The following is a 115,343-nucleotide window of genomic DNA, read 5'->3' as shown; positions in this document are numbered from 1 at the left end:
TACAATTCCCCACGGTTTCAGAGAATCAACGTGGTCTGATATTACTTTCAGTACGGCCACACCCGGTATAGCGAGAAACATACCCTGCACACCGCACAGCGCTCCTCCTATCAATATACCGAGAATAGTTACCAGTGCATTGATGCGTACTTTCGAGCCTACGATCCATGGTAGCAATACATTGTTATCGATCAATTGAACGCCACTCAGAATCGCGGCAACCCAAAAAATATCGCTCATGTCCGGTGAAGATATAAGCGTAATGAGTATGCAGAATAAATTGGCGATGAGCATCCCCACGTAGGGTATCAGGTTAAGCAGTGCCGAAATCAACGCCAGAAAAATAGCATACTTGATTCCGAGAATAAGAAACCCCGCGGCATTCAGTCCAAACACAATAGTCATCTCAATTAAAAGTCCGGTTACATAATACTGCGCCACCGCCTGGCAATTATGCACCACCGATATAACTTTTTCTTCGCTACCGTTCTTGAAAAGTTCGATCAGAAATTTTCGAATCAACGTTTTATAGTATAATAACAGAAAGGTATATATCGGTATAAACAGCAGGTATGAACCTAGTTCGGTAAGCGATAGAAAGGTTTGACTCACCAGTTTGGGACCGGACGTAGTAATTTCTTTGGCGGTATCCTGCAAGTATTCATTTTGTTTACGTATACCCACATGGAAATTTTTGGACACCCATTGCTTCATGCCTAATGCGAGCTCGGTTATTTTTTTCTTGATCATCTCGAAATCATCGAGGAAATTCAACACTTGCGTAGTAAGAAAGTAAAATATACCGAAGATGAGCACAAGCGAAACGGTAAGCGAAAGCGTAATGGCAAGCGTGTGCCCTAACTTTTTTCGCTTCAGAAAATTCACTACCGGCAACAGCAGGGCGGCCAGCAGCATGGAAAAAAATAAGGGTAACAATATATCTTGCCCGATATATAAAAGGGTGCCGAATAGCGTAACAGTAATCAGGTTCAGGCACAGACGCTGATAAAAGGGGTGCTTGTCGCTTTGTATAGTCATAATATATAAATGCTGTATGTACTGTAAAATTTATGCCCCTATATGTTGCGATTACCAACTGGTATTTTTTAGCTAACGGACTTTTTAAAGCGTTTTTTGAGGAATCGTTTCTACACTGAACAGGGTGGCGTACAAGGTGTGGCAGGGCATAGTTCTTTTCGAAGTAGAAGGGAGGAACTGGATTATGAAGAATGCCGGATATATACAATACCTGAACAAACTCATCAGGTTAAATTACGATCGCATTGCTTGTTACGAGCTGGCTATATATTTACTAAATCAGTTGAAACTCTCATTGAATGCAGCTACGTTTCTGGCGATGCATGTACAGCAAAGCCGAAAAAATATCCGTGAGCTGGTAAACGAACTCGGCACCCATCAACCGGTTGGTACCTTGCTGCACGGATGTACATCTTTTGTGGGCAAGACGTTTCTGATCTGGATGCACTTCCGGTCCATATTTTCCGCCAAGCCTGTTGATAGTATAGTGTCCTGTTGCAAAGCCATGGATGAAATGGTAATCAACGGTTGCAACCAGGTGATCAATACGGCAAAAACAATTTCTGATGACACACGCCAGCGTTTACTCGATCATCGCATAGCGCTGGAGTCTTCACATGCTTCGCTGAACACCTATCGATCCATTACAAATACATACGCATATTGATGTTATAGTTATGAGACATACAGTAACGACACTGATGCTGGCTTGCCTGGCTACACTATTTAATGCCTGCAATCAGCCCAAGGAAAGCAAAGAAATTGCAGAAGAAAAGAACAAGGAAAAATTCGAGAATGCAGCTGACGAAAAAGACGCGCAGTTTGTACTCGAAACAGTAAATGCGCTGCATACATTGATAGCACTTGCCGATGTAGCGGTAGAGAAGAATTCGAAGAGCGCAGCGGTTACAGCAAAACGAGTGAAGCCCGAGTTACAGAATTTATTGGATGAAGTTGAATCGTATGCTTCGGCACATGTGATTAGTATACCGGAAGAAGCGACTGTAAATGCTACCCAGGATGTTCGCAGACTGCTCGATGAAAAACCAAGTGAGTTCGATTCGAAATGGAGCAAGGAGATTCGCGACAGGAATAAAAAACTGATCAGCGAAATGGAATCGTATGGCTCGCGAACGAACGACATGAATATTAAGACCTGGCTCAACGGTGCACTACCACATGCCCGTGCGATACAGGATAATCTTGTTGATTTCGATAATCAGATTTCTAAAAACTAAAAAAAAATATTATGGCACAGACAACTCCTATACCACAGATGCGAACCCTGAAGGCTTGCCTCGATAAAATGATAGAGCAGGGTTATGTTGAAAATTTCAAGGCACAGGATGGTGGCCTGAAATCATTGGAGACAGAGAAAATTTATTCGCCACACGATTTGAAGGTGGTTAATTTCTATCGGTTCGAAGGTATCAGCAACCCGGACGATAACTCTATACTCTATGTAATAGAAGCCAATGACGGTGCAAAAGGAACATTGATGGATGCCTATGGAGCATACGCTGATCCGGCCGTAGCAAAACTTATTGTCGATGTTGAGGAGATACACAAGCAACTCGATATTTCTAAAAAGTAAAGCTGGTTTCAGGTGAAACTGCTCATTAAAATATGGAATGTACTTAAACGGGCCGGCACTGAATTTATTCAGGACAACGGCATGAAGTTAAGCGCTTCGCTTTCGTACTATACTATATTTTCGATGGGCCCTATATTGATCATCATTATTTCGCTGGCCGGTATATTCTGGGGGCGTGAGGCTGTTCAGGGAAAGATATATGGTGAGATCAACGGCCTGGTAGGTAATTCTGCAGCTTTGCAGATACAGGAGATTATCCAGAATATAGAGAAGTCGCAGTTAGGTACTTCCGGAGCACTGATCGGGTTTGCTGTACTGCTGGTAGGAGCAACGGGTGTATTTACCGAGATGCAGGATTCCATTAACTATATATGGTCTATCCGCGCAAAGCCCAAGCGCGGCTTCGTGAAACTCATTATCAATCGTCTCATTTCATTTTCATTGCTGATTGGTTTGGGCTTCCTGTTGATGGTATCGCTCATAATCAATGCTGTGCTGGATCTGCTGCATGAGAAGATGGAGCATTACTTTAGTGATCTCTCGGTGTATATATTCCAGGGACTTAACCTCCTATCCATACTGGCGGTGATTACCTGTTTGTTTGCTATTATCTTTAAAGTATTACCCGATGCTACCATTCGATGGCGCGATTCATTTGTAGGGGCGGGCTTTACTTCCTTACTCTTTCTGATTGGTAAATCACTGATCAGTTTTTATGTGGCAAATTCCAGCATAGGCGTAACCTACGGAACAGCTGCTTCCATTATTATTCTGCTGCTGTGGGTATACTATACATCCATTATACTCTTTTATGGAGCAGAGTTTACGAAAGTATATACACTCAATCATGGCTCGGGTATAATCCCCGACGATACAGCTGTATTTATTATAAAACGTGAGGCAAAGGAATTGCCGACTGATCAACAGATCTTTTCACCGATATCACACTAAGCTTTTTTGTTATACTATACTTTATGGACCTGCGATCGCACTACCCGTTCTGGCTGCTAAAACATGGCATAGTAAAAACATATCCGTCTCTGAATGAATCTGTTCATACTGATGTGGTGGTAATGGGAGCCGGCATAACCGGCGCTATTGTCGCTTACTATTTGTGCAAGGCCGGATTTAAAGTGGCCATTGTTGACAAGCGACATGTAGGGCAGGGAAGTACAGCCGCGAGCACGTGCCTGCTTCAATATGAAATTGATACTCCGATGCATAAGCTTATCGGTATGGTGGGCGAGCGAAATGCCGTGCGCAGTTATGAGCTTTGTCTGCTATCCATCACCAAGCTTCACAAAATTGCCTCAAACTTTAAACACGTGGAGTTTATTACCAAACCAAGCTTTCAGTTTGCATCGTATAAAAGTGATGTAGCCGATCTGGAGAAGGAGTATATACTCCGAAAGCAATACGGTATTTCCGAAGTAGAACTGCTTGCGGAAAATGATATCCGTGATAAATATACTTTCCGTGCCCCGGCCGGTATACTGTCGCGCGATGGTGCACAGATGGATGCTTACAGACTTACGCATTCATTAATCCACTCGGCCATGCGAAAGGGATTACAGGTATATGACGGTACGGAAGTGACGGGCATAAAACACCGTAAACGATCGGTACAGTTGCTGACGCATACCGGCTACACCATCACAGCCCGTAAACTGATTATTTGCTGCGGCTATGAATCACAGAACTACATTCCAAAGAAAGTTGAGACACTATATTCAACGTATGCAGTTATCAGCGAGCCATTCGAAAAAGGTAAATTCTGGTATAAGAACAGTCTTATCTGGGAAACAGCACAGCCGTATCTGTATCTGCGCACGACATCCGATAATCGCATACTTATTGGCGGCAAAGACGATAAGTTCTACAACCCCGATAAGCGCGATGCCAAATTGCCTTTGAAAACGAAACAACTACAGCAGGCCTTTGGTAAGCTCTTTCCGGATATAAATTTCAAGCCAGACTTTGAATGGGCTGGTACATTTTGCAACACGAAAGATGGTTTACCCTATATCGGCTCCATCCGGCAGCGGTCCAACACCTATTTTGCTTTGGGATTCGGAGGCAATGGAATAACCTTCAGTGAAATTGCCGCGGAGATCATTACCGACCTGCTGAGCGACCGAAAAAATAAAGACGCAGCTATATTTAGTTTTGACCGCTAGAATGTATAAAACTGTAGAATACGTTGCTCATGAAAACCACATCATATCTGCTGAAACAACCCCTTGCTCAGGCACTGTAATTTATTCTACAGTATGGTATGAAAACAGTTAAAACCACATTGGTAGTTGCAATGGTTTTGCTTACTGCTGTGAGCTATAGCCAGACTGATAAAATACACAAGAGAGATTCCGTTGATATAGCGTTGGAACGTGAGGTGATTTCAAAATCGCTTATCCAGATTCGCGACACCATTAACCAGACGATACGCACGCTCGATGAAAAACGGATGATCGTATCGCCCAAGTCCAAACACCCTATCGATAAAGCAACACGTGAGTTGTTGCAGCACCGGGATCGCATTGAAAAAAGCATTGAAGAATTTGTACAGTCCGGTAAAAACTGGAATACAAATTCCATGATGCGCATCAAAAACTCGATACAAGACACCAGGCGCGAGTACAAGCGCATATACCTGGAGATAAAGCCGTACCTCTCTGCGACCAAATCTTAAATAGCTGCGAGCTGCCAGATGATTGTCTGTATATAGCGTTTCAATACAGTAGCAAAGTAACGTTTCGCTTGCTCAAATAAACTTGCAGCCGGTAGCCTGAAGCCAGCAGCTTTTTTCTCGCAGCTCAAAGCTCGCAACTCGCAGCTCAAAGCTCGCAACTCGCAGCTATTCCGCTATATCTTCTTATTCTTCCACTTCCCTGAGCGCAGGTATAGATAGGCCATCGAGAACATCGATATCCAATATACCCACTCGGAGCCCCAACCCCAGGTGATCGGCAGGTTCAGATATTCGAGCACGATATAGCAATAGACGCTATAGACTACAATGGTGATCAATTCAATGGTAAGGTTTACCACCGTGTTGCCGGTTCCGGTAACAGCATTTAACCACACCGTTGCAAACGACATGAATAACAGCGCCAGCGATACAACGCGTACTACAGGTATAGCATCCTGTATAAATGCATCGCCCTGACCATAGAATGACAGGAACCACTCCGGAAATAAATTGAGTATAATAAATATTACACTGGATATCGAGAAGCTTATACCTGCAATGCGTTTGATCAATGCGATAACTTCTTCCTGACGTCCCTGCCCGATAATGTTACTCACCATCGTATTGGTAGTGGAAGCAAACGCCCATGAAAATATACCGAACAGTCCAAAGATGTTGCGCATGGTGTTGGATATAGCCAGTGCACGCGCTCCATGATGTTCGATAAGTATATAGAAATACTCCCAGCTCGCGATGCTGATAGCATATTGCGCTATCAGCGGAGAAGACTGAACCAGTATAATTTTAAAAACAGAGGCATCAAATGTAGCATGGCTGAAGAATGCAAACTTACGGTGCATGCCCTTTAAGTGTATTACTGCATAGATTACCAGCAGGCCAAGTCCTTCAGCAATAATGGATGCGTATGCCGCACCATTAAACCCGATCTGTGGAAAACCGAACTTACCATAGATAAAAGCATAGTCGAAGAATATATTTGCTACAGCCTCGCTCAATGTACCCCACACCAGGAACTTGGTTTGGTTTGTACCCACAAGCAAGGCATTGCGCATAACATATAGGTATAGCAGCGGCAAGCCCCAGATGCGTATATACAGAAAGTCGATTGCCATTTGTGCTATAGCAGCATCGTGTATAACAGCGCGCAGAATAGAAGGAGCAAGGGTATAGGTAATGAGAATACCAACACCGGAAACGCCAACCGCTACCCATATACCATGAAAGAATAACCTGCCGATTTCCTGCGGAAGATTTTGTCCGGCCCTGCGTGCGATTAAGGCCTGCAAGCCGTTGTTCAGTCCGTTACCAATAACTGCAAAGATGAGATAATATACACCGGTAATACCCGCACATGCCAATGCCTTTTCGCCCAGGCCGCTTAGAAAAATGTTGTTAGTAATAAAGTTGATCTGCGGCACCAGCATGGCCAGTGTTATCGGCATGGCCATGCCTAAAATCTGTTTGTAACCGGTTTGTAGTTTTAATTCCATGTATAGAAAGGGTCTCAAAAATATTAAAATGTTTCTCCCCCAAAGGGAATATTCTGTAAAAAAGCCGCTATACAACAGGTATACAGAAATAAAACAGGGTCCGTTCCATCCGAAAGATATTTTATACTTCCGTCTGTAACAGTAATCTTATTCTGTTTATATACCATAACCCGCAGACGGACAGATCGTATGGCGGCAATTGCCATAAAAAGTTTGTCGCGATTTATATAGGCGTTTTAAACATTCTGCCGCATGTAGCGTTTGTACGGAATCAGCACCGATAACGGTAAACGGAGTAAATCGTTTCCTTTATCTTTGCAGCTGAAAAAAAATACCCAAATGAAAATGAGACCTACCTGCTTACTCCTGTTTGGAGCATTGTGCAGCGTGCCATTGTTTGCACAGGAGCAAAAACCTGAAGAAGATCTTTACGAATTATCGCTGGAGCAATTGATGAATGTACCCATCAATTCAGCTTCCAAAAAAGATGAGACGCTTTTTGACGCGCCACTTTCAAGCTATACTATAACACGCTCGGAAATAGACAAAGCGGGGTCTGCCAGTATTATGGAAGCTTTACGCCTGGCTCCCGGAGTAATTGTGCGCGAACAAACCAATGGTGTATACGACATTCACATTCGTGGATTTGATAATGCACTGCGCTATACACCACAACCTTTCAGTAAGTCTAACCTCACTACACTGGTAATGATCGATAACCGCCCGGTGTTTAATAACAACCTGGGTGGAACATTTTGGGAAAGCCTGCCGATTGATATTAATGATGTAGAACGTATCGAGATCGTACGCGGCCCTTCAGCTCCGTTGTTCGGACCGAACGCAGTAACCGGTGTAATCAATATCATTACCAAACGCATGGGAACTCAGCCGGTATATACCAACGCTAACGTGCAATATGGATCGGATACGCGCATCGCCAATGGTTCATTCGGTTATCGTACCAGCGATAAATTCAGTTTTATAGTGTCCGGTAATTACCAGGATCGCGACCGTTTTGATGATACGTATTACTCTATACCGCAGCAGCAGTTTGTAGATCCCGTTACGCTGTTCACCAACACATCTGCCAATCCGCAGGCATCGGCTGCCAATCGTTACCCGAACCGTGAACAAGCGTTGAACAAATGGGGAGCCAACGGTTTTATAGCCTATAAACCGAATGAAGATGTTTCGCTCGATCTGAGCATGGGCTTGCAGAAAGATGAAGTGCAAAAAGTCTTCCTGGGTGTGCAAGGAGGCTCTACACAACTAACATACTTCACTACCAATAAATCAGATTCACGGTATGCAAACCTGTCGGCACAGGTATATGGCTTGCACATTCGCACATCGTATGTAGATGGATACGACAATATAAATGTAGGCAGCAACCCGAGTCAATACGACTACACAACCTTTGATGCCACAGCCGAGTATGGTATAACCCTTGGCAAGAACAACACGATAACCCCTGGTATAAGCTATCAGGTTGTAGACTATACCGATGCACCATATGTGAATCCGGATCAGAATATATATGGATTTCTCAATGAAGATCATTCCATTAACACCTGGGCAGGTTTTATCCGTACGGATATTAACCCTTCTGAGCATTGGCGTATTATGGCAGCAGTGCGTGCTGATAAATTTTCTACGCCTGATAAAACACGCTTAGCCTATGAGTTGGCAACAACCTACAAGATCAATAAGCTTCACCTGATACGCGCGGCTGTTACACGCTCCAATAGCGGATCATTTATAGGCAATACATACCTGGATGTCTCGATCAACACCGGTATACCAACAGCACCTACAGTAAAACAGATTGGTAATACAGACCTGGCGTTATTAACGGTAGAAATGTATGAGCTTGGCTATCGTGCACAGTTGAGTGAAGGACTTCAATTGGACATCGATATATTCAGACAAACCATGGATGATCTGTCGGCTATCGTATTAAGCGAAGTACAGCCAACACAATTACCACCTCCGTACCCGGCTGTGGTTCCTAAAACATACCAGTTTCAGAATATACCAACAACATTAACGCAACACGGTATAACACTTTCGCTGAATTATGTGCCGAACGAAAAGATACAGGTAAAACCTTTTGTAACCGTTCAGAAAACAAAAACGAAGAACTTGTTATCGGAGTATAATGCACCGAATTTCAACCCAACCTATAGCGATTCTGATCATGAGAATACACCCGCGTGGTATGGCGGTTTCTATTGTAACTATAAAGCATCGTCTAAATTCAATATCAACCTGAGTAGCTATACCTATGCCGGTCATAACCAGTACGACTATGCTGACAGAACCGGTACAGCAAGTCTGGGTGAAATCGACAGCAAGTTTTTGCTGAATGCCAGGATCAGCTATACACCGGTAAAACCATTGAGTGTTTTCTTTAACGGACGCAACGTACTGAACAGCGATAGCCGTGAGTTCTATGGTACTGATAAAACAGCCGGTGTCTATATGATCGGAGCTACGTTGAATCTCTGATCGATCGTAAAAAGTATTGGGTACAAAGACTCGTTCCATTCGGACAGTCTTTGTACCTTTTTTGTTTTAGAGGCGGTATCGTTTTTTGTTCTTACAATAAAGAGCCGGTCAGTATCGTCTATCCCGGAAGTTATTTGTTTGTCAGACCACATGCTTTATATGTTATACTTCATTCTGATTTTACTCCTGGCCGTGCCACTTGGTATTGTATTGGTGGGTTTTGTACTATCGGCTCCGCGTTACAAGGGCCCGGTAAGCGACCACTTTAATGGAAGGCAGTTTATTAATCCGGGAGGTGTAAAAACAAAAGGATTTCAGGATGTGGTAAAGTGGCTGCGCGAACGTGAACGCGGCCCGTGGACAGCACAACGAAATTCTGTAAAAGGTGATAAACCGGTGGCTCGCGTTGAGCAAGGTATACGCATTACGTTTATTAATCACACAACCTTTCTTATCCAGACCGATGGATTGAATATAATAACGGACCCGGTATACAGCGAGCGCGCCAGTCCGTTTTCATGGGCAGGTCCTAAAAGGATGCGTGAACCCGGAATTGCCTTTGAGTATCTTCCACAGATTGATATAGTATTGCTCAGTCATAACCACTACGATCACCTGGATATACATACGGTAAAGAAGCTGAACCAAACGTTTCATCCTAAATTTATAGTTCCGCTGGGCGTAAGTGCATTTTTGAAACGATCGGGTATAGATGCCTTTCAGGAATTAGACTGGTGGCAGGAGCTGCGTATAAAGAATGATGTTGCTGTGCAGGCAGTGCCGGCTCAACACTTCTCCGGCCGTGGCACGTTCGATCGCGATGCAACGCTCTGGTGTGGTTACCTGTTAAAACGAACAGAAGGAAATATATACTTTGCAGGCGACACCGGGTATAATGAATATACCTTTAAAGAAATCGGTGAGCGTTGTGCTCCTGTTAAAGCCGCGTTGATACCGATTGGTGCGTACAAACCAAAATGGTTTATGTCGCCTATACATTGCTCTCCGGACGAAGCTGTACAGATACATGAAGATACCGGTTCTTCCTTTAGCATTGCCAGTCACTTCGGTACATTTCCATTAGCCGATGATGGTAAGGATGAAGCGGTACAAGACCTGGCACTTGCCCTTTCCAAATCGCAGAAAACCTATAAACCATTTATTGCAATGCCGGAAGGTAAAGCAATTGACGTAGAGTAGAAGTTAAAATAGAAAGGCTAAGCTATAGATCAGTTTAGCTTTAGCTCCGTCTTCAAACCACGAACGTTGTTGAGAAGAGCCTGGTCCCAGGTCAGGTCGGCATCCCATTTCGTTCCGAGAAATACATTGCCTGAGTCAATGTGCTTAAAGTATATTTTATATACCGTTGTGGTAGAAGGTATATTTTTGAGTTGCTGATGTCCTGCTTCCGGATACGTTACGGATACCAATGCACTTTCCGAAGGTGTTACCGGGTATCCGAGTACTTCTTTCAGTGCTGAGCCTCTTCCCTGTACAATGCAGAGTACATAAAGCGATCCTTGCTTGCGTAATTCTTTATCCGTAAGTGCAGGGTCGGTAAGTTTATACTTCAGCGGGTAATTATTCTTGAAGATTTCTTCCAGTTGCTTATCGAGAGCTTCATCGCCAAACCGGGGAACTGCTAGCGGATCAACCTTCAGGTCAATTGCAAAGAATTCATTTCGTTTACCCATGATCGGGTTTACAGTCGGGCCGATTTCAGGAAGATCGTTGATCAACAGATTTTGTTTTTTCTGAACACTGGCTGCTGTACGGTAAAGATTCTTGAGTAATTCAGTAAGAACAGTATGCGATGCGGACCATGCCGTTTGTTTCGGATCAACAATACTCTCTTTACCATTATAGGCTGTAAGAATTAATCTATACCCGGTATCTTTCTTTTCCAGAAATGCCATGTTGGTTATCTCACGCTTGTTGAGCATATCCGCGTAAGCGCGCGTAATATCTTTACCCGCCATGATTATATCTAACTCATAATATACAATGGCATCAATACCGGTGCGCTGAAAATATTCCTGTGTGTCCTTGAGTTCTTTCTCGGTAAGCCTGTAATCATAAAACACTACGGTGCGTGTGCTCAGTAATTTTTCAGGCAGGGCACCGGAAAGACTTAGCTGGTCCATCCAGTTGGGATCGCGAAAATAACTCTGCGCAGTTACGGCTTGAATGCTGACAAACAAAAGAATGATCAGAAAACGAAGTTGCATAATATAGTATTCGGGTCGATGAACCACAGCTTCTGTTTTACAGGAAGCGAGTAAAAAACGAAAATAGGTATTAATCTATTTTAAATGCCAATAAAAAAACCTGAATCGTCTGATTTAACGGGGAAGGTTTTTAAATCCGGAGATGATGAGTCGCACGCCTGACCACTATTCAGCCGGAATCGATAGCCGTGCCACGGACAGATAATTTCGCCCAGGTAATTTACCTGGCCTTTGCTTAACGACTCTCCGTTATGCGAACATGCATCTTGCACGGCCATAAAATTTTCATCATGCAATACAAGGCAGATACGTTTACCATAGATCACCAGCAGCTGTGGTTTATCTGGTAAAATGCGACTTCGTGCTTCTGCATCGTTCGAAAAGATTTTAACCCACTCCATACTATTTGCGGTTGGTTGCCAAATCGATAATCAATATATTGTCCGGTATAAAGCCATACCTATGAGAAAATTTTTTTACAGTCTGGTAATCGTATTTGCCACGGCTACGCTGTACGCACAGGTAAATCCAAAAGTACAGGTCAAACTGGATCAGCAGGCAAAAGAAATAGAAAATAAAGTTATAGAATGGCGCAGACACCTCCATCAGTATCCGGAGTTATCGAATCGTGAAGTAAAAACAGCTGCGTATGTAGCGGAACATCTCAAGGCACTGGGGCTTGAAATACAAACCGGTGTTGCTCATACCGGTGTGGTTGCTTTACTTAAAACCGGTAAACCCGGACCTGTTATAGCCTTGCGTGCCGATATGGATGCACTGCCTGTAACCGAGCGTAACAGTTTACCTTTTGCATCGAAAGAGAAGACTACATTTAACGGACAGGAAACAGGCGTAATGCATGCGTGTGGTCACGACTCGCACGTAGCTATACTCATGGGCGTTGCCGAGATACTTAGCAAGAATAAAAAAGATCTGAAGGGCACTGTAAAATTTATCTTTCAGCCTGCGGAAGAGGGCGCACCTATTGGTGAGGAAGGTGGCGCAGACCTGATGGTAAAAGAAGGTGTGCTCGAAAATCCGAAAGTAGATGTGATCTTCGGCATGCACATACAAGGCATTCGTAAACTTGGACAGATCGCCTATAAACCTGCTGGTATGATGGCTGCTTCGGATTGGTTTACGATTAAAGTATATGGAAAACAATCGCATGGATCAGCACCTTGGCTGGGTATAGATCCGGTAGTAGTATCAGCGCAGATTATCAACGGTATACAAACTATCATCAGTCGCCAGACAGAACTTACCAAAGAACCCGCAGTTATATCCGTAGGAACTATACATGCCGGTATACGTCAGAACATTATACCCGAATATGCCGAGATGACGGGCACCATACGCACATTCGATGAAACCATGCAAAACGATATACATGAACGATTGAAGCGCACTGTAACAAATATAGCAGAGAGTGCAGGCGCCAGAGCCGAGATCGAAATAACACGCATGACTCCGGTTACATACAATGATCCCATTACTACCGAGAAAATGGTAGCGAGTTTGAATAAAGCTGCCGGTGAACAGAACGTTGCGCGTATACCAGCCGTTACCGGTGCTGAAGATTTTGCTTACTATCAGAAAAAAGTACCTGGTTTCTTTTTCTTTGTAGGCGCATGCCCTCCGGAGATACCCGTAGAAAAAGCAGCATCACACCATACGCCTGATTTCATGATGGATGAACGCGGCATGCTTACCGGGTTAAAAGCAATGGTGAACGTTACGGTTGACTATATGTATATGAAGTAGTGCACGGCTATATGCTATATATTGTTTGTTAATAGATATACATTAATCCAGCGCATTGTTGATACGCTGCAGCCTGCGGATGCTCTCATCAAGTGTTTCTGGCTTGCCGTCAAGCTCCAGCGTTATCATCACTTTGTTCCTGGAATATACCCGCAGCGGGTCTTGTACTAAAGTTGTCATGGGCACTTGTGTGTACACGCTATATTCCGGACCGATGGTTTGAATGTACAGACTGAAGAAGTTATAATTAAGCACCTTGCTGATGACCTTGAGCAAGTCCGTTTTCACTTCCTTGCGCGCACAGATGGAATAAACATTTCGTGGCGTGGTATTGATCTTCCTGGCGAAATCTTTTGTTTTCATTCCTGATTTGCGCAGCACTTTTTCAATTTCTTTTCCTAAGTGAATATCCATAGCGCAATTTTAGCAACCTTTCTTCACCTGATCATAGGTATTGTACGACATATTTTATCCTGAAATATGTGTTTTTTATTCATTTACGAGAATTTTTGTTTCAAAACGTGATATTTTGATTCTATATTCGTGAAGGTAATGGCACATGGCGTAGTAAAATCTCTCGATTCGCGAATCATTTGCCTTGGTTAATTTTCTCCGGATGCCATTAAGCTTGGAAAATGCTGCCGGGCATTTTTTAAGAAATGGTTCCGGAGATTCAACATACATCGTTTAATAAATACATCTAATTCGTTGTAAATCTGTAGATTGTTTTCTATATTAGAGTATGAGCCCATCATTCTGCGTACTGCAGAGCGGTGGGCTTTTTTATTTTTTTCAAGTATCCCGTTAATGGTTAAAGCAGTTGGGTTGTGTACAAACGAGATAACTATTTGGGCATGTTTCAGCATTGTGCTCTAGCGATAGCGTTGTAAAGGCGCTGAAATCTCTGCCACACCTTTCTTTTGTGCGACATACATGTTTATTAGATGGGCTCTAATAACGAAAAGTACCTCATACTTGTGAGTTGAGGCGTGCATCCCCCTAGCACGGTACGTTGGGGGCTAACGGTTATCATGACAGGAACGAATAGCAAAGACCTACTCTGCTAAGTGCCCGGCAGCCGGGCGCTTAGTTTACCCTTTCCGTATATAGTCTCAATTCACAAGGTGATGAATTAGATGTTCTGACATTGCTCTCCCTATACAAGTATATCTGCATATAATTCAGATTATAAGGTGCTTGTTCTTATCTTCACAGCTTGGTATATATTGAAGAAATTTGAACCCGACCCGATAACACCTGTAGTATGGCAACCATAACCGTAACCGATACCCGGTTTCTGCAAACAACAGAAGCCGGTGAGCTGAAGCTTAAAATTACCGTAGGCTTTATGCAGGCAAGTGGATCGTATGTTGTGCTGATCTCATCTGACGATTCGCGTAAGGAAATCTCTCCTGATCAACAAGGTGTATATACTATACCTCTGGAACATCAAAGTATAATCAGTTGTATTACGGTTGTTCAGGATATAAACCTGAGCACCAATAATACCTCGGTGCGGCATAACTTTACTGATGCCAATCCGGATACATTTACCTACGAACGTGAAGTTGAGCACCATAACGACCGTGTGATCTATGACATTCAATATATTCTCCTGTAGTTTTCGCATCCGCGCAGCCAGGTACTCTTTTCTTTTTTTCATACTGACAGGCGCTTCGGTATATGTATATGCGCAGGATACGAAAGATCTGCCCTCGCTTAACAGTATTCGTACACCCAACTCTCCGGCATTTAGTATACTGGGCGTACAACCAACCAGCGTAGAGCGCCCCAACACACCAGCTGACATTGCTGTTGCCCTCGACAACGCTACCGAAGGATTCAAAAAATTTCCACAGAACTTTTCACTGGAATTCGCTCCCTACTGGATGACGAAGAAACCAAAGTCTGTTACCTGGCAGGCAGATACCATGCGTACAGTAGGGCAGTCGTTGTTTCGTACATTCTCCGTATCGGCAGCAACCATTACCAAGGAGTTGGATGAAAAAGAGCTGCGTGGCTTGTCCTATGGATTCAGAACGCTTTTGTTTTCAGGTAAGACCAGCAAGAAATCAATACAACGCATTCATGAAATTGAAAGGGAGTTGGACACACTCGCAAGACATTATTCTGAAATGGCACTTGCTGAAGAAGCAGCTTTACGAAATGAATTACGAAAACGACTGAAAGAAGACAGCACACAGGAAGCGAAGAATAATACACTGAAGTGGTTCAACGCAGAGCGTACACGCATTAACAATGAAAAGACCAAACGCATTAACGATGAAGCCGCCAGTGCCGAAGGTGAGAAAGAAGAGTTCGCACCGCAGCGCGAAGGCTTTATTGTAGAGCTTGCCTATGCCGGGGCGTACCGGAACGATACCATTAACACATCATCACTTCGTAAGGGAGGGTATGCATTCTGGCTAACACCTTCCTATGTAAAAGATGATTATAGCCTGGTTGGCGTGTTCAGACACTTGAAAGATTCTCTCTCCAACAAATCAACAGAATTTGGGTTCCGGTTTATTTATACCCAAAGTCGCTACGCACTTTCTGTAGAGTACCTCAAAGGCCATTATCAGTCTGAAACCGCATTACCCGATCGTGAGCGCTTCTCGGTTTTATTTGAGTATATGCTCGATAAAAATCTGTGGCTGAATATCGGTCTCGGTGACGACAACAAAAATATTCAGAGTAACAATTCAATTTTCAGCAGCATTGGCCTGAAGTATAATTTCAGCCGTAAACGCTATTCGTTCTAGAACTATATACCTAGTCTTCTTTTCGTTTCAGATACTTTACCGGTACATGATCGGTTAGCCATACGTTGTTGTCAGACATGTAAAAGCTGTAGCCATCGGTATACATGTCACCGGCAGCAACCATCAGCAACACCGGTTTACCGTAGCGGCTGCCCACGGCCAATGCCGTGTTAACATCCATGCTCAGGTGTACATGGTGACGCTGTCTTTTTTCAAGTCCCGTTTTAAAAATTGATTCGAGGGCGCGCTCCGCTGTTCCATGATAAAGTATAGCAGGAGGCTGTAGCGGGGTATAGTTCAGATCAACTTCAACCGAATGCCCCTGGTTGGCGCGTATCTTCGATTCATCATCATTATAAGCAAAACGTTTTTTGCTGTTGGTTGCTACCACATGGTCCAGTATCTCTTTCGAGATACGATGGTTGTGTGCAGCCATTTGCTTCAGCAGTATACCGACAGGTACCCAGCCGTGTTCATCCAGTTGTATACCAATAGTTTCAGGTTGATGACGTAACACCAGGCTGAGGAATTTACTGATGCGTGTGTTTTCTTTTTCGGAGATCATATTCTATAGCCGCTAATTTAATAAAGAGCCCTGTTTCATGAACGGGAAAGGCATTTACGGTCGTGATGAAAAAAAGTTGATTTTCTTTTATGGATTTTCTGTTCGGGCTGCATCCTGGCAATATGAACTTAAACCCGGATGCCTATGCGGAACATTTTTACACTACTATTATTTATTCTCGCAGGTTCGGTGTGGTCGCAGACCCGAGAACGTGTTATATCAGGAACGCTAAAGGATAACGAAGGTTATCCGTTGCCCGGAGTAAATATTGTTATCAAGGGTACACGTGTTGGTACTGTAACAAACAGTAACGGTTATTATTCATTGAGTGCTCCGATCGGATCAACACTGGTGTTTTCATTCATCGGTATGCAAACCCGCGAAGTACTGGTGACAGATAAGGGACAAAAAGCCATCGACTCCTCGAAGCGAAACACGAGATCAGTAAACGCTACATCGTGGCCTGTAGCTTTTTTGCAAGACACCATCCGTGATCAGAGAGGCGTAGCCACCCTGTCGAATACAACACCTGTATATATATATCGCAGTGATGTTATTGATCCCGAGAGTATAATTGCTATTCGGCCGGTAGGTAGAATCGAAATGTTGTTTAAACCCGGAGCAAAAACATACCGGGTTGCAACAAACACGGATCCTGTCAGAACCGGTTTCGGGTTGCAATTCTCTTCCCTGGCATCCATTGAACGGATAACACAAACACCGGCTCTTCAGAATATATATGCCCAGGGCAGTAATGGAGAAGGTGTCATTCACTGGCATGGTGCCGATAAGCGTGAAATATATAGTTGGGGGCCTTTGTTACGGACACTCGAGTTTGATGGATCAGATTATGCTTTTGATAAACAAGGTCAACTTGTCCAGGCGGGCACAGGCAACGGCAATCCTGCAATGGTGTACAACCCCGAAACATTTTTCAGAACCGGCTATAGCACAGAATATACTTTGATGCTAACCCGACCCGGTCCTGGTAACAGCAACCTCATTTTTGATGTCGACAGAAAAACGCGTTCAGGAGTTATACCAGGTAACGATTATAGTCGCAGTAACTTTTCATTTCAGGTTAAGAAAATGAAGCTTGGTGAGAGAGTGGTAGCAGATGCAGCTGCTCGCTATAATGATTCAGAAAGTATACTGGCAAATCGTGGCGGCAATCTTACTTCGATTACGGCTGCTGTATGGCGAACACCGGCAAGTTTTAATAATAACAATGGACTGACCGATAGTCAAGCACGATCGCATCCAGAAGCATACCGGTTCCCAGATGGAAGCATACGCTCTTATGCTCCTGGTGTGGTTGATAATCCGTACGGACTTGCACAGGAATTACCCGATCATGAAAATGCCAAACGTCTGCTGGCATCAACATTGCTGACCTATAACACATCCGATCGATTCAGCATCACCATCAATGAAAGCTTCGACCGGCAATGGAGCAATGTTGTATTTGGTATACCGCCCGACTATGCAGGGTATTCTGACGGACGTCTTACCGTTCGCAAGGAAGATCAGCTATATCTCAATTCAATAATTACACCTTCCTATACGGTGTATCGCAACGGCCGGCAAATCAGTATCCATGGTTCATATCAGTTTAATCACCAGCAACACGGTCTAGAGCGAGCCGATGGTTTCGGCTTTTCAGATGAAACGTGGAGTCGTGTAGAGGCAGCAGACTCTTCGTATTTCAGGAGAAGAACGTTTGACAGGAATACACATGAAGTGCTGCTGAATTTTCAATTCAACAACCGCTGGCTAAATGTGCGGGCGGCTAACCGGACCTATTTTTCCAGTACCCTTTCATCTGACTCATATACTAATATATTTCCTACACTCAGCACGAGTATAGATTTGTCGGAATTATTGTATATATATCCGTTCGATAATTTCAAGGTATATGCATCTATTGCTCGCAACCTGCGCGAAGCACCGCTGATCTATTCAGGTTGGTCACATTTGTCAACGCGCATGGAGGCCTCAGAATATAGCCGCTATAGCGAGTCTGCTGAAATATACTTTAATGCCGGTTTGCTCCCGGAGACAGAACGGAAATTTGAGACTGGTATTAACGTGTTCAGCTTTAACCGACTCAGTTTAGATGCAGCCTACTATAATAATGTAACGGAGGATTTTATAGCACCGCTATGGAATAGCCATCAGTTTATAATGATCAATGTTGGGCGTGTAAAAAATTACGGTACAACACTGTCAGCAAACTACAACAATTACAATCGTGCGGTGAACTGGGGTGTGTCGGTTCGGTGGAATAAAAACTATAGCAAAGCGCTTCAGGTATATACGGACGATACCTATATACCGCTGGCAGGTTTTCAATCCACGGCTGCCGTGCTTGCCACGGGCGAGGTTGCCGGAGCTATATATGGTACAACCTACCTCCGAAATAATAGCGGACAGCAGATTATTGGCGATGATGGTTTCCCGTTGGTTGACCCGGTGTTAAAGAAAATTGGAAATCCGTTGCCGGATTGGACCATGTCATTCGATGGTTTTGTGCGATGGAAGCGCTTCCGCGCTTCAGTCCTGATTGATATCAAGCGTGGAGGCGATGTATGGAACGGTACACAAGCCGCGCTTGATTACCTCGGCCGATCTGTAGCTACTGCGCAGCAGCGAAATACCAGCAAGTATATATTTGAAGGCATATCTGCAAAAGGTCAGCCCAATACGATACTTGTAAATTTCTACGATGCCGAAAAACCGTTGACTGACAATCGCTGGGTGCGCTACGGATTTACCGGTGTAGGTGAACAATATATAGAAGATGCATCGTGGATACGCTTTGCCGAAGCATCGGTTTCGTATACTGTTCCGCTCAGTTTTTCAAAGATGCGAGAGTTGAGAATATCATTGGTTGGTAAAAACCTGTTTCTCATTACGCCTTATTCCGGTGTCGATCCATCTACAACGCTGTTCGGGTATAGCCACGCTGCTGGTCTTGATCTTTTCAATGCCCCGGCTACACGCAGTTATAGTGCGCAAATCACAATTAAAATCTGATGCTTATGAAATTCCTGAAATACACCTACATCGCCATTCTTTTTATATGCATGGTTACCCTGACAGGTTTTGTTCAGAGTGGTGATCCTTTTTTGCAAAAGCTTGCCGAGCAACTCGGACTTTATTCGAAAATGTACCCGGAGGAAAAGATATACCTGCAGATCGATAAACCATTTTATAAGCCTGGCGAAGATATATGGTTCAATGCATTTGTGCTGAACAGCAATACGCACAACCCGACATCACTGAGCGATGTGGTATATGTGGTGTTGAAAGACCCGAAGGGAAACGAAGTAAAAATGCTGGACCTGTTTGTGCAGCAAGGCACGGCTAAAGGTGATTTTAAACTGGACGACTTCGCTACCGGTGGCATCTATACTCTGGAAGCCTATACGCGGTGGATGCGAAACTTCGGAGAAGAATCTTATTTCAGAAAAGAGATACAAGTACAAAAGATAATTACACCACGCATGCTGCTGAAGCTCGACTTTGAAAAAGAAGCATACGGGCCGGGTGATGAAGTAATAGCCACGCTTTCGGTAAAGAATTTGAAGAACGAAGCGGTAGCCGGTGCAACGGTGTCCCTATCGGTGAAGGTGCAAGGTGAGTCAGTTCATACTCACGAAGCCGTTACCACCACCGATGGAAATGTTTCATTGAAATATATACTTCCCGATAAACTGAATACGGCTGACGGACTGTTTCAGGTAATTGTTGCCGATCATGGCATGCAGGAATCTATTACCCGGAGCATTCCCATTGTACTTAATAAAATTGATGTCCAGTTTTATCCGGAAGGTGGCGACCTGGTGGCAGGCGCTGCATCGGTAGTCGCGTTTAAAGCCACCAACGAGTTTGGAAAAGCTGCAGATATAGCCGGAGTTATTGTTGATGAAGCAAATGCTGAAGTAGCTACATTCGAAAGCTATCACATGGGCATGGGGGCATTCCGGTTTACACCCCTGGCAGGGAAAAAGTATTATGCACAGATTTCAAAGCCTGTCGGTACCAATACGCGAATGCTTTTACCGGCTGCGGTTTCGTCCGGCTATACGTTAGCGTTTGAAAATGTACCTGGTAAATCCCTGGGTTGCACGGTGTATGCATCGGATAATGGAGAGGCATTTCTGGTTGGCCAGACGCACGGTGAAATTTATTATGCAAAGAAGATTTCCGTAGCAAAGGGTGCCACACAGGTATCTATACCGGTTACTGATTTTCCTTCAGGCATCGCAGTGTTTACGCTGTTTAATGGCGAAGGACTGGAAGAATGCGAACGACTGGTATACCTGAACAAAGAGAAGACACTTCAAATAGAAATTATACCCGACAAGAAACATTATCAGCCGCGTGAGAAAGTTACCGTATCCGTGCGCACAACAGATGCTACTGGAAAAGCTGTGCCTGCCAAGCTTTCATTGTCGGTGGTGGATGATCAATTGATATCCTTTGCTGATGACAAACAGGATAATATACTTTCGTGGATGATGCTTTCTTCGGAACTGAAAGGAAAGATACAAGAACCTTCGTTCTATTTTGATGCCTCAGAACCAAAGGCTGATAAAGCACTTGATTATTTACTGATGACGCACGGCTGGAGACGCTATACCTGGAAAGATGTAGTAAAGAATGATAAGGCAATTATCTTTCTTCCCGAGAGTTTGAGTGTACTTTCCGGTATAGCACACGATAAACAAAATGCAGGCGTTGAAAACAAGGAAGTTATACTCCTTGAACTTGGCAATCGCAGACGGATAGCAAAGGTAAAGACGATACGTGGAGGCCATTTTGCTTTTCGAAATATAGATGCATCCGTTCCACTGTTGCTTTTAACGCAACAGCCTGACCAGATTGAAGTGAATCCGAAAAAGGTTCAGCTTTCATATAGTAATCAAACAATATCTTCATCACCCTTTACACGCGAAACAATAGAAACAGTTATTTCTGCAGTACCAGAGATGGAGTCTGACCAGGTGGAGAATATCGAAGAGACGAAAGCTGACGATATGGACTTCAACATGAAGGAAGATGTATCTGCGCTGAGTGAAGTAATTGTAGTAGGGTATGGCACCGAGGAGAATAGAAAACTGGTAGGCTATACCACAATTATTCGTGATACACCTCTTGAGAATGCATCCGGTTATTTTGGAGTCGAAAATATACTCCAGGGAAGAGTGGCCGGATTGCAGGTACAACAGCCGGCAGTCAGTTCAGAGGCATCAGCATCACTTCGTATCCGCGGCAACAGTTCGCTGGCTATAGCGCGCGGAGAGCCTTTGTATGTTATCGATGGCCAGCTTATCGGTACAAGCCTGAATCAGAACTTTGCAAATGGTAGTATAGTCGGTCCGGAAAGTATAGCACGGATTGAAGTGATGCAAGGTCCCGATGCGTCTGCGCTCTATGGAAGTGCTGCTGCAAACGGAGCCATTGTTATCACAACGAAATCAAATACAGGAGCATCCGTTTTTCATTCGCGGAAAAGAAAATTTAAATATACCAGTAAGCTGGTTCCATCCCGTAATTTTTCATCTACACGTGAATTCTTTGTGGAGGTTCCCGAACAACGTTCGGATGAAGTACGAAAAGATTTTCGTACCACTATATATTGGAATCACACCGTTGTAACGGATGAAGATGGAAAAGCCAAAGTAACATTCTATAACAATGACGCAGCCTCGGCATTCCGAATAACAGCAGAAGGAATTACGGGTAACGGACTTTTAGGCCGCAGAGAGGAGGTATATTTCACGCAGCTTCCATTTTCGCTCGATGTAAAAATTCCTGATTTTCTTGGGTATGAAGATACGCTGCATTTGCCGGTGATGTTAAAGAACACAACCGCCAAAACACTTAAAGGTAAATTATCAGTTGCCATGCCGGAGCAGCTGCGTGCTTTAAGTGAAACAGAGCTTGCTGTTGATGTTGACCCGATGCAGACAAAAACATATTGGGTAAAAATTATACCGCGTGGAATAGAAGGTAAATTTTCCATCGCGATGAGACTGACGGGTAATACATTTAGTGATGAGGTAAAACACGATATCGAAGTTCACCCGGTAGGGTTTCCGGTTAAGTTAAGCTTCTCTGCAAAAGATGTAGAAAAGAATATAAACTTTACGATTCAGGACATGGAAGCCGGATCGTTAAAAGGTGAGGCAGTAGCCTTTACAGATGTACTGGCTGATTTATTTACCGGGGCAGAATCTATACTTCAGGCTCCGCATGGTTGTTTTGAGCAGGTGTCTTCCAGTACATTCCCAAATATACTTGCGCTGCAATTTTTGAAACAGAGCGGAGACGTGCGGCCTGATGTAGAAAAAATGGCAAGCACCTATATCAGCAACGGCTATAAACAATTAATGGCGTATGAAATTGATGGCGGTGGCTTTGAGTGGTTTGGCAGTCCACCGGCACATGAGGGATTAACAGCTTATGGTCTTCTCGAGTTTTTCGAAATGAAAAAAATATATGCCGGGGTTAATGAAGCTATGATGAAACGAACACAAGAATGGCTTTTAAGCCGCAGGCGGGGCGATGGTACATTTAAGCAGAACAAAGGTAAATATGGTTTTGCTGCAGCTTCTGCGGAGGTGACCAACGCCTACGTGGTATATGCACTCACGGAAACGGGCACGACTGCAGTGGAAGTAGAGTATAATTATAGCCTGGAGGAAGCGTGGAAGAGTAAGGATATGTACAGAATGGCACTGATGGCGAATGCATCGTTTAGTATAGGTAAGATGAAAGAGTACGAACGACTCACACGATACTTTCGTGAGCAATGCCGGGCGGTTTCATTTGAAGAGCTTAAAGTCGATCATTCCATTGTACGCAGTTATGGTAATTCACTTACGAATGAAACGGTGTCGTTGTGGACGTTAGCTTTACTCAAAGCGCAAGAACAGGATATAGACCTGATCAGGGCTTGCGTTCAATTCATTGCTTCAAAACGCTCGTACGGAATGTTCGGTTCAACACAGGCCACTGCACTCGCACTGAAAGTACTTACAGAATATGCACGCTATATGCGGACCGAACGTGATAGCGGGACCATGAGCGTTTCTGTGAATAAAGTACTGGCAGGAACACAACCGTACACGAAAGATACGCGCGATAAAATTGTGATTGGTGATCTGAGTCAGCACTTGAAGACGGGGAACAATATAGTACAGGTAAAATTCGAGGATACAGGTTCGGCCTTGCCGTATTCTGTAAACATTCAGTGGAACACCAAAACACCGGTAAGCAATAAACAGTGTAAGGTAACTTTGAAGACATCGCTGGCTCAGCAAAGATTACAGGTAAACAATACGGTGCGCATGACGGCCACGCTTCAAAATACAACCAACGAAGGTATACCGATGACGGTAGCACTGGTTGGTATACCTGCCGGACTAAGCCTCCAACCCTGGCAGCTAAAAGAGCTCCAGGAGAAGAGTGTATTTGACTTTTATGAGATCATAGGCGATAAGCTTGCTATATATTATCGCGAACTGGAACCCGCTGCAACGCGAACAATTCGCCTTGACCTGAAAGCTGAAGTACCCGGAAGGTATACGAGTGTTGCCAGCACGGCCTACCTATACTATACCGATGAATTTAAATATTGGACGAAAGGAAATACGGTAACGATTAATCCCTAAAAAACAAAACGACCATGTGCTGTAACGGGTAGCACATGGTCGTTTATGAGTTTGCAGACATTACTTCAGCAACTCGCGCGAAATTACCATCTTCTGTATTTCGGTAGTGCCTTCGTATATCTGTGTGATTTTGGCATCGCGCATCAGGCGCTCAACGTGAAATTCTTTTACATAGCCATAGCCACCGTGAATCTGTACAGCTTCGGTAGTAACATCCTGTGCAATTTGTGAGGCATATAGTTTAGCCATCGCTGCTGCCTTGACAAAATCTTTTTTCTGATCCTTTAACCAGGCCGCCTGATGTACAAGCAAACGGGCCGCATCGATCTTGGTAGCCATATCCGCCAGCTTGAACTGTATAGCCTGGTGCTCGCCCAATGTTTTACCAAATGCTTTACGCTCCTTCGAATATTTAAGAGCCAGCTCATACGCACCGGCAGCAATACCCAGCGCTTGTGATGCTATACCAATGCGGCCACCATTTAGTGTTGTCATCGCGAACGTAAATCCGAACCCGTCTTCACCGATGCGATTTGCTTTCGGCACTTTTACATCCGTAAACATCAATGAGTGCGTATCAGAACCGCGGATACCCATCTTGTCTTCTTTCTTACCGACAACAAAGCCCGGCATGCCTTTCTCCACGATCAGCGCATTTATACCTTTATGCTTTTTCGAAATGTCTGTTTGAGCGATGACTATATATACACTCGCACTGTTGCCGTTGGTGATCCAGTTTTTGGTTCCGTTCAATAAATAATGATCACCCTTATCTTCGGCTGTGGTACGTTGACTGGTAGCGTCTGATCCTGCTTCCGGTTCTGAAAGACAGAATGCCCCTATAACTTCTCCCGTAGCCAGGCGTTTCAGATATTTTTCTTTTTGCTCTTCTGTTCCGAATTTCTCCAAGCCCCAGCAAACAAGTGAGTTGTTTACCGACATACATACCGATGCAGATGCATCTATTTTAGAGATCTCTTCCATCGCCAGCACATAGGATATAGTATCCATACCGCCACCATTATACCTAGGGTCGACCATCATGCCCATGAAGCCGAGCTCGCCCATTTTTTTAATTTGATCCTTTGGAAATTTTTGTTCGGTGTCGCGATCAATCACACCAGGTAATAAATCGTTGTTGGCAAAATCGCGTGCAGCTTGTTGAACAGCAAGTTGTTCTTCTGTGAGTTGAAAATTCATATATGGTCAGGTTAATGAGTACACGTTATCAATAACAGTTTAAGGTATAAAAAAAACAAGCCCGGGCGTATACCCAGGCTTGCAAAATAAATCCGTTATAGTAATGTTAAAATCTTTTTCTAATACTTTTTCAAACGTTTACTAACGTTAGTCCTCACGGCTGCCGAGGAACAGCATCACATAGTAAAACAGCGTGGTAAGTGCACCGATGGCAGCAACTACGTACGTCATGGCAGCCCACTTCAGTGCATCTTTGGCCATACCATATTCCTGTGTATTAACAATGCCTCGGGATTGTACCCAGGCTAATGCTCTTTTGCTGGCGTCAAATTCTACCGGCAGTGTAATCAATGCGAACAAAGCAAACACACCGTAGCATCCTATGATGATCAGTATAGCGAGATCGAACGGAATGATCTGTGATGCAAAGAAGGCACCGAACATCATGATCATAAACAGGAAGTTGATCACTTTTGCGCTGATGTTCTGAATCGGCACTAAAGCTGAACGAAGCTCCAGCATGCTATAGGCTTTTGCATGTTGCACAGCGTGGCCACACTCGTGCGCAGCGACAGCCGTAGCGGCAGCGTTTCTGCCAAAATATACCGGCTCGCTCAGGTTTACTGTTTTAGTAGCAGGATTATAGTGGTCGGTAAGCTCGCCTTCAACATGCGTTACCTGTACATCGTGTATACCATTGTCCGCTAACATCAGGCGTGCTACTTCAGCACCTGTTAAGTCGCGGGTAAGATGTGTTTGCGAATATTCTCTGAATTTACTCTTCAGCCTCGAACTCACAATCCATCCCACTGCCATGAAAAAAAGACCAATAATTAAAGCTCCCATTTCTCGTTTCGTTTTTTAGGTTGTTTATCAGAAATTCTGATGTTACTGCAAGTAACAAGCTTTGCGCCAAAAGTTAAAAACTGCCAAATCGACACAGGCTTGTTATAGATTAAACTTTGATTAGAAAAATTAATGCCCTTGAGACAGCACCAGACTAAACGTAAAACGTATGGAGGAAGTATAATGTTCGTTTTGAAAATACTATACGAGCATTAGTGTAAAAGATATCTCTGTCCCCTGCGATTGATTGCTGGTAATACTGAGTTCGCCTCCGTTGTGTTTGATAAATTCTTTGCAGAGTAAAAGACCAAGGCCCGTACCTTTCTCTTCCTGCGTGCCGCGCTTGGTAAAATGTTCCTGCGCCAGAATCATGTTTACCTCTTCCGGTGTCATTCCTATACCCGAATCTTTAACCGTAACGCGGCAACAACTTTCTACAAGGAGAGTCGAAATTTCAACACGACTTCCCACAGTTGAAAACTTTACTGCGTTGTGAATAAGATTACGCAAGATTAACTGCACCTGATTAGGATCGGCCATCACCTGGATGGATGCTAGACTGGCATTATCGATCGAAACATTTTTCTGGGCAGCAACATCTGCCAGCAGGTTGCAGGCTTCATCGATACATGCGCTGATGTAAAGTGCTTTTCGCTCGGTACGTATACCTTCCATCTGACTGAGGGACCAGTTGAGCAGGTTGTCAAGCGTGCGCTGCGTGGCTTTCAGGTTATCTTTTACACGATCCGATATCATCATGAACTCTTCGTGATTCAATGCTTTTTGTGTCACCAACTCCAGCAATGATTGCAAGTTGCCGATTGGGCCGCGCAGATCGTGACTGATCACCGAGAATAATTTAGACTTAAGCTGATTGAGGTAATGCAGATACTCTGCCTGTGCCTGCATCTCTTCGCGCTGTAGTTCTATAGCTTTATTTTTTTCTTCCAGTATAACATTGGTGCGCGTCTGTATTCCACGCAGCCGCGAAAGCATAAGGATAAAAGCTGTGAGAAGAATGATACCAATCGCCAGCAGTATAGTTAACCACCGCTGATTGCTGATGAGTTTTTGCTGTAGTGTATTTTTATTGCCGAGCTCTTCAATAGTCCTGTCTTTCGACTCCAGTTCGTAAAGCGATTTCATCTCCTGTATCTGTCCACTCTTTTCAGCATTGTATAAACTGTCTTTATACTGGCTTACGAGTCGAAGTTGCTCGGCGGCCAATGCGGGTTGATTCGTGTCGGTATAAATATCGGCCAGTAAGGTATGAGCCCTGATAAGACTTGAAAGATTGTAAACGGAATTGCTGAAGTCTATAGATTTTTTCAAAAACCGGATAGCACTGTCGGGGTGATTTAGCTTACTCGCATTCAGCGCAGCATAATAAAAAGATATGCCCAGTGCACGTTTGTTCCCCACAACACTATCCAGGTGCAGAGCGATCCGGTTATAGGCCATGCTTTTGTTATAGTCATGAAGCGTATAGTATATCTTTACCTTGCGACTATAGAGTATGCTAATGCTAAGCGTATCGTGCAGGTCCTGGTACAACTCCAGTCCGTTATCTACAAAATGAAGTGCAGAGTCGTACTCACCTTTTTCCGACAGTAACATCGATCGCTCGCGATACGTATCTGCCAGCAATTGCATATCACGGTTCGTAGTAGCAAGCTGTCGTGAACGTTTCAGAAAAGCATCAGCCTGTTCAAAGTCACGAAGTTCTATTGACGTTCTCGCAAGCGACAGCAGGCATAATCCCTGCAAATGAATATACGGTGAATTTTCAGTTAACTTCAGAGCCTTGAAGCCATACTCAGTGCTGAGGCGGTAATTGGCTTTTGTCCAACTGGCTTTGGAAAGAATATAATAGGCTGATGCCAGAAAGTACGAATCGTTACGCTGTATACTTTCAGCCACTACAGCATTGGTGAGAGCTATAGCAGAGTCAGGATCAGACAGGTAAATATCCGTTGCCAGATCAATTACTCCGGCTAAACGAATGCTGTCTTTCTTTTCCAATGCCAATACCGGTAATGATCCTGCCAGCGGTAACATCAATAAAATTACGAGAGAGGAGCGCATTCGTACTTAAAACTTCAAAATAAGACTTTTACCAGACTTGGATTAGCACAATTGCTGCTAAAAAAGCATGTAGGTTTTTACATACAGTAAAAATCATTTTTTTATCAATAACAAAATTAACATGGTCATGTATCGTTATGTTTTACTATTTTGTTATTCACTAAATTCCCTGGGGACAACTGTATCATGAGACGGCTGGCTGGAATATTTCTGATCGTTGGCATGCACAGCGCCATGGCGCAGACAGTAACACTAAAGGGTGTGGTGCGCGATCAGGCCGGTGAGCGTCTTCCCTCCGCTTATGTCTTTATTTACCCTGACTCGGTAAATATTGCAACCTCAAATGATGGGAAGTTTTCAAAAGCACTGCCGCGCGGCAAGAAAACCATCGTTGTTTCTTTTGTAGGTCATGAAATATACCGGCAAACTTTTTTGTTAAAGCGCGATACTACGCTCTCGGTCTCTCTTCACGCTACAACAGGGCATCTGCGGGAAGTCGAAATTATAGGGCAGCGCAATCCGCAGGAAGACATGCTGCAAACCAATCGAACAAGTACATATTTACTCACACAAGAAGACATCCGCATGCTGCCGGTGCTGGGTGGTGAGGCAGATGTTATCAAAGCGCTGCAATTATTACCCGGTACAGTGCGTGGTGTAGAAGGTAGCTCCGATCTGTTTGTACGAGGAGGTGCAGCCGATCAGAACCTTGTACTACTCGATGATGTACCGATCTATAACCCGAGTCACATGCTCGGATTTTTATCCGTGTTCAATCCTGATATACTGAACAAAGTGGAAGCGATCAACGGAGGTTTTCCGGCAGAGTTTGGCGGAAGGTTATCATCGATACTTAATATTGAAACGATTGATAACGTTGCAACCAAAACCCGTATATCCGGAGATATAGGGGTAATTGCATCACGTTTATTTGTTGAACAACCATTGGTAAAAGATAAAGCTAGTCTTTGGGTAGCAGGTCGCAGGACCTATATAGACCAGGTTGTAAAAGCCATTGGTAACGAAGAGCTTCCGTATTACTTCTATGATCTGAATGGTAAATTAATATTCAAACCTTCCGGTCGCGATCGTATTGAAGTGAGTTACTACGGAGGTGTAGATGAGCTCGAGTTGTTTCGTGATCGCGATAATGATGGTGACGGATTCCTGACCGAATATGAAGCCGGGAATACCAGTTTATCGCTTCAATGGAATCATCGATTAAAAAAAAATTGGAATAGTTCGGTTTCCCTGATACGCTCCGAGTATAAATACAACATTCGCAATGCCTTCGAAGAAAATGAACTTCGTGCGTTATCAGATATAGAAGATTATGGCGCACGTGTGTTGCTGCAAAAAGATTCGCTCTTTGGTCATGGTATATTTAAAGGCGGTGCCGAGTGGACACGCCATGCGGTGAGTCCTAACATTATAAACTCACAAGGCACTATAGCAGAATTATTCGAGAGCAGTGCTACCGATGGCAGATTGTCCAACGAGCTGGCGTTGCACGCGCAATATGAGTGGCCTGTATCAGAGCGATGGCGGTTCAATGCCGGTCTGCGTGCGTCTATGGCCGCAGTAAAAGATAAAATATACTTTTACCCGGAGCCTCGTGTTTCAGTACGATATGCTATCAACAACGATGAAGCGTTGAAGTTCAGTTACTCGCGCATGGTGCAGTATATGCACCGCATTTCGAACTCTGCCGTTACATCACCAACCGACATATGGTATCCGGTTACAGCAAGCATTCGTCCGCAAACCTCGCACCAGCTAGCATTGGCATGGCAGCGTTCGCTTGCGAAGGAAAACGTTTTCCTCTCTGTAGAAGCATACTATAAATCAATGAACAGCCTGATTGGCTACGAAGAAGGAACAAATCTTTTTTTGAATAACGATTTTGAATCCAAACTCATACAAGGCTCGGGCAGCGCGTATGGTCTGGAATTTTTGATACGTAAGGATGCGGGTAAATTTACCGGGTGGATCAGCTATACATTGTCATGGTCGTGGCGACAGTATAACGAGATCAACGGTGGCGAACGATTCCCTTCGCGTTACGACAGAAGACACAACGGTGCTATTGTTATGCAATATGCGATCAGTAAACGCTGGGCCGTTTCTGCGGTGTGGGAGTATATTTCAGGATCGCGCTTTACACCTGTAATAGGACAGTATGTTACACTCGCACCAACATTAACCGGTGTTGATCTCGTACCGATTTACTCGGGCATTAACCAGGTAAAACTTGCCGACACACATCGTCTTGATTTTGGTGTTAAATTCAGAGGCAAGCCCGAGCGTAAATTTCAATACCAATGGTTTGCAGGAGTATATAATGCCTATAACCGGGCAAACCCGGTGGGAATTTCCATTGAACAGGATGAGACTACCAATACGCTGCGCTACGAGCAGCCGGGATTGTTTGGGTTGATTCCGTTTGTGAGTTACGGGTTTAGGTTTTAGAAGTAAGAAGTAAGAAGTAAGAAGTAAGAAGTAAGAAGTAAGAAGTAAGAAGTAAGAAGTAAGATGATTGCCAGAAGGAATATATATATAAAATTGTTGAGTGCGCACCTGGTAGTGGCAGTTTGTTTTGTTATGGCGGCTTGTATACCGGAACCGCTGGAGGTGGAGGGTATACCGGTGGTGCAGCCGCAGATTGTGGTGAACACACAAATTATACCGGATCAATCGCTGGTGGTGCTGCTTACCAAATCGTTTGGTGCGCTTGACGCGAATGAAGATAGTGATGCCCAGGAGCTGCTCGATCAGATTGCTGTTGAAGATGCGACTGTTACCATCAGTAATACACAACAAACCTATAATCTTACGGCACTCGGCAGTGGTATATACGGTGGTGTATTTATCCCGTTCGCTGCGGGCGAGGAGTATACGTTGCATGTTGCTAGTGAGACGTTGGGCGAAGTGAGAGCAACTACCACTGTGAAACCAATGATTTCCTTTGATGACATTGAGGCTGAACTATATTTCGATGGATACGATGATACGCTGGTGCAGGTAATATATACCCTGACAGACCCGATGGAGAAGAACTGGTATATGTTGAACGTGCAGCACATAGAGCGTGCCGAGTTGATTGAAGATGCACTCAACCCACGTTCGTTCATGCGATTGCTGGATGATGTAGAATTTGACGGTCCGAAGTATGGAGAAGCCTTTCGTGCGTTTCAACGTGACTTTCATGCAGGCGATACTGTGGCGGTATTTCTTTCAAACATCAGTGAAGAGTATTATAATTTCATGAAGCTGCGCCTCGATAATCGTTTCAGTTTTATCGAATACCTGAGCGAGCCCGTTAATTATCCTTCCAACGTTGAAGGTGGCAAAGGATTTTTTAATCTATACGTACCCGATATCCGCACCTTTGTGCTCGAAGAACAGTAGTGCTGAATCACCAGACTTCCCGATTGTAATTTTATCGGTTTGATTTTTTGATTTTACTTGAGTGACTTGAAGGATCTTTCTGCGAAAATCTGTGCGATCTGCGGGCAACAACCTTTCAAAGTATGCAGGCGTTATATATTTTCGAACTCATAATCCCAAATCCCTTTCATTATGGAGAATAAAAGCAAACGCGATGAAGTAATAGAAGTCGCCACCAAATTATTTATTTATACTGATTACCAATGGTGGGATAAACTACTGGAGGAAGTGCTTACCGAACAGGTTTGGTTTGATATGGCTTCTGTCGGTGGAGGCGAAGGAAAAAAGATTCCGGCTAAAGATATATGCCAGATATGGAAGACAGGATTTACCGGTATAGATGCTGTGCATCACCAGGCCGGTAATTACCTGGTAAACTTTCATGCTGAGGCAATCGAAGCGACCGTTTTCTGCTACGCCATCGCCCTGCACTATAAAAAATCAGCAACACAGGGAACCACGCGCGAATTTGTAGGAAGCTATGATCTGCATTGTGTGCTGACGGATAAAGGCTGGCGCATCGACAGCTTTAAGTACAATGTGAAATACGTAAATGGTAATGTAGACTTCAAATAAACCTGTGACACTCTATACTTTTAAATCAACTGTACTGATACTGCCCGGACTTGGAAATTCCGGAGAAGGACATTGGCAAACGCTGTGGGAAAAGGAGTATAATTTTATACGCGTGCAGCAACGCGATTGGGATACACCCGTTCAAAGCGAATGGATTGAAACAATCGATCGGAAAATTTCAGAATTGAATACAACGGAGGTGCTACTGGTCGGCCACAGTCTGGCGTGTTGCACGGTGGCCTTCTGGGCTGCGCGCTTCCATCGTAAAATAAAAGGAGCATTGCTCGTGGCTCCGAGCGATACCGATGCCGATACATATCCTCTCGGTATTTCCGGTTTTATGCCGATGCCGTTAAATAAACTTCCGTTTCCTTCCATCGCAGTAGCCAGCACGGATGATTACTATGTTACGTACGATCGTGCAAAACATTTTGCCAGCGCGTGGGGAAGTGAACTGGTAAGCATCGGCCCTGCCGGACACATTAATGTAGCGGCAGGTTTCGGAAATTTCGAACAGGGAATTGAACTGCTGAAACGATTGGATGAAGGAAAGGTAAAGTAGAGACTATATTTCTCTTCCGGAATTATTTTTTACCGGCATTTTTCTCGTAGAAATTATTGATCAGCGTCATGAGCTCACCAGCGGTGAGGTAGTACATAATGGTATAGTTCTGCGCATTGAAATCACCGAGCAGTTTATAGTATTGATCTTCCGTCAGGCTATATTTCTTCATTAGCCCCGATTTGGTTTCGGGGTTGTTGATCACCACATCTACATACGTTTTAGCACGAATGTTATCTTCGCGAAGCCACGTAAGTTTGCGTTTTTGCTTTTTGGACTTCGACAGGTAGAACGGTAATTTTCTTCGTGCAAGCTTTGCGTTCTCATCATCAAACATCCCCTCGTAGCCGATCGCCTTCGACTCGATCGTTACAGACTCAAGCATAATTCCTTTCTCTGTCATGCGAATTATACTCGATTCATAATTCCACAACGGTTGCTCAATAGCCTGGTAGCCTACCAGTGAAAACACAAGTGTATCGCGTTCGGTCGCCGAAATGCTGAAATTACCCTGTACATCGGTAGAAGTGCCGCGCATGGAATTTTTTATACGCACCGTTACAAATGGCAACGGACTAAAGGTAGCCGAGTCTACAATAATACCGGTATATACCTGTTGCTTCTGTGCGTGAGCCGTTATACCCACATTTGCCAAAAACAGCGCAAAGAAAATGATTCGGTTCAGCACGTATTCTAATTCGTCAGTAGTTCTATGATGGAACCAGCGGCCGGAAAAGTTTTAAGTAAAGTATGCCGGTCGGCCAGTTCAAAATCTGCAAAATCAAATCCGGGAGCAACCGTGCATCCGGAAAGTGTATAACTATTCGCTGCTGCAACTTTGGCACCAAACCAGCAATTGGCCGGCACTACTACCTGCAGCGATTCTCCGTTTTCTATATCAGGTCCCAGCGTGCGTGTAACAACACCCGAATCCGTAAGTATATAAATAGTAAGGCTGCTGCCGGCATGATAGTGCCAAAGCTCATCTGATTTTATCCGATGAAACAAAGACCTGTCGTGCGAGCGCAACAGAAAATATATAGCAGTGGAAAAATTTCGTGAAGCACCAAAGCGAGCGGGAAGTCCTGCGGCAGGAACAGATTCTGAAGCGCGATACGTCTCCTTGTAAAACCCGCCTTCCGGATGAGGAAGTAATTCAAGGTGCCGGATCCAATACTCGGGAGTTTTCATGCTTTGAGGAATTGCTATACAAAGTCCAATATAAAACGTTCTGCACAATCCACCACGCATAAAATCTGCGAACGTGCAGGCATGCATCGTTTAATAAAGAAAATAGATTAGGAGTTACAGGTTGAAAATCCTGTATTGCCGCGATACGTTGATCAGACTACATCAATCAAATTTTCTCCGGATGCCCCAGAGATCGCGGATCACCACATCGACCATAATCTTCTGTGAGTTTTGCAGGATAAGATTGTTGGATGTAGTACCGAGCCTGTCGTATGAATAGGTGAGATTGATCGAAGACTTGCCATCAAACACGGGCAATGATACTCCGGCCGATAGACCCCACGTTAGAAAACTTGTACCATCCAGTTTGATGGGATAGTTCTGGGTATAGAAACCGGCACGCAGTGAAGCGAGGCCGAGGTACGATTCTGCATTGGGATTACCCTTGTATAAATATCCTAAGGCGAATTTCCATGAGTCTTCAAAAGTAAGTTCCTGGTCAGAGAAACTGGCCGAGCTCCATTTTTCAAATTTCAGATCGGCGGCAATGATGGATCGTTTGGAATGCAGCGCGAGTCCTACACCGTATGAAGCAGGAAGTTTATACTTCAGTTTGTCACCGTTATCGCTGGTGAGTGTGTCGGCATTCTCATCGTATAGTGTGCTTTTTTGTGAGCCGTTAAACTTTATGCCGTTATCAGCTACAAGTCCCACTACCAACGCGCGATTCTTCAGGTTGATGCGATATTGAAGGCCGAAGTCAGCGTGCACCTTGCGTGCCACTACCTGGTTCTCGAAAGTAAGTACACTCGACTGACTTGGAATATCTATACTTTCATTTTTAGTAATGCTTCCGAATATATAGGAGAGGTTAACACCGAGTGACAGGTTTTTAACTACGTTGAATGAATTGCCAAGGTAAAGCTGATTCAGGTTTCCGCTGCCATCGTACGTATAATTTACATTGGATGCCGCCCCGAGTTCGCGCTGCGTATTTATTTTATAGCCCACACTACTATAAGGAGCAAGTCCTGCGGAAGCAGACCACCACTTCGAAAACTTGAACCAGTAATTAATGTTGGTAATACCACCTGTAGATTTCGATTCTGCTTTTGATGTAGTGAGGTATCGGTTAGACTCTACATATAAACCAATCTCATATATATGCGTGATCGGTGACGAGATGGCTCCGTACGAAGCCGGATTAACCGGGTTAAGGTTGTAATCATCCTGCACGGCAATACCAACACCACCCATACTTCTGTTTAGCGAAGAAGTTCTGTTGTTGATCATGCCTACACCATATACAGAGTAAGGTGAGCTGAATATATTTTGAGCGTAAAGACTACCTTGTACCAGCAGAAGCGCTCCTGCTATCAGAACTTGTGTTAATCTCGGCATTTGCAGTTGTATTAGTCTTGCAACTTCGCCAGCGCATTCGGGCTCAACAAGAATTAGCGACCAATATGGCAAATGCCACTACAGCATTCTTTTTTGTGCCGATCTATTTACGAGTACATTTCATAAAAAGTATATAATCGCGTAAACCCTTGAAAAAAAGCGGTTTTGCATAAAATTTCATCACGTCACAAAACGGTAGACACTCTGTAGGTTGGCACTCCATTGTGTTTGGTAGCTGAATTAATTCGAGTTGTCTCATTCATTTCATGAAACAGCGCAAACACGGTTGTTTTGTTACGGAGATAAATTTCCATGAAGCAAATTCTTTTTGTCTTAGCGGTTTTAACGATGGCATCGTGTGGTGTAGACTCTTCCGAGATCGGTACAGACTTTTTCAACGAAGGCGCACTTGACTTTTCATACATCGATTCTTCATCGGTTAAGCTGTCTACTATACGTATAGAGAACCTGACTACGGCTGCGGGGGCACGCATCCTGCTCGGCTCGCATACAGATGAAAAGCTGGGTCGCATCACGGCATCGTCATACTTCCAGGTAGTGCCCACTTCGTCTAATATGGATCTTGATGACGAAGATGTATCGTATGAATATGTAGCACTTGTGTTGAAATACGATCACTATTCATACTATGATACAACGGCCAGCATGAAGTTGAATGTACATTATGTGAATGAAGAAATCGTTGAAGACGATGATGGTACATTATATAGCGACAAAACATTTTCCGTTGATGATACCCCGCTCGGTTCAATTACGTTTTCCCCGCGCCCGAATCGTACAGCAGACTCTGTTGAGATAAGACTTTCCGATGAACTTGGTAGAGATCTTTTTGCAAAAGCTGTTAGTGGCAGCGATGAGTTAAGTACGTCAGCAGAATTTTTGCGTCACTTCCGCGGGCTCGCTGTATTTCCGGATTCTACCAGCTCAACGTGTCTGCTTGGTTTTGCTGTAACTCCTGAGCTGCGCGTATACTATAAAGATAAGAGTACAGTTCCAATCACAACAGATAATTACTTGTCGTTTGCAGCATCTACTTCGAACATTATTTATACCCATATTCATACAGACCTTACCGGTACCAAGATTGCATCGCTTACGGAAACGGATGTAAGACTGAGTGCTGATGAAACGGATGAGCAATCATACCTGCAGGCAGGTGCCGGTCTGCTGCTGCGTGTAGATATGCCGTACCTGCGCACACTCAAGCAGATCGACAATTTCTATCCTACACAAGCTACGCTGGATATATACCCGATCCGTAAATCGTATGATGATCAAATGCCATTGCCTTCATCGCTGGTCGTATATACAGCTGACAAGAAAAATAATTTCTACGCACAATACGGTATCAATGCTACACTATTGACGGATACAGATCTTGGCCGCTATACGCGCTATACCCTCGATGTAACATCGTTTGTGAAAGAACAGATGGAGTTGGAAGAGTTGAATGAGAATGGTTTGGTGTTCTCGCTCGCTCAAAATTTCCCGGTTTCGGTCGATCGCATTTATGCGGGAAGTAACGGAGTGGATTATGAGACACGCCTCAGAATATATTTTGTCACTGTAAATAATAAAAACTAAGAATGAAACAGATAAAAATAGCAACTGCGCTTATTGCGCTGGTCGGGTTTGTGATGTTTACCGCCTGCTCTTCATCAGACGATGATGAAACGAACCAGGGTAACTGGACGAAGGTTACTCCATTTAAAGGTGTTAAACGTTCTGGCGCATTTTCATTTACTATAGGTACCAAAGTGTTTGTGGGAACCGGGTATGATGGTGATGATTATTGGAACGATGTATATGGTTTTGATATCAATAACGGCTATTGGGAATCTATAGCCGAATTTCCGGGTACACCACGCGAGCGTGCTGTTGCATTTAGCGTAGGTGGTAAAGGATATGTAGGGCTTGGTTATAACCGCGATGCTGATAAAGAAGAGCTTCGTGATTTCTGGGTATATGACCCGACAACAAACACATGGGATTCATTAGGTCTCTTCGGAGGTTCTGCACGTTACAGTGCTGTTGCTTTTTCAATCGGAAACTACGGCTATGTAGGAACTGGTTACGATGGTGATAACACGAACAGTGATTTCTGGCAATATGATCCGTCCAGCAACACATGGAAGGAGATTGTAAGTTATCCGGGTGATAAACTTGAATCAGCACTTGCATTTGTAATTGATGGTAAAGCATATATAGGTGCCGGTTGGGACAATGGCTTGCACAATCTTGACTTCTGGGAATTTGTGCCCGGTACAGATGGTGGTAATCCAACCTGGACAAAACGTTCACCGGATGATGACGAATCGGATTACGATGAATTTAAACTCGCCATGTATCGTCATGATGCTGTAGCCGTAACAGTAGATACCAAAGCCTATATTATAGGTGGTGTATCTTCCACCGGAGCGACCGATAAAACAGTTTACGTATTTGATGCTACTACCTTCGATTGGGATGATCGTACATCTTTCGAAGGTTCTGCAAGAAGCCTCGCGGTAGGATATGTGTTGAGCGACCGCATCTTTGTAGGCACCGGTCAAAACGGTACAAGCCGTTACGATGACATCTGGGAGTTCAAGCCGAACGAAGAATATGACGAAACATACTAGCCATTGATAGGAGCGTTCAGTCAGTCTAATGCGAGTAGCGGTATCGGTAGTAGGGACTGACTGGCTGAACGACCTGTTAATGTATAGCAGACAGATAATGTCTTATACTTTATAGTAATGCATTAACCCATTGGCAGGCACAACAGCTTTCTGTATTTTGCAGAAGGCTTGTATGGCCAGTGGAACGAAAGCGAAGAAATAAAAAATGGAGTGAGCCGGATTCAGGAAGGTAGGCTCAATATAACACGTGAAAAAAGGAGTTGTTAACAAAATACTGATCGTAGCACTACACGTGTTTGGCTGGGCATTGTTGTTTATGATGCCCTTTCGTTTTTTATCGCGCTCCGGATCTAAATTCATAAGACAACCCATGGGACCACCCCCGCCAGACGGTGGGCCTGCGAACCAGATGATCAACTCGGTTCCGTTTGACCCGATGTGGTTTCGCATCGAGACATTTGTTACCAATGGTTTGCTGGCTATATTCTTTTACCTCAACATGTTTGTGCTGGTGCCCCGTATCCTTTCTAAAAAAGGATGGTGGCCCTATATATTTATAGTATTACTTGCCTTTAGTATATATCTGTTGGGCGGGTACGCGATCCGCTCGGTCTTTATTCCACACGATGAGATGGGGCGTCCGTTTGGACCACCGCTCTTTATAGGTATACCTAATTTTCTGATGGTGTTCGGGCTGAGTCTGGCGCTGCGCATTATGCAGGACCGCTCATCGTTTGAAGCTGCCTTGAAAGAACAGGAGAATGAAAAACTGAAATCAGAACTTTCGTTTCTTCGTTCGCAGGTGAGTCCGCATTTCATGTTTAACGTTTTAAATAGCCTGGCTTCGCTGGCCAGAAAAAAATCGGATAAGCTGGAGTCTGCTATCATACAGCTTTCGCAGTTGATGCGATACTCGCTATACCATACCGAGAAAAAAGTTTCGCTAGAGCAGGAAGCTGATTACCTGAATAACTATATCGAATTGCAGAAACTGAGGTTTGGTTCTTCCATCAACATGCACTTTCATGTGGATATTGAACGCAAGGACCTGATGATAGAACCGATGTTGCTGGTGCCCTTTGTTGAAAATGCCTTCAAGCATGGAGTAGGATTGATTCATGAGCCCGTTATTATTATATTACTGGAGGCTACAGCGTATCGCATTAGCTTTACGGTGCGCAACCGCTTCAACCCCGCGGGTGATGAGATGAAGGATGAAAGCTCTGGCATCGGCCTGCAGAATGTGCGCAGAAGATTGGACTTGCTGTATAAAGATTTATATACACTGGATATATACCAGACAGACGATAATTGGTTTATCACCGAACTGAAAATTATTCCCGAATGATGACGTGTGTTGCTGTTGATGATGAGCCCCTGGCGCTCGACCTGCTGGAAGATAACATCAAGAAGATACCTTTCCTGAAGTTGGTAAAGAAATGCTCCAACGCACTTGAAGCAAACAGCTTCATGCAAACGCAGAGTGTTGATCTGATCTTCCTGGATATACAGATGCCGGGCATTACCGGTATACAATTTCTGCAGGGTATGTCTAAGAATCCGCCACTGGTTATTTTTATTACAGCGTATGAAAAGTATGCGCTGGAAGGCTATAATCTCGATGTGATCGACTACCTGTTGAAGCCTGTTTCATTTGAACGTTTTCTGAAAGCTGTTAACAAAGCGTACGATAAATTCAATGCACAGAAAGCTCCGGTGTTGCAGGCAAGCGCAACCTACCTGTTTGTAAACTCCGAGTATAACCTGGTGCGTATCGACTTCAGTGATATAGCCTATATAGAAGGATTGAAAGATTATGTGAAGATATTTTTGCTGTCGTCACAACGTCCCGTTATTACGCGTATGAGTATGAAATCCCTGGAAGAAAAATTGCCGGCCGATCAATTTGTGCGGGTACATAAATCATTCATTGTTTCGCTTAACAAGATCACATCCATTCGCAAAGGAAGAATCAGCTTGTTAAAAGCGCAGATACCCATCAGCGAACACTATAAAGACAACCTGAACCGGTTCATCGATCCAAAAAACATGCCCTGATCAAAAATGTTGTCGTGATTCCACATTGTGAATTTGTGAATTAAAATTGTGAATAAATCCCGGTTTCCAATTATCCCGTGAAATCTTAAATTCATTGAGGATATAGTTTCTTTATAGCCATTTTTTGCATCGCCCATTAACCCTCGCATTATTGTTTTCGTCCTTAGAGCAACAGGTTCTATAGCATGCGCACGTGTCGCCTATTCCACAACGGACAGGCTGTACGAAAAAAAATTACGACACCGTATACTATTATTTAAGCAAACGAGTTAATTATTATAATATCGATAGAAACTCTCTGGTCACAGGTAGGTTAGGTAGAAAAAAACCGGAGCACACGTTGCTTCGGTTTTTTTATTTTTATAGGAGGTTAGTTTAGGTAATGTTTCTTTTACGTCAGCAACCACCACCCACGGCCGTTAGTACTCCATATGGTGTCTCTAACAATTGTGTAAAGGGTGCATCGGGCAATCCGTCTGACCCCGTAAGCTGCTGATAATAGTATATATTCAGTGCATTGCGCCAGGGAGCAATAAGTATAGGTATACTTTTGGGGGTAATGCGAAATGTATACAGGTCGAAGAAAGGATAGGCATCAAGCCAGGTTGCTCCCAGATCTGACGATACATACGATTTGCCACCATACTGTGTAAAAACAACTTTGTCTCCATCTCCTGTGATAGACGATGCCGCACCGTGGTTCATCCCCGACACAGTCCAATGCACTCCGCCATCGCGCGATTGATATATACCTGCATTCGTGGCTGCGAACACAATACCCTGAAAGTACGTAAATGCATTAATTTGCAGCTTGCGAATAGTTGGTTGCCAGGATTGACCGTTATCGTATGAAAAATATACACCATCGTTAGTGCCCGCCAGGATAACTCTTTGGTCTGTGTAAAAACTGCGTACCGTCATGTCACCGAGTCCCTTGCTGGCGGATTGCCAGGAATCTCCACCGTTATATGATATATATATGCCATGTTGATGTGTACCTGCCAACAGCAATTCATCTTTGGACAGCAACGCATCTACCTTTGCACCTTTGGGTAAGCCGATATTAATAGGTTCCCAGCTTTTAAGTTTATCCACGGAAGTATATACACCGTGCGATGCGATACTCACAATAACTTTGTGTTGATGCATCGTCCAGGCGTTTACATAGGTGCCCTTTGGCAATCCTGTTCCTGCAGGTTCCCAATGTTGTCCGCGATCGCGGGTTATGTAGATCGGATCGTTTTGTTCGTGCGCAATTGCCGGTATACCTATTGCAATCAGCATCAGGATATAATGGTATATTTTCATGGTATATTATTTTGTAGCCCGTACGTTAAGTTCTATTCCAATAGCGTCTGATATAGCACTATCGCCTACATCGCTGAAAAATTTTTCGGAACTATAGCGAACATTCCATTTGGTGCGGTCGAATTTGAATTTGGAATGTGCCGTGATGGTTGATCCGCTATGCTTCACCGTTGCCGGAATCTTTAATGTATTCTTTACGCCTTTTAGCGTGAGCGTTCCGGTTATATGTACATTGGGTTGGTCGCCAGTGGCATCTTTGATCGGTTCTACTTTCATGATCTCGAAAAACGCTGCCGGAAATTTTTCAGTAGAAAAGAAGTCATCACTTTTCAAATGATTTACCAGGTCGTCACCGCCATTGTTGGCAGCCATGTCCAGATTTTTAATACTGTTCATGTCAATTTCAAAACTTCCGCCAGTTAGTTGATTGTCTGTTACGATGAGTTCGCCTTTCTTCAAATTGATCGTGCCGTTGTGTTCACCAAAGCTGAAGAGGTAATATCCTGCCCAACGCATGGAGCTTTGTCGCACATCTACCGGATAGGAAGTGCCGGGATCACGAAGGGTTAGCGCACTGAGTGTTACCAATACCACCAGCGCGAGTATGCTTGTTTTCATAGTGATTTATTGATTTTAGAAATGATGTGTCAAACGTACTGGCAATCATTTTTCTTTTTGTAAAGTGCTTGTAAAAAGATGTTAACGAAATGTAAATTTTACTCCTGCCACAAAATTAAAGAGTACATTTACTATGCAGATTGCATGCTATGAAAGGTAAAGTATACCGAATACTGATTGTTACAACACTCGCAGCACTGGCAGGCTTGCTCGCCCTGCAGGTATATTGGTTTATACATGCGTATAGTATACAAGAGGAAGAATTTGACAAGCGTGTAAACCTCGCGCTGCGTAATGTTGCCGATCAGCTTTTATTATTGCAAAATGATTCAGTGGCACGCATCGAGCCTATACATCAAACGGCATCGAATGTATACTTCGTTGAACTGAACCGTACGCTTACCTATAGCGCGCTCGATTCGTTGCTTCGCACAGAATTCAAAAAGCATGAAGTATATGCTTCATTTCAATTGGCGGTGTATGAACATCAGCTCGATACATTGCTGTTTGGTAATTTTTACAAGCAAGGTGCGCTCAGCGATGCGGACGCTACTTGTCTGGGACGTGAACCTGTAAAAGCACGCATGGATTTTTCGATAACATTTCCGGATAAACGTGCTGATATACTGGGTGCTATGAAATTCTGGATTGTCATGTCGGGTATATTTCTGTTCATTCTTGCTGTGTTTGGCTATATGGTGGTGGATTTGTCGCGGCAGAAAAAGCTTGCAGAGATAAAAGCCGATTTCATCAATAATATGACGCACGAACTTCAGACGCCTATTGCCAATATAGGTATGGCAAGTGAAGTGTTACGGGCTGTAACACCAACCGATCGGAAGAAAGCCATGCGCTATGCTGATATTATTCACGAAGAAAATCAGCGATTAAAATTTCATGTGGAACAAGTACTGCAAACTGCGCAGCTTGCCGAGTGTAAGGTAAACCTGGATAAGAAGGAAGTTAATCTTCACGAACTGATTAATAGGGTGCTGGCCACATTCGAACTTCGGCTGCAAGCGCGGCAAGGTAAGATCGTGAAGCAACTCGAAGCATCTCCCGCCAGTGTAACAGGAGATCCGATTCATCTTTCCAATGTTCTTTATAATTTGTTGGACAATGCCGATAAGTATTCACCGGCCAATCCTCAAATAACAATTACTACGCAAAATCACGAACGAGGTATTGTTGTAAGCGTTAGCGATAAAGGCATGGGTATAAATCGTGATATTCAGAAGTATATATTTGATAGATTTTACCGTGCTCCGTCCGGTAATCGCCATGATATAAAAGGATTCGGTCTCGGCCTTACATACGTGCAGAGCATTATGCAGGCACACAACGGCAGGGTTACTGTAAGTAGCGAAGAGAACAAAGGAAGTCGATTCGATTTGCTGTTTCAAAATATATAAAAGCGATGAAAGTTATAGAGCGTAAGATATTACTGGCAGAGGATGATCGTAACATGAGTTTCATGTTACAGGATAACCTGGAGATGGCCGGATATACCGTGGAGGTTTACAGCGATGGACAATCTGCATTAAGTGCGTTTGTAAAGAAGCAACACGACCTGTGTGTACTGGATGTTATGCTTCCGCAGAAAGACGGCTTTACCCTGGCACACGATATACGCAAGTTGAACCTGTCGGTGCCCATTATCTTTCTAACAGCACGGGCGATGAAAGAAGATCGCATACACGGTTTTAAACTTGGTGCAGACGACTATATTACGAAACCTTTTAGCGTGGAGGAATTTCTGCTGCGCATCGAAACCATTCTGAAGCGTGTGTATGCACAACCTACAAGAGCTGACGAACAATTTATATACCGGTTAGGAACGCTTGTATGCGATTTCTCCAACCAGCTGGTAACATCGCCAGCCCGTGTGCAAGAGCTTACGAATAAAGAAGCAAAGCTTTTAAGATTATTTTGCCTGAACCGGAGCAAAGTGATCGATCGGGATATAATTCAGAAAGCAATCTGGGAAGACGAAGGCTATTTTGTAGGGCGAAGTATGGATGTATTTATATCGCGCCTGCGAAAGCTGTTAAAGGACGATGCGAATGTTGCCATTCTGAACATTCACGGTGTTGGGTATAAACTGGAAGTGAGAGAATAATATCCGCATTCGCATATAGTTAGCCCACAGCAAAATGATAACCTATACCTTTAATAGTGATAATTTCAATGGAGGAATCTTCCTTCAGATAGTCTCGTAATTTTGTAATATATACATCGAGGTTTCGCGAATTAAAAAACGAATCGTCACCCCAGAGTTTCATCAGTATATCTTTTCGAAGGATGGTGGCGTTTTTATTCTCAACCAGCGTCTGTAATAATGTAGACTCACGGTGTGACAGTTTTTTCACTACCTCCTTATAGCGCAACTCATAACGCAGGGGTACAAATTGATAGGAGCCAATGATAATAGAATCACTGCTGTTACCATTTTTCTGGTGTTGCGTGATCTGTAGTAAATTGTTGATCCGTACGATTAACTCTTCCATGCTGAAAGGCTTTCGTATATAGTCATTGCCACCAACCTCAAAACCTTTTAACAGATCTTCGGTTTGCGTTTTAGCCGTAACAAAAATAATCGGTATAGCAGGCGCAAGCTGTCTTATTTCCCTGGCAATCGTATAGCCATCTTTTGCTGGAAGCATGATGTCGAGTATGCAGATGTCTGGCCGTAGTTTTTTGAAAGCATCAACCGCCTCATCTCCATCGGTAATCATCGTTACTTCAAACTCCCGACTCTCCAGGCTCTCTTTAACAATTCGTCCGAGAAATGGCTCGTCTTCAACGTATAGTATTTTTGTTTTGGTCATTGTTCTTTTTTTAGAGTCCGGAAGTCGGAAGTCCGGAAGTGTGAAGGTCTGAACGTTTTTGTGTTTTCTTTTTTAGTGGAGGACTATATATAGTGTCTTTTAGTTGTAGCTCGGTTCAGTCTCTCAGTCTTCCCGACTTCCTGTCTTTCGGACTTCCGGACTTTCCGTCTTCTCATCTCCCCCACTCAATCCGAAACACACTCCCAACACCTGTCTCACTCTCTACTTCAATTTTTCCTCCATGACTTTTTACAACGCTGGCTACGTAGTTAAGTCCGAGGCCATGGCCTTTTGCATTGTGTACATCACCGGTAGGTACGCGAAAGAATTTTTCAAATATTTTTTTGTGATACTCCTTGGGTATACCGATGCCGCGGTCTTCCACGAGTAATGTTAGTTTGTCGGGTACACCTTTTAAGGTAACAAGTATAAACGGATTTTTAAGACTATATTTTAACGCATTGTCAAGCAGATTGTAAATTACATTGGTAATGTGCATCGAGCCTCCCTGCATTTCGAAGTCCGATCCTTCTTTTATATACTGAATACTCGCACCACGTTTTTCAAATACCAGCTTCATGGATGCTATTACCTGTTGTACGGTTTCATCCAGGTTTATGGGTTCGGGTTTAAATTCAACACCCCGGTTCTCGAAGATGGCGGTGCGTAGGATTTTATCCGTCATCAAGGTGAGCCGGTTTAATTCACCTTGCGCTATATCTAAATATTCAGCTGCCAGTTTGGGGTTGCTCTTTGCCTGAAAATTTTTGAGTGCTTCCAAGGCTACACTTACGGTTGCTACCGGGGTTTTCAATTCATGCGTAACGTTGCTGATAAAATCATTCTTCAGTTCCATCAATCGCTGTTGTGAGCGCATGTTCAGGTACATCGTAAGAAAAGCGATAAGTATCATAATCGTGAGGAACACCGAGAATAAAATCTGTGGAGTAATTTCAGTTAGCAACGTGCCGCGTACATTGGTGAGTGACGTTGCATAATGATGCAGCGGATTGAGACGCACCGGTTCAACATGGAGCGTATCGCTAAATATAGGGGCTGAATCGTGTGAAGGACTCTTGTTATCTTTACCTCTATGGAATTCCTGACGTGCGAAATCCGGAAAGAAGTCTGGCCGATCTGCCGGAGGCGTGCGAACGATATGGTATATTTCGAAAGGAAGATTGAACGAAGCATGGGCAAGCGCTTTGCCAAACTCATGTCTCAGACTATCGCGATCAAGGGTGTCGGCACCGAGCCGGACTACAAAACTTTTCGCACCCCGCTTACTGCGCAGCTGAAAATTCTGGATGCGCGATACCACAGGCTTCAGCATATCACGCGATAGCGAGTCTACATGATCCTGGGAAGTTATGTAGATACGCACTTTTTCATCGCGCACCATAGAATCTTCAACAGCATCTTCCCACTTCGCGGAATCAACGTGTTTGGTAGTACCGTACGCAACGACAGACGCAGGCATGGCCGGAATTGCAACACGGATAGAGTCTGACGAAATCGCAAGTATATTTTTGGAAATAAGTGAGTCACGCATGGTATATACGGTGCTCCGGAATATATCATTTGCTTCGCGCCTTAAATCGTAGAATGCTTTTTCATACGAGTTTATCAACCATAACGCCTGCAAAGTGATCAACAGGATCATACTGCTGATCATCAGGAGGAGTATACCTATATGTTTACGTTTCTTCATCTGTAGTCCCTTCTATGCTTTACCGCTCTTAATCGCTACACAGCAAATGGGTAACCGGTATTTGCTTATGCTAAACAATGTTAAGCCTTTCACCTGATACAAAGGTAACGTTCCCGCTGCCAGTGCTAAACATCTTTAACGTTAATTAACATTCCTTTCAGAACTATTAACCGTTGGCCTTAATCTCTGCCTGTACATTTACTCCCGAAACTAATTCATGAAAATTTCTACAACAATGAAACGTATCCTGATATTTCTGGGCATCCTGGTGTCCCTTACAGCAGCACATTTTGTTTTTGCACAAACTTCCGAAGGCATTATTACTTATGAAGTGAAAGTAAATATGCACCGCAGACTTCCTCCCGAACGACAGGGCATGAAGGAGATGATGCCCGAGTTCGATGTTCATAAAGAGCAGCTCTCTTTTACAGCGACAGAATCACTTTACAAACCTATAATAGAAGAAGAGGAAGACGACTTTGCAGGCGAAGATGGTGGTGGCATGCGCATGCGTTTCAGAAGACCAAATGCCGAAGTTTACTTTAATTATGCTTCTTCTAAAAAAGTTACCCAGCAGGAATTCATGGGTAAGAAATACCTGATTGAAGATTCTGTGAAAATTACCCCGTGGAAATTCGGGACAGAAGTAAAAACAATTCTTGGGTATGTCTGTCGCCAGGCAACATTCTATAATGAAGAGCGCAAGCAAACAATAGTGGCGTGGTATACTGACAAGCTTCGCCCTTTTTTAGGACCTGAGATATATACTACACTTCCGGGTGCTGTTGTGCAGGTTGATATTAATGAAGGTGAACGTGTTATCACAGCCATAAAAGTAGAGCCGCGTGCTTTGAAGAAAGGCGAACTTAAAATTCCATCGGGCGGTACAAAGATCACCGAAAAGGAATTTCGCAAAATGATGGATGAGCAGATGCAGCGAATGGGACGTGAAGGCGGTGTGATGATCCGGAACTAGGTGTGTTCATGTGTTGAGGTGTTGATGTATCTGTAATTATATACTATATCCTGATCTGTAGATTTATATATCTTATGAAAAGACTTTTAATATTTTTTGTTTTTATGTCGCAGGTGGCGCTGGCGCAGAAGATTACTGTGAGGGGACAGGTGGTGGACTCTGTGTCGCATGGCTTGCCGGGTGCTACGGTTATTGTGTTGAATCCGAAAGATTCATCGCTGGTAAATTTCGGCGCTACGGATGTTGCCGGTAAGTTTGAGATAGCCAATCTCGCGCGGGCCTCCTATATGTTAAAGGTGACGTATGTCGGGTATAAAACCTATTCAGCTTCCATTGCTCCTGCCGAGGGAGATATAGTAAATATGGGTGCTCTTAAGATGGTACCCGCACAAACAAAACTGGATGAAGTGGTGATCGAGTCTGAAAAGATTCCGGTTGTGATCAAGCGCGACACTATTGAGTATAATGCGCTTGCTTTTAAAACCAATCAGAATGCAACGGTGGAAGAGTTGCTGAAAAAGCTTCCGGGTGTTGAAGTGGACAACGATGGTACTATACGCTCGCAGGGCGAACAGGTAAAACGCGTAACGGTGGATGGTAAGACTTTTTTTGGTACTGATCCTAAATTGGCCACGCGCAATCTTCCTGCTGATGCTATTGACAAGGTACAGGTGTTTGATAAGAAATCTGATCAGGCTGCTTTTTCAGGTATCGATGACGGCCAGCGCGAGAAGACTATCAATCTCGAACTAAAAGAGGAAAAACGTAATGGTGTATTTGGGAATCTGCAAGGTGGTGTTGGTACGGACGATCGCTATGCCGCAAAGCTCAATCTCAACCGCTTCAAAAAAGGTCAACAGCTTTCGGTACTAGGTATGGGGAATAATACCAATGAGCAGGGGTTCGCGATGGACGACTATATGAGCTTCACAGGGGGGACACAACAGCTTATGAGCGGACGTGGTGTTGTGCGCGTTGAACTTAACTCCAACAACTCAACCGGTGTACCGGTAAATATAGGTGGACGCAACAGTGGTATAATGACAAATTATGCCGGTGGTGTAAACTTCAATAATGAGTTTAATAAAAAGACCGAGCTCAACGCGAGTTATTTTTATAATCACCTCGATCATGATATTGACATGACGACCGAGCGAACCAACTACCTGACTTCGGGTAACCTGCAGTTCAATCAGCATAGCCGGCAGTTGAGTACAAATTCCAATCATCGCGTTAATACGACACTGGAGCATAAATTGGACTCGATGAATTCGCTGAAGTTCACTACGAGCACTACCTATAACGAAACCGAATCGAATACAACCAGCGATAGTCAGAATTTTGATGCAGAGGATAATTTACTGAATGAGAGTACCGGTCGATCTTCGGCCAGTGGTACATCGGCAAGTCTCAATACAAACCTGCTGTGGCGCCATCGATTCTCTAAAAAAGGACGCACGTTATCCGTTAATGCACAACTAAGTGTAACCGACAGCGACCGCGATGGCGACCAGGATGCTACCAATATATACTATACGGGCGATCAGGAAACAACAACGGTTTTGCAAACCAATACACAGGAAACAAGTACTGTCAGTTACAGCGGAACACTCTCATATACCGAGCCGCTGGGAAACAGAAAATACCTGGAAGCAAACTATACATTCCGGCAGAACCTGAACGATGTTGATAAGAAGGTATATGATGTTCAAAATGAAAATTATGTTTTCAATTCTTCGCTGAGTAATCAGTATAAAAGCGATTATCAGTACCACCGTGCCGGACTGAACTTCAGAATGAATCGTGAGAATTACAATGTTACCGTAGGAAGCAGTCTGCAACAAACTTATTTAGATGGTGACTTAATTCTGCTGGATCAGAAGATCTCCAAATCATATCAGAATCTATTACCAGTAGCGCGCTTTAACTATGATTTCTCAACAACCAAACACTTGCGCTTTGATTATGAGACATCCGTGCAGGAGCCGAGCATTCAGCAGCTGCAACCTGTTGTAGATAACAGTGATCAACTTAACTGGTATGTTGGTAATCCTGATCTGCGGCCGGCCTATGCGCATAATGCGCGACTGAACTTCACCACGTTCGAGCCTGGTAAGTTTGTAAGTTTCTTTGCCTTCGTAGATGCTACCTATACGCGCAATGCTATCACTACGGCACAGAGTTATACCGAGCAGCAGGTGCGCGTATCGACACCGGTAAACGTATCAAGTACAACACGATTGAGTGGTGATGCCACATTCAGTTTCCCGATACAAAAGATTGGCAGTCGCTTCAGTATATCTGGAAATGTTTCAAAACAGAATGGCGTGAATGTAGTGGAAGGTGTTGAAAGCGGAGTGATTCAAAATACATACGGGGGAAGATTGCGCTACGATTATCGCTATAAAGAATTTTTTGATGCGAGCCTCGGGGCCAATATTAGCAGGCAGTCTGCCGAGTATGAAGTAAGCGAGCAGTCCAATCAGCTATACTTCAACAAAACCTTTACAGCAGAAGCCAATGTCTCCTTCCTGAAAAATTACCAGTTCACTTCATCGCTTGAATACCTGGTATATGAAAATAAAACCAACGACTATGAGCAATCTATTCCGCTGGTAAATCTTTCCATATCGCGTTTCTTCCTGAAAGCGAAGAGTGGTGAGCTGAGATTTTCAGTAAACAACCTGCTCGATAAAAATATAGGTGTAACACAAACCGCGGATGTAAACTACTTCCAGCTTCAGACATCCAACTCGCTGGGCCGTTATTTTATGGTGAGCTTTATTTATGCACTGAATAAACAGTTAAACCCGATGGGCATGCGTCCACCGAGAGGTATGATGCGCGTGATTCGTCCGTAAGATATATAGATAACGAAGTTCAAAATTTCATGGTCCACCTCTGATCCGGAATCAGGGGTGGCCATTTCTTTTTTGCCAGCCTTAAAAATTTAAGTCTGTTGTAGGCGTGACTAATGTTTTTTGCCTCCATCTAATACAACCGGAATGTCCATGCGGTCGTGCCGCGAGCGATAAGCTATTGAGAGGTTGGAAGATCAGCAACCGATTGAAATTGTTAAATACAAGCCTGAAAAAATAATTTTTAAACATTCGTTTAAAAATTAAACAACTGTTTAATTTTGCGCGTTATAAAGTCATGACAAGCGAAAAAATACTTTCTGCGGCGCGAGAGCTTTTTGAAGAAAAGGGATTTGATCTCACGAGCGTTCGCGAAATAGCAACGAAGGCTGATGTAAACGTTGCCTTGATTAATTACCATTTTGGCTCCAAGGATAACCTGTTGCTCGCGATCATGGAGCAATCCGTTGACACAACACGATTAAAACTTCACGATATAAATCAGTCATCGGCAGCACCGCTTGAAAAGTTTATGGCGGTGATTGATCTGTATGTTGATAAAATATTTTCCAATTGCAAGTATCATCAGTTTATACACCGTGAGCTCTCTACAACGGAGAGACCTGAGTTGACGGAGAATATCGTTAAGATACTCAATCGCAATAGTATGGAGCTGCGCAAGTTGCTGGAAGAAGGACAACGCAAAAAAGTTTTCAAAAAAGAAGTTGATATAGACCTGGCAATGGCGGCTCTGTTCGGAGTAATCTACCAGACAACACATTCTGTTTTCAAAAAGCGTTATACCCGATCTGGTGAAAACGAAGAAGTATATAAGGATCGCGTGAAGAAATTCCTGTTCGATCTGCTCGGGGGTTATTTGATTAAATAAGAACTATATATAAACATGTACAGGAAAATAAGTACTCTCATCGTGATAACAGGCGTACTGGCCGGTATACATCTGCAGGCACAATCTGTTAAAAGGCTTACGGTAAAAGAAGCCATCGACCTGGGAGTTGCCAACAGCAAGCAACTCATTGTGTCGAATGCAAAAGTTAAAGAAGCACAGGCTAAAGTTCAACAGGCACAGGATAAAGTTATACCTGAAGTGGGTGTAAGCGGAACGTATCTCCATCTCAATACACCAACGGTAAGCATGGCGAATGAAGCATCAGGGAATGGAGGCAGTTCAGATTCTCCGCTGGCAGCGTTGTCTAACATACACGATGTTGCCTTGTTGCAAGTGTCTGCTTCATGGCCGGTATTCAACGGCTTTAAAACCAAAAATACCAAAATCATGAACGAGTACCTGGAGCAGGCTGCCCAGTATGATGCACAGACTACACGCAGCAATGTAGCGCTTACCACAGCGAAGGCTATATATCAATATTATGAGTTGCTTGAAACGCGAAAGACAATTGAAGAAAATCTGAAGCAGGAACAGCAACGCGTTACGGAATTCAAGAACCAGGAGGAGCAAAATTTACTGGCACGTAACGATCGGCTAAAAGCAGAATTGCAGGCCAACAATGTGGAGCTTGCCCTTACCGATGTTAACAACAGCGTGAAACTTGCTGAGTATAATCTTACTATATTATTAGGACTGCCGGAAGAAACAACGCTTGAGTTGGACACAGTTGGCATGTTTGAACTTGCTGCACTTACCACCTGGGACCAATACCTTCAGACTGGTTTGGAAAATCGTACAGAATTGAAGTCGGCAGCCGTGCAGCTGAAAGCCGGTGAATCAGGATATAAAATCGCGAAAGCCAATCGACTTCCAACCGTAGCGTTAACAGCCGGATATGTAAACGCCTTTATACCCAACGTAGTAAATGTTACCAATGCTTTGAATGGCGGTGTGTCATTGAAGTATAGCATAACGGGAGCGCTACACGCATCGCACGGTATGCAGGAAGCCAGGTCGCGCGTTGAACAGGCCGAAGCTTCGCGACAGCTCGCTACTGACCAGGTAAAAGTAGATATACGCGGAAAATATTTGAACTGCCAGAAGTCTCTCGAAAAACTTGCTATCACGAAGAAAGCAATCGACCAGGCAGAAGAGAATTACCAGATCTCGCAAAACAAATACAAAAACGGTTTACTCATTTTGTCTGACTACCTGGAAGCAGATGTAGCGTTGCTGCAGGCACGCATTAACTATGCAACTGCGCGTGCCGAGAGCATGATTGCGTATTATGAACTTCAGAACTCAGTAGGAACTCTATAAAAGCATTGTAAAATATAGTATGGAAACTAAAACAAATAAAAATAAACGATTTGCCATTGTGTTGGGAGTCCTAGTAATAGCAGGTGCAACGTTTGGTATTACGAAGTATATACATGGCCAGCACCACGAAGAAACCGATGATGCGCAGGTGGAAGGCGATATCAGCCCGATCATTCCGAAAGTATCAGGTTATGTAGAGCGCCTGCTGGTAGATGACAACACCATTGTAAAAGCTGGTGATACATTGATTGTTCTGGATGATCGCGACCTCGCCGTAAAAGTATTGCAGGCTGAAGCTGCCCTTGAAAATGCAAAGGCAAACCTTGAATCTACGAAAGCCGGATATACTACATCACAGGAAACTGTGTTGAGTTCGAAATCATCATTGCAGGCTTCCGAAGGAAACGTTGAGATCGCACAAGTAAGAGCGCGCAGAGCAGAGCAGGACTTTAAGCGTTACGAAGAACTGATCAAAACAAAATCCATCACACAACAGCAATATGAGCAGGCTGAAGCAGACCGCGATGCTGCCCTGAAGCAACTGGAAGTAGCGAAACGTCAGCGTGAAGCGAGCTTCCGCGAATCAAGCGCACGTCAGGCACAGAGTACGGTGAGCAACCGAAATATAGCCTTGGCGGCAACCGTAGTGAAAGAACGCGAAGCTGACCTGGAGTATGCTAAACTTCAATTGTCGTATGCGTGCATTGTTGCTCCATCTTCAGGAGTTATATCACGCAAGAATGTGCAGATAGGACAATATGTGCAGGCTGGTCAATCACTCTTCGCGCTGGTAACCGAAAGACAGAAGTGGGTTGTTGCCAATTTCAAAGAGACACAACTTGAGAAAATGAAACCTGGTCAGGAAGTTGAGATCGAAGTAGATGCTTTCCCGCACGAGTCATTCAAAGGTAAAGTAGAATCTATATCGCCTGCTACCGGTGCCAAGTTTGCTTTGCTGCCGGCGGATAATGCGTCCGGTAACTTTGTAAAAGTAGTGCAGCGAGTGCCGGTAAAAATTATACTTACCGATGCTCCTGAAAAAGCAAGTCTGCTCCGTGCAGGTATGAACGTGATTGTTGACGTACATTTAGATTAAGAGTATATATACATGGTTCAGCAGGAATCATTGGTTGAATATGGTTTTAACAGGGTGATCATTACCATTACCGCGATAATGTGTGCCCTGCTTGAAATTATAGACACAACCATCGTAAACGTAGCCCTCAATGAAATGAAGGGAAACCTGGGCGCTACGTTGAATGACGTCAGTTGGGTAATTACAGCTTACGCTATAGCCAACGTTATTATAGTGCCGCTTACCAGCTGGCTATCGCAACAGTTTGGCAGAAGAAATTACTTTGCAGTATCCATCGTGATCTTTACTGTAGCTTCTTTTCTGTGCGGTAACGCTACGAATATATGGGAGCTCGTTTTCTTCCGGTTTATACAGGGGCTGGGTGGCGGTGCGCTGCTGGTAACGTCTCAAACCATTATCACCGAAGTATATCCTCCTGAAAAGAGAGGCATGGCGCAGGCACTATATGGTATGGGTGTAATTGTTGGTCCCACGCTGGGCCCTCCGTTGGGTGGATATATAGTGGATCATGTTTCGTGGCCCTATATATTTTACATTAACATTCCTATCGGGGTTGTTGCCACACTGCTTACTCTTTCATATGTAAAAAGCCCGAATTATGGAGGTAAAAAATCAATGGCAGAGGTTGACTGGTTCGGTATATTGTTCCTGATTATGGCAGTAGGTTCGCTTCAGTTTGTGTTGGAGAAAGGACAGGAACACGATTGGTTTGAAGATGTATGGATTATTCTTTTCTCGGTAGTAGCTGTGTTAGGAGTATATCTGTTTATCTGGAGAGAGCTGGTGGCGAAAGATCCGGCCGTGGAGCTAAGGGTATTGAAAGATAAAAATCTTGCTATCGGTACGGTGCTCTCGTTTATACTCGGCTTTGGTTTGTATGGGTCTACATTTGTTATTCCCTTGTTTACACAAAACTCATTGGGATGGACAGCCTTTCAATCCGGGTTAATGCTGGTGCCGAGTTCAATTGCCACGGGTTTGATGATGCCAATCGTAGGTCGCGCCATTCAAAAAGGAGTATCGCAGAAGTATCTCATTGCGATGGGTTTCTCGGCTTTCTTCGGTTTTAGTTTGTGGGCCTATACGGTTATCACACCTTTCACATCCGAAGGAGATTTCTTCTGGATGTTGATGTTACGCGGTGTTGGTCTCGGATTTTTATTCGTGCCAACAACAACACTTGCTTTATCGTCACTTAAAGGTAAGGAGATAGGGCAGGGTGCTGCCTTTACGGGTATGGTTCGTCAGTTAGGCGGATCGTTTGGAATTGCGTTGATCAGTACCTATATCAGTCGTAAAAGTGTACAGCACCGCAGCGATATTGCTAATCACGTGTCACCGTACGATCTCGATGTACAGCAACGTCTTGCCGGTATGAAAGCAAACTTTATCGCCAGCGGTTCAACCATCGATCAGGCTACAATGCAAGCGAACAAATTGATGGATCTGATGGTTACCAAACAGGCGATGTTGCTTACCTATATGGATGTCTTTCTGGGTATAGGTATATTCTTTTTGATTTGTGTGCCGTTCGTGTTGATACTGAAGCCCGTGAAGAGCAAAGTTGATATGAGTAATGTAGGACACTAGAAATATATAGCATCACGTGGAGTGATAAACATCCACATGCAGTGCGGAGTCAGGAATGGTTATAGATTGGGGTTAAGCCTGACTCTCGCGCTGTGTGTGGATGTTTCTTTTTTTATAGCAGCGTGCAACGCTCTCTTTATAATAACAGGCTAATCTGCAGTTCATGTACAGAGGCTTGTAGGTTGCAGGCTGTGGTTTTATCTTCGGGCATGGTTAAGTACATTGTATTGCTGTTTGCATCGGTATCGGTAACATGTTCCGCTCAAATCTATATGCCCAAGTTTGAAGTGCAGGGCCACCGCGGTGCCCGTGGTCTGAAGCCGGAAAATACAATTCCAGCTTTTATAACAGCACTTGACTCTGGCGTTATGACGCTGGAGATGGACGTTGTTATTACTAAAGACAAACAGGTAATTCTTTCGCATGAACCGTTTATGTCGTCAGCCATTTGTCTGGATACCACTGGCCGACCCATCACCGAGAAGGAAGAGAAGAAGTATAACATTTACGAAATGACCTATGCCGAAGTGGGCAAATATGATTGCGGTTCGCGCGGCAATGAAAAATTTCCGGAGCAACAAAAGATAGCGTTAAGCAAACCGCTGCTGCGTGAAGTTATTATAGCGGTGGAAGATCACATCAAGAGCGCTACACAATATGAAGTAGACTATAACATTGAGATTAAAAGCTCCCCGGATGGTGACAAGAAATTTCATCCGACTGTTGAAGAGTATTCTGATCTCGTTTACGGTGTTATTAATGAATACCTGCCGCTGGAACGCGTGGTAATTCAATCGTTCGATTTTCGGGTGTTAAAATACTGGCGGAAAAAATATCCGCACGTGCGGCTCGCAGCACTTGTTGAGAATATAAAATCCATCGAGGCAAATTTGAAAGATCTGGGATTCAATCCTTCTATATATAGTCCGTACTATAAGCTCCTGTCAAAAGACAAAGTGACGCTCCTTCATAAACGAAAGATCCGCGTTATCCCGTGGACGGTAAATGATGAAAAAGAGATGCTTGCACTAAAGGGTATGGGGGTAGATGGCTTTATTACCGATTATCCGGATCGTGCCCGTAGGTATAAAATGACGCTGAATATGAACGTTCAGAAAAAATAAGAGCGCCTCCATTCGCCATTTTCTGTATTCTTCTATTTTATTCTGTATCCTTGCGGAAAATCTTGAAAAGTAAATGAGTAAAAAGTATAACGTTTACGGCATTGGTAATGCTATTGTAGACATTGTAACCGAAGTTGAACACGATTTCTTTGAGAAGAACGGTATCGAGAAGGGCGTGATGACACTGGTGGATGAAAAACGCCAACTCGAGCTCATGAAGGTTATTGATATGCAAAAGAGTAAAATGTCGGGCGGTGGTTCTGCCGGTAATACCATCGTTGCAATCAATCAGTTCGGAGGGAAATCTTTTTACTCATGCCTGGTAGCACATGATGCGCTTGGTAAATTTTTCCTGGAAGATCTTCACCGAAATGGTGTTGATACTAATTTAACGTATGAGAACTGTCCGGAAGGACACTCGGGCCGATGCCTGGTCATGACATCACCGGATGCGCATCGTACCATGAATACATTTCTGGGCGTAAGTTCTTTCCTTTCGCCACAACACCTGGACGAAAGCGCTATCAAAGATTCTTCGTATGTATACCTCGAAGGTTATCTGGTGGCAAGTCCGAAAGGTCTTGAAGCTATAAAAGAAGCCAAGCGCATCGCAGAGAAAAATAAAGTAGAAGTTGCGCTTACGTTTTCAGACCCAAGCATGGTGAAATATTTTTCTGCACAGATGCAGGAGATTGTGGGCGCAAGTGTTGATCTTCTTTTTTGTAACGATGAAGAAGCGATGATCTTCACAGGAACCTCCAGTATTCTGGAAGCGCGCGAAAAACTGAAGCAGGTTGCCAAACGATTTGCCATAACGCTGGGAGCCAATGGTGCCTTGATCTTTGATGGCGATACATTTATACAGATTGAACCGTACAAAGTGCAGGCGATCGATACCAATGGAGCAGGCGACATGTTTGCTGGTGCCTTTCTGTATGCGATAACACATAATCATAGTTATGCTGAGGCTGGTAAATTAGCATCACTGGCGTCATCACGCGTGGTAACGCAGTGGGGGCCGCGACTCGATCCGGCTCAGGCTAAAAAGATTTTGACTGACCTCGTAGCGTAAGGAGAAACTTGGCGGGAAGAATAAATGTGTTGAAATTGCTGCGTAATCATAGATTTTAACAGATTTATGATCAGCACTTAATAAATCCTGCGGAGATGGTTTGTAAATTCCGCAAATCCTGTTCATCTTTGCAGCCCTTAAAAAGTAAGGGATAAAAACGGATTACTATGAAACGTACATATCAACCTTCCCGCAGAAAGAGAAAGAACAAGCACGGTTTCCGTGAGAGAATGGCTTCTGCTAATGGACGCAGAGTATTAGCATCCCGCAGAAGAAAAGGACGCAAGAAACTTACTGTTTCTGACGAGAAGACCTTAAAGCATAAATAATCCCTTTCAGGTAGTTCAGCTTCCCTGAAAGAGATTGAATATTTTTGATCTCTATGGGGAAATTTACGTTCCGTAAGGAAGAACGACTCAGTAACGAAAAACATATACAGGAACTCTTCGACAAGGGTTCCTCTTTTTATTTGTTCCCTTTCAAGGTGTTGTTTATGCCGAACCCCGATCCTGCGGTGTCTCATCACCAGGTTCTCATCTCGGTGTCCAAGAGAAATTTCAAACGTGCCGTTGATCGTAATCTTATAAAAAGAAGAATACGCGAAGCATATCGTTTACAAAAAGAATTCCTGCCGGCAGCCTCTCCGTTGCAGATCGGCTATATCTATACACATAAAGAGATCCTGCTTTTTGATGAAATGAAACGAAGAATGCTTCTTTCGTTCAAAAAATTACCAAAATCATCAACGCAGATTACCGATACGATTACCCCCTGATGCCGTAGCGATTGAAGTGAATAGTCGTTATATTTACTTAACACGCACGCGCCCCGGTCACATCACACCTGATGCCAGAACCCGAAAGCTATATTATGTGGAGAAGAACTAAATGGCCATTGATACTTGTACTCGGTGTAGTACTCGCGTTCGCTTTCCGAAAACCTGCAGAAAAATATTTCGACATCGCCAAGAGCCTTGACATATTCGCTACATTATTCAAGGAGATCAACGCTTACTATGTTGATGAAGTCGAACCTCAAAAACTTATACGCAAAGGAATTGATGGTATGCTCGAATCGCTCGATCCATACACTGATTATATTCCTGAAGATGAAATTGAATCGTTTCGCATTTCAACCACGGGACAATACGGTGGTATTGGTGCGCTGATCGGAATCATCAATAAAAAAACGGTCGTTACATTTCCTTACAAAGATTTTCCAGCCTATCGCTCCGGTATTAAAGTCGGTGATGAAATTGTCGCCATTGATGGTAAAAATGTTCAGGGTAAATCCACAACAGATGTAAGTGCTTTGCTAAAAGGACAGCCTAAAACAGATATCGAAGTAACGATAAGACGTTACGGACAGAAGGAAGATCTCGTATTGAAAATAAAACGCGAAAAAATCAGTATCGATAATCTTGCTTATTATGGTTTGGTAGAACCAACCATTGGCTATATACGCCTGGATGATTTTACACCCGGAGCCTCTAATGAAGTTTCGAGCGCTCTAATTGAACTGAAGCAACGCGGTGCACAAAAAATTATACTGGATTTAAGAGAGAACCCGGGAGGCCTGTTACACGAAGCAGTAAATGTTGTAAACCTGTTTATCCCTCGCGGTCAGGAAGTTGTCTCAACAAAAGGGAAAGTTGAAGAATGGAATAAAAGTTATACTACATTGAACAGTCCGGTAGATACAGAGATCCCGATGATCATTTTGGTTAGCGAAGGAAGTGCGTCCGCATCAGAGATTGTGGCCGGTTCTTTACAGGATTATGATCGGGCTGTGCTCATTGGAAAAAAAACTTTCGGAAAAGGTTTGGTGCAGACAACACGTCCGCTTGCCTATAATTCGCAATTGAAAGTAACGACTGCTAAATATTATATCCCCAGCGGCCGTTGTATCCAGGCGCTTGATTACACGCATCGCAAAGACGATGGGACAGTAGAACGTATAGCAGATTCACTCAAATCAGAATTTAAGACAAAACGTGGTCGAAAAGTTTATGATGGTGGTGGATTGGATCCAGATATAGACGTTGAATATGAACCGGTTGGCACAATCACATCAGCTTTGATAAGCTCGGGACTGGTTTTTGAATTCGCGTCACGTTATTGCGCTGAAAATCCTGCAACACCAGATTTAAAATCTTTTCATATCACCGATAAAGACTATGAAAAATTTACGCATCTCATTAAAGAAAATAAGTTTACGTATTCAACTCCGCTGGAGCGAAACACGAAGCAGTTGATAGAGACCGCGAAAAAAGAAAAATATTATACCGAGATGGAGGCACAGTTGAACGCATTGAAAAATAAAATAGATGCGAGCAAATCAACCGATATGATCCGTTTTAGAACCGAAATTATACAAGTACTCGAAGAGCAGATTGCATTTCATTATACGCAGAACGAAGGTCAGGCGGAAGTTTCGCTGCCACGCGACAGGGCTGTGTTGGAAGCGCGAAAAATTCTGAACAACGATGCTGCATACAAGAAAATCCTTTTCCTCAATTAATGGCTCTTATTCTAAGTCTGGAAACATCCACTACAGTTTGTTCTGTAGCCCTGCACAATAATGGAAAGTTGGTAGCTTCTGCCGAGATGCATAAAGAGCAATCGCATGCATCGAAGCTCGCGGTGTTGATCGATCAGGTTGTGAAATTGGCAGATATACCTATGAGCGCTATACAGGCCATTGCCGTGTCAGAGGGTCCAGGGTCTTATACAGGTCTTCGCATCGGTGTATCTACCGCCAAAGGACTATGTTTTGCTCTAGGCATACCGTTGTTATCGGTAAGTACATTGTCTTTGCTGGCAAAGCAGATTCAACTGAAAGCTATCCTTGACAATGCTTGGCTTTGTCCGATGATCGATGCGCGCAGAATGGAAGTATACTGTCAGATTTTTGATAGTGAGATAAATGTCTTGCGACCCATAGAAGCAAAAGTTATAGACGAAGAAAGTTTCAGGGAATCATTGAGCGATCATAAAATAATTTTCTTTGGTGATGGTGCAGCAAAATGTAAATCGGTGATCACCCATTCAAATGCCTTTTTTATTTCGGATATAGTGCCGTCAGCAAAAGAGTTGGGATTTTTAGCAAGTGAAAAATTTTCGCGAAACGAATTTGAAAACCTCGTTACGTTCGAGCCATTCTATCTGAAAGAATTTTTAATTAAAAAACCTGCGGATAAAGATTCTGCAGTGGCGAACAAAATAAGTTAGTTCTCGTGTTTGAAGAATAATGGAAGCTCAGGATCAGATCGTTAATAAAGTAGCGAGCAGTTCGCTCATTACTTTTAACCTGGAGGAATATTACGTTCAGGGTGATAGAATTTTATTGGATATAAAAGATCAGTTATACCAGGGACTTATTCTGAAGGAAAAAGATTTTCGTGATTTTATTAAGACACATGACTGGAGTCAGTATCAAAATAAATTTATAGCGATCACGTGTTCTGCAGATGCGATCGTTCCAACCTGGGCCTATATGTTGTTAGCTATTGCGTTACAGCCCTTTGCAAAAAAGATTGTATTTGGATCTCTGCAAGAGTTAGAAACAATTCTTTACCACGAACAATTAGCAAAAATCGATTGGTCAAAATTTAATAATGCAAAAGTTGTTGTTAAAGGTTGTAGTAAAGTTGATGTACCTATAGCAGTATATGTAGAAGCAACCAATAGATTAAAACCACTTGCAGCAAGCTTGATGTTTGGTGAACCGTGCAGTACTGTTCCATTATTCAAAAAATCCAGAGCAGAATCATAAAAATTTTTTTAGTCGTTAATGATTTGATCCTCAGTATTTATAGTGTTGCAACATGAGGGTCGGTGAAAAAATTATTCATGCACCTCTGTGATTTTAAAAATCTGTTTATACCTTTGAGACCCTTTTGCCAGTAGGGCATAGGAAAACTTGAAAAGCTGGAGGTATATATCTTTCTAAAAAGATCTTCATTTGCGAGAGTGGATGGAAAAAGNCAGTCGAAGCATAGTCTCCGTTTCGGGACTATGCGTTTTTGAAAAGCAGCCTGTCGCTAAGTGTGTGCTTCCGCCAGAGTCCCCGAGGCGGGAGACTCTTCGGAGACTTCTAAAGATTAACACATCCAGAATTTTTTCTTTACAAAGTCAATCAGCGAAGGTCCTTCACATCCGTTGGCTTCCTCAGCGTCTTTATCGTGAGGGTTTCGCGCGATGATATACTTGCCAGTTTTTTTATGTTTCATTATTACTCCGGCTTCGAGTATATCTCCTTTTTTGCCTGTTAGATTACCAGTTCCGTTGTGAATTACTTTGATAGAATCTCCTTTGATGATTACGGTGCAGTTGGCGCCATTTGATTTACCTCCCCATTCTGCGAAAGCTATATCATAAGTATAGGTTCCGCTCTTGGGAATTTGACCGCTTGCAATAGTGGCGGAGAGGAGAAGTGTTAATAAAATCGTTAAGCGCATATATAGTATAAACAAATTTGAAGGCTGGCTTAGGGTATAATTACTTGAACTATTCTGCTACTAAGCATCAGAGTCCCGGCGGCCGGTGACTCTGATGGGGACGTAAGTTCATCATTAAATTTTATACCTAATTCTTTTTCTGTTCTTTCAATCTGTTCATGTGTTGCAGAGGGCCGAAGGATTGTAGGAAAGTGGTAACCTATCTCTGTTTGCTTTTTAACTATTCTCTTAAAGCAGTCTGTAATTGTCATGTTAATTTTAACGTTAAAGTATCGATATAGGAACACCTTTACTTATATGAGTATTTATAAATGTATACATCTATACTCCGCTGATGTCGGAGCATAGTCTCCGTTTCGGGACTATGCGCTTTTGAAATGCTGCCTGGAGCTAAGTCTGTTCTTCCGCCAGAGTCCCCGAGGCGGGCGGAGGCTGGTGACTCTAATGGGTATCATTTTTGGTTGGGTTATTAATATAATTACTTGAACGGTTTCACTACTAAGCATCAGAGTAGCGGAGGCCGATGACGGGGTGTCAAATGGATAGTTCCTATTACTTCTCATCAAAATCTTTTGACTCGTCATCGGCAATGAACCCTATATTGGGAGGGCTAAAGCCGGATACATCAGGGGCTTGATACATATTCTGTCCATGAGCTATTGCGTTACGAATTCGATTATGGACAACGTTTTGGAGCGCTCTACTAGTGATTAACCATTGTTCATATGGAGTTAATCCGGATACAAAAGGTTTTTCTACAATGTTTTGTTCTTCTTCAATCATTTCAGCGGTGACTGGTATTTGTGCCCATTTAAAAGCATCGCTCAGTTTATTTGTAATTTTTATCTTACGTTTATGGCTCACCCTTTCGCGAAATTCCAGTTGTAGCCAATCGTTCAAGTACATGCTATCTCCATAGACAATTCCGAAATCCGTATCACGAGTAACAATGATAATATGCTTGTCTGTTCTTTTTGCACAATCAATAATCCATTCCCAATTAATAGAATCACCTATAGAATTGTCGCTTTTTTTGCGAGGAGGATAGCCCAACATAAAACGCTTGTTTGCTAATTCTCTAATTTTATCTTTTTGATCACTTTCTCTTGTTAAAATAAACTGGCTGTCAGTCCTAAAAACACGTTGAAGAGTTTGGTATACTTTATCATCTTTCACTGGATTTGTCAGAATTTTCTCAAGACGGTTTCTTAGTTTCTTTTGTTGTTCAAGAATTTTTGCTTGCGCCTTCTTAATCATAGCGGCCGGCTTTGCGTCAACCAGTACAGTGGGAACACTAGCTCCTGTATTAGACGACTTATTCGCTTCGTTGAATGCTTCAAGGATTACAGACTGCCGATTTTTTCGAAATTCCATTTCAACTTGGTCTGTGAGAATTAATACATCCTTATGTTTTTCGATTTCTGCCAGATATTTTAAGCTGATATTACTGCTCCTTATCCGGTAGAAGTCAAGAAGTATATTTGTATCTATGAAAATTAGAGCATCTAATTTTGGTGTGCTTTTCTTTGCCATATTGCTAACGGTTACTTTTTCTTCGCATTTGAGTGAATAGTCTACTGTGCTACATTTTGAGCCACGCTTTCACATTTCCTCTGAACTCATTCTTGATTTAATTCCGAGGGTTTTTTAGAGCAAGGGAGGGACTAGAATCCTCATGCTTAAGATAATTTTATACTTTACTTTCCCCCCTCCAACATCTTCTTCAACAACGCAATCTTCTCATCCTTCTCTTTCAAAAGAGACTCATATAGTTTTTTATTCTCTTCGCTGAGGCGTTTGTTTTCTTTTACTTCGTTCCTATACTCATCCAATGGATTGAAGGTGCATTGATATTGTTGTACAACGTTATTGGTAGCGCCTTCGTAATTATTCTGAATGTTATATAGTATAGATTCCTCACTAAAGTTCTTTATAGCATCCGAGGTGAATCCCAATGCTTTAGCCAAGCGATCGAGCGTAGTATCTTCAATATCCTCACTTTGCTCTAACTTGGAAACAGCCTGTTGGCTTATACCTAATTGCTCAGCCAACGTTTCTTGTTTTATACCGCGTAACTCGCGCAGGCGCGCTACTTTTCTGCCAATGTGAAGTTTATCTGTCATACTCAAATGTAAAAAATAGTTGATTAGGTAAAAAACAACTTCATGGGGTTGTTATATACTTGGTGTGGTAGTGTGGCACACCCGGGGAGATTTGCTATTTGTGGCGTAAACCTTAATGTTATATGTCACATACAGATGAACGGATAGTTAGTGAGCGGTTGGCGGAGGCCTTTCACCATTTTATGTTATATACTCCGCCGGAGCGGCTTAACCGGTGCCTGCGCACGTTATTGATTGAATATATAGGGCATAATAAAGACTTTCTGTCGCCCGAGTTTGATGGGTGGATGGATGATCTTACGCTGCTATTTGAGTTGCTGGATCGGGCTGCGAAGGAAACGCGGGGGTGGCATGAGGCGGATGATGATGACAACGAAATCCAATTGCACAGAGGACTCAAAGAAGACGCAAAGGGGCTCAGAGAAAATGCAGGAGGTATGTAAAAAAATAAGCCCCGATAACCGGGGCTTATTTCATAAACTATATAGCGAGTAACTATAGATTACTTCGCGTACGCTACGCTGCGCATCTCGCGGATTACGGTAACTTTTACCTGTCCGGGATATTGCATGTCGCGTTCAATTTTCTGCGATATATCGAAGCTTAACTGGTTGGCGCGTTCGTCTGTTGCTTTCTCTGCATCTACAATTACGCGCAGCTCGCGGCCGGCTTGTATAGCATAGCACTTCTCTACGCCATCGAAGCTTAAACCAAGCTCTTCAAGTTCTTTCAAACGCTTAATGTATTGCTCCATTACTTCGCGTCTTGCCCCAGGGCGTGCACCGCTTATAGCATCGCAGGCCTGCACGATTGGCGAGAGTATACTCGTCATCTCAATCTCATCGTGGTGAGCGCCTATAGCGTTGCAGATTACCGGGTGTTCTTTATACTTCTGCGCCAGCTCCATACCTACTATAGCGTGTGGCTTCTCGAGTTCTTCGGGCCATACTTTACCTATATCGTGCAACAGGCCTGCACGTTTGGCTTGCTTCACGTTAAGACCAAGTTCGCTGGCCATTATAGCGCAGAGGTTGGCAACTTCGCGTGAGTGTTGCAGCAGGTTTTGCCCGTATGATGAACGATAGCGCATGCGGCCTACCATCCTTACCAGCTCAGGGTGCAAGCCATGTATACCTAAATCTATCACCGTACGCTCGCCAATCTCTACAATTTCATCTTCAATGTTCTTGGTAGTTTTCGCTACAATCTCTTCGATACGTGCCGGGTGTATACGGCCATCTTGCACGAGGCGGTGCAGCGACAGGCGCGCGATCTCTCTGCGCACCGGATCAAAGCCTGAAATGATAATCGCTTCCGGGGTGTCGTCTACTATAATTTCAACACCGGTGGCAGCTTCGAGGGCGCGTATGTTTCGTCCTTCGCGGCCGATTACTTTACCTTTAATATCATCGCTTTCGATGTTAAAGATCGACACGCAGTTTTCTACAGCGTGCTCGGTAGCGGTACGTTGAATCGTTTCAACAACAATCTTCTTGGCTTCTTTGGTAGCAGTAAGCTTAGCCTGCTCCATAATGTCTTTGATATAGCTTGAAGCACGGGTTTGTGCTTCATCTTTCAGCGATGCAATAAGTTGCTCGCGTGCTTCATCGGCTGTAAGCTTGGAGATGTTTTCGAGAACCTGAATTTTCTGCTGGTTGAATTTATCAAGTTCTTCCTTGCGTTTTTTAACATGCTCAAGTTGAGCCGCCAGGTCAGTACGGATGTCGTCAAGCTCGCCTTCCTTGCGTTTAAGACTTTCAATTTCTTTACTGAGCGTCTGTTCGCGCTGCTTGATCTTTTGTTCGTTACTGATGATAACGTTCTTCTTCTTGTTTGCTTCTTCTTCAAACTCCGAGCGCATCTTCAGGATCTTTTCCTTTGCTTCCAGGATCCTGTCTTTCTTCAAATTTTCGGCTGCAATTTCAGCTTCTTTGATAATAAGCTTGGCGCGGTCGTCTGCGTCTTCCACATTCCTTTTCATTTTTTTGCTGGAAAGGATGGACCCGATAACAATACTCAACACGATAGTTGCCACGATACTGCTGGCAATAACTATGACGTAAAAGAGAGACATAAAAAAATTAGGGGTTATATATACTACCCCGGTATGCCGCCTTGGCTCAGAAAGTAATAGGAGTAAAGAAAATTACAGAATGGATTGGGATACCAGGTGGTTGAGTTGATTTACTTTCTCAAACACAGTCTGGTCAATAACCTGGTGCGTTTCATCGGCTGCCATTTTATCTACCAGGCAATCGAACGCTACCATCGCTAGTAAGTCTTGCTTGTCATCTATCCCAAATTGCTCCCGGTAAGATTTTAATTTCTCATTGATGAGTTTACCCGCCAGTCGTACCCGCTCTTCGTCAGATCGCTTCACCTTCATGGGGTATTCACGGTCGGCTATCTTTATTTTTATAGAAAGTTCCTCCATCAATTTCTTACGGGGTTGCCTTTTTTATCTGCTTAAGTGAGCGATGCACTTGTCTATCTCACGAATGTATTCGTCCACTTTTTTCTTCAACTCCAGAACACTTCCGTCTTCCGGGTTTAAATTATCCACAATTTTAGTGATTTTCAGTTGATTATGAAAACTGCTGATTTGCTCATCGCGGACTTTAATTGCAGACTTCAGCTCCTGATTTTCGGCTTTCAGGTTCTTTATTTCCTCTTTCAGATTTTTGTGCTCGTTAACGAGCACCACAATTTTTCGCTCTAACCCCGTAAGATTAGACTTTAAGAGTTCTTGATCCATTTCCTTTCTTTTCGCCGAGGGCTGGGCCCCTTATAGCCGTTGGTAAATTACAGTTATCGTTCGAAGCTGCAGTATAGCCTCCTATAGCTGCGCCCAATGCGTTGATCTATTGTAAAAATTTACTTTCTGATAACAGCACCGAGCTTATCCTCAAACGCTTTCATCAGGCGGTTCATTGTCTTATCGATCTCATCATCGGTAAGCGTTTTGGTTTCATCCAGCAGGGTAAAGCCAAGCGCATACGCCTTTTTACCTTGCGGGATATTCTCACCTTCGTATACATCAAACGCGATGATATTTTTAATGAGCCGCTTCTCTGTATTCAGTACTACGTTACTGATCTCGTTGAAGTTCACCTGCTTGTCGAGTACAAGCGACAAGTCACGCCTTACTTCAGGAAACTTTGCAACTTCTTTAATTACTAACTTAGGGTTTGCCGCCTGGAAAAGCAAGGATGTATTTAGCTCGGCATAAAATATTTCCTGCTTCACTCCAAAATCTTTCAGCAATGCAGGTTTTACTTTTCCGAGCTTGCCAATTTCTTCGTTACCCCTTAAAAGTTTAGAGCCATATTCCAGTAACTGATCTTTAATTGTCTCCTGTTTCACATTTGTAACCCCGCTCTTCTGCAATACATGTTGTACTTGCTGTGCCAGGTCGTAATACGTAACAGACTGCGTTTTATGTCGCCAGTTTTCCGTCTCAACATTTCCGGTCATGAACAGCACCAGGCGCTCTTCTTCGTTATACTTGCCGGCTTCCTTATAGTATATCTTGCCGAACTCGTATAGCTTCAGGTCTTTCTGCTTCCGGTTAATGTTATATGCACATACTTCAAGACCGGTAAACAACAAGGTTTGGCGAAGTATACCTTGCTCTTCGCTCAGTTTGTTCAATATCTCAACCGCTTCACCTTTAAAGGTAAGTTTGTTCTTTTCCTGGTATGATTGGTTGGTAAGCGAGTTTGTCCAGATCTCGTAAAACCCGTTGCCTACCAGCATCTCACCAACACTGCGCTTATACTTGTCGATGCTCTTTACCGGGAACTCGGCCAGGTAATCGGTACTTGCTGTATCCGAAAGTTCAATGTTGTTGAATCCGTAGATGCGTAGTATCTCTTCGGTTATATCGGCCTCCTGTAATACATCTACACGATAAGGCGGAACGGATACAGTAAATGTATCGTCTGTCTTACCGGTAATTTTAATGTCCAATCGCTCGAGTATACCAAACATTTCATCGCGAGGTATAGCTTTACCGATGAGGCGATGAATGTTTTTGTCTTTTACTTCGAACACGCGGTTCTCAACCGGTGTCGGGTATATATCAATGATGTCGGAAGAGATTTGTCCTCCGGCAAGTTCTTTTACCAGTAATGCAGCACGCTTCAACGCATATACCGTAATGTTAGGATCGGTACCGCGCTCGAAACGGAACGATGCATCCGTCTTTAACTGATGATGCAGGGATGTTTTACGGATATAGTCAGCCGAGAAGTATGCACTCTCCAGGAATATATTCTTGGTATTTTCAGTAATACCTGACTTCGTTCCTCCAAATACGCCGGCTATACACATACCTTCCTGTGCATTGCAGATCATAAGATCGTTGGCAAGCAAGGTGCGCTCTTTGTTGTCGAGGGTAGTGAATTTAGATCCGGCAGGCAGTGTCTTTACAATTACTTTGCCTCCGGTTATCTGGTCTGCATCGAATGCGTGCATCGGTTGCCCGAATTCGTGGCAGATATAGTTTGTTATATCAACAATATTATTGATGGGCGTGAGGCCGATCGACAGCAAACGGTTCTTCAACCAATCTGGCGATTCAGTAACTTTTATGCCGGATATGGTGAGTCCGGAGTAACGCGGACAGGCTTCTTTGTTCTCAACTTCAACTGGTATAACCAGGTTCTTGTTATCTACTTTGAACGAATCAACCGAAGGCAGTTTTATAGCTCTGTTCTTCGAAGCTTTTATATCGCGCACGACACCAATGTGTGATGCAGCATCAGCACGGTTCGGTGTTAAACCGATCTCGAGTATATAGTCTGATTGGATATTGAAATACTGAGCTGCAGGTGTACCGTTGGGTACATCGGTATTCAATACCATGATACCGGCATGACTTTCTCCTAAACCAACTTCGTCTTCAGCACAGATCATTCCTTCTGATTGCTCGCCACGAATCTTGGTATTCTTGATCGTGAACGGTTCGCCTTTGCTCGGGTATACCGTTGTGCCCGGCACGGCTACAACTACACGCTGACCAGCCGCTACATTGGGAGCACCACAAACAATAGGAAGAATTTTATCGCCACCAACATTAACTGTAGTAACTGAAAGTTTATCAGCGTTGGGGTGTTTAGCACAGGTAATTACCGTACCGATCACCAGTCCCTTTAGTCCGCCTTTTACGGTTTCGTGCTCTTCAACTTTCTCAACTTCAAGTCCGGTAGAGGTAAGCACTTTTCCAATGTCCTCTGCCGATTCAGGGATATCGATGTATTCTTTCAGCCAGTTGTACGAAATGGTCATAAGTCTGTTTATAAAAGTTACCCGGATACACGATCCGGGCAATATAAATTAAGACTTCAAAAATAAGCGTTTAGCTCGAACTGACTAAAGTGAAAGATCAAAAAAGGTGAATCAGTTGTGATAAACTTTCTCGCCTGCGCGTATAGCAACTTTCAGTAAATTTTCAGCCGGAGGAAAAGGACACGAAAACTCTTCAGCGTAAGCACAATACGGGTTGTACGCCTTGTTAAAATCCAGGGTGATGGTGTTGCTGCCCTGTACTTTTTCTATATCGAGGTAACGACCGGCACCATAGGTTTCGCCTGCACTGGTTTCATCTCCGAACGGGAGGAAGAGTTTGCCGCGTACGGGGCCGATGTCGATCATCTCCAGTATCAACAGTTTATTATGATAGCCGTTGAGATCGAACTCAGCATAGGCATATTCTATATAGCGCTCTTCTTTACCATCGCTCGTGCTGAGCAACACGACTTTTTTGTTTTGGATGGGTGCCAGGTCGGCTGTGATTTTATAGCGTATGTCTGCATCGTAATAGTTCAGACCTTTGAAGCTTTCTGTTTTGCCAGCAAACGGAGATTCCTGAGAGGTACGCATGAAGTGATCTTTCTCTTCGCGCTCTTTCCTGATCTCTTCAATGTAGGCCGACTGATTTTCGCTTCCTAAAAACGAATAGAGCAGACTAACAATAACCACGATAACAATGGCGATGATAAATATACTTTGTTTCTTCATGGAGTAGGAGAGTTCTTCGTAAGGGTTAGGCGTTGCCGGTTGTCGTATGCGAGTATAGAGTCGCGATGCGCTTTATACATATTCAGAAACACAGGTATACCGGTATCGGCAACTATACCAGGGCCGTTAGAAAGCAGGCAAATGGCAAGACGATCTTTCATATTCACGGCCACTTCACTGCGGTAACCGTTTACGTAGCCGCCATGGTATACCAGAGTATCATCCGGGTAATATAGTATACGCCAGCCGAGGCCATAGAAAGAACTGCTTACATGATTGGTTCTTCCGTAGTTTCTGTTTTTAGAGGGAGCTTTAACTTGTGGCGTGAATAACTGATTCAGTGTTTCTTTGGTGATAACGTCTTCGCGGTTTCCAAGTAAAGCAATCATCCAGTGAGCCATGTCTGTTATACTCGCATTGACGCCACCGGCAGGTGCTACGTTGTAGTATGTATTGTTTATGGATGCTTCACGCCATTGGCCGCGTCTCATCAGGTGCGGGCGTGCAATGTTTCCGTTTGTTATCAGGCTGGTATAGTCCATGGATGCTGTAGCCATATTCAATGGCGTGAATACATGTTCTTTCATCAGCGCATCGTATGTTTTATGCGTGGCTGCGTTTATCACTTCACCAATTACACTATAGGCTACATTTTGATAACTGTACTGCGTGCCCGGTGCATTGGGAATATTTACGTCTTTCAGTTTGTCGAGAAGTGATGGCAGATCGATACCTTCTTCAACCAAATTTGTATAGGTGTGATAGGGTAAACCTGTTGTATGCGAGAGTACATGCCGCAGCGTAAGGTGCCTGGTATATTCGGGAGATTTCAGTGTGAATGAAGGTACATATTTTATTACCGGATCGTCCCATCGCAAAATACTATCGGCTACCAATGTTCCGGTAAGGAATGCTGCAAAACATTTTGATACGGATGCTATACGAAAAACTGTATTTACATCTATAGAATCTGTTTTGCCAACAGACTTTACACCAAAACCTTTCATATAGATGATCGATGAATCTTTTACGACAGCAATCGCTGCACCGGGTATACCCGATACATGCAGAAGTGTTTCGATCTCCCGCTCGTAATCATCCATGAAACTTGCAAACACCGGGTTGACGTATGGCTTCACCGTTGGCGGAGCTGGTGTAGTGGTCGGCTCACGGGTCTCTTCATTATCTTTCCATACTTGTGCCAGCAGTAAGGGCAAAGTAATGATCAATAACACGATGAGGAGGGAGCGTTTCTTTTTCATCTTAACAGCTTCAAACTTAGAAACAAGTACGGAAACGTAAAAACTGTGCCCTTACTTATACTCCGCAGTTACTCCACGGACTAAGTTATTCAATGTTAAAAACGAAAAATTATTGTGAGCGATCCGTCAAAGCAACCCTTCATCGGCAAAGCTGAAGTATCGGTCTTCAGCAATGATCAGGTGATCAAGGATTTGGATATCGAGCAGTCGGGCGCCTTCTTTTAATTTTCTCGTCAGGTCAAGATCGGCAACACTGGCTTCGAGATTTCCGGAAGGATGATTGTGAGCCAGTATAATGCCGCTTGCCAACTCATCGAGTGCGAGTTTGAAAATGATTTTCGGATCAGCCACCGTACCCGACACTCCTCCTAAACTTATCTTCTGTTTTTTAACAACGCGATTGCCGCGGTTGAGTAACATAATCCAGAATTCTTCGTGTGGTATATCGGTAAGATCAGACTTTAGCACATCGAACGCAAGCTTGGAGGAAGTGATAGCTGGTTTGTCGGCATCGCTGCTTTTTCGTCTTCGCCCAAGCTCAAGCGCTGCTATAATAGAAATTGCTTTTGCTTCGCCAACGCCTTTTATCTTCACCAGATCTTTTACTGTAAGTTGTGCGAGCCGGTTAATGTTGTTATCAGCGCAAAGTAAAATTCGTTTGGCGAGATCAACAGCACTCATGGTAGCGGTGCCGGTGCCGAGCAAAATAGCAATAAGCTCTGCATCAGAAAGTGACGCTCTACCTTTAAGAATTAATTTTTCGCGCGGACGGTCTTCGGGCGACCAGCTCTTGATACCAAGAGTTTTCTCTTCCAGAATTTGCATACTATACAACGGTTTCGCACGAAGATATAAAAATGTTTGAACCTTGGTTTATACCTCCTGCAGTTCAATCAACATTTTTAATCTATAGCTGTGAAGTAGCTACAAAAAGTAAAACCCCGCTTGGGTAAGCGGGGTCTCTTATGGTATAGACCGTTAAGAACGTGAGTTCTTAAGCGAGTTTGTTCACTAGCTTGGTAAGCTTAGACTTCTGGTTAGCAGCTTTTTTCCAGTGAATGATATTCTTCTTAGCAAGTTTATCGATCATGGAAGAAACTTCTTTCAAAAGACCTAAAGCTTCGGTCTTCGCAGTTGCAGACTTCAGTCTTTTGATAAATGAACGCGTAGTCTTGTGCTGGTAGCGGTTTCTTACACGCTTAATTTCATTCGCACGGATTCTTTTTTCTGCTGACTTATGGTTTGCCATAGTTCGTTTTCAAATAAGGACTGCAAAGGTAAGTGCTTTTGCCGAATTTGCAATGCCTGCGTTCAATCAATTCTTGGGTCTTGCCAGGTAAAGCAGGTTTGTATTCGGGTCAAGTTCGATTTTAGCGGGTTTTCGGCCCATTTTGATGCTGAATTTATTTGATTTTTTATCCAGCCGAACGGTCTCAACATGCAGTAAAGTCTGGTTCGCGTCATAAAATCCTAACTCCAGTGGTACGTTGAAGACATCGCCCGGTTGTGTTTGGTCAACCGTAACTTCCAAAGTTTGTGCTTTTGAATCATAAGCCCAGCTCCACTCCAATATCGGATGACCAGGTTTGTAAAGCCATTGGTTGAAAAACATATCGAGCGATTTTCCGGAGGCTTCCTGCATTACCTGCTTGAAATTTTCGGTGGTGGCATTGCTGTTCCTGTATATTCTATAATAATCGCGCAGACCTTTCCAGAAAGCTTCATCACCAATTTCAGCTCGAAGCATGTGCAATACCCAGCTTCCCTTTTGATACGAGTTTACACTCAGAATCTGCAGGAGATCATCGGGTAACGTTGGAAACACGATCGGCAATTTAGTTTTCTGGTAAAACTCGATCACTTGCTGGCGGTCGTCACGAAGATCTTTATTCATACGATCACGCCCATACGTAAATTCCATGTACAGATGTGTGAGGTATGTGGCAAAGCCCTCGCTCAGCCATACATGATGCCAGTCAGTCTCCGATGCCGAGTTGCCAAACCACTGGTGTGCTATTTCATGTGCTACCAGTGATTCAATTTTGCTGGCGTTGCCTTCTGCTGCAGGCCCTATAGCAACTGAGTTTTCGAAATAGAAAATATTACTGGCATTCTCCATGCCGCCATAGCGTGTTTTGGATTGAACATTCGCGAGCTTCTTATAAGAATACGGCCCTACATGCGAATGAAAGAAATCGAGAACGCGCGGTGCATATTTATAGGAGTCGAAACCCTCTTCACGATTTTGAGGATATACCCAGCTTGTTACTTCAAAACCATTTACCATACCACTCTGCTGTATAGCAAAACGTGCCGCACCAATTACCATTACTTTGGTAGCGAGTTCTGTTTCTTCGTGCCAGTGGGTTAGTTTCTTGCGATCACCCAAATAACTTTCTTCAATCTTGATGCCGTTACCAATCACTTCATATTTGGGTGGAGCAGTAACTATAAAATCCACGGCAGCTTTATCATACGGATGGTCGATGGTGGGAAGCCAGTGATGTGCGCGGTCCGGCCAGTTATCGCCAAAGAAAGTACGATCACCATATTTATTCTTAGAAATAATGAGGCCATCGCGTGGTATACCTTTATACGTTACTATAATATTGGTAGTAGAGGAGGCCTTGGCTGGTGTTGAGAGTATAATTTTAAGCCGGTCGTTTTGATGTATAAATTTAACCGGGTTGTTGTCGATTGTAACGGTTGTTACTTCCATGCCTGTTCCGTTCGCGTCTTTATTTGTCAGGTCAAGCTCAAAGTCGGTTGCTTGTTTTTTGAAGAAGATCGTTACGGTGGCCTTTCCTTCAATCACATCAATCGAGTCATGCAGGGTTAACTCAAAGCTATATTTTCGAATATCAATGCTTTCGTTTTTAGGATAATCCTTACCATAGAGGTTTACGGCAACGAGTAAAATGATAAACAGGGTGGTGGTGAGGTTTTTCATTGCAATGTATATTTTGTGTAACTTGGCCATGCAAGTATAATTCTTATCCGTTGTATGTTAAAGTTGTCAGCTATTTATCGCTATAGCAAGCGTGTTATTTTTATCGGTATAATTTTCCTGTTTGGTGGTTGGGGATTTTTCGGGCATCAACGTATAAATCGGTTGGCAGTATTTGCCTTGCCTCCTGAAATGATCGGCTTCTATAAAAAGAATATAGGTTACATTACCGAAACAGCCGTTAATCCAGATCGGAGAAGGTTTATTGTAGTAGACGAAGCGCCACGACATTATATAGACCTGGATCACTATGGCGATAGTGCTATTTATACCCTGCCACGATATTGGAATGATGCCGTGGCTCAACTCACCGAAGATACCCTGAAAGCGTATGGTATATTACCCTGGCATATTAACCGTATGTATTATTCACTGAAGGATGCTTTTCAGATTCGCGATCCTGATCGGATTCTGAAGTTATCTGCAGAGATAGGACATTATATAGGTGATGCCCACGTGCCCCTGCATACAACTGAAAACTACAACGGTCAGCTCACCGGGCAGGAGGGAATTCATGCCTTGTGGGAATCACGGTTGCCTGAGTTATTCTCGGATGAGTATAATTTCTTTAGTGGTAAAGCTACATATATAGTAAATCCTCAGCTGGCTGCGTGGCAAGCCGTGAAGGATTCGCATCTGGCCGTTGATTCTGTTTTGCGAGAAGAGAAGCGATTGGCTGATTCATTGATCAGTTATAAATATTCGTTTGAAACGAAAGGCCGTCAAACCGTAAAAGTATATTCCAGGGAGTATGCAGATGCCTATCATAAAATACTGCACGGCATGGTAGAACGAAGAATGCGCGCGGCTATAAAACTTACTGCCGATATGTGGTATACTGCGTGGATAGATGCAGGCCAACCCGATTTAGCAGAACTACTTTACTATAAACCTTCAGAAGAAGAATTAAAACTTAGAAGAAAGGAACTGGATGCCATTAAGAAAGCCGATCCTGCTATAAGTACCAGGGCACATGAAATATAGCGGTACGCTATCGCGCGAGTAATTCTTTTACCATAGCTGCCCACTCATCCTTTAAAGTTGATGATGGCATTCTACGATTCGCACGACTATACCAGTAAGATGCATTTCCAAGGTCTCCTTCTACGCGATGAAGGTATGCGTGTATCCAGGAACCATCGTTATTGTGAATATCCTGCGCAATGTTATGTGCAGATTCCCAATCGCCTTTTCCTTCGAACCAAAGAGCCTTTAAAAGTTCATTAACAGCTGGAGGATTGGTTTGTGTAAGCGAATTCTTAAACTCTTCGAATGTCATGGCGTAGACTTTAGGGAGGCCAAGCTAAAGTAAAAAGCTTAAAGTATAAAGTAAAAAGCTTGTAGCGGTAGGACTATGTGCGAAAATAAAAAAGCAGAAAGTACAAGCGATCAACGCTATACCTTCTGCCTGTATGTTTAGGTTTAGATAAGTTATTTCCCTTCGGTAAGTTCTTTGATCTTGTTCAGGTTGTGATCAAATGCCTTGTTCATTTCGCCTTCAAACATTGTAGCGCCCATCCAGCGCATAAAAGGGTTCATACCAAATTCAGTTGAGAAACCCATCGTTACTTTTGTGCTGTCGTTAACAGGTTCAAAGGTATACCAGCATTTGGCTGTGCCTTGTTCCATAAAGTCAAGATCAGCTTTAATAACAGAAGAAGGATTGCTTTCGGTAATGGTTAATTTACCTTGTCCCATATCCTCACTTGTCCAGCTATACCACGCGCCAGTACCGGCCTGCTGATCGCCATAGGTTAATTTAGTTGTAGGATCCAGAGCATACCAGTACGACCACTTCTCCCAGTTTTTCAGATTATTAACCTGTTCGAATGTTGCTTCAGGTGAAGCGTGAATGGTTAAACTTCTGGTGACTTCAATTCTGGACGGAAGGAAAAATCCAACAATGATCAACAGGATAATAATACCCAAAAGGCCGAGTAATATCTTCTTCATGATTTTATAGGTTTAGCGAGGTAAAGGTAGCTCAAAATATCCAATGAAAACGTTTGCAATTATCATAAAAAATCGGAAAATTTATATATACCTAACAATGCATCAATATGAGTTTCCTATCTAACCCTGATCGCATTCCTGAAAAGTATGGATTGCGTATTGCTGCCGGTCTGATTTTATACTTCATTATCATGAAAGCTGCCGGCCTTGGTCATCACATCGAATTGCGCTTGCTTAACCTCGTCATTCTAACGGCTGGGGTATATGCCGCGCTTAAAAAATTCAAGGAGACACACACGGAACGTCTCAACTATTTCCGAGGATTGATTACGGGTGTTGAAACAGGCGGAGTTGGATCGCTGTTCTTCGGTATATTTCTCTTCTTCTATATGAAGATTGATTCTGCTATGATGCAGTCCATCATCGAAAATGAACCTATGGGCCGTTACCTTAATGCATACATGACTGCCTTTATTGTTGTGCTGGAGGGATTCTTTTCAGGTTTACTGGTAACATTCGTATTGCTCAATTGGGTGCATACCGATGAAGTAAACCAACCTGTTGGTAAATCAAGCTAGCGTGTAGGATGTTCCTCATCACATCAGCAGGCCAGTAACATCTTCGCGGGCATAGTATTTTCAGATAGCATATAAACAATCCTTTGATTATATGAATATCTGGAACAGATCAAAACGTATCCCGGAGATATACGGTACATTTATAGCGCTGGGATTGATCGTATACTTTTTTGTAATGTATGCGGTAGGCTTATTGCAGGTTATTGAACTACGTTTACTCAACCTGTTGATTATGCTCGCAGGGGTATACTATGCTCTGAAACAATTTGCACGCACGCACGATGGGCACCTGAATTATTTCAGGGGACTCGCTATTGGTGTTACAACGTCTGCCATAGGGTCATCAACTTTTGCGGTTTTCCTGTTTGTATTTTTACGTTTTAATGATGGCCTGATGCAGTATATTATTGACCACGAACCCATGGGGCCGTATTTGAATGCATATATAGCTTCGTTTATGGTGTTGCTAGAAGGTGTATTTTCAGGTCTCTTTATAACCTTTGTGTTGTTGAACTGGGTGCATAGCGACCAGGTAAACGAACCGTCAGGCACATCGTCATAGGTATATATACTACATGCTTAATAGGATATTAAAATACAGAAGAGGGCATCACATTTGTGATGCCCTCTTCTGTATTTAGCCGTTCCGTTGTAAGACTATTCTTATTTGAGTTCCAACTCAACAATTGTATCTACTTCATCGAGTTTGGTCTTGGGTACTTTTAATGTGATACCAAAATCGTTCTCAATAAACTTAACAGCACTTTTATCCTTAAAGAGCTTAGCCGATTTTATCTTTTTTCCCCACGATGGTATAACCAGGGATTCATCTTGCCAATCGAGAATGTGTATATATACTTTATTCCCTTTTTGAGTTGTTACACCCCAGTCGCGCGCAGTTAATGGTCCGCCTCGTGTTCCATAAATCGTTTCTCCGTTGGCTGTAAGCCATTCGCCCATTTCTTTTAATCGTTCGATGTGTTCCGTCTGAATTTTACCATTCGGCATCGGGCCAACGTTCAGCAGAAAATTGGCGCCATAGCCTGATGCTTTTACCAGGTACTGAATTAACTCTTTACGACTTTTATGATTCTGATCTTTCAGGTTGAAACCCCACGAGTGATTGATGGTTTCACAGGTCTCTTTGGGCAGGTCTCCAATTTTTTGTTCAGGAGCAAAACCGGTAGTGTTATGACCGGGCAGATCTTTTTCAAACATCTGGAAATCTTCGCCATCGTAAGGCGCAACGTGGTGGTTACTGCCTACGAGTGCACCGGGTTGAAGTTTATGAATGAGTGAATACGTTTTATTCAGGCGCCAGTCGGCATCTTTCTTGTCCCACATACCATCGAACCATATACCCGCTACCTCTCCATAATTGGTTAACAACTCAGTAAGCTGCGCATCCATATAGTCAAGATATTTATACCAGTCGCCATTTTCCGGGCGGCCTGTCCAATTACCCCCGGTGTTACCTCTTGGAAAATAATCCGGATGATGCCAGTCCAGTTGTGAGTGGTAGAAGAATAGTTTTATACCTTCCTTATGACATTCATCCGCCAGCATCTTGAGTACATCTTTTCCATAGGGTGTTCGCTTTACAATGTTATAGTCTGATACTTTACTATCCCACATGGCGAATCCATCGTGGTGTTTGCTGGTGATCGCTATATATTTCATACCGGCAGCCTTTACCATTTGTACCCAGGCTTTCGCATCAAAGTCGGTGGGGTTAAAGAATGCCGGAATTTTTTCGTAGGTCTTGATGGGGATCTGTTGCTGGTTCATTACCCATTCGCCATCGCCCAATACGCTATATACACCCCAGTGGATAAACAAGCCGAACTTGGCATCCTGAAACCACTCGCGGTTCTTTTTATTTTCGGGTGCCGGTTCGTATTTGCCTTGCGTATACGCCACTGTTGTGATCATCACAAAAAGAATAACAGTCTTGTAAAATGGGTTGGTCAGCTTCATAGAGTTTTGGTTAAATTGCACGCGTACTCCTGCGTAGAGTAAGTGAAAGTAATAAATACACTATGAGATACAAAAGCATCAACAAAGAACTCTTTGAAGTGAACCGGAAAAATTTAGTGAAGGAGTTGAAGTCCAATTCACTGGTTGTAGTCAATGCGAACGACATTATGCCAACGAACTCGGATGGCACGATGCGTTTCCGACAGAACAGCGATCTGTTCTATCTTACCGGTGTTGATCAGGAAGAAACAATCCTGGTACTCTGCCCCGATTTTCCGGATAAGAAATATAGAGAGATTCTTTTCGTGCGCGAGACCAGCGAACTTATATCGGTGTGGGAAGGTCATAAACTCACCAAAGAAGAAGCGCGTGAGCAAACCGGTATTGAAACTATCATCTGGGTTTCAGACTTTACGAAGATTTTTAACATGCTGATGGTAATGGGCGATGTTGAGCATGTATACCTGAATACCAACGATCACTATCGTGCTGATGTGGCGGTTGAGTCGCGTGAGGCGCGCTTTGTTAAATGGTGTCTTGATAAATATCCGCTGCATCGTTATGAACGCCTCGCTCCGATCATGCATCGTCTGCGCAGTATAAAATCAAAATATGAAATCGATCAATTACAACGAGCCTGCGATATAACCGAGAAAGCTTTCAGACGTGTATTGAAGTTTGTAAAGCCCGGTGTAATTGAGTATGAAATAGAAGCGGAGTTTGCGCACGAATTTTTACGAAGCGGTTCAAGAGGTTTTGCGTATGAGCCCATCATTGCATCGGGAGCCAACTCGTGTGTGCTGCACTATATTGAAAACAACAAGCCTTGCAAAGATGGTGATGTATTGTTGCTGGATGTAGGAGCGGAGTATGCCAATTACAACGCAGACCTTACACGTACAATTCCGGTAAACGGAAAATTCACAAAGCGCCAGAAAGATGTATACAACGCTGTACTACGCATACAGCGCGAGGCTTTCAAAATGTTGAAGCCTGGTGAAAAATATTACGACTATCACAAAGAGATCCAGAAGATAACGGAGAGCGAATTGATAGATTTGAAGTTGCTTGACAAGAAAGATGTTAAGAACCAGGATAAAGACAAACCTTTATTCATGAAGTATTTTATGCACGGCACAGGCCACCAGCTCGGATTGGATGTGCACGATGTAGGCAGCATGTATCATAAAATGCAGGTAGGACAGGTATGGACCGTGGAGCCAGGTATATATATACGCGAAGAAGGTTTCGGAATTCGCATTGAGAACAACGTGGTGATTGAAAAGAACGGTATACACGACCTGATGAAACACATTCCGGTAGAAGTAGAAGAGATTGAAGAGATTATGAACGGTAAAAAATAGATGCTCATGAAGAGAGTAAATAAACATTATACTGCATTCGTGTCACTCATGTTAGTTGTATCAGCAGTGGCCGCACAGGAATTCTGGATGCAACCGCTGAAGTTTATTTACTCTCTCGGAGAAAAGGCGAAGGTAAATTTTGTTACCGGTGAGAACCTGATAGGTGAACCGATAGAATTAAAGAAAAGTCAAATTGAAAAATTTGAGCATCATCGGCTTGCGGGAGTGTCTGATCTGAAACCGACTGTTGTTGAAGGTAAAAAGGATCACCTCGATCTTGAATTGAAAGAGGAGGGTACGCATGTGCTGGCCATGCAAAGCTCCTTTACCCTTATTGAATCTGAAGCTGAAAACTTTAATGCATACCTGAAGGAAAGTGGTCTTGATGAAGCGTATGCTGTGCGTGAAAAGGCTGGTGCTTTGAACAAAGCCGGTAAGGAATCAAGCGCAAAATATACCAAGCTGTTGTTGCAGGTAGGTGCTAAAAAAGATGATGGTTACAAGATGACCATTGGTTTCCCGATCGAGATTGTACCTGAACAAAATCCATATTCTCTCAAGCTCGGAGATAACGTTCGGTTCAAAATTCTATGGAATAAAAAGCCATTGTTCGGTGCACGTGTAAAGGTATGGAACCGTAAAGAAGGGCTTACTACATTGCAGAATATATATACCGAACAAAACGGAACCATGGAAACACGCATTAGCAGTAAAGGTTTGTGGCTGGTACAGGTAATATATATGGTTCCATCCAAAGACGGACAGGCTGATTGGCGAAGCTATTGCGGAAGTTTAGTGTTTGGTGTAGAATAGAACCTTATGCAAGACAGTATACATAGCGATAAAGCCCCCGAGCCCGTAGGTGCATACCCGCACGCGAAGAAAGTAGGCAACCTGCTTTTTCTCTCCGGAGTAGGGCCCCGTAAGAAAGGATCGAAAGATATACCGGGCGTTACATTGGATGATGGGGGAAATATAGCAAGCTATAACATCGAAGAACAATGTCACGCTGTTTTTGAAAACGTAAAGTTGATCCTGGAATCGTCTGGCTCGCGTTGGGAGAACCTGGTGGATATAACGGTATTTCTCACCAATATGAAAAAAGATTTTCCCGTCTTTAATAGAATATACGCTTCGTATTTTAAAGAGAATCAACCGTGTCGCACAACGGTGGAGGTAAACGCATTGCCTACCCCCATCGCTATTGAGCTGAAATGTATTGCTACGGTTGACTGATTAAGGTTTATATACAACGCCTTCCCTCATCACAAAACTTACCTTCTCCATCGTCTTGATGTTCTTCAATGGATTTTCATCGGTGGCTACTATATCAGCAAACTTTCCTGTTTCTAATGTTCCGATCTTATCAGATATACCCAGTATACCGGCTGGCACAATGGTTGCGGATTTTATAGCTTCCATAGCAGGCATACCAGCTTCCACCATATAGGTAAATTCTTTTCCGTTATCACCATGCGGAAATACTCCAGCGTCTGTACCGAAAGCTATCTTCACACCACGTTTGTATGCCTTAGCGAAAGTTTGTTGTATTTGCGGACCAATCTCCAATGCTTTTGGGACAACCAGAGGATGATAATAGCCGGGAACCTTTGCCTGTTCAGCAACAAATTTACCAGCAGATATAGTGGGCACGAAGTATGTTCCTTTTTGTATCATCAGGTCCATGATCTCATCGGTCATTTTTGTGCCGTGTTCTATGGTTGTTATACCTGCCAGTACGGCACGCTTCATACCTTCAGCACCATGCGCATGGGCAGCAGTATGCATGTTATAGTCTTTCGCAGTTTCGATAATGGCTTTTAACTCTTCACCCGTGAATTGTGGATTGCTGCCATCTTTAGCAATACTCAGTACACCACCCGTTGCCGTGATCTTGATCATGTCAGAGCCATCTTTATAGCGTTGTCTCACAGCTTGTCTTGCATCTTCAACACCATTTACTACGCCTTCTTTTGGTCCGGGGTCACCCATCAGATCTTTACGATAACCGTTTGTTGGGTCAGCATGGCCACCGGTAGTTGCTATAGATTTTCCGGCTGTAAAAATTCTAGGCCCCACTACCAATCCCTGGTTGATCGCATTGCGCAATGCTATATTTACTCCTGAGCCACCGAGGTCGCGCACCGTGGTGAAACCTGCGAGTAGAGTTTTCTTTGCAAATACCGTGGAGCGAAAAGCTATATCTGCATCATTCAAGGTAAAGCGTTGCAGGTTTTGATCTTTATTGGTTTCTCCTTCCAGATGCACGTGCATATCAACCAGTCCCGGTAGTACTGTTTTCTTGCTAAGGTCAATGAGTTTGTCGGAACTGCCGGGTTTGGTAAATCCTTTTTCAATGGAAATGATCTTGTTGCCTTCTACAACGATCGTCATCTGCGGCTGCACATCATTTGCTTTTCCGTCAATCAGGTTGCCACAATGAATAACAGTTCGTTGTGCGGCAGCGCTAAAGACTATACATACTGCATATAAAATGATACAAAGCTTTTTCATGGTTAATGAGGTTGGGTTTGAGGTTCAGGATTGTCTTAACAAATATTTATCGGTTATACTTCTAAGCTCTTTCAATTCTGATTCGCTCATGTCTCCGGCCTTTACATGCAGCAACAGATCGAACATCACTTCCTGATCGTAGCCCAGGTTCACGGCAATCTTTGAGCAAAACATGATCTCTTCTTTATACATCCGCTCATCAATCTTCATCAACTGTACGAGGCTGACTATATAGTTAAATTTCTGATCGGCAGTAAGGTTCTCCGGTATAGTTAGTTTGTGTTGCTGATCGAACAGCGGTTTGACTTCGTCTGGGTAAAAACCGTTTGCCCGGCCAATGTTAATGATATAGTATTGTTCACGTTCGGCAACCTTGCCATCGATCTGCGCCAGGCTGATCAGTAATTTCATTTGGTTTAGTACGGCCATTGGGGGAATAATGGTTAATCAAAAAATCTGATATTTAGTTTGCACTCATACACCGTTGTATCATGCATTAAATAAATCATCTTAAACTTAATATAAATACCAATACCTTTATAGGCAATGAACTTTCTTGCACATCTTTATTTGTCTGGTGGCGACCCTGAAGTTATGGTAGGTAATTTCATTGGCGATTTTGTGAAAGGCAGAAGCCTGCTTCAGCAATTCAATGCATCGATTGTTAAAGGTATAGAGCTTCACCGCGCTATTGACGAGTTTACCGATAAGCATGCCGTTGTTAAACAGAGTAAAGACCGGTTGCGTCCTACCTATCGTCATTATGCTGGTGTTATTGTAGATGTTTTTTATGATCACTACCTGGCCAGGTACTGGGATCAGTATCATGATCAATTACTTCCGGACTATGCCGAGTACGCCTACACAACCATTGAAGCTCATGATGCCATGTTGCCCGAGGGTGTAAAGCGTATGTTGCCCTATATGATTCGCGGTAACTGGCTGGTACACTATGCACGTATAGAAGGTATTAACCGGGCGTTGACGGGTATGTCGCGAAGAACTCCGTATGAATCACGCATGGATGAAGCTGCGAACGATCTGCAGAAATACTTCAATGAGTTTAAAGCGGAGTTTGAATTGTTCTTCCCGGAACTTAAACTACATGCCGAGAATTTTTTGAAGAGTTACTGAACCGAAGCCGTAACCGTTATTATTTTAGCGCCTCTAATTTCAAAACAACTATGCATAACGATCCGGAGCTGAGTGGTAAATATCTGGGAACTATTTCGCAGGACTTTGTACGTGTGGCCGATGCGTTGCGTGAGGCTTCTTACCAGATACGCAAAGCAGGTTTTGATTACCCGATCTTTCCTATCTGCAAGGAAGCGCAACCTATAGGACAATTACTTTTTGATCAGATACAAAACGGTACCGACTGGAATTACTTTGCTTCGTTCCTTGATGAATTTTTGCAGCGTGGTATTGTTGAAAAAGACAAAGTGGAATCGTTTCAGGAGGCCTATAGAAATCCTGATGAATTCTGCTGTCTATTTGTTGTAGACAAAGAATTCACCAACTTCTTATTTATACCGTATCCGGAAGATTAAGTCTGCGGATTACTTGTGAAGTGATTCCACCCCTGCGCACGTAATGGCACTACGGTACCTTGTTTGCTGATCATTACATTCTGATCTTTTTTATCGTGCATATACCCGATGCTATGGATATCAGGATGGTTCTTTAATTTTTCGTAATCGTTTTGATCGATTGTGAAAAGTAATTCATAGTCTTCGCCACCATTCAATGCGCACGTGATGGGATCAAGTTTAAATTCGATGGCTGTTTCGAATGTGAGTTGATCAATCGGCACTTTATCTTCGAAGATTCTTATACCGGCACCGGAGTTTTTAACAATGTGAAGAAGCTCTGAGGCAAGACCATCTGATACATCGATCATCGAAGTTGGTTTTACGCCACGCTCTTCCAGGTCATAGATAATTTCAGTGCGTGCTTCCGGTTTTAACTGGCGACTCACCAGGTATTCAAATTTTTCAAGATCGGGTTGCATGCTGGGATCTGCTTCATATACTTCTTTTTCGCGCACCAACACTTGCAGTCCCATAAAGGCAGCACCCAGATCGCCCGTTACACAAACTATATCATTCGGCTTGGCGCCACTTCTATATACCACCTGATCTTTCTTAACACGACCAGTAACACTGATTGAAATTACCAGGCCGGAAACAGAGGATGTAGTGTCTCCGCCTACCAAATCAACTTTATAGTTATCGCATGCAGCTTTTATACCTTGATAGAGTGCATCAATGGCTTCAACCGAGAAACGATTGGTGAGTGCGATACTCACTGTGATCTGTTCAGCTTTGCCATTCATTGCAGCTATATCCGATACATTTACCGCTACAGATTTATAGCCCAGGTGTTGCAGCGGCATATATGCCAGGTCGAAGTGAATTCCTTCCACGAGCATATCGGTTGAGATCAACAGGTAATCATCACCAGCATCGATCACAGCAGCATCATCACCAATGCCTTTAACAGACGATCTGTTTTGAAGTGTAAAATTTTTACTGATACGATCGATGAGACCGAACTCACCGAGTTGACTTATTTCTGATCTTGATTCGCTCATACTTTATAAAAAAGAAATCCCTTCTGCGTACAGGCATTCCTTTATGCTGCAAAAGTAAGATTATGCCCGAATATCACGGGCTGTCGCAAAGAATGATTTTATTTAGTGGAAGCGTCTTTGATTTCCTCGCATAATTCCACGAGTACTCCCTGTGTGGACTTGGGATGGAGGAAACAAATCCGTTTGTTGTCAGCACCTTTTTTCGGCACGGGGTTGATTAGTTCGAAACCTTTGGCCTGATAGTTTTTAATTCCCTCTTCAATATTTTTCACTTCAAATGCCAGATGATGAATTCCTTCCCCGCGCTTTTCAATAAATTTTGCAATGGGCGAATCTTCGCGCGTGGCTTCCAGCAATTCGATTTTTACGCCCGAAAGTTCAAAGAAAGAAGTTCGCACGCCTTCCGAGGCAACTTCTTCAATTTTGTAGTGTTCGCGGCCCAGCAGGGCTGCAAATAACTTGTTGGCTTGTTCAATGTTTTTAACGGCTACGCCAATGTGCTCCAGTTTTTCCATAATTGTTACCTTTGTAGTTTCAAAGAAGAAACTTTTTGCCACAATCGGAAGTTTAGCCTTTGAAACTTTAAGGGAATAGCCGCTTTAAATGGACATATTTTCGGCATTTTGTGATTGTTGGTAAAGGAACGATCACGCGTTTAATAACAAATACTTAAATCCTATTTCGAAATGATACAGGTAACAGATAAAGCTAAAGCCAGACTGGTGGCGCTTCGCACAGAAGAAGGCAGAACAGATAACCATAACGTTCGTGTTTCTGTGAAAGGTGGTGGATGTTCAGGTTTGATGTACGACCTAGGGTTTGATGATCAGATAAATCCTGCAGATCAGGTTTTTGAAGACAAGGGCATCAAAATTCTTGTGGACAAAAAAAGCCTGCTATACCTGCTGGGCACTACGCTTGATTTTACCGATGGCTTAAATGGTAAAGGATTTCAATTCATCAACCCAAATGCAAGCCGTACCTGCGGATGTGGTGAAAGTTTTGCCGTATAGCATTCAAACGCTTAAACTATAATTCGTGAAATATTTAGCGGTTGTTGTTGCTTTGTTATGCGGTGCGGCCATGCCTTACAACGTGAGGGCTCAGCGCACGGATAGCAAAGCAATAAACGCTGATCAGCCGCTCACCGCTATTGTCTTCCTGGCAACAGATTGTCCGATAAGTCAGAAATATATCGGAGAGTTAAAACATATCGATAGTCTCTTCCACACCAAAATATCCATAAAAGGTGTTGTTCCCGGAAACGTTAAGCAGGAAGAGATCAACCAGTTTATCAGCGAGTATCAAATTAATTTTCCCGTTGTAACCGATGCCGATTATAAACTGGTAAAGAAGTATCACGCCACCATAACGCCAGAAGTTTTCTTAATCAACGATCGCAATCACATTTATTATCAGGGTGCCATCGACAACTGGTTTTTTGATCTTGGTAAATACCGCCAACACGTTACGGAACACTATCTGATCGATGCGATCAAAGCCGTGCAGGAGGGACAATCTCCGGTTGTGAAAAAGACGGAGAGCGTAGGGTGCCCGATACAAAAAACTGTTTCTAAAAAATCTACCCCGAAGACGTCAGATTTATAACCCAAACCCTCCTGATCTACAGTTTAATCCGCCAATAATTTCCTACTTTTGCATTCCTAAATTTTTGAGGAGCAGACGGGAATGGAAAACATCCGCAATTTTTGCATAATAGCCCATATCGACCACGGTAAAAGCACGCTGGCTGACCGCCTGCTTGAGTTTACGGGCACATTGAACGAACGCCAGATGGAAGCCCAGGTACTGGACAACATGGATCTGGAAAAAGAAAAGGGAATCACCATCAAGGCGCACGCTATCCAGATGAACTACAAACTGGATGGTAAGGAATATATTCTGAACCTGATTGACACTCCGGGCCACGTTGACTTCTCGTACGAAGTTTCGCGTTCCATCGCAGCCTGCGAAGGTGCACTTTTGATTGTGGATGCCAGTCAGGGTATTGAAGCGCAAACTATTTCGAATTTATACCTGGCGCTGGAGCACGATCTTGAAATTATTCCGGTATTGAATAAGATCGATCTTCCGCACGCTATGCCGGAAGAAGTAACGGATGAAATTGTTGACCTCATCGGTTGCAAACGCGAAGACGTTATTCACGCCAGTGCCAAAGAAGGTAAAGGTATAGAAGATATACTCAAGGCAGTTGTACATCGTGTAAGAGCACCGAAGGGTAATCCGAATGGTTCACTTCAGGCAATGATCTTTGACTCCGTGTTCAATTCATTCCGCGGTATTGAAATATACTTCCGCGTGTTCAACGGTTCGATCCGAAAAGGGGACAGAATCAAATTTGTGAGCACCGGGCAAGAATATAATGCTGACGAGATCGGTGTACTGAAACTCGATAAGCAACCTAAAAATGAAATAGGCGTAGGTAACGTAGGGTACCTGATATCCGGTATAAAAGTAGCCAGCGAAGTGCATGTTGGTGATACAATCACGAGTATAGTAAACCCTGCAGAATCAGTAAAAGGCTTCGAGCAGGTTAAGCCGATGGTATTTGCCGGTATATATCCGGTGGAGACTTCGGAGTTTGAAGAACTTCGTGATGCCATGGAGAAGCTTCAGTTGAACGATGCTTCGTTGGTATGGGAGCTTGAAACATCGGCTGCGTTAGGCTTTGGTTTCCGCTGCGGTTTCCTCGGCATGCTGCACATGGAAATTATACAGGAGCGTTTGGAGCGTGAGTTCAACATGACGGTAATTACAACCGTGCCTTCTGTACAATTCAAAGCATATCTTACAGATGGTTCAGAGATCAGCATCAACGCTCCTTCAGAGATGCCTGACCCTACCAGACTTGACAGAATAGAAGAGCCTTTTATCAAAGCTCAGATCATTTCGAAAGCAGAATATATAGGTCCGATCATTACGCTGTGTATGGATAAGCGTGGTATCATCAAGAACCAGAATTATCTTACTACCGATCGCGTAGAGATGTCGTTTGAAATGCCGTTGTCAGAAATTGTATTCGACTTCTTCGATAAACTCAAATCTATATCACGCGGATATGCTTCCCTTGATTATCATCTCATCGGCTTCCGTGAGTCAGACATGGTAAAGCTGGATGTGATGTTGAACGGTGATAAGGTAGATGCATTAAGCGCTATCGTTCACCGTGGCAAGTCGCATGATTGGGGAAGAAAGCTTTGCGAGAAACTCAAAGAACTTATACCACGCCACATGTTTGAAGTGGCAATTCAGGCTGCTATAGGACAGAAGATTGTAGCACGCGAAACCATCAGTGCCATACGCAAGAACGTAATCGCGAAATGTTACGGTGGTGATATATCGCGTAAACGTAAACTTTTGGAGAAGCAGAAGAAAGGTAAGAAACGCATGCGCCAGATCGGAACCGTGGAAGTTCCGCAGGAAGCGTTTATGGCTGTTTTAAAGATCGATTAATATTCAGATATAGTATAAATGCAGGACACCGTACAGACATCCTATACGCTTATTGATGGCAAGAAGGTAGCGATCGACATCAAAAATGAAATTGCACAGAAAGTAGCCGAACGCAAAGAGGCAGGCAAGAAAGTGCCGCACTTGGCAATTATTCTGGTAGGCGATGATGGTGCCAGTCAGACGTATGTCGACAATAAAGTAAAGGCCTGTAAATCGGTTGGCTTTCATTATACCATGATGCGCTTTGCTGATACCATCAGCGAAGAAAAATTACTCAAGCACATCGATCATGTTAATAACGATGATGATGTAGATGGCTTCATCGTTCAGCTTCCGTTACCTCCACATATATCCGTAGAGCGCGTAACAGAAAAAATACGCTCCGATAAAGATGTGGATGGATTTACCAATCACAACTTCGGAAGTATAATTTCAAAGAAACCTTTACTCATGCCCGCTACTCCGTTTGGAGTAATGGAATTGTTGCGCAGGTATAACATTGAAACAGAAGGTAAACATGCTGTAGTAGTAGGGGCGAGCCGCATAACCGGAGCTCCGCTCAGTATGATGCTGACAGAAATAGGACATGCTACGGTAACGATTTGTCATAAGTACACCAAAGACCTGGCAACCTTTACACGCGCAGCCGATATACTGTTGGTTGCTGTTGGTAAACCAGGTCTGATAACCGCTGACATGGTAAAAGAAGGCGCTGTGGTAATAGATATAGGTACAACACGCGTGGAAGGTCCGGAGTATCCGAAAGGCTGGGCTATAAAAGGCGATGTTGATTTTAAGGCAGTAGCTCCCAAGGCATCCTATATTACACCTGTTCCGGGTGGAGTCGGACCGATGACCATTGCTTCGCTGTTGTTCAATACGCTCCGCGCTACAGAACTGCAGAATCCATAGTATATATTTCCATCGGGCTGATGCCCAACGCCCATGCCGGAAACAATAAACGAAACGAAACCGCTAGCACTTCCTCTAATGGAAGACTTTTATACCATTCAGGGCGAAGGGTATTATCAGGGCTCGGCTGCGTATTTTCTTCGGTTGGGAGGATGCGATGTGGGGTGTGTTTGGTGTGATGTAAAAGAATCGTGGGATGCTCTGGCCCATCCGTTGGTTAATGTGAAAGAGATGGCTTCACGCGTTAAAGCGAGCGGCACTCCCATTGCCGTTATTACCGGGGGCGAGCCCGTTATGTACGATCTTACCGCGCTCACAAAAGCTATAAAAGATACAGGCGTTCGAACGCATATTGAGACATCAGGAGTGTATCCGTTAACCGGCACTTGGGACTGGGTTTGCTTCTCTCCCAAGAAATTCAAGAATCCGGATCCGACTATATTTGATAAAGCGGATGAGCTCAAAGTAATTATATATAACAAAAGTGATTTCAGTTGGGCAGAAGGATTTGCATCCAAAGTTCGTTCGTCATGCCAGTTATATCTTCAACCGGAGTGGTCGAAAGAAAAAGAAATGCTGCCGCTGATCATCGATTATGTAAAGGCACATCCGCAATGGCAGGTGTCGTTACAGGTACACAAGTACATGAATATTCCGTAAGATGACTTTAGCAACGTTCATCGATACAATGAATACATGGGGACAGAATAAAGTCCCTTTTTTGTTTATGGTGGATTTCGAAATGGAGCAACCCATCATAAAAAAGCTGGATGAGATTGATAGCAGCACACTTCTATATGATATCAATGGCTTCTCGAATACATCAGCCGCTTCTCGAAAAGTGTCGGGGCGTATCGATATATCTCCAATCTCGTTTGAAATCTATAAAAAGAAATTCGACCTGGTATACGATCGGTTGGCGTATGGGGATTCATTTCTCACAAACCTTACTGTAAAAACTCCGATTACACTATATAGTTCACTAGAGGATTTATTTTATCAGAGTCGGGCCCGGTATAAAATCTGGATGAAAGACGAGCTCCTGGTATTTTCCCCGGAAACGTTTATCCAGGTAAAAGGGAAGAAAATTTTTTCGTACCCGATGAAGGGCACTATTGACGCCTCGTATCCGAACGCCCACGAAGTAATTCTGAGTAACCGAAAAGAAGAAGCAGAACATACAACCATTGTGGATTTGATCCGGAATGATCTCAGTCAGGTAGCCATGCATGTAAACGTAAATCGTTTTCGCTATATTGAAGAAATAAAAACCAGTAACAAGAACTTGTTGCAGGTGAGCTCTGAAATTGTTGGTGATCTGCCAGACGATTACCGATCAACGTTGGGTGATATACTCGTAAAGTTACTTCCGGCAGGTTCCATCAGCGGAGCTCCCAAAACTAAAACGGTAGAAATTATACAGCAAGCCGAGCAGGAGAAGCGCGGATATTATACGGGTGTTGTGGGATATTTCGATGGCGAAGACCTGGATTGTGGAGTAATGATTCGTTTCATTGAAAAAAAGAACGGCACATTTTTTTACCGGAGTGGTGGTGGAATAACAACACAAAGTATAGCGGAGGCAGAGTATCAGGAAACCATAGATAAAGTATATGTCCCTGTTGATTGAATCAATAAAATTATTGGACGGAACATTTTACAACCTATCGCATCATGAGCAGCGCATGAATCGTTCGTTGAAATCACTTTGTGGCGTTCACGATCATGTTGATCTGGAAGTACTCCTTTCGAAAGTAGACGTTCCGACTCAGGGGCTTTTTAAATGCCGCATTGTATACGATGATACTTCGCGTGAAATCGAATTTCAACCGTATCAATATAAAAAGATACAAAGTCTGCGTGTGGTAGAGCACGATCGAATCCATTACGAATTCAAGTATACCGACCGGAAACTGATAAACCGGTTGTATGAGCTTCGTAAGGATTGTGATGACATACTGATTGTAAGACGTGGGTTTGTTACCGACTCATCGTACTCGAACATTGTGTTCAGAAAAAATAATCACTGGGTTACACCATGGTCTGCTTTGTTGAAAGGTACGCAGCGGCAGAAGTTGCTGGATCAGAATATTATTCAGGAAGATGATATCCGGTTGGAGGACATCCGTACGTTTCAGTCTTTTAAACTCATCAACGCCATGTTTGAATTTGACGGAGATGAGATTGATGTATCCAACATAGTTTTTTAGTTTTAGGCAGGAATCATTTTTGTAAATAGCATTCTGCCTGTTAATGAACACTGCTTCAATGAAACGCCTTTTCTTTTTTTTCTTTACACTGTTTGCATTATCTGCTACAGCCCAGGTACAACTTAGCACCAAGTCTAAAAAGGCGATAGAATTTTATACACAAGCCGATAACTATCGGGTACGCGGACAATTCAGTCAGGCAATAAGTTTACTAAATCAGGCGATCGAGAAAGACTATAATTTTGTGGAGGCTTACTACCGTCTCGGACTCGTGTATTTGAACATGAAGAGTTATCCGGATGCACTGAAGAATTTTGAAAAGGGATTGAGCCTGACAAACGACCTGCGTAAACAAAAAGTATTTTGGTATGATATGGGCGAGGCCTATATGTCTATAGGAGAATACGAGAAGGCAATGAAGGTGCTGAGCGCTTTTGTCAATAACGAGACACAAAATAAACAGAAGGCCGATCGTGCTGCTTCATTATTCAAAAGTGCAGAGTTTGCTTTCAAGAATAAAGACAATGCGTCAGCGTATAAGCAAAAGCCATTGAGCGATACGGTGAATAGTTTTCCTATGCAATACTTTCCGGTGCTCACGGCAGATCAGCAGCAATTGATTTTTACACGGAGAATAAGCAACGATCCGAATGCAGATGAAGATCTGGTGGTATCCAAAAAGAATTCGCAAGGCCGATGGATGACTCCGGTTTCTATTTCTAAAAATATCAACACCCGCTTGAACGAAGGCACGTGTGCTATATCTGCAGACGGCCGTAACCTGATCTTTACATCGTGTATAGGTCGCGAAGGTTTTGGTAGTTGTGATTTGTTTGAAAGTAAAAAGATAGGCGATGATTGGACAGAGCCGAAGAACCTCGGTCCTAATGTAAATACAGGCGCATGGGAATCGCAGCCAACGCTTTCTGCAGATGGCCGAACGCTATATTTCGTTTCCGATAGGAGGGCTGGACTCGGTCGGAGAGATATATGGGTATCAACACAGGACGAATTTGGAAAATGGACAAAAGCAATTAATGCCGGCAAACCGATAAACTCTGCTTTTGATGAGATCTCACCATTCATTCACGCGAACAATAAGACACTATATTTTGCTTCAAACGGTCTGCCTGGTTTTGGTGGTTACGATTTATACTCGGTAGAGAAAGATTCCACAGGATGGACCGCTCCTAAAAATATAGGGGCACCGATTAACAATCACGATGATCAGTTCTCTTTGTTTATTACTGCTGACGGGAAGAAGGGGTACTATTCACATGAAGAAATTGTAAGTCCAGGTTCCACCAGGAGCAGAATATTTGAATTACAGATTCCGGAGGAAAGCCAGGTAAAATATAGGAGTAATTATGTAACGGGTATTGTTCGCGATAAGAAGACAAGGCAAGTGTTATCTGCAGATATAGAGCTCATCAACATCTCAAAGAACCATACAGAATCGTTGGTGAAATCTGATTCTGTCAGTGGCGAATACCTCATCGTGTTAACACAAGGTGCAGACTATGCTTTGTACGTTAATAAAAAACAATACTTGTTCAAGAGTCTTCACTTTAACTATAAAGAGTCCTTCGATTTCCAGCCGATCGTATTGGATATAGATTTGGAGAAAGCATCTATAGGATCGACCGTTATACTAAATAATATTTTCTTCGACCTTGATAAATATGAACTAAAGGACAATTCCATCACGGAGCTCAAAAAAATAATTCGCTTCCTCACAGAAAATCCAAAGATCAGAGTTGAAATTGGAGGGCACACCGATAACTTAGGATCGGCATCGTATAACAAGCAGCTTTCCGAAAAACGTGCATCAGCCGTTTACAATTACCTTACCGCGAACGGCATTGAGAAGAGTAGGCTTACGCCCAAAGGGTATGGTCCTGATCAACCCATTTCACCTAACGACACAGAAGCGTCACGCCAGCTTAATCGAAGAATTGAATTCAAGATCATCAAGTGATCAGCTTTAGTCTTCGACCTCTTATAATAATCAATTTTTTCAAGGGAAAACGTGCATAGCCGCTCCGGCATTGCGAACGTATTATTGAGGGCAACATACACCAAAATGGTAGGGTTTTGGTCCGGAAATTCTCACCTGTCAAAGAAGAGCCCGGTATGAATTGAACTCATATCACGAAGTTATTACTATCTGTTTCTCACCCAATTCCATGCAATGTTTTAACCGATTGTTTAAACATCTTTTAAATACTAACAACAATTAGGGCAATCATTTAAAATAACCTCAATAGAGGTATTTTTTTGATATGAAAATACTAAATTTTGAGGTACTCACCTTTCGTGAGTTATTATTTTGTTATAAGTTTGATCGCGTATTTAAATTTTCATTAACCTAAATTTTACAGTATGAAGAGAATTCTACTCGTATGCTTAACAGCGGTGTTTGCATTCGCCAGTAGCGAATTGTGGGCACAGGAGCGAACGGTCTCCGGTCGGGTTACCTCTGCAGAAGACGGATCAGGTCTTCCGGGGGTAAACGTTGTAGTTAAAGGTACCACTATCGGAACCGTAACCGACATTGACGGAAAATATTCCGTTACTGTTCCTGCCGGCAACGGTACATTAGTTTTCACATTTATAGGCTTGACTACTCAAGAGATTGAGATCGGTGATCGAAGCTCGATTGATGTTCCTATGAGTCAAGATGCTAAACAGCTCAACGAAGTTGTTGTAACTGCCTTGGGTATATCCAGAGAGAAGGAATCAATTGGTTATTCAGTTACTCAGGTGGGTGGAGAAGATCTTAGCCAGGTAAACCAGACGAACGTAGTTAACTCTCTTTCAGGAAGAGTAGCAGGTGTTCAGGTTACTGGAGCTAGTGGTAACATGGGTGGTTCCTCACGAGTAACGATCCGCGGTATCAACTCTATAACTGGTAACAACTCTCCTTTGTTTGTTGTAGATGGTATCATCATCAACAACAGCGACTATAACTCTGTAAACACTGCGCGCGGTGCGGGTGGTTACGACTATGGTAACTTAGCACAAGATATCAACCCTGAAGATATAGCTTCTGTATCTGTACTGAAAGGTCCAAACGCAGCAGCGCTTTATGGTTCACGCGGTGCGAACGGTGTAATCATGATCACAACTAAAAAAGGGTCCAGAAAAGGTCTTGGTGTAAAAATCAATTCAGGTGTATCATTTGATAAAATCTTTATCCTTCCTAAGTATCAGAGATTATATGGCGGTGGTATAGCAGTGCCAGATGCAGATGGTGGTGTACAAGGTTTTACACAACAGAACATCAACGGAACAGACTATCTTATCGTAGACTATGCGACAGATGAAAGCTGGGGCCCTCGCTACAATGGTCAGCAAGTATTGCACTGGAACTCATTCGATTCTTGGGACACTCAAAACTATTTGAAACCAAGAGAGTGGAAAGCTCCGGACAACGATGTAAGATCATTCTTTAACACTGGTGTAACTGTTACAAACAACGTTGAACTTACAGGTGGTGATGAGAACTCAGGATTCAGACTGTCTTATACAAGAATGGATCTGAAAGGCTATATGCCGAACAGTAAACTTGATCGTAACACAATCAATTTTAGCGGTAATACAAAATTAGGTAAAGTAGTAGAAGCCTTTACAAATTTCAATTATGTGAAGAACGAAGCTACCGGAAGACCTTCAACTGGTTATGACGATAACAACATCATGCAAAAGTTCAACCAGTGGGGCCAGCGTCAGTTGGATATGGAAGAGATGAAGGCTTACAAAAATCCTGACGGATCACAGCGTACCTGGAACCGTGTTTCATGGGATGATGCGACTCCTAACTATTCAGATAACCCGTATTGGACACGTTATGAAAACTATCAGAATGATACTCGCAACCGTTTCTACGGAAATGTTGGAGCTCAGGTAACATTAACAAACTGGTTGAAAGTTAAGACAACCGTTAACGCAGATTATTATAATCTGCGCGAGATGGAACGTGTAGCGATAGGATCTCAGGCACAACCTAAATATTACGAAGGTCTGAGAGAATTCCTCGAAACTAACGCTGAAGTGTTATTCCTTTTCAATAAGAAAATAGGACAAGACTTCGACCTCGTTGGTAACTTGGGTGGTAACAGAATGGATCAGTCTTACAGCTCTAACCTTGCTCAAACACAAGGTGGATTGGTACTGCCAAACTTCTATAACCTGAGCAACGCTGTTTCTGGTGTTGCTGTTACTGACTACGACAGAAAGAAAAGAATCAACAGCTTGTACGGTAGCTTTAACATCGGCTATAAGAATACATTGTATTTGGAATTGATGGGAAGAAATGACTGGTCTTCAGCGCTGACACCTCCATCAGGCGGAACAAACTCTGATAACTCTTATTTCTATCCAGCGGTAAATACAAGCTTCGTGTTTACAAACATGCCGGCACTTAATTCACTCGGTTGGTTGAATGAAGGTAAAGTGAGAGCAGGTTGGGCTAAAGTTGGTAACGATACTGACGCTTATAACAACAACCTGATCTACAAAGCTGACTTGAATGACGATGGTTATCCATATACATTCGGTGGTATTCCTTTGTATGGTGTATCTAACACGAAGAACAACCCAGACCTGCAGCCAGAAGATATTACTTCTTTTGAAGTAGGTACACAATTGGGCTTCTTTAACAATCGCGTTGGTTTGGACTTCACTTACTATACTAAGAAGTCTACAAACCTGATCCTTCCATTGCAAGTATCAGGGGCTACCGGTGTGAGTTATGTATATGTTAACTCAGCTGAAATGACCAACAAAGGTTTTGAAGTAATGTTAACAGGAACTCCGGTTAAAATGGAGAACGGACTTCAGTGGGACATTGCTATCAACTGGTCTAAGAACGAGAACGAGATCACCAAACTATACGAAGATCTTAAAACCTATAGCTTGACCAATGCACCGTTCTCTGTAACATTGAATGCTATGGTGGGTGAATCTTATGGTTCAATACGTGGAACAGACTTCCTGTATGATTCGGAGGGAAATAAAGTTGTTAATGCAAATGGTCGTTACAGAGCATCTGCTATTAAAACAATTGGTAACATCCTTCCTGATTGGACCGGTGGTATAACTAACACACTCCGCTTTAAAGGCATTGAGCTTTCTGCTTTGATTGACATCAGACATGGCGGTGAGTTCTTCTCAACAACACACATGTGGGGAACTTATAGCGGTATCCTGGAAAGAACAGCTGCTAACAATATTCGTGAAGACGGTATCGTAGTAGACGGTGCAGTAGTGCAACTTGTTAACGGAGCTCCGGTTGTAAACGAAGATGGAACAGTTCAGACTTCTGGTCCTAACACAACAACAATCTCAGCAGTACGTTGGGCTGCCGATCACTATAGCGGTCCTGCAAAACAAAACGTATTTGATGCCAGCTATGTAAAACTGAGAGAAGTACGCATCGGTTATACTATACCTTCAAGATTTACAGGTCCAATCAAAAATGTAAGAGTATCTGCTTACGGACGTAACCTTGCTATATGGGGATCTGATGCAACAGACTTTACTGATCCTGAAAATACCACAAGCTCTGGAAACGTTCAGGGTATAGAAGGTGGTGCGTTACCAAGTTTAAGAACTTTCGGTTTCAACGTTAGCCTCGGTTTATAATCATTAACCCAAACTCTAAAATTCTATGAAAAATATATTTTATAGGAAAGGATTGGTAATAGCTGTGCTGTTACTCATTCTGGCATCCTGTACGGAAAATTTTGAGGATATCAACACAGATCCCAACAACCCCACAAAGGTTGATCCTGCGTATCTGATGTCGAATGCTCAGAAAGGACTTCTCGATGATATTTACGATGAATGGTTCAGCGGACGTCAAAGCTATTTGTACTCACAATACTTTGCACAGCGTAACTATACTGAAGAAGATCGTTATCAATTACGTCAGCCTACCAATAACACCTATTGGACATTGATCTATGGTGACGTAATGGACCTTGTTGAAGTAATCCGTCTGAATGAAGAGCTGGGTGAAGAAGGCAACGTTAACCAGATAGCTGCTGCCAGAATTCTGAAAGCATGGGCCATGCAAATAATGACTGACACGTATGGCGATATACCATACTTCGAAGCATTCAAAGCAGAAGGTGATGTATCACCTGCCTATACTCCACAGAGCGAAATATATGCTGATCTGATAAAAGAACTCACAGAAGCTTCAGCGCAAATCGATGTAGCTAAACCTGTATTCACTTCTGGCGATATCATCTATGGTGGTGATGCTGCTAAATGGAAGAAGTTTGCAAACTCATTGAAGATGCGTGTAGCCATCCGGTTGTCAGGTGTAGATTCTAACTACAAAACCTATATCGACCAGGCTGTTGCTGCAGGTGTTTTTGAAAGCAATGACGACAATGCAACATTCAGATTCTTAGGTGAAACTCCAAATGCGGCTCCGCTTTACGATGCATATTATTTCTCTAATAGAAATGACTTTACATTGTCAAAAACATTTGTTGACCTGTTAAAAGGTGATGACGATACAGTGAACGGAAAAACAAATCCATTCGGAGGTATCTTCGATCCACGCCTTCCATTGTGGGGTGAACCAGTTAACGGTGTATACCTGGGTATGCCATACGGAATACCAAACGACCTGACCGCTGGTCCTCGTCCATTGGCGATCGATTTCACAAAAGGTGGTCTTGTTACTTCCGGTACATTGGCATTAACCTATATGGACTATGCTGAGGTCTGCTTTATCCTTTCAGAAGTAAATAACTGGGATCAGGAGTGGTATGAAAAAGGAGTAGCTGCCTCTTTGGAGCACTGGGGTAATGAAGCATCTGAGGCGGGTAACCTGCCTTCGGATTACGATGATCAGGTAGCTGATTACCTGGCTGCAATTCCTGCTGCTTCTCAGGAAACTGTTCTTACTCAGAAATATATAGCTTTATTCCTGCAAGGATATGAAGCATGGGCTGAGCTGAGACGTACAGGTTTCCCTAAGACTGTGGTTCGTCCTGGTGAAATATCTTATGTAACATCAGGTGGAACACAAGTTAAATTCGAACCACTTGTTGGTGATGATATCCCAAGCAGAATTAACTATCCTGAGGTTGAGCAAAGCCTGAACCCTGCAAGCTACAAAGAAGCTGTAGCAAGAATGGGTGCAGACAACCTACAGACTAAAGTATGGTGGAATCAATAAGATTTCATTGCTAATTGATATTGGAAGGCACCTTGAAAAAAGGTGCCTTCTTTTTTTCCATTTTATTCAGCAGTGCGATCGATTATATTTGTGTTCAATTTCTAAAAGAAATGCTCCACATCTCCCGCAAAGAACATTTCAACGCTGCGCATAAACTTTATAATCCTCAATGGTCTAAAGAAAAGAACGTAGAGGTGTTTGGGCCTTGTGCAAATGAGAACTGGCATGGCCATAACTTTGATCTCATCGTTACGGTTAAGGGCAAACCAGATCCCGATACGGGCTTTGTAGTTGATCTTAAAAAACTCAGTACGTTGATCCGCCAGGAGGTAATAGAAAAACTCGACCATAAGAATCTCAATACCGATGTAGACTTCATGCACGGAAAGCTGGCAAGTTGTGAAAACCTGGTGGTAGAGATCTGGAAAATTCTGGACGCTAAACTCGCCAGCATCACATCATACGGTAAACTTCATTGCATCCGGCTATATGAAACTCCACGAAACTACGTGGAGTATTTTGGCGAATAGCGCTTAAAAATCGTACTTCGTGCCCGTAACAAGTACTTCTTTTTAAACGATGCGGTATTATATCATAGCGGGAGAACGATCAGGTGATTTACATGGAGGTAATTTGGTTAAGGCGCTGCGCCAGCAGGATGCCAATGCTTCGTTACGCGGATTTGGTGGAGAGTATATGCAGCAGGCCGGTGTTGATCTCACCGTTCATTATAAGGACCTGGCTTTCATGGGCCTCGTGGAAGTGCTCACCAATCTCAACAAGATCTCAAACTATATAAAGAAATGTAAAGAGGATATACTGGAGTTTAAGCCTGATGTTATTATCCTGATTGACTACGGGGGCTTTAACAGGCGCATTGCTAAATTTGGTAGGAAAGAAGGCATTCGTGTTTTCTATTATATCCCTCCGAAAGTATGGGCATGGTATCAAAGTCGTGCGCTGGAATTGAAACAGAATGTAGACCAGTTGTTTGTTATTCTACCTTTTGAAAAACCATTCTTCAGGAAATTTGATTGGGAGGTTGATTACGTTGGTAATCCCGTGCTCGATGCCGTGAAGGCACATGTACCTGATGGACAGTTTTTAACACGATACTCGTTTGATAGCGAGTCGCCATTGGTAGCGTTGTTGCCGGGTAGTCGCAAGCAGGAGCTCAAGACGATCATTCCGTTAATGGCGAGTGTAGTGAAGAAATTTCCGACAACACAGTTTGCTGTAGCAGCCGTAAGCAATCTTGATCAGTCGATGTATAGTGAACTGCAGACGCTGCCGAATGTAAAGTTTGTATTTGAAGACACCTATAATTTATTGCTGCATGTTAAAGCAGCGATAGTAACATCCGGAACGGCTACGCTGGAAACGGCACTCTTTCGGGTGCCACAGGTTGTTGTATATAAAACCAGCTTCCTCACCTATCAGATTGTGAAGAGATTGATAAAAGTCCCCTATATATCGCTGGTAAATCTCATCGCTGATAAAGAGGTAGTAAAAGAAATGATACAGGGCGATGCTAACACAGAGAAAGTTTCGGATGAGATAAATCTGCTCCTCAATAACGAATCGTATCGAAATAACATGTTGCAGAACTATGATGAAATTATTCGTATCCTGGATATCGGGTCTGCGTCTGAGAATACAGCAAAATTAATGGTGAGATATTTACAGTCGTAAACATCTCACCATCGCTATATATTTTACTTAAGCAACTTTCAGTTTGCTGTACTGCGACTTGCTGAATTTTTCTTCCGCGTAAGCGCGTGTTATTACCAGTCTATCGGTATTCTTTTCAGATGGTAATTCAAACATCGCATCGTTAATGATCGCTTCGCAGATACCGCGTAAACCACGGGCACCTAATTTATACTCCATCGCTTTTTCTACGATAAAGTCAACGGCACCTTCTTTAAATTCAAGTTGAATCTCTTCCATTTCAAACAGCTTCTTATATTGTTTGATGAGCGCGTTCTTCGGCTCGGTAAGAATGCGCTGAAGTGTTTCGCGATCCAGTGGATTCAGGAATGAGACAACCGGCAAGCGGCCTATTAATTCAGGAATAAGCCCGAAGCTTTTCAGATCCTGCGCAGTTATGAATTTTAACAAGTTATCCTTATCGATCTCGCCAGGGTGCAAACCATCATGGCCCGCAACGAATCCCAGCGGACGTGTATTCAATCGGTTACCAATGAACCTGGATATACCTTCAAATGCACCACCGCAAATGAAAAGTATATTTTCAGTATTTACCGTAATCATTTTCTGATCCGGATGTTTACGTCCGCCTTGAGGCGGAACGTTTACGGCTGTACCTTCTAACAATTTAAGAAGTGCCTGCTGCACACCTTCACCGCTAACATCGCGGGTAATAGAAGGGTTGTCAGATTTACGAGCGATCTTATCAATCTCGTCAATATATACTATACCACGTTCTGCCGCCTCAACATTATAGTCGGCCGCCTGCAGAAGGCGCGTTAATATACTTTCAACATCTTCACCCACGTAACCGGCCTCGGTAAGCACGGTAGCATCGGCAATACAAAAAGGAACCTGAAGAATTTTAGCGAGTGTACGAGCGAGGTAAGTTTTTCCGGTTCCGGTTTCGCCTACCATGATGATGTTCGATTTTTCGATCGTTACATCGTTATCCAGCTTGCGCTGCATTAAGCGCTTGTAGTGATTATATACTGCAACGGACATAACTTTTTTAGCTTCGTCTTGTCCGATCACATATTCATCCAGAAATTTTTTGATCTCGCGAGGTTTAACCAGCTTGAAGTTAGGAGAGAAGCCGGCTTCCGTTTTACTTTTCTTTTCCTCGCTTAGAATCTGGTTGGCCTGGGTTACACATTTATCACAGATGTGTGCGTGTATTCCTGAAATCATCAGGTCCACATCCTTTTTACTTCTTCCACAAAATGAACAGGTAACTTCAGCCATAAATTATTTTTAAAATTAAAAACCGATGCTCAGAACAACCTCAAAGGTACTGAATATTCTGAACATCGGTTGGATGGAAAACGTGCGGAAAAGTTAGATTTTCTTACGTTCCAGCACTTCGTCTATTAATCCATATTCTTTGGCTTCGGTAGCACGCATCCAGTAGTCACGGTCAGAATCTTTCTCGATTTTCTCGTATTTGGCACCGCTGTGCTTCGCCAGAATGTTGTAAAGATCTTTCTTTACTTCAAGGGTTTGCTTCAACGATATTTCCATATCTGATGCTTGTCCTTGCATACCGCTCATCGGCTGGTGAATCATCACACGAGCGTGCACCAGTGCTGATCTCTTTTTGGCCGCTCCCGCAGTAAGCAATACCGCGCCCATAGAAGCTGCCAGTCCGGTACAGATGGTAGCAACATCTGGGTTTATATATTGCATAGTGTCATAAATACCAAGACCAGCATATACAGATCCGCCCGGACTGTTGATATACATGATGATATCTTTTTTAGGATCGGATGACTCGAGGAAAAGTAATTGAGCCGTGATCAGGTTGGCAATCTGGTCATCAATACCCATTCCTAAGAAGATGATACGATCGGAGATAAGGCGTGTGAAAACATCAATAGCACGAAAGTTTCCAGGACGTTCTTCTATAACATATTGAGTCATGTTCTGGATTTGCTGCGCGTAACTGTCAACTGTATTGCCGCTCATGCCTAAGTGGTGCACGGCATACTTTCTGAATTCATTGTTATAATGCATATAATAAAAGGATAATTACTTTAGTGAGGATTGAAATAATGGTAATCTTAGCCATCCAAGTTCAAAATTCCAACCCTTTCGTTCTTAAACCTATTTAAAAAGAAAATGGTTTTAGCCCGGATCATTTCACGAACTAAAACCATTGACGAAAAATACGAATACTTTATTGTTCAGACAGCCGTTGCTCCGGCCGTTGAAGTATTAGTGTTTGTGTTCCGCTACAATTTTCTTGAACTCTTCAACCGTTACTTTTTTCTCTTGAACGGTTATGTTGTCTTTAATGAACTTCAGGATTTTGTCGCCACGTAACTGGTTGTACAAACGCATAAAGTTCTGACCATTTTCATTTTGAAGGTAGTTGTCTGCGATACCATCCAGGCGGTCGCCCAGTTGTTCAACAAAAGCTGAACCGCCAAACTGTGCCGCGATCAATTCTTTTGCCTTGTTACGAACTTCCTCTGCTTCAACAGTAATTTTGTTATCGTCAGCGATACGGTTCTTCACAAGATCCCACTTCAAACCCCTTTTATAGTGTTCGAATTCTCTGTTGAGAACTTCTTCTGTTACTTCTCCATTACTGCTAGACAGTAACCATGATTTCAGGAAGTCGTCTGGCAGATTGATAGACGTATTAGAGATAAAATAATCTTCGATGTTATGATCAAGGAAATGCTCAGACTCACGCTTGTAGTTCTCAGAGATTGTCTCTTTTACTTTTGTGATAAACTCTTCTTCCGTTTTCACAACGTCTTTACCAAACACGCGGTCGAACAGCTCGGTGTTAACAGCAGCAGGTTCTACACGGCTGATGTTTGTTAACTTGAATATATACTTTCCTTTGGCAGCTTTAGCTTCTTCTTCTGATAAACCAAGGAGTTGTGCTACTTGTGCATCTTCTGAAAATATCTTGCTTACTTCAAATTCAACTTCTTCATCTTTCTTCAGGCCGATGAATTTTTTCTGCTCTTTCTTTTCAACTTTCTCAATGGCAATGAAAGCATGTTCTTTTTTGAAGTCACCTTCTTTTGCACGAAGTTCTCCGAAGAGGTTGTCATCAGCTTCTGATGTTTCAGGCTCGCTTACTTTACCAAAACGCTTCTTCAGATCGGTGAGCGTTTCATCAATTGTATTTTGATCAACGTCAATCGGATATGATTTCACTTTTACCTTCGAAGAAACTTCATAGGTAAACTCATCTACCATACCAATCTGATATTCGAATTCGAAATCTTTCTGAGTATCCCAGTCAATTTGTTTTGCTTTCTCCTGGTTAGGAAGTGGATCGCCCAGAATTTTTATCTGGTTATCTTTAATATAGTCTGAAAGCTTGTGTGACAGCAGATGGTTGATTTCATCTACAAGAATAGATTTGCCGAACATTTTTTTGATCACACCACTGGGAACTTTACCCTGACGAAAGCCTTTGATGTTCGCTTTGCGCGAATAATCTTTTACTTTTTCTTCCACGTGGGGTTGATAATCACCTTCGGTTAATTTAATTTTAATTACACCTTCAGTGTTGTTCTTTTTGTTCAGTGTTATTTCCAAAGCTTATAACTTTTGATTGTTTACCTAAGAAACCAGAAACCCTCAATGCCCGTGTGTTGTTACGAACATAGAGGGTTAGATGGTCCGGATGGAGGGACTCGAACCCCCACGCCTTGCGGCACCAGATCCTAAGTCTGGCACGGCTACCAATTACGCCACATCCGGAATTGGAGGCGCAAATTTATAGAATATTCAGAAATAAAGAATAGTTTACGATTTTAATTCAAAAACTTCGGGAATTGTGGCTAAAAACCCCAAAATTCCGCTAAAAATATAGATACGCAAGATGGTAATCGATGCCGAGCAGGAGAAAAAAGAGATCATTAGTCGATATAGGAGATTACTACGCAAAGCAAAACCGATCTTAAAAGACGGTGATGCTAAACTGATAAAGAAAGCTTTTACGCTTTCGCTGGATGCGCATAAAGACATGCGCAGAAAATCTGGCGAACCATTTATTTTCCACCCGTTAGCCGTAGCTGAAATCTGCGTGGAGGAAATCGGCCTGGGTACAACTTCCATTATTTCTGCACTCATGCACGATGTAGTGGAGGATACCGATATCGAGCTTACCGACATCGAGCGGATGTTTGGAAAAAAAATAGCCCGCATCATTGACGGTTTAACTAAAATCCGAGGTGTTTTTGAATACGGTACATCTCAGCAGGCAGAGAACTTCCGTAAGATGTTATTCACACTGTCGGAAGATGTGCGTGTGATTCTCATCAAACTTGCTGATCGTCTGCACAATATGCGCACGCTCGACAGCATGCCGCGCAACAAACAATTAAAAGTTGCCAACGAAACTATATATCTGTACGCTCCGCTGGCGCACCGCCTCGGGTTAAATGCGATTAAAACAGAACTTGAGGATTTATACCTGCGCTTTACTGACAGACCTATCTATAGTTCAATCGCTGAAAAGATCGATGCCACCAAAGCGGCTCGTAATAAATTCATTAAACAGTTTATGATTCCTATTAAAGAGGAACTGGATAAGCTGGGTATTGAATATGAAATCAAAGGTCGGCCAAAATCCATTCATTCCATCTGGAATAAAATGCGCAAGCAGAATATTCCATTTGAAGAAGTGTTTGATCTCTTTGCTATCCGCATTATCCTGGATACAACTATGGAGCACGAGAAAGCACTTTGCTGGCAGGTATATTCCATCGTTACCGATTATTATACTCCGAATCCTGATCGTCTTCGTGATTGGATCAGCACACCTAAATCAAACGGATACGAATCGTTGCACACAACCGTAATGGCCAAGAATGGTCAATGGGTTGAGGTTCAGATCCGAAGCAAGCGCATGGATGAAATTGCAGAGAAAGGTTACGCTGCACACTGGAAATATAAAGACACCAACACTACGGCTGAATCGAACCTGGAGAAATGGCTTGCCCGTGTGCGCGACTTGCTGGAACAAAACAATCACTCGGCACTTGATTTCGTAGATGACTTCCGAGGAAATTTATTCAGCGAAGAAGTATTTGTGTTTACACCAAAAGGTGAATTGAAAACTTTGCCGTACGGAGCTACGGCACTTGATTTTGCTTTTGAAATTCACACGCAAGTGGGTTCCAAGTGTATAGGTGCTAAAGTCAATAACAAGCTCGTCCCTATAAATTATGTGTTGAAGAATGGTGATCAGATTGAAATCCTGACTTCAGCAAAACAAAAACCTCATGAAGACTGGCTGCGCTTTGTGGTCAGCTCGAAGGCGAAGTCGCGAATAAAAGATGAGTTAAAAGAAGACAAGAAGAAATCTGCGGAGGAAGGAAAAGAAATTCTGCTTCGAAAACTCCGTCAGTTGAAAGAAGATCCAAGCCAGCAGCTACTTGAGCAAATGCGCGAGCACTTTAAGGTACAGGCTAACTTTGAATTGTATTATCGCGTAGGGCGAGGCTTTATCACAGCGGCAGATCTTAAAAAATTTGTGGAGAATAAACCAACTTCGCCACTCAAGAACCGTCCGAATGCCCCGGCCGATGCAAAGGCTATTGAGCAGGAAATCACCAAAATAAAAGGTCGTTATGAAGATATTCTCCTCGTGGGCGAGGATATGGATGTGGTAGATTACAAACTTGCCAAATGCTGCACGCCTATACCCGGCGATGATGTGTTTGGTTTTGTTACCGTTAGCGAAGGAATAAAAATCCATAGAACCAATTGTCCGAATGCACCAGAATTACTCTCGCATCATGGAAATCGTGTGGTAAAAGCTAAGTGGACTTCTCAACATGAAGTGGCATTCCTTACGGGATTAAAAATCAGGGGAACCGATCGCGTGGGGCTCATCAACGATGTTTCAAAAATTATTTCTGAAGAATTGAAAGTGAATATGAGTTCCATGTCTATTCACACCGACTCAGGAATTTTTGAAGGTGAGATTATGCTCTATGTTAATGACACCCGTCATTTGGAACAACTGATCGAAAAGCTGCGCAGCGTGGAAGGCGTTGTAAAAGTGAGCCGTTTCGACTCAAAAGAGTGATTATCAAGAAGTAGTGCAAATCTTACAAACCTGATTATCTTTGCCCGTTAATTCATGGCACTCAATCCGAAATTATACGAAGAAGTAAAAAAGATTTTCACAGCATACCTCGAAAACAAAGAGCTGCGGAAAACCCCGGAACGTTATGCGATCCTGGAGGAAATCTATTCACGCGATGGTCATTTTGATGTAGAGTCGCTCTATATCAGCATGAAAAATAAAAATTACCGGGTTAGTCGTGCCACAGTATATAACACGTTGGATCTGCTCGTGGAGTGCGACCTGGTGAGTAAACATCAGTTTGGTAAAAATCTGGCGCAATACGAAAAATCGTACGGCTATAAACAGCACGATCACCTTATCTGCACAGAATGTCATAAGGTGATTGAGTTTTGCGACCCGCGCATCCAGAACATTCAGAACACGGTAGAAGAAATTCTGCACTTCAATGTTATGCATCATTCTCTTATACTATACGCATCCTGCACAAAGCAGAACTGCGAAAACAAAATTGCTGCATCGAACTAACCTATGAACTTTACACATACAATTCAAGACAACCGGCTGTTACTCAACCTTTCAGGAGACTTGATCGGTGAGGACAACGGAGCTGCTGTTATCGAGGTAGTAACCAATGCTATACAGGCAAAGGCACTGATGTGTATTGTCGATATATCAGAACTGCGCTATATAAATAGTAGCGGTATAGGTGTTTTGATTACTATACTCACAAAGTTCAGGAATAAAGGAGGAGAGGTTTATCTGATGAGACCTTCCGAAAGTGTTCAGAAATTATTGGTGATCACCAAGCTGAACGCCATTTTCCAGATTATACAATCTGAAGCTGAAGTAGTTAAATAACTTTTATTAATAAGATTTTCACGAATGTCTAAGGTAGATGTTTTATTGGGCCTTCAATGGGGCGATGAAGGTAAAGGAAAGATTGTGGACGTATTAGCACCAAAGTACGATGTGGTGGCTAGATTTCAGGGAGGACCAAATGCCGGTCATACACTGGAGTTTGATGGTATAAAACACGTACTTCACCAGATACCTTCCGGAATTTTTCGTGAAACTACCCGAAACGTTATTGGTAATGGCGTAGTGCTCGACCCGGTTATTTTTAAAACCGAAATTGAGAAACTTGCCAAGTACAATCTCAATACGAAGAAGAATCTTTTTATTTCTAAAAAGGCCACGCTGATTCTGCCAACGCACAGGCTACTGGACGCTGCTTACGAAAAAGCAAAGGGCGATAATAAGATCGGGTCAACTTTAAAAGGTATTGGTCCTACTTATCAGGATAAAATTGGAAGACAAGGTTTGCGCGTGGGCGATATTCTTGCCGATAATTTTAAAGACCGATTGAAAAAACTTACGGATATACACTTCAAGATTTTGAAGGAACATCAGGTTGAATTCAATTGGAACGAGTTGGAAGCTCAGTTTTTAGACGCAGTAAATTTCCTGAAAGAATTTAATCTTGTTGACAGCGAGTATTTTCTGAATAAAGAATTGAAAGCAGGATCAAGTATTCTGGCAGAAGGCGCACAAGGAGCGTTGTTAGATATCGACTTTGGAAGTTATCCTTTCGTAACAAGTTCTAATACGGTTACAGCCGGTGCATGTACAGGTCTTGGTATAGCGCCCCGAAATATAGGCGAGGTATACGGTATATTTAAGGCTTATAGCACACGCGTAGGCAGTGGTCCGTTCCCAACTGAGTTGTTGGATGACCAGGGTGAATTGATGCGTAAGGAAGGAAATGAATTCGGTTCTACTACAGGAAGGCCACGCAGATGTGGTTGGATTGATTTGCCTTCATTAAAATATTCCATCATGATCAACGGAGTTACACAACTGTTGATGATGAAAGCAGATGTACTCAGTATTTTTTCTTCGATAAAAATTTGTACAAAATATCAGTTGAAAGACGGTACAATCACTGATATGATACCATACGAACAAGTAAATGAAAAAATTTTACCGATTTATACTGAATTAAAGGGGTGGAATTCTGATTTACGAAAATCAAAAGAAAGTTTGCCTTCCGAGTTAAATGACTATATAAAGTTTCTTGAAACTGAATTGCAGGTTCCTATAACATTGGTATCAGTAGGTCCTGATCGCACCGAAACAATTCACAGAAACTAAACACAATCATAATTTTTTTTAAACACCCCTTGCAGCACCAAAACCTTCTTCTACCTTTGCATCCCCAATCGCAGTAGGCGGGTGAGAAGAAGGTTGAAATGCTGAGAGTATCTTTCTGAGAGATTTGTTTTATTTGCGAGAGTGGATGGGAAAAGAAAAAAAATAATTTTCAGAAAGATGTTGCAAAGAGGAAAAAAGCAATTACCTTTGCACTCCCAAAACGAAAGAGGGGGCTGAAAAACGGAAGGTTGATCAGGGGTTAGATGAGGAGACGAATCGAACCGAAAGATATTGAGAGGTAAACTAATAGTCGAAAGACATAGTCGACCACACTTAACAGAAGGTGACGTGAGTTACTGAAGTAGTTAAAAAGTTCTTTGAATGGATGATAATTGATAGCGGACCCGCGGATAAATTCGAAAGGATGAATCTGCGAAAAAGATAGATGCAAAATCTATCGGACAAAAAAGAGAGTCCAGGTAATCAGACAAACAATTGGGGTTGTATTAAAAGGCCGGAAGGCGTAATAGAATCACAACCCGATAAAGTCAGACTCAGCAATGAGTTTGGGATTTATCGAAGAATTATTACAATGGAGAGTTTGATCCTGGCTCAGGATGAACGCTAGCGGCAGGCTTAATACATGCAAGTCGAACGGTAAGTGTTGTAGCAATACAATACGAGAGTGACGTACGGGTGCGTAACACGTATGCAACCTACCTTGTACAGGAGTATAGCTCGGGGAAACTCGAATTAACCCTCCATAAGATAGTAGTAAGGCATCTTACAGCTATTAAAACTCAGGTGGTACAAGATGGGCATGCGTCTGATTAGCTAGTTGGCGGTGTAACGGACCACCAAGGCGATGATCAGTAGGGGAACTGAGAGGTTGATCCCCCACACTGGCACTGAGATACGGGCCAGACTCCTACGGGAGGCAGCAGTAGGGAATATTGGTCAATGGATGCAAGTCTGAACCAGCCATGCCGCGTGCAGGAAGAAGGCCTTCTGGGTTGTAAACTGCTTTTGCCAGGGGATAAAACGAGCATGCGTGCTTAATTGAAGGTACCTGGTGAATAAGCCACGGCTAACTACGTGCCAGCAGCCGCGGTAATACGTAGGTGGCGAGCGTTGTCCGGATTTATTGGGTTTAAAGGGTGCGTAGGCGGCTCTATAAGTCAGTGCTGAAATATCCCGGCTTAACCGGGAGGGTGGCATTGATACTGCAGAGCTTGAGTAAAGTTGAGGTGGGCGGAATTGACGGTGTAGCGGTGAAATGCTTAGATATCGTCAAGAACACCGATTGCGAAGGCAGCTCACTAAGCTTTAACTGACGCTGAGGCACGAAAGTGTGGGGATCAAACAGGATTAGATACCCTGGTAGTCCACACTGTAAACGTTGATTACTCGCTGTTGGCGATACACAGCCAGCGGCTAAGCGCAAGCGATAAGTAATCCACCTGGGGAGTACGCCGGCAACGGTGAAACTCAAAGGAATTGACGGGGGTCCGCACAAGCGGTGGAGCATGTGGTTTAATTCGATGATACGCGAGGAACCTTACCTGGGCTAGAATGCCCTTGATTGCCCCAGAGATGGGGAGTTCCGCAAGGACAAGGAGCAAGGTGCTGCATGGCTGTCGTCAGCTCGTGCCGTGAGGTGTTGGGTTAAGTCCCGCAACGAGCGCAACCCTTATTTCTAGTTGCCAACAGGTTAAGCTGGGGACTCTAGAGAGACTGCCCGCGCAAGCGGAGAGGAAGGAGGGGATGACGTCAAGTCATCATGGCCCTTACGCCCAGGGCTACACACGTGCTACAATGGCGTATACAGAGTGTTGCAAGCTGGTGACAGTGAGCCAATCACAAAAAGTACGTCTCAGTTCGGATTGCAGGCTGCAACTCGCCTGCATGAAGTTGGAATCGCTAGTAATCGCGCATCAGCAATGGCGCGGTGAATACGTTCCCGGACCTTGTACACACCGCCCGTCAAGCGATGGAAGTTGGGAGGACCTGAAGGCAGTTGTTGTAAGACGCTGTTTAGGGTTAAACCGATAACTGGCGCTAAGTCGTAACAAGGTAGCCGTACCGGAAGGTGCGGCTGGAACACCTCCTTTCTGGAACCACATCTTAGGAGTGGTAACGAAAACCTGTCGACTCTCTAAAGGGTCTGCTATCAATTACATTTATTCGAAAAAGTATTGGACTAAAAGGACTAGATCCGGGCTTGTAGCTCAGGTGGTTAGAGCGCTACACTGATAATGTAGAGGTCCGTGGTTCGAGTCCACGCAGGCCCACGAAGGAGTGAGGTTGGGTGGCTGGAATCAACGGCGACTCCAAAGTAAAAGACTGGGGGATTAGCTCAGCTGGCTAGAGCGCCTGCTTTGCAAGCAGGAGGTCATCGGTTCGACTCCGATATTCTCCACTAGAGAAGAAAAACAAGAAGACAAAACGATACGGCAAACGAGCCTATCGAAGATTGAAAAACTGAAAGGCTAAAGATTTAAAAAGCTAAATAAAACTGGTAGCTAGTAACTAGAAGCCAGTAGCTGATTAAAAGCCACATTGCCGTACCAAACGGCCCGTTCACATAAGGTAAGCCACCTTCGAACGACCCGGTTGGAATTGTACGTGCAAAGGAGTTCATTGACATATTGGTGAAAGAGTAGTAAAAAAGTAAGTAGTGGGTGTCTTTATTTCAAGCAATTGAAATTGGAGATACAAACAAGCGAGCACATAGGAAAACCATCTTTAGAGGTATGCAAAACTCTAAAGAAGAACCTTGAAAGGTAAATCGTTAAAAGAAGTAATCAAGGGCGTATGGGGAATGCCTAGGCTCTCAGAGGCGAAGAAGGACGTGATAAGCTGCGATAAGCTGCGGGGAGGCGCAAATAGCCACTATATCCGCAGATTTCCGAATGGGGCAACCCTCTTAGTTGAAGACTAAGAATCCGAAAGGAGGCAAACTCAGGGAACTGAAACATCTAAGTACCTGAAGGAAGAGAAAACAATTTAGTGATTGCGCAAGTAGTGGCGAGCGAACGCGCAAGAGCCCAAACCTAATTAGTTACGGCTAGTTAGGGGTTATAGGACTACAGTAGTCAACCAAAATGAAGCTGAACCGGGTGGGAAACCGGACGATACAGGGTGATAGTCCCGTAAGCGTAAAGTTTTGGAAGATGGTAGTATCCTGAGTAGGGCGGGGTTGGAGACGCCCCGTTTGAATTTGCCAGCACCATCTGGTAAGGCTAAATACTCCTGAGAGACCGATAGTGAACCAGTACTGTGAAGGAAAGGTGAAAAGTACTCCGAATAGGAGGGTGAAATAGAACCTGAAACCGTACGCCTACAAGCGGTCGGAGCTCGGTAATCGAGTGACGGCGTGCCTTTTGCATAATGAGCCTACGAGTTACTGTCACTGGCAAGGTTAAATGACTAGAGTCATGCAGCCGGAGCGAAAGCGAGTCTGAATAGGGCGCACAGTCAGTGGGAGTAGACGCGAAACTTTGTGATCTACCCTTGGCCAGGATGAAGTTCCGGTAACACGGGATGGAGGTCCGAACTAGTAAACGTTGAAAAGTTTTTGGATGAGCTGAGGGTAGGGGTGAAAGGCTAATCAAACTGAGAAATAGCTCGTACTCCCCGAAATGCCTTTAGGGGCAGTGTGGAGGTTAAGTTTAGTACAGGTAGAGCTACCAATAGGACTAGGGGGAGTCACATCCTACCAAATCCTGATGAACTCCGAATGGTATTAAATATACTCTGCAATGAGGGCATGGGTGCTAAGGTCCGTGTCCGAGAGGGAAAGAACCCAGACCTGCAGCTAAGGTCCCAAAATCTACACTAAGTTGAACTAAGGCGGTTCAGTTGCTTAGACAGCCAGGATGTTTGCTTGGAAGCAGCAATTCATTTAAAGAGTGCGTAACAGCTCACTGGTCGAGCGACAGAGCATCGATAATAATCGGGCATCAAGTGTAGTACCGAAGCTCAGGATTTGCAGTAATGCAAGTGGTAGGGGAGCATTCTAACAGCGGCGAAGTCGTCTGGTAATGGACGGTGGAGCGGTTAGAAAAGCAAATGTAGGCATAAGTAACGATAAGGCAGGCGAGAAACCTGCCCACCGAAAGACTAAGGGTTCCGCGGCAATGTTAATCAACCGCGGGTAAGTCGGGACCTAAGCAAAAGCCGAGAGGCGTATGTGATGGACAATTGGTTAATATTCCAATACTACCGTATTGAGCGATGGGATGACGGAGGAGTGATAGTTCCGCGATCTGACGAAATAGGTCGTTAAAAGGTGTAGGTATAGGACCTGTAGGAAAATCCGCAGGTTTTGCTGAAACCCAACAGTACCTGGAGGCTTCGGCCAAAGGGATAGAGAACGTAAGCAGACTTCCAAGAAAACCCCCTAAGCATATTGATATGGTACCCGTACCGTAAACCGACACAGGTAGTCGAGGAGAGGATCCTAAGGTGCTCGAGTGAGTCATGGCTAAGGAACTAGGCAAATTAACCCTGTAACTTCGGGAGAAGGGGTGCCTCCTCTAGCAATAGAGAGGTCGCAGAGAAATGGTCCAGGCGACTGTTTAACAAAAACACATGGCTATGCGAAATCGAAAGATGAAGTATATGGCCTGACACCTGCCCGGTGCTGGAAGGTTAAGGGGGGACGTTAGTCGCAAGGCGAAGCGTTGAACTGAAGCCCCAGTAAACGGCGGCCGTAACTATAACGGTCCTAAGGTAGCGAAATTCCTTGTCGGGTAAGTTCCGACCTGCACGAATGGTGTAACGATCTGGACGCTGTCTCAGCCATGAGCTCGGTGAAATTGTAGTCACGGTGAAGATGCCGTGTACCCGTCACGGGACGGAAAGACCCCATGCACCTTTACTATAGCTTCGCATTGACATTGGGTAGATGATGTGTAGGATAGGCGGGAGGCTTTGATCCTGTGCCGCTAGGTATAGGGGAGTCAACGGTGAAATACCGCCCTTTATTTATCTGATGTCTAATCCCTGAAAGGGGAGACAGTGCGTGGTGGGTAGTTTGACTGGGGTGGTCGCCTCCGAAAGTGTATCGGAGGCTTTCAAAGGTATGTTCAGTACGCTTGGTAACCGTACGTGGAGTGCAATAGCATAAACATGCTTGACTGTGAGACTGACAAGTCGAGCAGGATCGAAAGATGGATATAGTGATCCGGTGGTTCTGTATGGAAGGGCCATCGCTCAAAGGATAAAAGGTACGCTGGGGATAACAGGCTGATCTCCCCCAAGAGCTCACATCGACGGGGAGGTTTGGCACCTCGATGTCGGCTCGTCACATCCTGGGGCTGGAGAAGGTCCCAAGGGTTAGGCTGTTCGCCTATTAAAGTGGCACGCGAGCTGGGTTCAGAACGTCGTGAGACAGTTCGGTCCCTATCTGTGATGGGCGTAGGAAGTTTGAGAGGTCTTGACCTTAGTACGAGAGGACCGGGTTGAACCAACCGCTGGTGTACCGGTTGTGGCGTCAGCTGCATTGCCGGGTAGCTATGTTGGGACGAGATAAGCGCTGAAAGCATCTAAGCGCGAAACTCACCTCAAGATGAGACTTCCATTAAGGGACGTCAGAGATTATGACGTTGATAGGCTGCAGGTGTAAAGGCAGAAATGTCAAAGCTGAGCAGTACTAATTACCCGAACGCTTCAAGGCTCCGGCTATAGCGATATAGCCGGAGCAAACAACGAAACAATTACTATGTGCTTGCTTACATTACTAACTTTAAATACTTCTACTCTTTTGCCAATTATGTCAAGAAATATTGAAAGGGTCGTTAGCTAACGAAAGTGGTTTACGAAATCCTTTAAGACCTTAAGGTGACTATAGCGGTGGGGATCACCTCTTCCCATTCCGAACAGAGCAGTTAAGCCCACCAGCGCTGATGGTACTGGGATAATACCTGGGAGAGTAAGTCGTTGCCTTTCTTTTAACACAAGCCTTTGATAGAAATATCAAAGGCTTTTTTGTTTTATGGGCCTTCCA

99 protein-coding genes, 3 tRNA genes and 3 rRNA genes (1 of these 105 running past the window's edge) are annotated in these 115,343 nt (G+C 43.4%); 66 read left to right on the top strand and 39 right to left on the bottom strand.

The features are described 5' to 3' along the window. Positions 1-1,038, bottom strand: the 5' portion of a protein-coding gene (locus tag ACFQ21_RS21210) for an AI-2E family transporter (RefSeq protein WP_377582332.1). The gene continues 51 nt to the left of window position 1, outside the view; 1,038 of the gene's 1,089 nt are visible here — the first part of the coding sequence; the start codon lies at positions 1,036-1,038; its stop codon lies beyond the left edge, outside the window. A 124-nt stretch (positions 1,039-1,162) separates the two neighbouring features. Between ACFQ21_RS21210 and ACFQ21_RS21205 the strand changes: the two genes are divergently transcribed. The 6 genes from ACFQ21_RS21205 (at position 1,163) to ACFQ21_RS21180 (ending at position 5,321) form a co-directional block, all read left to right on the top strand. After that, positions 1,163-1,705 carry a hypothetical protein gene (locus ACFQ21_RS21205; protein WP_377582330.1) on the top strand — a complete coding sequence of 181 codons (543 nt, stop codon included), beginning with the start codon at positions 1,163-1,165 and terminating at the stop codon, positions 1,703-1,705. 10 nt (positions 1,706-1,715) lie between these two features. Beyond that, the gene (locus ACFQ21_RS21200) at positions 1,716-2,276 is read left to right on the top strand and encodes a DUF4142 domain-containing protein (protein WP_377582327.1); all 561 of its coding nucleotides are present in this window, start codon (positions 1,716-1,718) and stop codon (positions 2,274-2,276) included. A gap of 11 nt (positions 2,277-2,287) precedes the next feature. Then, entirely contained in the window at positions 2,288-2,632 is a 345-nt protein-coding gene (locus ACFQ21_RS21195) for a hypothetical protein (RefSeq protein ID WP_377582325.1), read from the top strand. A 12-nt stretch (positions 2,633-2,644) separates the two neighbouring features. Next, the gene (locus tag ACFQ21_RS21190) at positions 2,645-3,583 is read left to right on the top strand and encodes a YihY/virulence factor BrkB family protein (RefSeq protein WP_377582323.1); all 939 of its coding nucleotides are present in this window, start codon (positions 2,645-2,647) and stop codon (positions 3,581-3,583) included. A gap of 23 nt (positions 3,584-3,606) precedes the next feature. Further along, positions 3,607-4,809, top strand: coding sequence for an NAD(P)/FAD-dependent oxidoreductase (locus ACFQ21_RS21185; protein WP_377582321.1), 1,203 nt, complete (start codon positions 3,607-3,609; stop codon positions 4,807-4,809). Between the two features lie 98 nt (positions 4,810-4,907). Continuing rightward, positions 4,908-5,321: a hypothetical protein gene (locus ACFQ21_RS21180; protein WP_377582319.1), complete on the top strand. Its 414-nt coding sequence runs from the start codon at positions 4,908-4,910 to the stop codon at positions 5,319-5,321. A 173-nt stretch (positions 5,322-5,494) separates the two neighbouring features. Here ACFQ21_RS21180 and ACFQ21_RS21175 read toward each other — a convergent pair whose 3' ends face one another. Continuing rightward, positions 5,495-6,832 carry an MATE family efflux transporter gene (locus ACFQ21_RS21175; RefSeq protein WP_377582316.1) on the bottom strand — a complete coding sequence of 446 codons (1,338 nt, stop codon included), beginning with the start codon at positions 6,830-6,832 and terminating at the stop codon, positions 5,495-5,497. Positions 6,833-7,177: 345 nt separating this feature from the next. Here ACFQ21_RS21175 and ACFQ21_RS21170 point away from each other — a divergent pair, with 345 nt between their 5' ends. After that, positions 7,178-9,340: a TonB-dependent receptor plug domain-containing protein gene (locus ACFQ21_RS21170; RefSeq protein WP_377582314.1), complete on the top strand. Its 2,163-nt coding sequence runs from the start codon at positions 7,178-7,180 to the stop codon at positions 9,338-9,340. 159 nt (positions 9,341-9,499) lie between these two features. Next, complete coding sequence (locus tag ACFQ21_RS21165) at positions 9,500-10,540, top strand: MBL fold metallo-hydrolase (protein WP_377582311.1); 1,041 nt, start codon at positions 9,500-9,502, stop codon at positions 10,538-10,540. 29 nt (positions 10,541-10,569) lie between these two features. Here ACFQ21_RS21165 and ACFQ21_RS21160 read toward each other — a convergent pair whose 3' ends face one another. Both ACFQ21_RS21160 and ACFQ21_RS21155 read right to left on the bottom strand, forming a co-directional pair. Beyond that, positions 10,570-11,595 (bottom strand): hypothetical protein, encoded by a 1,026-nt coding sequence (locus tag ACFQ21_RS21160; RefSeq protein WP_377582308.1) that lies wholly within the window; start codon positions 11,593-11,595, stop codon positions 10,570-10,572. A gap of 53 nt (positions 11,596-11,648) precedes the next feature. Beyond that, complete coding sequence (locus ACFQ21_RS21155; protein ID WP_377582305.1) at positions 11,649-11,969, bottom strand: Rieske (2Fe-2S) protein; 321 nt, start codon at positions 11,967-11,969, stop codon at positions 11,649-11,651. A 61-nt stretch (positions 11,970-12,030) separates the two neighbouring features. On the opposite strand from ACFQ21_RS21155, the gene ACFQ21_RS21150 reads away from it, so the two are divergent. Continuing rightward, a complete protein-coding gene (locus tag ACFQ21_RS21150; RefSeq protein ID WP_377582302.1) occupies positions 12,031-13,332 on the top strand; it encodes an amidohydrolase in 1,302 nt (433 codons plus the stop codon). Positions 13,333-13,374: 42 nt separating this feature from the next. On the opposite strand, the gene ACFQ21_RS21145 is transcribed toward ACFQ21_RS21150, so the two are convergent. Next, positions 13,375-13,746: a helix-turn-helix domain-containing protein gene (locus ACFQ21_RS21145; protein WP_377582299.1), complete on the bottom strand. Its 372-nt coding sequence runs from the start codon at positions 13,744-13,746 to the stop codon at positions 13,375-13,377. An 850-nt stretch (positions 13,747-14,596) separates the two neighbouring features. On the opposite strand from ACFQ21_RS21145, the gene ACFQ21_RS21140 reads away from it, so the two are divergent. Both ACFQ21_RS21140 and ACFQ21_RS21135 read left to right on the top strand, forming a co-directional pair. Continuing rightward, on the top strand, positions 14,597-14,953 hold the full coding sequence (locus ACFQ21_RS21140) for a hypothetical protein (protein WP_377582296.1): 357 nt from the start codon (positions 14,597-14,599) through the stop codon (positions 14,951-14,953). Beyond that, complete coding sequence (locus ACFQ21_RS21135) at positions 14,928-16,097, top strand: hypothetical protein (RefSeq protein ID WP_377582293.1); 1,170 nt, start codon at positions 14,928-14,930, stop codon at positions 16,095-16,097. Before ACFQ21_RS21140 ends, ACFQ21_RS21135 begins: the two co-directional genes overlap by 26 nt. A gap of 10 nt (positions 16,098-16,107) precedes the next feature. On the opposite strand, the gene ACFQ21_RS21130 is transcribed toward ACFQ21_RS21135, so the two are convergent. Then, positions 16,108-16,662, bottom strand: coding sequence for an RNA 2'-phosphotransferase (locus tag ACFQ21_RS21130; RefSeq protein ID WP_377582290.1), 555 nt, complete (start codon positions 16,660-16,662; stop codon positions 16,108-16,110). A gap of 144 nt (positions 16,663-16,806) precedes the next feature. On the opposite strand from ACFQ21_RS21130, the gene ACFQ21_RS21125 reads away from it, so the two are divergent. Continuing rightward, entirely contained in the window at positions 16,807-19,698 is a 2,892-nt protein-coding gene (locus ACFQ21_RS21125) for a carboxypeptidase-like regulatory domain-containing protein (RefSeq protein WP_377582287.1), read from the top strand. Between the two features lie 5 nt (positions 19,699-19,703). After that, positions 19,704-24,344, top strand: a complete 4,641-nt coding sequence (locus ACFQ21_RS21120; protein ID WP_377582284.1) for an MG2 domain-containing protein — start codon at positions 19,704-19,706, stop codon at positions 24,342-24,344. A gap of 60 nt (positions 24,345-24,404) precedes the next feature. On the opposite strand, the gene ACFQ21_RS21115 is transcribed toward ACFQ21_RS21120, so the two are convergent. The 3 genes from ACFQ21_RS21115 to ACFQ21_RS21105 all read right to left on the bottom strand — a co-directional run bounded on the left by ACFQ21_RS21115 (position 24,405) and on the right by ACFQ21_RS21105 (position 28,475). Continuing rightward, positions 24,405-25,544 (bottom strand): acyl-CoA dehydrogenase, encoded by a 1,140-nt coding sequence (locus ACFQ21_RS21115; protein WP_377582281.1) that lies wholly within the window; start codon positions 25,542-25,544, stop codon positions 24,405-24,407. 147 nt (positions 25,545-25,691) lie between these two features. After that, complete coding sequence (locus tag ACFQ21_RS21110) at positions 25,692-26,390, bottom strand: zinc metallopeptidase (protein WP_377582278.1); 699 nt, start codon at positions 26,388-26,390, stop codon at positions 25,692-25,694. A 201-nt stretch (positions 26,391-26,591) separates the two neighbouring features. After that, positions 26,592-28,475 carry a sensor histidine kinase gene (locus ACFQ21_RS21105; protein WP_377582275.1) on the bottom strand — a complete coding sequence of 628 codons (1,884 nt, stop codon included), beginning with the start codon at positions 28,473-28,475 and terminating at the stop codon, positions 26,592-26,594. Positions 28,476-28,661: 186 nt separating this feature from the next. Between ACFQ21_RS21105 and ACFQ21_RS21100 the strand changes: the two genes are divergently transcribed. The 4 genes from ACFQ21_RS21100 to ACFQ21_RS21085 all read left to right on the top strand — a co-directional run bounded on the left by ACFQ21_RS21100 (position 28,662) and on the right by ACFQ21_RS21085 (position 33,060). Continuing rightward, positions 28,662-30,944, top strand: coding sequence for a TonB-dependent receptor (locus ACFQ21_RS21100; RefSeq protein WP_377582273.1), 2,283 nt, complete (start codon positions 28,662-28,664; stop codon positions 30,942-30,944). A 63-nt stretch (positions 30,945-31,007) separates the two neighbouring features. Further along, complete coding sequence (locus ACFQ21_RS21095) at positions 31,008-31,883, top strand: DUF4249 domain-containing protein (RefSeq protein ID WP_377582270.1); 876 nt, start codon at positions 31,008-31,010, stop codon at positions 31,881-31,883. A 171-nt stretch (positions 31,884-32,054) separates the two neighbouring features. Then, a complete protein-coding gene (locus tag ACFQ21_RS21090) occupies positions 32,055-32,498 on the top strand; it encodes a nuclear transport factor 2 family protein (RefSeq protein ID WP_377582267.1) in 444 nt (147 codons plus the stop codon). Positions 32,499-32,502: 4 nt separating this feature from the next. Beyond that, complete coding sequence (locus tag ACFQ21_RS21085) at positions 32,503-33,060, top strand: RBBP9/YdeN family alpha/beta hydrolase (protein WP_377582264.1); 558 nt, start codon at positions 32,503-32,505, stop codon at positions 33,058-33,060. Positions 33,061-33,082: 22 nt separating this feature from the next. On the opposite strand, the gene ACFQ21_RS21080 is transcribed toward ACFQ21_RS21085, so the two are convergent. The 3 genes from ACFQ21_RS21080 to ACFQ21_RS21070 form a co-directional block, all read right to left on the bottom strand. Continuing rightward, positions 33,083-33,748, bottom strand: a complete 666-nt coding sequence (locus tag ACFQ21_RS21080; RefSeq protein ID WP_377582261.1) for a carboxypeptidase-like regulatory domain-containing protein — start codon at positions 33,746-33,748, stop codon at positions 33,083-33,085. A gap of 5 nt (positions 33,749-33,753) precedes the next feature. Continuing rightward, on the bottom strand, positions 33,754-34,251 hold the full coding sequence (locus ACFQ21_RS21075; protein ID WP_377582258.1) for a cupin domain-containing protein: 498 nt from the start codon (positions 34,249-34,251) through the stop codon (positions 33,754-33,756). A 162-nt stretch (positions 34,252-34,413) separates the two neighbouring features. Then, entirely contained in the window at positions 34,414-35,652 is a 1,239-nt protein-coding gene (locus ACFQ21_RS21070; protein WP_377582255.1) for a hypothetical protein, read from the bottom strand. 312 nt (positions 35,653-35,964) lie between these two features. On the opposite strand from ACFQ21_RS21070, the gene ACFQ21_RS21065 reads away from it, so the two are divergent. From ACFQ21_RS21065 to ACFQ21_RS21050, 4 genes are all read left to right on the top strand, one after another. Next, positions 35,965-37,257 carry a DUF4270 family protein gene (locus ACFQ21_RS21065; protein ID WP_377582253.1) on the top strand — a complete coding sequence of 431 codons (1,293 nt, stop codon included), beginning with the start codon at positions 35,965-35,967 and terminating at the stop codon, positions 37,255-37,257. A gap of 2 nt (positions 37,258-37,259) precedes the next feature. Beyond that, positions 37,260-38,294 (top strand): Kelch repeat-containing protein, encoded by a 1,035-nt coding sequence (locus ACFQ21_RS21060; protein WP_377582250.1) that lies wholly within the window; start codon positions 37,260-37,262, stop codon positions 38,292-38,294. A 247-nt stretch (positions 38,295-38,541) separates the two neighbouring features. Then, complete coding sequence (locus ACFQ21_RS21055; RefSeq protein WP_377582247.1) at positions 38,542-39,642, top strand: sensor histidine kinase; 1,101 nt, start codon at positions 38,542-38,544, stop codon at positions 39,640-39,642. Continuing rightward, positions 39,639-40,352 carry a LytR/AlgR family response regulator transcription factor gene (locus ACFQ21_RS21050; protein WP_377582244.1) on the top strand — a complete coding sequence of 238 codons (714 nt, stop codon included), beginning with the start codon at positions 39,639-39,641 and terminating at the stop codon, positions 40,350-40,352. Before ACFQ21_RS21055 ends, ACFQ21_RS21050 begins: the two co-directional genes overlap by 4 nt. 396 nt (positions 40,353-40,748) lie before the next feature. Here ACFQ21_RS21050 and ACFQ21_RS21045 read toward each other — a convergent pair whose 3' ends face one another. Next, positions 40,749-41,660 carry a hypothetical protein gene (locus ACFQ21_RS21045; RefSeq protein ID WP_377582242.1) on the bottom strand — a complete coding sequence of 304 codons (912 nt, stop codon included), beginning with the start codon at positions 41,658-41,660 and terminating at the stop codon, positions 40,749-40,751. 6 nt (positions 41,661-41,666) lie between these two features. Further along, positions 41,667-42,278: a YceI family protein gene (locus ACFQ21_RS21040; protein WP_377582239.1), complete on the bottom strand. Its 612-nt coding sequence runs from the start codon at positions 42,276-42,278 to the stop codon at positions 41,667-41,669. A gap of 149 nt (positions 42,279-42,427) precedes the next feature. Between ACFQ21_RS21040 and ACFQ21_RS21035 the strand changes: the two genes are divergently transcribed. Both ACFQ21_RS21035 and ACFQ21_RS21030 read left to right on the top strand, forming a co-directional pair. Then, positions 42,428-43,690 carry a sensor histidine kinase gene (locus tag ACFQ21_RS21035; RefSeq protein ID WP_377582236.1) on the top strand — a complete coding sequence of 421 codons (1,263 nt, stop codon included), beginning with the start codon at positions 42,428-42,430 and terminating at the stop codon, positions 43,688-43,690. A gap of 5 nt (positions 43,691-43,695) precedes the next feature. Then, positions 43,696-44,397 (top strand): response regulator transcription factor, encoded by a 702-nt coding sequence (locus ACFQ21_RS21030; RefSeq protein ID WP_377582233.1) that lies wholly within the window; start codon positions 43,696-43,698, stop codon positions 44,395-44,397. A 19-nt stretch (positions 44,398-44,416) separates the two neighbouring features. Here ACFQ21_RS21030 and ACFQ21_RS21025 read toward each other — a convergent pair whose 3' ends face one another. Both ACFQ21_RS21025 and ACFQ21_RS21020 read right to left on the bottom strand, forming a co-directional pair. After that, positions 44,417-45,106 carry a response regulator transcription factor gene (locus ACFQ21_RS21025; protein WP_377582230.1) on the bottom strand — a complete coding sequence of 230 codons (690 nt, stop codon included), beginning with the start codon at positions 45,104-45,106 and terminating at the stop codon, positions 44,417-44,419. Positions 45,107-45,278: 172 nt separating this feature from the next. After that, positions 45,279-46,817, bottom strand: a complete 1,539-nt coding sequence (locus ACFQ21_RS21020) for a sensor histidine kinase (protein WP_377582228.1) — start codon at positions 46,815-46,817, stop codon at positions 45,279-45,281. A gap of 235 nt (positions 46,818-47,052) precedes the next feature. On the opposite strand from ACFQ21_RS21020, the gene ACFQ21_RS21015 reads away from it, so the two are divergent. The 13 genes from ACFQ21_RS21015 (at position 47,053) to ACFQ21_RS20955 (ending at position 61,537) form a co-directional block, all read left to right on the top strand. After that, positions 47,053-47,793: a GLPGLI family protein gene (locus ACFQ21_RS21015; protein WP_377582225.1), complete on the top strand. Its 741-nt coding sequence runs from the start codon at positions 47,053-47,055 to the stop codon at positions 47,791-47,793. Positions 47,794-47,867: 74 nt separating this feature from the next. Continuing rightward, entirely contained in the window at positions 47,868-50,654 is a 2,787-nt protein-coding gene (locus tag ACFQ21_RS21010) for an outer membrane beta-barrel family protein (RefSeq protein WP_377582222.1), read from the top strand. A 295-nt stretch (positions 50,655-50,949) separates the two neighbouring features. After that, the gene (locus ACFQ21_RS21005; RefSeq protein ID WP_377582219.1) at positions 50,950-51,540 is read left to right on the top strand and encodes a TetR family transcriptional regulator; all 591 of its coding nucleotides are present in this window, start codon (positions 50,950-50,952) and stop codon (positions 51,538-51,540) included. 15 nt (positions 51,541-51,555) lie between these two features. Continuing rightward, a complete protein-coding gene (locus ACFQ21_RS21000; RefSeq protein WP_377582216.1) occupies positions 51,556-52,881 on the top strand; it encodes a TolC family protein in 1,326 nt (441 codons plus the stop codon). A 19-nt stretch (positions 52,882-52,900) separates the two neighbouring features. Then, positions 52,901-53,977 (top strand): HlyD family secretion protein, encoded by a 1,077-nt coding sequence (locus ACFQ21_RS20995; RefSeq protein ID WP_377582213.1) that lies wholly within the window; start codon positions 52,901-52,903, stop codon positions 53,975-53,977. Positions 53,978-53,989: 12 nt separating this feature from the next. Further along, positions 53,990-55,567, top strand: a complete 1,578-nt coding sequence (locus ACFQ21_RS20990; protein ID WP_377582211.1) for a DHA2 family efflux MFS transporter permease subunit — start codon at positions 53,990-53,992, stop codon at positions 55,565-55,567. 209 nt (positions 55,568-55,776) lie between these two features. Then, positions 55,777-56,691 carry a glycerophosphodiester phosphodiesterase gene (locus ACFQ21_RS20985; RefSeq protein ID WP_377582208.1) on the top strand — a complete coding sequence of 305 codons (915 nt, stop codon included), beginning with the start codon at positions 55,777-55,779 and terminating at the stop codon, positions 56,689-56,691. 73 nt (positions 56,692-56,764) lie between these two features. Beyond that, positions 56,765-57,763, top strand: a complete 999-nt coding sequence (locus ACFQ21_RS20980) for an adenosine kinase (RefSeq protein ID WP_377582205.1) — start codon at positions 56,765-56,767, stop codon at positions 57,761-57,763. Between the two features lie 167 nt (positions 57,764-57,930). Then, positions 57,931-58,092 (top strand): 50S ribosomal protein L34, encoded by a 162-nt coding sequence (gene rpmH, locus ACFQ21_RS20975; RefSeq protein WP_079687198.1) that lies wholly within the window; start codon positions 57,931-57,933, stop codon positions 58,090-58,092. Between the two features lie 53 nt (positions 58,093-58,145). Then, entirely contained in the window at positions 58,146-58,538 is a 393-nt protein-coding gene (gene rnpA / locus ACFQ21_RS20970; RefSeq protein ID WP_377582201.1) for a ribonuclease P protein component, read from the top strand. 95 nt (positions 58,539-58,633) lie between these two features. Then, positions 58,634-60,283 (top strand): S41 family peptidase, encoded by a 1,650-nt coding sequence (locus ACFQ21_RS20965; protein WP_377582198.1) that lies wholly within the window; start codon positions 58,634-58,636, stop codon positions 60,281-60,283. Then, complete coding sequence (tsaB, locus tag ACFQ21_RS20960) at positions 60,283-60,993, top strand: tRNA (adenosine(37)-N6)-threonylcarbamoyltransferase complex dimerization subunit type 1 TsaB (RefSeq protein ID WP_377582195.1); 711 nt, start codon at positions 60,283-60,285, stop codon at positions 60,991-60,993. The genes ACFQ21_RS20965 and tsaB overlap by 1 nt, the downstream gene beginning before the upstream one ends. Before the next feature lie 19 nt (positions 60,994-61,012). Beyond that, positions 61,013-61,537, top strand: coding sequence for a DUF2480 family protein (locus ACFQ21_RS20955; RefSeq protein WP_377582192.1), 525 nt, complete (start codon positions 61,013-61,015; stop codon positions 61,535-61,537). 328 nt (positions 61,538-61,865) lie between these two features. Here ACFQ21_RS20955 and ACFQ21_RS20950 read toward each other — a convergent pair whose 3' ends face one another. From ACFQ21_RS20950 to ACFQ21_RS20940, 3 genes are all read right to left on the bottom strand, one after another. Further along, positions 61,866-62,222: a hypothetical protein gene (locus ACFQ21_RS20950; protein ID WP_377582189.1), complete on the bottom strand. Its 357-nt coding sequence runs from the start codon at positions 62,220-62,222 to the stop codon at positions 61,866-61,868. A 552-nt stretch (positions 62,223-62,774) separates the two neighbouring features. Beyond that, on the bottom strand, positions 62,775-63,755 hold the full coding sequence (locus ACFQ21_RS20945) for a PIN domain-containing protein (protein ID WP_377582186.1): 981 nt from the start codon (positions 63,753-63,755) through the stop codon (positions 62,775-62,777). A gap of 164 nt (positions 63,756-63,919) precedes the next feature. Further along, the gene (locus tag ACFQ21_RS20940) at positions 63,920-64,345 is read right to left on the bottom strand and encodes a helix-turn-helix domain-containing protein (protein WP_377582183.1); all 426 of its coding nucleotides are present in this window, start codon (positions 64,343-64,345) and stop codon (positions 63,920-63,922) included. A 122-nt stretch (positions 64,346-64,467) separates the two neighbouring features. On the opposite strand from ACFQ21_RS20940, the gene ACFQ21_RS20935 reads away from it, so the two are divergent. After that, the gene (locus ACFQ21_RS20935; protein ID WP_377582180.1) at positions 64,468-64,788 is read left to right on the top strand and encodes a hypothetical protein; all 321 of its coding nucleotides are present in this window, start codon (positions 64,468-64,470) and stop codon (positions 64,786-64,788) included. A 59-nt stretch (positions 64,789-64,847) separates the two neighbouring features. On the opposite strand, the gene rny is transcribed toward ACFQ21_RS20935, so the two are convergent. The 9 genes from rny to ACFQ21_RS20890 form a co-directional block, all read right to left on the bottom strand. Then, on the bottom strand, positions 64,848-66,419 hold the full coding sequence (gene rny / locus ACFQ21_RS20930) for a ribonuclease Y (RefSeq protein ID WP_377582177.1): 1,572 nt from the start codon (positions 66,417-66,419) through the stop codon (positions 64,848-64,850). A 72-nt stretch (positions 66,420-66,491) separates the two neighbouring features. After that, positions 66,492-66,779, bottom strand: a complete 288-nt coding sequence (locus tag ACFQ21_RS20925; protein ID WP_377582174.1) for a cell division protein ZapA — start codon at positions 66,777-66,779, stop codon at positions 66,492-66,494. Between the two features lie 24 nt (positions 66,780-66,803). After that, positions 66,804-67,100: a hypothetical protein gene (locus tag ACFQ21_RS20920; protein WP_377582171.1), complete on the bottom strand. Its 297-nt coding sequence runs from the start codon at positions 67,098-67,100 to the stop codon at positions 66,804-66,806. Between the two features lie 119 nt (positions 67,101-67,219). Next, on the bottom strand, positions 67,220-69,634 hold the full coding sequence (gene pheT, locus ACFQ21_RS20915; RefSeq protein ID WP_377582168.1) for a phenylalanine--tRNA ligase subunit beta: 2,415 nt from the start codon (positions 69,632-69,634) through the stop codon (positions 67,220-67,222). Between the two features lie 111 nt (positions 69,635-69,745). After that, positions 69,746-70,366 (bottom strand): DUF1684 domain-containing protein, encoded by a 621-nt coding sequence (locus tag ACFQ21_RS20910; protein ID WP_377582165.1) that lies wholly within the window; start codon positions 70,364-70,366, stop codon positions 69,746-69,748. After that, the gene (locus ACFQ21_RS20905) at positions 70,363-71,628 is read right to left on the bottom strand and encodes a serine hydrolase domain-containing protein (protein ID WP_377582162.1); all 1,266 of its coding nucleotides are present in this window, start codon (positions 71,626-71,628) and stop codon (positions 70,363-70,365) included. Before ACFQ21_RS20905 ends, ACFQ21_RS20910 begins: the two co-directional genes overlap by 4 nt. Before the next feature lie 126 nt (positions 71,629-71,754). Then, complete coding sequence (gene radC / locus ACFQ21_RS20900; protein ID WP_377582159.1) at positions 71,755-72,453, bottom strand: RadC family protein; 699 nt, start codon at positions 72,451-72,453, stop codon at positions 71,755-71,757. 169 nt (positions 72,454-72,622) lie between these two features. Next, positions 72,623-72,877: a 30S ribosomal protein S20 gene (gene rpsT / locus ACFQ21_RS20895; protein ID WP_377582156.1), complete on the bottom strand. Its 255-nt coding sequence runs from the start codon at positions 72,875-72,877 to the stop codon at positions 72,623-72,625. 66 nt (positions 72,878-72,943) lie between these two features. Continuing rightward, the gene (locus ACFQ21_RS20890) at positions 72,944-74,578 is read right to left on the bottom strand and encodes a M1 family metallopeptidase (RefSeq protein ID WP_377582153.1); all 1,635 of its coding nucleotides are present in this window, start codon (positions 74,576-74,578) and stop codon (positions 72,944-72,946) included. Between the two features lie 54 nt (positions 74,579-74,632). Here ACFQ21_RS20890 and ACFQ21_RS20885 point away from each other — a divergent pair, with 54 nt between their 5' ends. After that, positions 74,633-75,619 (top strand): zinc dependent phospholipase C family protein, encoded by a 987-nt coding sequence (locus tag ACFQ21_RS20885; protein ID WP_377582151.1) that lies wholly within the window; start codon positions 74,633-74,635, stop codon positions 75,617-75,619. Between the two features lie 7 nt (positions 75,620-75,626). Here the strand turns inward: ACFQ21_RS20885 and ACFQ21_RS20880 are convergent, their stop codons facing one another. Then, positions 75,627-75,914 (bottom strand): hypothetical protein, encoded by a 288-nt coding sequence (locus tag ACFQ21_RS20880; RefSeq protein WP_377582148.1) that lies wholly within the window; start codon positions 75,912-75,914, stop codon positions 75,627-75,629. 152 nt (positions 75,915-76,066) lie between these two features. After that, positions 76,067-76,588: an SRPBCC family protein gene (locus tag ACFQ21_RS20875; RefSeq protein WP_377582145.1), complete on the bottom strand. Its 522-nt coding sequence runs from the start codon at positions 76,586-76,588 to the stop codon at positions 76,067-76,069. Positions 76,589-76,695: 107 nt separating this feature from the next. Here ACFQ21_RS20875 and ACFQ21_RS20870 point away from each other — a divergent pair, with 107 nt between their 5' ends. Continuing rightward, a complete protein-coding gene (locus ACFQ21_RS20870) occupies positions 76,696-77,166 on the top strand; it encodes a DUF4199 family protein (RefSeq protein ID WP_377582142.1) in 471 nt (156 codons plus the stop codon). A gap of 91 nt (positions 77,167-77,257) precedes the next feature. After that, positions 77,258-77,728, top strand: a complete 471-nt coding sequence (locus ACFQ21_RS20865) for a DUF4199 domain-containing protein (protein WP_377582139.1) — start codon at positions 77,258-77,260, stop codon at positions 77,726-77,728. A 101-nt stretch (positions 77,729-77,829) separates the two neighbouring features. Here the strand turns inward: ACFQ21_RS20865 and ACFQ21_RS20860 are convergent, their stop codons facing one another. Continuing rightward, a complete protein-coding gene (locus tag ACFQ21_RS20860; protein ID WP_377582136.1) occupies positions 77,830-79,143 on the bottom strand; it encodes an alpha-L-fucosidase in 1,314 nt (437 codons plus the stop codon). A 62-nt stretch (positions 79,144-79,205) separates the two neighbouring features. Between ACFQ21_RS20860 and ACFQ21_RS20855 the strand changes: the two genes are divergently transcribed. The 3 genes from ACFQ21_RS20855 to ACFQ21_RS20845 are packed head-to-tail and all read left to right on the top strand — an operon-like array spanning position 79,206 to position 81,743. Beyond that, positions 79,206-80,507 carry an aminopeptidase P family protein gene (locus ACFQ21_RS20855; RefSeq protein WP_377582134.1) on the top strand — a complete coding sequence of 434 codons (1,302 nt, stop codon included), beginning with the start codon at positions 79,206-79,208 and terminating at the stop codon, positions 80,505-80,507. Positions 80,508-80,513: 6 nt separating this feature from the next. After that, complete coding sequence (locus ACFQ21_RS20850) at positions 80,514-81,320, top strand: DUF4198 domain-containing protein (RefSeq protein WP_377582131.1); 807 nt, start codon at positions 80,514-80,516, stop codon at positions 81,318-81,320. A 6-nt stretch (positions 81,321-81,326) separates the two neighbouring features. Then, complete coding sequence (locus ACFQ21_RS20845; RefSeq protein ID WP_377582129.1) at positions 81,327-81,743, top strand: RidA family protein; 417 nt, start codon at positions 81,327-81,329, stop codon at positions 81,741-81,743. On the opposite strand, the gene ACFQ21_RS20840 is transcribed toward ACFQ21_RS20845, so the two are convergent. Together ACFQ21_RS20840 and ACFQ21_RS20835 are read right to left on the bottom strand one after the other, a co-directional pair. Next, a complete protein-coding gene (locus ACFQ21_RS20840; protein WP_377582127.1) occupies positions 81,744-83,021 on the bottom strand; it encodes a metal-dependent hydrolase family protein in 1,278 nt (425 codons plus the stop codon). 24 nt (positions 83,022-83,045) lie between these two features. Next, entirely contained in the window at positions 83,046-83,432 is a 387-nt protein-coding gene (locus ACFQ21_RS20835) for a tellurite resistance TerB family protein (protein ID WP_377582125.1), read from the bottom strand. A gap of 135 nt (positions 83,433-83,567) precedes the next feature. Here ACFQ21_RS20835 and ACFQ21_RS20830 point away from each other — a divergent pair, with 135 nt between their 5' ends. Beyond that, positions 83,568-84,155: an acyl carrier protein phosphodiesterase gene (locus ACFQ21_RS20830; RefSeq protein ID WP_377582122.1), complete on the top strand. Its 588-nt coding sequence runs from the start codon at positions 83,568-83,570 to the stop codon at positions 84,153-84,155. A gap of 50 nt (positions 84,156-84,205) precedes the next feature. After that, positions 84,206-84,571: a hypothetical protein gene (locus tag ACFQ21_RS20825; protein WP_377582119.1), complete on the top strand. Its 366-nt coding sequence runs from the start codon at positions 84,206-84,208 to the stop codon at positions 84,569-84,571. Here the strand turns inward: ACFQ21_RS20825 and thiL are convergent. Together thiL and mce are read right to left on the bottom strand one after the other, a co-directional pair. Next, on the bottom strand, positions 84,568-85,614 hold the full coding sequence (gene thiL, locus ACFQ21_RS20820) for a thiamine-phosphate kinase (protein ID WP_377582117.1): 1,047 nt from the start codon (positions 85,612-85,614) through the stop codon (positions 84,568-84,570). The two genes, ACFQ21_RS20825 and thiL, sit on opposite strands and share 4 nt — an antisense overlap. 98 nt (positions 85,615-85,712) lie before the next feature. Further along, positions 85,713-86,129, bottom strand: coding sequence for a methylmalonyl-CoA epimerase (gene mce, locus ACFQ21_RS20815; protein ID WP_377582114.1), 417 nt, complete (start codon positions 86,127-86,129; stop codon positions 85,713-85,715). Positions 86,130-86,300: 171 nt separating this feature from the next. Here mce and ACFQ21_RS20810 point away from each other — a divergent pair, with 171 nt between their 5' ends. The 12 genes from ACFQ21_RS20810 to lpxB all read left to right on the top strand — a co-directional run bounded on the left by ACFQ21_RS20810 (position 86,301) and on the right by lpxB (position 101,100). Next, positions 86,301-86,627 carry a HesB/IscA family protein gene (locus ACFQ21_RS20810; protein ID WP_377582111.1) on the top strand — a complete coding sequence of 109 codons (327 nt, stop codon included), beginning with the start codon at positions 86,301-86,303 and terminating at the stop codon, positions 86,625-86,627. 25 nt (positions 86,628-86,652) lie between these two features. Next, positions 86,653-87,222 (top strand): redoxin domain-containing protein, encoded by a 570-nt coding sequence (locus ACFQ21_RS20805; RefSeq protein WP_377582108.1) that lies wholly within the window; start codon positions 86,653-86,655, stop codon positions 87,220-87,222. A gap of 81 nt (positions 87,223-87,303) precedes the next feature. Next, positions 87,304-89,088: a translation elongation factor 4 gene (gene lepA, locus ACFQ21_RS20800; RefSeq protein WP_377582105.1), complete on the top strand. Its 1,785-nt coding sequence runs from the start codon at positions 87,304-87,306 to the stop codon at positions 89,086-89,088. Between the two features lie 18 nt (positions 89,089-89,106). Then, positions 89,107-90,000, top strand: coding sequence for a bifunctional 5,10-methylenetetrahydrofolate dehydrogenase/5,10-methenyltetrahydrofolate cyclohydrolase (locus ACFQ21_RS20795; protein ID WP_377582102.1), 894 nt, complete (start codon positions 89,107-89,109; stop codon positions 89,998-90,000). A gap of 78 nt (positions 90,001-90,078) precedes the next feature. Continuing rightward, a complete protein-coding gene (locus ACFQ21_RS20790; RefSeq protein ID WP_377582099.1) occupies positions 90,079-90,660 on the top strand; it encodes a 7-carboxy-7-deazaguanine synthase QueE in 582 nt (193 codons plus the stop codon). Position 90,661: 1 nt separating this feature from the next. Continuing rightward, positions 90,662-91,630: an aminodeoxychorismate synthase component I gene (locus ACFQ21_RS20785; protein ID WP_377582097.1), complete on the top strand. Its 969-nt coding sequence runs from the start codon at positions 90,662-90,664 to the stop codon at positions 91,628-91,630. Next, positions 91,614-92,210 (top strand): aminotransferase class IV, encoded by a 597-nt coding sequence (locus tag ACFQ21_RS20780; protein ID WP_377582095.1) that lies wholly within the window; start codon positions 91,614-91,616, stop codon positions 92,208-92,210. Before ACFQ21_RS20785 ends, ACFQ21_RS20780 begins: the two co-directional genes overlap by 17 nt. Positions 92,211-92,268: 58 nt before the next feature. Then, on the top strand, positions 92,269-94,188 hold the full coding sequence (locus ACFQ21_RS20775; protein WP_377582092.1) for an OmpA family protein: 1,920 nt from the start codon (positions 92,269-92,271) through the stop codon (positions 94,186-94,188). Between the two features lie 404 nt (positions 94,189-94,592). Then, a complete protein-coding gene (locus ACFQ21_RS20770) occupies positions 94,593-97,856 on the top strand; it encodes a SusC/RagA family TonB-linked outer membrane protein (RefSeq protein ID WP_377582090.1) in 3,264 nt (1,087 codons plus the stop codon). 25 nt (positions 97,857-97,881) lie between these two features. After that, positions 97,882-99,408, top strand: a complete 1,527-nt coding sequence (locus ACFQ21_RS20765; protein WP_377582087.1) for a SusD/RagB family nutrient-binding outer membrane lipoprotein — start codon at positions 97,882-97,884, stop codon at positions 99,406-99,408. 110 nt (positions 99,409-99,518) lie between these two features. After that, positions 99,519-99,938, top strand: coding sequence for a 6-pyruvoyl trahydropterin synthase family protein (locus ACFQ21_RS20760; protein WP_377582085.1), 420 nt, complete (start codon positions 99,519-99,521; stop codon positions 99,936-99,938). Between the two features lie 49 nt (positions 99,939-99,987). After that, positions 99,988-101,100 (top strand): lipid-A-disaccharide synthase, encoded by a 1,113-nt coding sequence (gene lpxB, locus ACFQ21_RS20755; protein WP_377582083.1) that lies wholly within the window; start codon positions 99,988-99,990, stop codon positions 101,098-101,100. A gap of 27 nt (positions 101,101-101,127) precedes the next feature. Here the strand turns inward: lpxB and clpX are convergent, their stop codons facing one another. The 4 genes from clpX to ACFQ21_RS20735 all read right to left on the bottom strand — a co-directional run bounded on the left by clpX (position 101,128) and on the right by ACFQ21_RS20735 (position 104,844). Then, on the bottom strand, positions 101,128-102,363 hold the full coding sequence (clpX, locus tag ACFQ21_RS20750) for an ATP-dependent Clp protease ATP-binding subunit ClpX (protein ID WP_377582081.1): 1,236 nt from the start codon (positions 102,361-102,363) through the stop codon (positions 101,128-101,130). A gap of 93 nt (positions 102,364-102,456) precedes the next feature. Further along, positions 102,457-103,131, bottom strand: a complete 675-nt coding sequence (locus ACFQ21_RS20745; protein WP_377582079.1) for a ClpP family protease — start codon at positions 103,129-103,131, stop codon at positions 102,457-102,459. Between the two features lie 201 nt (positions 103,132-103,332). Further along, entirely contained in the window at positions 103,333-104,679 is a 1,347-nt protein-coding gene (tig, locus tag ACFQ21_RS20740) for a trigger factor (RefSeq protein WP_377582076.1), read from the bottom strand. A gap of 80 nt (positions 104,680-104,759) precedes the next feature. Beyond that, positions 104,760-104,844: transfer RNA gene (locus tag ACFQ21_RS20735), tRNA-Leu, on the bottom strand. Positions 104,845-104,965: 121 nt separating this feature from the next. Here ACFQ21_RS20735 and ACFQ21_RS20730 point away from each other — a divergent pair. The 9 genes from ACFQ21_RS20730 (at position 104,966) to rrf (ending at position 115,285) form a co-directional block, all read left to right on the top strand. Beyond that, positions 104,966-107,179: a RelA/SpoT family protein gene (locus ACFQ21_RS20730; RefSeq protein WP_377582074.1), complete on the top strand. Its 2,214-nt coding sequence runs from the start codon at positions 104,966-104,968 to the stop codon at positions 107,177-107,179. A gap of 54 nt (positions 107,180-107,233) precedes the next feature. Next, positions 107,234-107,707 (top strand): Fur family transcriptional regulator, encoded by a 474-nt coding sequence (locus tag ACFQ21_RS20725; RefSeq protein ID WP_377582072.1) that lies wholly within the window; start codon positions 107,234-107,236, stop codon positions 107,705-107,707. Between the two features lie 3 nt (positions 107,708-107,710). Further along, on the top strand, positions 107,711-108,040 hold the full coding sequence (locus ACFQ21_RS20720) for an STAS domain-containing protein (protein WP_377582069.1): 330 nt from the start codon (positions 107,711-107,713) through the stop codon (positions 108,038-108,040). 24 nt (positions 108,041-108,064) lie between these two features. Further along, complete coding sequence (locus ACFQ21_RS20715) at positions 108,065-109,333, top strand: adenylosuccinate synthase (protein WP_377582067.1); 1,269 nt, start codon at positions 108,065-108,067, stop codon at positions 109,331-109,333. Positions 109,334-109,922: 589 nt separating this feature from the next. Beyond that, positions 109,923-111,444 (top strand): 16S ribosomal RNA (locus ACFQ21_RS20710). 106 nt (positions 111,445-111,550) lie between these two features. Then, positions 111,551-111,624, top strand: a tRNA-Ile gene (locus ACFQ21_RS20705). A 54-nt stretch (positions 111,625-111,678) separates the two neighbouring features. After that, positions 111,679-111,752 (top strand) — tRNA-Ala (locus ACFQ21_RS20700). A 375-nt stretch (positions 111,753-112,127) separates the two neighbouring features. Continuing rightward, positions 112,128-115,013: ribosomal RNA gene (locus ACFQ21_RS20695) — 23S ribosomal RNA — on the top strand. 160 nt (positions 115,014-115,173) lie between these two features. Further along, positions 115,174-115,285 (top strand): 5S ribosomal RNA (gene rrf, locus ACFQ21_RS20690). Together the 16S, 23S and 5S rRNA genes with 2 tRNA genes alongside form the textbook arrangement of a ribosomal RNA operon. Positions 115,286-115,343: the final 58 nt, after the last annotated feature.

The sequence above is a fragment of the Ohtaekwangia kribbensis genome (assembly GCF_042676245.1).
Lineage (GTDB): Bacteria > Bacteroidota > Bacteroidia > Cytophagales > Cyclobacteriaceae > Ohtaekwangia > Ohtaekwangia kribbensis.
The sequence above is the reverse complement of the archived record's forward strand: the minus strand, read 5'-3'. Positions and strand labels throughout refer to the sequence as shown.

Bases quoted from the DNA above. Each gene is read 5' to 3' on its own strand.
- ACFQ21_RS21200 (WP_377582327.1), top strand. From the start codon at position 1,716: ATGAGACATACAGTAACGACACTGATGCTGGCTTGCCTGGCTACACTA.
- ACFQ21_RS21195 (WP_377582325.1), top strand. From the start codon at position 2,288: ATGGCACAGACAACTCCTATACCACAGATGCGAACCCTGAAGGCTTGC.
- ACFQ21_RS21185 (WP_377582321.1), top strand. From the start codon at position 3,607: ATGGACCTGCGATCGCACTACCCGTTCTGGCTGCTAAAACATGGCATA.
- ACFQ21_RS21180 (WP_377582319.1), top strand. From the start codon at position 4,908: ATGAAAACAGTTAAAACCACATTGGTAGTTGCAATGGTTTTGCTTACT.
- ACFQ21_RS21175 (WP_377582316.1), bottom strand. From the start codon at position 6,832: ATGGAATTAAAACTACAAACCGGTTACAAACAGATTTTAGGCATGGCC.
- ACFQ21_RS21170 (WP_377582314.1), top strand. From the start codon at position 7,178: ATGAGACCTACCTGCTTACTCCTGTTTGGAGCATTGTGCAGCGTGCCA.
- ACFQ21_RS21165 (WP_377582311.1), top strand. From the start codon at position 9,500: ATGTTATACTTCATTCTGATTTTACTCCTGGCCGTGCCACTTGGTATT.
- ACFQ21_RS21155 (WP_377582305.1), bottom strand. From the start codon at position 11,969: ATGGAGTGGGTTAAAATCTTTTCGAACGATGCAGAAGCACGAAGTCGC.
- ACFQ21_RS21150 (WP_377582302.1), top strand. From the start codon at position 12,031: ATGAGAAAATTTTTTTACAGTCTGGTAATCGTATTTGCCACGGCTACG.
- ACFQ21_RS21145 (WP_377582299.1), bottom strand. From the start codon at position 13,746: ATGGATATTCACTTAGGAAAAGAAATTGAAAAAGTGCTGCGCAAATCA.
- ACFQ21_RS21140 (WP_377582296.1), top strand. From the start codon at position 14,597: ATGGCAACCATAACCGTAACCGATACCCGGTTTCTGCAAACAACAGAA.
- ACFQ21_RS21135 (WP_377582293.1), top strand. From the start codon at position 14,928: ATGACATTCAATATATTCTCCTGTAGTTTTCGCATCCGCGCAGCCAGG.
- ACFQ21_RS21130 (WP_377582290.1), bottom strand. From the start codon at position 16,662: ATGATCTCCGAAAAAGAAAACACACGCATCAGTAAATTCCTCAGCCTG.
- ACFQ21_RS21125 (WP_377582287.1), top strand. From the start codon at position 16,807: ATGCGGAACATTTTTACACTACTATTATTTATTCTCGCAGGTTCGGTG.
- ACFQ21_RS21120 (WP_377582284.1), top strand. From the start codon at position 19,704: ATGAAATTCCTGAAATACACCTACATCGCCATTCTTTTTATATGCATG.
- ACFQ21_RS21115 (WP_377582281.1), bottom strand. From the start codon at position 25,544: ATGAATTTTCAACTCACAGAAGAACAACTTGCTGTTCAACAAGCTGCA.
- ACFQ21_RS21110 (WP_377582278.1), bottom strand. From the start codon at position 26,390: ATGGGAGCTTTAATTATTGGTCTTTTTTTCATGGCAGTGGGATGGATT.
- ACFQ21_RS21105 (WP_377582275.1), bottom strand. From the start codon at position 28,475: ATGCGCTCCTCTCTCGTAATTTTATTGATGTTACCGCTGGCAGGATCA.
- ACFQ21_RS21100 (WP_377582273.1), top strand. From the start codon at position 28,662: ATGAGACGGCTGGCTGGAATATTTCTGATCGTTGGCATGCACAGCGCC.
- ACFQ21_RS21095 (WP_377582270.1), top strand. From the start codon at position 31,008: ATGATTGCCAGAAGGAATATATATATAAAATTGTTGAGTGCGCACCTG.
- ACFQ21_RS21090 (WP_377582267.1), top strand. From the start codon at position 32,055: ATGGAGAATAAAAGCAAACGCGATGAAGTAATAGAAGTCGCCACCAAA.
- ACFQ21_RS21075 (WP_377582258.1), bottom strand. From the start codon at position 34,251: ATGAAAACTCCCGAGTATTGGATCCGGCACCTTGAATTACTTCCTCAT.
- ACFQ21_RS21070 (WP_377582255.1), bottom strand. From the start codon at position 35,652: ATGCCGAGATTAACACAAGTTCTGATAGCAGGAGCGCTTCTGCTGGTA.
- ACFQ21_RS21065 (WP_377582253.1), top strand. From the start codon at position 35,965: ATGAAGCAAATTCTTTTTGTCTTAGCGGTTTTAACGATGGCATCGTGT.
- ACFQ21_RS21060 (WP_377582250.1), top strand. From the start codon at position 37,260: ATGAAACAGATAAAAATAGCAACTGCGCTTATTGCGCTGGTCGGGTTT.
- ACFQ21_RS21050 (WP_377582244.1), top strand. From the start codon at position 39,639: ATGATGACGTGTGTTGCTGTTGATGATGAGCCCCTGGCGCTCGACCTG.
- ACFQ21_RS21045 (WP_377582242.1), bottom strand. From the start codon at position 41,660: ATGAAAATATACCATTATATCCTGATGCTGATTGCAATAGGTATACCG.
- ACFQ21_RS21040 (WP_377582239.1), bottom strand. From the start codon at position 42,278: ATGAAAACAAGCATACTCGCGCTGGTGGTATTGGTAACACTCAGTGCG.
- ACFQ21_RS21035 (WP_377582236.1), top strand. From the start codon at position 42,428: ATGAAAGGTAAAGTATACCGAATACTGATTGTTACAACACTCGCAGCA.
- ACFQ21_RS21030 (WP_377582233.1), top strand. From the start codon at position 43,696: ATGAAAGTTATAGAGCGTAAGATATTACTGGCAGAGGATGATCGTAAC.
- ACFQ21_RS21025 (WP_377582230.1), bottom strand. From the start codon at position 45,106: ATGACCAAAACAAAAATACTATACGTTGAAGACGAGCCATTTCTCGGA.
- ACFQ21_RS21020 (WP_377582228.1), bottom strand. From the start codon at position 46,817: ATGAAGAAACGTAAACATATAGGTATACTCCTCCTGATGATCAGCAGT.
- ACFQ21_RS21015 (WP_377582225.1), top strand. From the start codon at position 47,053: ATGAAACGTATCCTGATATTTCTGGGCATCCTGGTGTCCCTTACAGCA.
- ACFQ21_RS21010 (WP_377582222.1), top strand. From the start codon at position 47,868: ATGAAAAGACTTTTAATATTTTTTGTTTTTATGTCGCAGGTGGCGCTG.
- ACFQ21_RS21005 (WP_377582219.1), top strand. From the start codon at position 50,950: ATGACAAGCGAAAAAATACTTTCTGCGGCGCGAGAGCTTTTTGAAGAA.
- ACFQ21_RS21000 (WP_377582216.1), top strand. From the start codon at position 51,556: ATGTACAGGAAAATAAGTACTCTCATCGTGATAACAGGCGTACTGGCC.
- ACFQ21_RS20995 (WP_377582213.1), top strand. From the start codon at position 52,901: ATGGAAACTAAAACAAATAAAAATAAACGATTTGCCATTGTGTTGGGA.
- ACFQ21_RS20990 (WP_377582211.1), top strand. From the start codon at position 53,990: ATGGTTCAGCAGGAATCATTGGTTGAATATGGTTTTAACAGGGTGATC.
- ACFQ21_RS20985 (WP_377582208.1), top strand. From the start codon at position 55,777: ATGGTTAAGTACATTGTATTGCTGTTTGCATCGGTATCGGTAACATGT.
- ACFQ21_RS20980 (WP_377582205.1), top strand. From the start codon at position 56,765: ATGAGTAAAAAGTATAACGTTTACGGCATTGGTAATGCTATTGTAGAC.
- rpmH (WP_079687198.1), top strand. From the start codon at position 57,931: ATGAAACGTACATATCAACCTTCCCGCAGAAAGAGAAAGAACAAGCAC.
- rnpA (WP_377582201.1), top strand. From the start codon at position 58,146: ATGGGGAAATTTACGTTCCGTAAGGAAGAACGACTCAGTAACGAAAAA.
- ACFQ21_RS20965 (WP_377582198.1), top strand. From the start codon at position 58,634: ATGTGGAGAAGAACTAAATGGCCATTGATACTTGTACTCGGTGTAGTA.
- tsaB (WP_377582195.1), top strand. From the start codon at position 60,283: ATGGCTCTTATTCTAAGTCTGGAAACATCCACTACAGTTTGTTCTGTA.
- ACFQ21_RS20955 (WP_377582192.1), top strand. From the start codon at position 61,013: ATGGAAGCTCAGGATCAGATCGTTAATAAAGTAGCGAGCAGTTCGCTC.
- ACFQ21_RS20950 (WP_377582189.1), bottom strand. From the start codon at position 62,222: ATGCGCTTAACGATTTTATTAACACTTCTCCTCTCCGCCACTATTGCA.
- ACFQ21_RS20945 (WP_377582186.1), bottom strand. From the start codon at position 63,755: ATGGCAAAGAAAAGCACACCAAAATTAGATGCTCTAATTTTCATAGAT.
- ACFQ21_RS20940 (WP_377582183.1), bottom strand. From the start codon at position 64,345: ATGACAGATAAACTTCACATTGGCAGAAAAGTAGCGCGCCTGCGCGAG.
- ACFQ21_RS20935 (WP_377582180.1), top strand. From the start codon at position 64,468: ATGTCACATACAGATGAACGGATAGTTAGTGAGCGGTTGGCGGAGGCC.
- rny (WP_377582177.1), bottom strand. From the start codon at position 66,419: ATGTCTCTCTTTTACGTCATAGTTATTGCCAGCAGTATCGTGGCAACT.
- ACFQ21_RS20925 (WP_377582174.1), bottom strand. From the start codon at position 66,779: ATGGAGGAACTTTCTATAAAAATAAAGATAGCCGACCGTGAATACCCC.
- ACFQ21_RS20920 (WP_377582171.1), bottom strand. From the start codon at position 67,100: ATGGATCAAGAACTCTTAAAGTCTAATCTTACGGGGTTAGAGCGAAAA.
- pheT (WP_377582168.1), bottom strand. From the start codon at position 69,634: ATGACCATTTCGTACAACTGGCTGAAAGAATACATCGATATCCCTGAA.
- ACFQ21_RS20910 (WP_377582165.1), bottom strand. From the start codon at position 70,366: ATGAAGAAACAAAGTATATTTATCATCGCCATTGTTATCGTGGTTATT.
- ACFQ21_RS20905 (WP_377582162.1), bottom strand. From the start codon at position 71,628: ATGAAAAAGAAACGCTCCCTCCTCATCGTGTTATTGATCATTACTTTG.
- radC (WP_377582159.1), bottom strand. From the start codon at position 72,453: ATGCAAATTCTGGAAGAGAAAACTCTTGGTATCAAGAGCTGGTCGCCC.
- rpsT (WP_377582156.1), bottom strand. From the start codon at position 72,877: ATGGCAAACCATAAGTCAGCAGAAAAAAGAATCCGTGCGAATGAAATT.
- ACFQ21_RS20890 (WP_377582153.1), bottom strand. From the start codon at position 74,578: ATGAAAAACCTCACCACCACCCTGTTTATCATTTTACTCGTTGCCGTA.
- ACFQ21_RS20885 (WP_377582151.1), top strand. From the start codon at position 74,633: ATGTTAAAGTTGTCAGCTATTTATCGCTATAGCAAGCGTGTTATTTTT.
- ACFQ21_RS20880 (WP_377582148.1), bottom strand. From the start codon at position 75,914: ATGACATTCGAAGAGTTTAAGAATTCGCTTACACAAACCAATCCTCCA.
- ACFQ21_RS20875 (WP_377582145.1), bottom strand. From the start codon at position 76,588: ATGAAGAAGATATTACTCGGCCTTTTGGGTATTATTATCCTGTTGATC.
- ACFQ21_RS20870 (WP_377582142.1), top strand. From the start codon at position 76,696: ATGAGTTTCCTATCTAACCCTGATCGCATTCCTGAAAAGTATGGATTG.
- ACFQ21_RS20865 (WP_377582139.1), top strand. From the start codon at position 77,258: ATGAATATCTGGAACAGATCAAAACGTATCCCGGAGATATACGGTACA.
- ACFQ21_RS20860 (WP_377582136.1), bottom strand. From the start codon at position 79,143: ATGAAGCTGACCAACCCATTTTACAAGACTGTTATTCTTTTTGTGATG.
- ACFQ21_RS20855 (WP_377582134.1), top strand. From the start codon at position 79,206: ATGAGATACAAAAGCATCAACAAAGAACTCTTTGAAGTGAACCGGAAA.
- ACFQ21_RS20850 (WP_377582131.1), top strand. From the start codon at position 80,514: ATGAAGAGAGTAAATAAACATTATACTGCATTCGTGTCACTCATGTTA.
- ACFQ21_RS20845 (WP_377582129.1), top strand. From the start codon at position 81,327: ATGCAAGACAGTATACATAGCGATAAAGCCCCCGAGCCCGTAGGTGCA.
- ACFQ21_RS20840 (WP_377582127.1), bottom strand. From the start codon at position 83,021: ATGAAAAAGCTTTGTATCATTTTATATGCAGTATGTATAGTCTTTAGC.
- ACFQ21_RS20835 (WP_377582125.1), bottom strand. From the start codon at position 83,432: ATGAAATTACTGATCAGCCTGGCGCAGATCGATGGCAAGGTTGCCGAA.
- ACFQ21_RS20830 (WP_377582122.1), top strand. From the start codon at position 83,568: ATGAACTTTCTTGCACATCTTTATTTGTCTGGTGGCGACCCTGAAGTT.
- ACFQ21_RS20825 (WP_377582119.1), top strand. From the start codon at position 84,206: ATGCATAACGATCCGGAGCTGAGTGGTAAATATCTGGGAACTATTTCG.
- thiL (WP_377582117.1), bottom strand. From the start codon at position 85,614: ATGAGCGAATCAAGATCAGAAATAAGTCAACTCGGTGAGTTCGGTCTC.
- mce (WP_377582114.1), bottom strand. From the start codon at position 86,129: ATGGAAAAACTGGAGCACATTGGCGTAGCCGTTAAAAACATTGAACAA.
- ACFQ21_RS20810 (WP_377582111.1), top strand. From the start codon at position 86,301: ATGATACAGGTAACAGATAAAGCTAAAGCCAGACTGGTGGCGCTTCGC.
- lepA (WP_377582105.1), top strand. From the start codon at position 87,304: ATGGAAAACATCCGCAATTTTTGCATAATAGCCCATATCGACCACGGT.
- ACFQ21_RS20795 (WP_377582102.1), top strand. From the start codon at position 89,107: ATGCAGGACACCGTACAGACATCCTATACGCTTATTGATGGCAAGAAG.
- ACFQ21_RS20790 (WP_377582099.1), top strand. From the start codon at position 90,079: ATGGAAGACTTTTATACCATTCAGGGCGAAGGGTATTATCAGGGCTCG.
- ACFQ21_RS20785 (WP_377582097.1), top strand. From the start codon at position 90,662: ATGACTTTAGCAACGTTCATCGATACAATGAATACATGGGGACAGAAT.
- ACFQ21_RS20780 (WP_377582095.1), top strand. From the start codon at position 91,614: ATGTCCCTGTTGATTGAATCAATAAAATTATTGGACGGAACATTTTAC.
- ACFQ21_RS20775 (WP_377582092.1), top strand. From the start codon at position 92,269: ATGAAACGCCTTTTCTTTTTTTTCTTTACACTGTTTGCATTATCTGCT.
- ACFQ21_RS20770 (WP_377582090.1), top strand. From the start codon at position 94,593: ATGAAGAGAATTCTACTCGTATGCTTAACAGCGGTGTTTGCATTCGCC.
- ACFQ21_RS20765 (WP_377582087.1), top strand. From the start codon at position 97,882: ATGAAAAATATATTTTATAGGAAAGGATTGGTAATAGCTGTGCTGTTA.
- ACFQ21_RS20760 (WP_377582085.1), top strand. From the start codon at position 99,519: ATGCTCCACATCTCCCGCAAAGAACATTTCAACGCTGCGCATAAACTT.
- lpxB (WP_377582083.1), top strand. From the start codon at position 99,988: ATGCGGTATTATATCATAGCGGGAGAACGATCAGGTGATTTACATGGA.
- clpX (WP_377582081.1), bottom strand. From the start codon at position 102,363: ATGGCTGAAGTTACCTGTTCATTTTGTGGAAGAAGTAAAAAGGATGTG.
- ACFQ21_RS20745 (WP_377582079.1), bottom strand. From the start codon at position 103,131: ATGCATTATAACAATGAATTCAGAAAGTATGCCGTGCACCACTTAGGC.
- ACFQ21_RS20730 (WP_377582074.1), top strand. From the start codon at position 104,966: ATGGTAATCGATGCCGAGCAGGAGAAAAAAGAGATCATTAGTCGATAT.
- ACFQ21_RS20725 (WP_377582072.1), top strand. From the start codon at position 107,234: ATGGCACTCAATCCGAAATTATACGAAGAAGTAAAAAAGATTTTCACA.
- ACFQ21_RS20720 (WP_377582069.1), top strand. From the start codon at position 107,711: ATGAACTTTACACATACAATTCAAGACAACCGGCTGTTACTCAACCTT.
- ACFQ21_RS20715 (WP_377582067.1), top strand. From the start codon at position 108,065: ATGTCTAAGGTAGATGTTTTATTGGGCCTTCAATGGGGCGATGAAGGT.